The 110,641-nt window shown below is 70.9% G+C and carries 107 protein-coding genes and 8 pseudogenes (1 of these 115 cut by a window edge); 64 read left to right on the forward strand and 51 right to left on the reverse strand.

All coding sequences use genetic code 11. The features are described 5' to 3' along the window. Positions 1 to 354, reverse strand: a pseudogene (locus tag ACFZDJ_RS22685) (hypothetical protein); the annotation flags it as partial. A 361-nt stretch (positions 355 to 715) separates the two neighbouring features. Here ACFZDJ_RS22685 and ACFZDJ_RS22690 point away from each other — a divergent pair. The 3 genes from ACFZDJ_RS22690 to ACFZDJ_RS22700 all read left to right on the forward strand — a co-directional run bounded on the left by ACFZDJ_RS22690 (position 716) and on the right by ACFZDJ_RS22700 (position 2,669). After that, positions 716 to 1,159: a GtrA family protein gene (locus ACFZDJ_RS22690; protein ID WP_390929935.1), complete on the forward strand. Its 444-nt coding sequence runs from the start codon at positions 716 to 718 to the stop codon at positions 1,157 to 1,159. 293 nt (positions 1,160 to 1,452) lie between these two features. Beyond that, positions 1,453 to 1,983, forward strand: coding sequence for a TerD family protein (locus ACFZDJ_RS22695; protein WP_391060999.1), 531 nt, complete (start codon positions 1,453 to 1,455; stop codon positions 1,981 to 1,983). A 212-nt stretch (positions 1,984 to 2,195) separates the two neighbouring features. Then, positions 2,196 to 2,669: a hypothetical protein gene (locus ACFZDJ_RS22700; RefSeq protein WP_390929932.1), complete on the forward strand. Its 474-nt coding sequence runs from the start codon at positions 2,196 to 2,198 to the stop codon at positions 2,667 to 2,669. 32 nt (positions 2,670 to 2,701) lie between these two features. Here the strand turns inward: ACFZDJ_RS22700 and ACFZDJ_RS22705 are convergent, their stop codons facing one another. Continuing rightward, positions 2,702 to 3,442 (reverse strand): hypothetical protein, encoded by a 741-nt coding sequence (locus tag ACFZDJ_RS22705; RefSeq protein ID WP_390929930.1) that lies wholly within the window; start codon positions 3,440 to 3,442, stop codon positions 2,702 to 2,704. A gap of 128 nt (positions 3,443 to 3,570) precedes the next feature. Between ACFZDJ_RS22705 and ACFZDJ_RS22710 the strand changes: the two genes are divergently transcribed. Further along, positions 3,571 to 3,783 (forward strand): hypothetical protein, encoded by a 213-nt coding sequence (locus ACFZDJ_RS22710; protein ID WP_391061001.1) that lies wholly within the window; start codon positions 3,571 to 3,573, stop codon positions 3,781 to 3,783. Between the two features lie 75 nt (positions 3,784 to 3,858). Here the strand turns inward: ACFZDJ_RS22710 and ACFZDJ_RS22715 are convergent, their stop codons facing one another. Next, positions 3,859 to 5,136 carry a peptidase S8 gene (locus ACFZDJ_RS22715; RefSeq protein WP_391061003.1) on the reverse strand — a complete coding sequence of 426 codons (1,278 nt, stop codon included), beginning with the start codon at positions 5,134 to 5,136 and terminating at the stop codon, positions 3,859 to 3,861. Between the two features lie 615 nt (positions 5,137 to 5,751). Between ACFZDJ_RS22715 and ACFZDJ_RS22720 the strand changes: the two genes are divergently transcribed. Then, a complete protein-coding gene (locus ACFZDJ_RS22720) occupies positions 5,752 to 6,594 on the forward strand; it encodes a trypsin-like serine protease (RefSeq protein ID WP_391061005.1) in 843 nt (280 codons plus the stop codon). A gap of 423 nt (positions 6,595 to 7,017) precedes the next feature. Beyond that, positions 7,018 to 7,506, forward strand: coding sequence for a GNAT family N-acetyltransferase (locus ACFZDJ_RS22725; protein WP_391061007.1), 489 nt, complete (start codon positions 7,018 to 7,020; stop codon positions 7,504 to 7,506). Between the two features lie 140 nt (positions 7,507 to 7,646). Here ACFZDJ_RS22725 and ACFZDJ_RS22730 read toward each other — a convergent pair whose 3' ends face one another. Beyond that, positions 7,647 to 7,967, reverse strand: coding sequence for a hypothetical protein (locus ACFZDJ_RS22730; protein WP_391061009.1), 321 nt, complete (start codon positions 7,965 to 7,967; stop codon positions 7,647 to 7,649). Positions 7,968 to 8,101: 134 nt separating this feature from the next. Here ACFZDJ_RS22730 and ACFZDJ_RS22735 point away from each other — a divergent pair, with 134 nt between their 5' ends. From ACFZDJ_RS22735 to ACFZDJ_RS22750, 4 genes and pseudogenes are all read left to right on the forward strand, one after another. Beyond that, positions 8,102 to 8,227 carry a hypothetical protein gene (locus tag ACFZDJ_RS22735; RefSeq protein WP_390929919.1) on the forward strand — a complete coding sequence of 42 codons (126 nt, stop codon included), beginning with the start codon at positions 8,102 to 8,104 and terminating at the stop codon, positions 8,225 to 8,227. Positions 8,228 to 8,237: 10 nt separating this feature from the next. Continuing rightward, positions 8,238 to 8,357: pseudogene (locus tag ACFZDJ_RS22740) on the forward strand (transposase); the annotation flags it as partial. A 379-nt stretch (positions 8,358 to 8,736) separates the two neighbouring features. Next, positions 8,737 to 9,606 carry a transposase gene (locus ACFZDJ_RS22745; protein WP_391061011.1) on the forward strand — a complete coding sequence of 290 codons (870 nt, stop codon included), beginning with the start codon at positions 8,737 to 8,739 and terminating at the stop codon, positions 9,604 to 9,606. Between the two features lie 417 nt (positions 9,607 to 10,023). Further along, a pseudogene (locus ACFZDJ_RS22750) lies at positions 10,024 to 10,302 on the forward strand (ArsR/SmtB family transcription factor); the annotation flags it as partial. 271 nt (positions 10,303 to 10,573) lie between these two features. Here the strand turns inward: ACFZDJ_RS22750 and ACFZDJ_RS22755 are convergent. Then, complete coding sequence (locus ACFZDJ_RS22755; protein ID WP_248297117.1) at positions 10,574 to 11,632, reverse strand: S8 family serine peptidase; 1,059 nt, start codon at positions 11,630 to 11,632, stop codon at positions 10,574 to 10,576. 435 nt (positions 11,633 to 12,067) lie between these two features. Between ACFZDJ_RS22755 and ACFZDJ_RS22760 the strand changes: the two genes are divergently transcribed. Both ACFZDJ_RS22760 and ACFZDJ_RS22765 read left to right on the forward strand, forming a co-directional pair. Next, complete coding sequence (locus ACFZDJ_RS22760) at positions 12,068 to 12,889, forward strand: helix-turn-helix domain-containing protein (protein ID WP_391061014.1); 822 nt, start codon at positions 12,068 to 12,070, stop codon at positions 12,887 to 12,889. A gap of 107 nt (positions 12,890 to 12,996) precedes the next feature. Next, positions 12,997 to 13,176 (forward strand): annotated as a pseudogene (locus ACFZDJ_RS22765) (cobalamin biosynthesis protein CobW); the annotation flags it as partial. 250 nt (positions 13,177 to 13,426) lie between these two features. Here the strand turns inward: ACFZDJ_RS22765 and ACFZDJ_RS22770 are convergent. Further along, positions 13,427 to 13,576: pseudogene (locus ACFZDJ_RS22770) on the reverse strand (EthD family reductase); the annotation flags it as partial. A 67-nt stretch (positions 13,577 to 13,643) separates the two neighbouring features. After that, positions 13,644 to 14,636: a zinc-binding dehydrogenase gene (locus ACFZDJ_RS22775; protein ID WP_391061016.1), complete on the reverse strand. Its 993-nt coding sequence runs from the start codon at positions 14,634 to 14,636 to the stop codon at positions 13,644 to 13,646. A gap of 294 nt (positions 14,637 to 14,930) precedes the next feature. Between ACFZDJ_RS22775 and ACFZDJ_RS22780 the strand changes: the two genes are divergently transcribed. From ACFZDJ_RS22780 to ACFZDJ_RS22830, 11 genes are all read left to right on the forward strand, one after another. Beyond that, a complete protein-coding gene (locus ACFZDJ_RS22780; protein ID WP_391061018.1) occupies positions 14,931 to 15,710 on the forward strand; it encodes a methyltransferase domain-containing protein in 780 nt (259 codons plus the stop codon). Between the two features lie 168 nt (positions 15,711 to 15,878). Beyond that, positions 15,879 to 16,511, forward strand: coding sequence for a tyrosine-type recombinase/integrase (locus ACFZDJ_RS22785; RefSeq protein ID WP_391061020.1), 633 nt, complete (start codon positions 15,879 to 15,881; stop codon positions 16,509 to 16,511). Next, positions 16,508 to 16,816, forward strand: coding sequence for a hypothetical protein (locus ACFZDJ_RS22790; protein ID WP_355853500.1), 309 nt, complete (start codon positions 16,508 to 16,510; stop codon positions 16,814 to 16,816). Before ACFZDJ_RS22785 ends, ACFZDJ_RS22790 begins: the two co-directional genes overlap by 4 nt. A gap of 168 nt (positions 16,817 to 16,984) precedes the next feature. Then, positions 16,985 to 18,280, forward strand: a complete 1,296-nt coding sequence (gene pcaC / locus ACFZDJ_RS22795) for a 4-carboxymuconolactone decarboxylase (protein WP_390929917.1) — start codon at positions 16,985 to 16,987, stop codon at positions 18,278 to 18,280. Between the two features lie 70 nt (positions 18,281 to 18,350). Then, positions 18,351 to 18,986: an MBL fold metallo-hydrolase gene (locus ACFZDJ_RS22800; protein WP_351696781.1), complete on the forward strand. Its 636-nt coding sequence runs from the start codon at positions 18,351 to 18,353 to the stop codon at positions 18,984 to 18,986. Between the two features lie 70 nt (positions 18,987 to 19,056). After that, on the forward strand, positions 19,057 to 19,836 hold the full coding sequence (locus ACFZDJ_RS22805) for an exodeoxyribonuclease III (protein WP_390929915.1): 780 nt from the start codon (positions 19,057 to 19,059) through the stop codon (positions 19,834 to 19,836). A 56-nt stretch (positions 19,837 to 19,892) separates the two neighbouring features. After that, positions 19,893 to 20,333, forward strand: a complete 441-nt coding sequence (locus ACFZDJ_RS22810) for a DUF6278 family protein (RefSeq protein WP_067362458.1) — start codon at positions 19,893 to 19,895, stop codon at positions 20,331 to 20,333. Between the two features lie 140 nt (positions 20,334 to 20,473). After that, entirely contained in the window at positions 20,474 to 21,217 is a 744-nt protein-coding gene (locus ACFZDJ_RS22815; RefSeq protein WP_390929912.1) for an ATP-binding cassette domain-containing protein, read from the forward strand. Positions 21,218 to 21,233: 16 nt separating this feature from the next. Next, positions 21,234 to 22,151, forward strand: a complete 918-nt coding sequence (locus ACFZDJ_RS22820; protein ID WP_391061023.1) for a transporter substrate-binding domain-containing protein — start codon at positions 21,234 to 21,236, stop codon at positions 22,149 to 22,151. Between the two features lie 11 nt (positions 22,152 to 22,162). Continuing rightward, on the forward strand, positions 22,163 to 22,807 hold the full coding sequence (locus tag ACFZDJ_RS22825; RefSeq protein ID WP_168512913.1) for an amino acid ABC transporter permease: 645 nt from the start codon (positions 22,163 to 22,165) through the stop codon (positions 22,805 to 22,807). Next, on the forward strand, positions 22,804 to 23,694 hold the full coding sequence (locus ACFZDJ_RS22830) for an amino acid ABC transporter permease (protein WP_384910642.1): 891 nt from the start codon (positions 22,804 to 22,806) through the stop codon (positions 23,692 to 23,694). The genes ACFZDJ_RS22825 and ACFZDJ_RS22830 overlap by 4 nt, the downstream gene beginning before the upstream one ends. Before the next feature lie 51 nt (positions 23,695 to 23,745). On the opposite strand, the gene ACFZDJ_RS22835 is transcribed toward ACFZDJ_RS22830, so the two are convergent. Both ACFZDJ_RS22835 and ACFZDJ_RS22840 read right to left on the reverse strand, forming a co-directional pair. Continuing rightward, on the reverse strand, positions 23,746 to 25,314 hold the full coding sequence (locus tag ACFZDJ_RS22835; protein ID WP_391061025.1) for a CocE/NonD family hydrolase: 1,569 nt from the start codon (positions 25,312 to 25,314) through the stop codon (positions 23,746 to 23,748). A 116-nt stretch (positions 25,315 to 25,430) separates the two neighbouring features. Beyond that, positions 25,431 to 26,189 (reverse strand): hypothetical protein, encoded by a 759-nt coding sequence (locus ACFZDJ_RS22840; protein WP_180362160.1) that lies wholly within the window; start codon positions 26,187 to 26,189, stop codon positions 25,431 to 25,433. A gap of 104 nt (positions 26,190 to 26,293) precedes the next feature. Between ACFZDJ_RS22840 and ggt the strand changes: the two genes are divergently transcribed. After that, complete coding sequence (gene ggt / locus ACFZDJ_RS22845) at positions 26,294 to 28,105, forward strand: gamma-glutamyltransferase (protein ID WP_391061027.1); 1,812 nt, start codon at positions 26,294 to 26,296, stop codon at positions 28,103 to 28,105. Between the two features lie 63 nt (positions 28,106 to 28,168). Here the strand turns inward: ggt and map are convergent, their stop codons facing one another. Beyond that, positions 28,169 to 28,936 carry a type I methionyl aminopeptidase gene (map, locus tag ACFZDJ_RS22850; protein ID WP_168512922.1) on the reverse strand — a complete coding sequence of 256 codons (768 nt, stop codon included), beginning with the start codon at positions 28,934 to 28,936 and terminating at the stop codon, positions 28,169 to 28,171. Positions 28,937 to 28,968: 32 nt separating this feature from the next. On the opposite strand from map, the gene ACFZDJ_RS22855 reads away from it, so the two are divergent. From ACFZDJ_RS22855 to ACFZDJ_RS22895, 9 genes are all read left to right on the forward strand, one after another. Continuing rightward, complete coding sequence (locus ACFZDJ_RS22855; protein ID WP_067362435.1) at positions 28,969 to 29,241, forward strand: helix-turn-helix domain-containing protein; 273 nt, start codon at positions 28,969 to 28,971, stop codon at positions 29,239 to 29,241. A 56-nt stretch (positions 29,242 to 29,297) separates the two neighbouring features. Beyond that, positions 29,298 to 30,956 (forward strand): hypothetical protein, encoded by a 1,659-nt coding sequence (locus tag ACFZDJ_RS22860; RefSeq protein ID WP_391061029.1) that lies wholly within the window; start codon positions 29,298 to 29,300, stop codon positions 30,954 to 30,956. 253 nt (positions 30,957 to 31,209) lie between these two features. Continuing rightward, complete coding sequence (locus ACFZDJ_RS22865) at positions 31,210 to 32,052, forward strand: nitrilase-related carbon-nitrogen hydrolase (RefSeq protein WP_168512924.1); 843 nt, start codon at positions 31,210 to 31,212, stop codon at positions 32,050 to 32,052. After that, on the forward strand, positions 32,049 to 33,332 hold the full coding sequence (locus ACFZDJ_RS22870) for an aminotransferase class III-fold pyridoxal phosphate-dependent enzyme (RefSeq protein WP_390929900.1): 1,284 nt from the start codon (positions 32,049 to 32,051) through the stop codon (positions 33,330 to 33,332). Before ACFZDJ_RS22865 ends, ACFZDJ_RS22870 begins: the two co-directional genes overlap by 4 nt. 25 nt (positions 33,333 to 33,357) lie before the next feature. Continuing rightward, entirely contained in the window at positions 33,358 to 34,920 is a 1,563-nt protein-coding gene (locus ACFZDJ_RS22875; protein WP_390929898.1) for a PucR family transcriptional regulator ligand-binding domain-containing protein, read from the forward strand. Between the two features lie 145 nt (positions 34,921 to 35,065). Then, positions 35,066 to 35,908, forward strand: a complete 843-nt coding sequence (locus tag ACFZDJ_RS22880) for a nitrilase-related carbon-nitrogen hydrolase (RefSeq protein WP_391061031.1) — start codon at positions 35,066 to 35,068, stop codon at positions 35,906 to 35,908. 142 nt (positions 35,909 to 36,050) lie between these two features. Continuing rightward, positions 36,051 to 37,454 (forward strand): dihydropyrimidinase, encoded by a 1,404-nt coding sequence (hydA, locus tag ACFZDJ_RS22885; RefSeq protein ID WP_391061033.1) that lies wholly within the window; start codon positions 36,051 to 36,053, stop codon positions 37,452 to 37,454. A gap of 18 nt (positions 37,455 to 37,472) precedes the next feature. Then, on the forward strand, positions 37,473 to 38,492 hold the full coding sequence (locus ACFZDJ_RS22890; protein WP_390929896.1) for a TIGR03842 family LLM class F420-dependent oxidoreductase: 1,020 nt from the start codon (positions 37,473 to 37,475) through the stop codon (positions 38,490 to 38,492). Between the two features lie 194 nt (positions 38,493 to 38,686). Beyond that, positions 38,687 to 40,213 carry an NCS1 family nucleobase:cation symporter-1 gene (locus ACFZDJ_RS22895; protein ID WP_385386982.1) on the forward strand — a complete coding sequence of 509 codons (1,527 nt, stop codon included), beginning with the start codon at positions 38,687 to 38,689 and terminating at the stop codon, positions 40,211 to 40,213. A gap of 76 nt (positions 40,214 to 40,289) precedes the next feature. On the opposite strand, the gene ACFZDJ_RS22900 is transcribed toward ACFZDJ_RS22895, so the two are convergent. The 3 genes from ACFZDJ_RS22900 to ACFZDJ_RS22910 form a co-directional block, all read right to left on the reverse strand. After that, positions 40,290 to 40,955 carry a hypothetical protein gene (locus ACFZDJ_RS22900; protein WP_384910608.1) on the reverse strand — a complete coding sequence of 222 codons (666 nt, stop codon included), beginning with the start codon at positions 40,953 to 40,955 and terminating at the stop codon, positions 40,290 to 40,292. A gap of 122 nt (positions 40,956 to 41,077) precedes the next feature. After that, positions 41,078 to 41,911: a methyltransferase domain-containing protein gene (locus tag ACFZDJ_RS22905; RefSeq protein WP_391061036.1), complete on the reverse strand. Its 834-nt coding sequence runs from the start codon at positions 41,909 to 41,911 to the stop codon at positions 41,078 to 41,080. Next, on the reverse strand, positions 41,908 to 42,909 hold the full coding sequence (locus tag ACFZDJ_RS22910) for a carboxymuconolactone decarboxylase family protein (protein ID WP_391061038.1): 1,002 nt from the start codon (positions 42,907 to 42,909) through the stop codon (positions 41,908 to 41,910). The genes ACFZDJ_RS22905 and ACFZDJ_RS22910 overlap by 4 nt, the downstream gene beginning before the upstream one ends. Before the next feature lie 216 nt (positions 42,910 to 43,125). On the opposite strand from ACFZDJ_RS22910, the gene ACFZDJ_RS22915 reads away from it, so the two are divergent. The 4 genes from ACFZDJ_RS22915 to ACFZDJ_RS22930 are packed head-to-tail and all read left to right on the forward strand — an operon-like array spanning position 43,126 to position 45,638. After that, complete coding sequence (locus tag ACFZDJ_RS22915; protein WP_391061040.1) at positions 43,126 to 44,238, forward strand: histidine kinase; 1,113 nt, start codon at positions 43,126 to 43,128, stop codon at positions 44,236 to 44,238. Next, positions 44,235 to 44,957 carry a response regulator gene (locus tag ACFZDJ_RS22920; RefSeq protein WP_391061042.1) on the forward strand — a complete coding sequence of 241 codons (723 nt, stop codon included), beginning with the start codon at positions 44,235 to 44,237 and terminating at the stop codon, positions 44,955 to 44,957. The genes ACFZDJ_RS22915 and ACFZDJ_RS22920 overlap by 4 nt, the downstream gene beginning before the upstream one ends. 7 nt (positions 44,958 to 44,964) lie before the next feature. Continuing rightward, a complete protein-coding gene (locus tag ACFZDJ_RS22925) occupies positions 44,965 to 45,525 on the forward strand; it encodes a DUF4232 domain-containing protein (RefSeq protein ID WP_391061044.1) in 561 nt (186 codons plus the stop codon). Next, positions 45,507 to 45,638: a hypothetical protein gene (locus ACFZDJ_RS22930; RefSeq protein WP_390929888.1), complete on the forward strand. Its 132-nt coding sequence runs from the start codon at positions 45,507 to 45,509 to the stop codon at positions 45,636 to 45,638. The genes ACFZDJ_RS22925 and ACFZDJ_RS22930 overlap by 19 nt, the downstream gene beginning before the upstream one ends. On the opposite strand, the gene ACFZDJ_RS22935 is transcribed toward ACFZDJ_RS22930, so the two are convergent. Further along, positions 45,611 to 46,675, reverse strand: a complete 1,065-nt coding sequence (locus ACFZDJ_RS22935; RefSeq protein ID WP_390929887.1) for a lipoate--protein ligase family protein — start codon at positions 46,673 to 46,675, stop codon at positions 45,611 to 45,613. The two genes, ACFZDJ_RS22930 and ACFZDJ_RS22935, sit on opposite strands and share 28 nt — an antisense overlap. A gap of 143 nt (positions 46,676 to 46,818) precedes the next feature. On the opposite strand from ACFZDJ_RS22935, the gene ACFZDJ_RS22940 reads away from it, so the two are divergent. Continuing rightward, positions 46,819 to 47,370 carry a GNAT family N-acetyltransferase gene (locus ACFZDJ_RS22940; protein ID WP_391061046.1) on the forward strand — a complete coding sequence of 184 codons (552 nt, stop codon included), beginning with the start codon at positions 46,819 to 46,821 and terminating at the stop codon, positions 47,368 to 47,370. 152 nt (positions 47,371 to 47,522) lie between these two features. After that, positions 47,523 to 47,825 (forward strand): hypothetical protein, encoded by a 303-nt coding sequence (locus ACFZDJ_RS22945; protein WP_390929885.1) that lies wholly within the window; start codon positions 47,523 to 47,525, stop codon positions 47,823 to 47,825. Positions 47,826 to 48,049: 224 nt separating this feature from the next. Here the strand turns inward: ACFZDJ_RS22945 and lysA are convergent, their stop codons facing one another. From lysA to ACFZDJ_RS22970, 5 genes are all read right to left on the reverse strand, one after another. Beyond that, positions 48,050 to 49,453, reverse strand: a complete 1,404-nt coding sequence (lysA, locus tag ACFZDJ_RS22950; protein WP_391061048.1) for a diaminopimelate decarboxylase — start codon at positions 49,451 to 49,453, stop codon at positions 48,050 to 48,052. A gap of 9 nt (positions 49,454 to 49,462) precedes the next feature. Further along, entirely contained in the window at positions 49,463 to 49,879 is a 417-nt protein-coding gene (locus tag ACFZDJ_RS22955) for an SAV_915 family protein (protein ID WP_391061050.1), read from the reverse strand. 495 nt (positions 49,880 to 50,374) lie between these two features. Continuing rightward, on the reverse strand, positions 50,375 to 51,154 hold the full coding sequence (locus ACFZDJ_RS22960) for a methyltransferase domain-containing protein (RefSeq protein WP_391061052.1): 780 nt from the start codon (positions 51,152 to 51,154) through the stop codon (positions 50,375 to 50,377). A 160-nt stretch (positions 51,155 to 51,314) separates the two neighbouring features. Further along, positions 51,315 to 52,157, reverse strand: coding sequence for a DUF4097 family beta strand repeat-containing protein (locus ACFZDJ_RS22965; protein WP_391061054.1), 843 nt, complete (start codon positions 52,155 to 52,157; stop codon positions 51,315 to 51,317). An 82-nt stretch (positions 52,158 to 52,239) separates the two neighbouring features. Next, positions 52,240 to 52,758, reverse strand: coding sequence for a toxin-antitoxin system HicB family antitoxin (locus tag ACFZDJ_RS22970; RefSeq protein ID WP_384910571.1), 519 nt, complete (start codon positions 52,756 to 52,758; stop codon positions 52,240 to 52,242). Between the two features lie 421 nt (positions 52,759 to 53,179). Between ACFZDJ_RS22970 and ACFZDJ_RS22975 the strand changes: the two genes are divergently transcribed. The 6 genes from ACFZDJ_RS22975 (at position 53,180) to ACFZDJ_RS23000 (ending at position 61,191) form a co-directional block, all read left to right on the forward strand. After that, positions 53,180 to 55,000 carry a gamma-glutamyltransferase gene (locus tag ACFZDJ_RS22975; protein WP_391061056.1) on the forward strand — a complete coding sequence of 607 codons (1,821 nt, stop codon included), beginning with the start codon at positions 53,180 to 53,182 and terminating at the stop codon, positions 54,998 to 55,000. 87 nt (positions 55,001 to 55,087) lie between these two features. Beyond that, positions 55,088 to 55,933 (forward strand): inositol monophosphatase family protein, encoded by an 846-nt coding sequence (locus ACFZDJ_RS22980; RefSeq protein ID WP_390929873.1) that lies wholly within the window; start codon positions 55,088 to 55,090, stop codon positions 55,931 to 55,933. 1,058 nt (positions 55,934 to 56,991) lie between these two features. Next, entirely contained in the window at positions 56,992 to 58,401 is a 1,410-nt protein-coding gene (locus ACFZDJ_RS22985) for a phytoene desaturase family protein (protein WP_384910562.1), read from the forward strand. Between the two features lie 157 nt (positions 58,402 to 58,558). Further along, positions 58,559 to 60,031: a beta-1,6-galactanase gene (locus tag ACFZDJ_RS22990; protein ID WP_391061674.1), complete on the forward strand. Its 1,473-nt coding sequence runs from the start codon at positions 58,559 to 58,561 to the stop codon at positions 60,029 to 60,031. A 76-nt stretch (positions 60,032 to 60,107) separates the two neighbouring features. Next, a complete protein-coding gene (locus ACFZDJ_RS22995) occupies positions 60,108 to 60,617 on the forward strand; it encodes an O-acetyl-ADP-ribose deacetylase (RefSeq protein WP_168512990.1) in 510 nt (169 codons plus the stop codon). A 55-nt stretch (positions 60,618 to 60,672) separates the two neighbouring features. Continuing rightward, positions 60,673 to 61,191 (forward strand): AAA family ATPase, encoded by a 519-nt coding sequence (locus ACFZDJ_RS23000; protein WP_391061059.1) that lies wholly within the window; start codon positions 60,673 to 60,675, stop codon positions 61,189 to 61,191. A gap of 10 nt (positions 61,192 to 61,201) precedes the next feature. Here ACFZDJ_RS23000 and ACFZDJ_RS23005 read toward each other — a convergent pair whose 3' ends face one another. From ACFZDJ_RS23005 to ACFZDJ_RS23015, 3 genes are all read right to left on the reverse strand, one after another. After that, positions 61,202 to 61,579: a hypothetical protein gene (locus ACFZDJ_RS23005; protein ID WP_390929865.1), complete on the reverse strand. Its 378-nt coding sequence runs from the start codon at positions 61,577 to 61,579 to the stop codon at positions 61,202 to 61,204. A gap of 26 nt (positions 61,580 to 61,605) precedes the next feature. Beyond that, positions 61,606 to 62,319 (reverse strand): SDR family oxidoreductase, encoded by a 714-nt coding sequence (locus tag ACFZDJ_RS23010; protein ID WP_391061061.1) that lies wholly within the window; start codon positions 62,317 to 62,319, stop codon positions 61,606 to 61,608. A 204-nt stretch (positions 62,320 to 62,523) separates the two neighbouring features. Next, the gene (locus ACFZDJ_RS23015; RefSeq protein ID WP_391061063.1) at positions 62,524 to 63,444 is read right to left on the reverse strand and encodes a LysR family transcriptional regulator; all 921 of its coding nucleotides are present in this window, start codon (positions 63,442 to 63,444) and stop codon (positions 62,524 to 62,526) included. Between the two features lie 188 nt (positions 63,445 to 63,632). Here ACFZDJ_RS23015 and ACFZDJ_RS23020 point away from each other — a divergent pair, with 188 nt between their 5' ends. From ACFZDJ_RS23020 to ACFZDJ_RS23035, 4 genes are all read left to right on the forward strand, one after another. Beyond that, the gene (locus ACFZDJ_RS23020) at positions 63,633 to 63,935 is read left to right on the forward strand and encodes a muconolactone Delta-isomerase family protein (RefSeq protein WP_054230335.1); all 303 of its coding nucleotides are present in this window, start codon (positions 63,633 to 63,635) and stop codon (positions 63,933 to 63,935) included. 84 nt (positions 63,936 to 64,019) lie between these two features. Then, complete coding sequence (locus ACFZDJ_RS23025; protein WP_391061065.1) at positions 64,020 to 65,327, forward strand: YbfB/YjiJ family MFS transporter; 1,308 nt, start codon at positions 64,020 to 64,022, stop codon at positions 65,325 to 65,327. A gap of 19 nt (positions 65,328 to 65,346) precedes the next feature. Next, positions 65,347 to 65,961, forward strand: a complete 615-nt coding sequence (locus tag ACFZDJ_RS23030) for a GPP34 family phosphoprotein (RefSeq protein ID WP_168497356.1) — start codon at positions 65,347 to 65,349, stop codon at positions 65,959 to 65,961. 131 nt (positions 65,962 to 66,092) lie between these two features. Beyond that, complete coding sequence (locus ACFZDJ_RS23035) at positions 66,093 to 67,013, forward strand: alpha/beta fold hydrolase (protein WP_391061067.1); 921 nt, start codon at positions 66,093 to 66,095, stop codon at positions 67,011 to 67,013. 28 nt (positions 67,014 to 67,041) lie between these two features. Here ACFZDJ_RS23035 and ACFZDJ_RS23040 read toward each other — a convergent pair whose 3' ends face one another. Further along, positions 67,042 to 67,662 carry a TetR family transcriptional regulator gene (locus ACFZDJ_RS23040; protein ID WP_391061069.1) on the reverse strand — a complete coding sequence of 207 codons (621 nt, stop codon included), beginning with the start codon at positions 67,660 to 67,662 and terminating at the stop codon, positions 67,042 to 67,044. Positions 67,663 to 67,872: 210 nt separating this feature from the next. On the opposite strand from ACFZDJ_RS23040, the gene ACFZDJ_RS23045 reads away from it, so the two are divergent. Beyond that, positions 67,873 to 69,342 (forward strand): polyprenyl synthetase family protein, encoded by a 1,470-nt coding sequence (locus ACFZDJ_RS23045; protein ID WP_391061071.1) that lies wholly within the window; start codon positions 67,873 to 67,875, stop codon positions 69,340 to 69,342. A gap of 205 nt (positions 69,343 to 69,547) precedes the next feature. After that, on the forward strand, positions 69,548 to 70,399 hold the full coding sequence (locus tag ACFZDJ_RS23050) for a hypothetical protein (RefSeq protein WP_390929854.1): 852 nt from the start codon (positions 69,548 to 69,550) through the stop codon (positions 70,397 to 70,399). Positions 70,400 to 70,409: 10 nt separating this feature from the next. Here ACFZDJ_RS23050 and ACFZDJ_RS23055 read toward each other — a convergent pair whose 3' ends face one another. Both ACFZDJ_RS23055 and ACFZDJ_RS23060 read right to left on the reverse strand, forming a co-directional pair. Continuing rightward, on the reverse strand, positions 70,410 to 71,306 hold the full coding sequence (locus tag ACFZDJ_RS23055) for a M48 family metalloprotease (protein WP_391061073.1): 897 nt from the start codon (positions 71,304 to 71,306) through the stop codon (positions 70,410 to 70,412). Beyond that, positions 71,303 to 71,686 (reverse strand): BlaI/MecI/CopY family transcriptional regulator, encoded by a 384-nt coding sequence (locus tag ACFZDJ_RS23060; RefSeq protein WP_390929851.1) that lies wholly within the window; start codon positions 71,684 to 71,686, stop codon positions 71,303 to 71,305. The genes ACFZDJ_RS23055 and ACFZDJ_RS23060 overlap by 4 nt, the downstream gene beginning before the upstream one ends. A 216-nt stretch (positions 71,687 to 71,902) precedes the next feature. Between ACFZDJ_RS23060 and ACFZDJ_RS23065 the strand changes: the two genes are divergently transcribed. Both ACFZDJ_RS23065 and ACFZDJ_RS23070 read left to right on the forward strand, forming a co-directional pair. After that, positions 71,903 to 73,402, forward strand: a complete 1,500-nt coding sequence (locus ACFZDJ_RS23065; RefSeq protein WP_391061677.1) for a hypothetical protein — start codon at positions 71,903 to 71,905, stop codon at positions 73,400 to 73,402. 1 nt (position 73,403) lies between these two features. Continuing rightward, positions 73,404 to 74,342: a lysylphosphatidylglycerol synthase domain-containing protein gene (locus tag ACFZDJ_RS23070; protein WP_391061075.1), complete on the forward strand. Its 939-nt coding sequence runs from the start codon at positions 73,404 to 73,406 to the stop codon at positions 74,340 to 74,342. A gap of 48 nt (positions 74,343 to 74,390) precedes the next feature. On the opposite strand, the gene ACFZDJ_RS23075 is transcribed toward ACFZDJ_RS23070, so the two are convergent. The 5 genes from ACFZDJ_RS23075 to ACFZDJ_RS23095 are packed head-to-tail and all read right to left on the reverse strand — an operon-like array spanning position 74,391 to position 79,944. After that, positions 74,391 to 75,113, reverse strand: coding sequence for a response regulator (locus ACFZDJ_RS23075; protein WP_390929848.1), 723 nt, complete (start codon positions 75,111 to 75,113; stop codon positions 74,391 to 74,393). Positions 75,114 to 75,160: 47 nt separating this feature from the next. After that, entirely contained in the window at positions 75,161 to 77,803 is a 2,643-nt protein-coding gene (locus tag ACFZDJ_RS23080) for an FtsX-like permease family protein (RefSeq protein WP_390929846.1), read from the reverse strand. Beyond that, a complete protein-coding gene (locus tag ACFZDJ_RS23085) occupies positions 77,800 to 78,576 on the reverse strand; it encodes an ATP-binding cassette domain-containing protein (RefSeq protein WP_390929844.1) in 777 nt (258 codons plus the stop codon). Before ACFZDJ_RS23085 ends, ACFZDJ_RS23080 begins: the two co-directional genes overlap by 4 nt. Further along, the gene (locus tag ACFZDJ_RS23090; protein ID WP_384910728.1) at positions 78,563 to 79,282 is read right to left on the reverse strand and encodes an ABC transporter ATP-binding protein; all 720 of its coding nucleotides are present in this window, start codon (positions 79,280 to 79,282) and stop codon (positions 78,563 to 78,565) included. The genes ACFZDJ_RS23085 and ACFZDJ_RS23090 overlap by 14 nt, the downstream gene beginning before the upstream one ends. 11 nt (positions 79,283 to 79,293) lie before the next feature. After that, positions 79,294 to 79,944, reverse strand: coding sequence for a hypothetical protein (locus ACFZDJ_RS23095; protein WP_384910515.1), 651 nt, complete (start codon positions 79,942 to 79,944; stop codon positions 79,294 to 79,296). A gap of 171 nt (positions 79,945 to 80,115) precedes the next feature. Here ACFZDJ_RS23095 and ACFZDJ_RS23100 point away from each other — a divergent pair, with 171 nt between their 5' ends. Together ACFZDJ_RS23100 and ACFZDJ_RS23105 are read left to right on the forward strand one after the other, a co-directional pair. After that, positions 80,116 to 81,426, forward strand: a complete 1,311-nt coding sequence (locus tag ACFZDJ_RS23100) for a histidine kinase dimerization/phospho-acceptor domain-containing protein (protein WP_391061078.1) — start codon at positions 80,116 to 80,118, stop codon at positions 81,424 to 81,426. Positions 81,427 to 81,466: 40 nt separating this feature from the next. Continuing rightward, positions 81,467 to 82,067 (forward strand): annotated as a pseudogene (locus ACFZDJ_RS23105) (hypothetical protein); the annotation flags it as partial. A 48-nt stretch (positions 82,068 to 82,115) separates the two neighbouring features. Here the strand turns inward: ACFZDJ_RS23105 and ACFZDJ_RS23110 are convergent. From ACFZDJ_RS23110 to ACFZDJ_RS23125, 4 genes are all read right to left on the reverse strand, one after another. Continuing rightward, positions 82,116 to 83,480 carry an ATP-binding protein gene (locus ACFZDJ_RS23110; RefSeq protein ID WP_391061080.1) on the reverse strand — a complete coding sequence of 455 codons (1,365 nt, stop codon included), beginning with the start codon at positions 83,478 to 83,480 and terminating at the stop codon, positions 82,116 to 82,118. 55 nt (positions 83,481 to 83,535) lie between these two features. Further along, entirely contained in the window at positions 83,536 to 84,198 is a 663-nt protein-coding gene (locus ACFZDJ_RS23115; protein WP_390929838.1) for a response regulator, read from the reverse strand. A 109-nt stretch (positions 84,199 to 84,307) separates the two neighbouring features. Further along, complete coding sequence (locus tag ACFZDJ_RS23120; RefSeq protein WP_384910503.1) at positions 84,308 to 84,913, reverse strand: phosphatase PAP2 family protein; 606 nt, start codon at positions 84,911 to 84,913, stop codon at positions 84,308 to 84,310. Next, the gene (locus ACFZDJ_RS23125; protein WP_384910500.1) at positions 84,910 to 85,611 is read right to left on the reverse strand and encodes a DedA family protein; all 702 of its coding nucleotides are present in this window, start codon (positions 85,609 to 85,611) and stop codon (positions 84,910 to 84,912) included. The genes ACFZDJ_RS23120 and ACFZDJ_RS23125 overlap by 4 nt, the downstream gene beginning before the upstream one ends. Before the next feature lie 116 nt (positions 85,612 to 85,727). Here ACFZDJ_RS23125 and ACFZDJ_RS23130 point away from each other — a divergent pair, with 116 nt between their 5' ends. The 5 genes and pseudogenes from ACFZDJ_RS23130 to ACFZDJ_RS23150 all read left to right on the forward strand — a co-directional run bounded on the left by ACFZDJ_RS23130 (position 85,728) and on the right by ACFZDJ_RS23150 (position 87,976). After that, positions 85,728 to 86,114 (forward strand): BlaI/MecI/CopY family transcriptional regulator, encoded by a 387-nt coding sequence (locus ACFZDJ_RS23130; RefSeq protein WP_168513017.1) that lies wholly within the window; start codon positions 85,728 to 85,730, stop codon positions 86,112 to 86,114. Next, entirely contained in the window at positions 86,114 to 87,055 is a 942-nt protein-coding gene (locus tag ACFZDJ_RS23135; RefSeq protein WP_390929835.1) for a M48 family metalloprotease, read from the forward strand. The genes ACFZDJ_RS23130 and ACFZDJ_RS23135 overlap by 1 nt, the downstream gene beginning before the upstream one ends. A 231-nt stretch (positions 87,056 to 87,286) precedes the next feature. After that, on the forward strand, positions 87,287 to 87,490 hold the full coding sequence (locus ACFZDJ_RS23140) for a carboxymuconolactone decarboxylase family protein (protein ID WP_391061082.1): 204 nt from the start codon (positions 87,287 to 87,289) through the stop codon (positions 87,488 to 87,490). Positions 87,491 to 87,522: 32 nt separating this feature from the next. Beyond that, positions 87,523 to 87,588, forward strand: a pseudogene (locus ACFZDJ_RS23145) (hypothetical protein); the annotation flags it as partial. Positions 87,589 to 87,625: 37 nt separating this feature from the next. After that, positions 87,626 to 87,976: an NAD-binding protein gene (locus tag ACFZDJ_RS23150; protein ID WP_391061084.1), complete on the forward strand. Its 351-nt coding sequence runs from the start codon at positions 87,626 to 87,628 to the stop codon at positions 87,974 to 87,976. A 72-nt stretch (positions 87,977 to 88,048) separates the two neighbouring features. Here ACFZDJ_RS23150 and ACFZDJ_RS23155 read toward each other — a convergent pair whose 3' ends face one another. Next, positions 88,049 to 88,426 (reverse strand): metalloregulator ArsR/SmtB family transcription factor, encoded by a 378-nt coding sequence (locus ACFZDJ_RS23155; RefSeq protein WP_390929831.1) that lies wholly within the window; start codon positions 88,424 to 88,426, stop codon positions 88,049 to 88,051. Positions 88,427 to 88,529: 103 nt separating this feature from the next. Here ACFZDJ_RS23155 and ACFZDJ_RS23160 point away from each other — a divergent pair. The 3 genes and pseudogenes from ACFZDJ_RS23160 to ACFZDJ_RS23170 form a co-directional block, all read left to right on the forward strand. Next, a pseudogene (locus ACFZDJ_RS23160) lies at positions 88,530 to 89,457 on the forward strand (HAD-IC family P-type ATPase); the annotation flags it as partial. Between the two features lie 55 nt (positions 89,458 to 89,512). Further along, complete coding sequence (locus tag ACFZDJ_RS23165; protein ID WP_391061086.1) at positions 89,513 to 90,994, forward strand: AlkA N-terminal domain-containing protein; 1,482 nt, start codon at positions 89,513 to 89,515, stop codon at positions 90,992 to 90,994. 49 nt (positions 90,995 to 91,043) lie between these two features. Beyond that, positions 91,044 to 91,526 carry a methylated-DNA--[protein]-cysteine S-methyltransferase gene (locus ACFZDJ_RS23170; RefSeq protein WP_391061088.1) on the forward strand — a complete coding sequence of 161 codons (483 nt, stop codon included), beginning with the start codon at positions 91,044 to 91,046 and terminating at the stop codon, positions 91,524 to 91,526. A gap of 219 nt (positions 91,527 to 91,745) precedes the next feature. On the opposite strand, the gene ACFZDJ_RS23175 is transcribed toward ACFZDJ_RS23170, so the two are convergent. The 10 genes from ACFZDJ_RS23175 to ACFZDJ_RS23220 all read right to left on the reverse strand — a co-directional run bounded on the left by ACFZDJ_RS23175 (position 91,746) and on the right by ACFZDJ_RS23220 (position 104,014). Beyond that, positions 91,746 to 92,057: a hypothetical protein gene (locus tag ACFZDJ_RS23175; RefSeq protein WP_390929827.1), complete on the reverse strand. Its 312-nt coding sequence runs from the start codon at positions 92,055 to 92,057 to the stop codon at positions 91,746 to 91,748. Further along, complete coding sequence (locus ACFZDJ_RS23180; protein ID WP_391061090.1) at positions 92,057 to 93,445, reverse strand: hypothetical protein; 1,389 nt, start codon at positions 93,443 to 93,445, stop codon at positions 92,057 to 92,059. Before ACFZDJ_RS23180 ends, ACFZDJ_RS23175 begins: the two co-directional genes overlap by 1 nt. Next, positions 93,442 to 93,891: a hypothetical protein gene (locus tag ACFZDJ_RS23185; RefSeq protein WP_391061092.1), complete on the reverse strand. Its 450-nt coding sequence runs from the start codon at positions 93,889 to 93,891 to the stop codon at positions 93,442 to 93,444. The genes ACFZDJ_RS23180 and ACFZDJ_RS23185 overlap by 4 nt, the downstream gene beginning before the upstream one ends. Before the next feature lie 306 nt (positions 93,892 to 94,197). Further along, complete coding sequence (locus ACFZDJ_RS23190; RefSeq protein ID WP_391061094.1) at positions 94,198 to 94,935, reverse strand: Sir2 family NAD-dependent protein deacetylase; 738 nt, start codon at positions 94,933 to 94,935, stop codon at positions 94,198 to 94,200. A 292-nt stretch (positions 94,936 to 95,227) separates the two neighbouring features. After that, complete coding sequence (locus ACFZDJ_RS23195) at positions 95,228 to 98,599, reverse strand: SAV_2336 N-terminal domain-related protein (protein ID WP_391061096.1); 3,372 nt, start codon at positions 98,597 to 98,599, stop codon at positions 95,228 to 95,230. Positions 98,600 to 98,690: 91 nt separating this feature from the next. Then, complete coding sequence (locus tag ACFZDJ_RS23200; RefSeq protein WP_391061098.1) at positions 98,691 to 99,647, reverse strand: AAA family ATPase; 957 nt, start codon at positions 99,645 to 99,647, stop codon at positions 98,691 to 98,693. After that, positions 99,644 to 101,863: a trypsin-like peptidase domain-containing protein gene (locus tag ACFZDJ_RS23205; RefSeq protein ID WP_391061100.1), complete on the reverse strand. Its 2,220-nt coding sequence runs from the start codon at positions 101,861 to 101,863 to the stop codon at positions 99,644 to 99,646. Before ACFZDJ_RS23205 ends, ACFZDJ_RS23200 begins: the two co-directional genes overlap by 4 nt. After that, the gene (locus tag ACFZDJ_RS23210; RefSeq protein WP_060901035.1) at positions 101,860 to 102,246 is read right to left on the reverse strand and encodes a CU044_2847 family protein; all 387 of its coding nucleotides are present in this window, start codon (positions 102,244 to 102,246) and stop codon (positions 101,860 to 101,862) included. Before ACFZDJ_RS23210 ends, ACFZDJ_RS23205 begins: the two co-directional genes overlap by 4 nt. A 70-nt stretch (positions 102,247 to 102,316) precedes the next feature. After that, entirely contained in the window at positions 102,317 to 102,808 is a 492-nt protein-coding gene (locus ACFZDJ_RS23215) for an NUDIX domain-containing protein (RefSeq protein WP_391061102.1), read from the reverse strand. An 84-nt stretch (positions 102,809 to 102,892) separates the two neighbouring features. Next, positions 102,893 to 104,014: an ADP-ribosylglycohydrolase family protein gene (locus tag ACFZDJ_RS23220; protein ID WP_391061104.1), complete on the reverse strand. Its 1,122-nt coding sequence runs from the start codon at positions 104,012 to 104,014 to the stop codon at positions 102,893 to 102,895. 199 nt (positions 104,015 to 104,213) lie between these two features. On the opposite strand from ACFZDJ_RS23220, the gene ACFZDJ_RS23225 reads away from it, so the two are divergent. Beyond that, complete coding sequence (locus ACFZDJ_RS23225) at positions 104,214 to 105,332, forward strand: glycerate kinase (RefSeq protein WP_168501408.1); 1,119 nt, start codon at positions 104,214 to 104,216, stop codon at positions 105,330 to 105,332. Positions 105,333 to 105,500: 168 nt separating this feature from the next. Here ACFZDJ_RS23225 and pssA read toward each other — a convergent pair whose 3' ends face one another. From pssA to ACFZDJ_RS23255, 6 genes are all read right to left on the reverse strand, one after another. Continuing rightward, on the reverse strand, positions 105,501 to 106,319 hold the full coding sequence (gene pssA, locus ACFZDJ_RS23230; RefSeq protein WP_101401789.1) for a CDP-diacylglycerol--serine O-phosphatidyltransferase: 819 nt from the start codon (positions 106,317 to 106,319) through the stop codon (positions 105,501 to 105,503). A 22-nt stretch (positions 106,320 to 106,341) separates the two neighbouring features. Beyond that, positions 106,342 to 106,989, reverse strand: coding sequence for a phosphatidylserine decarboxylase (locus tag ACFZDJ_RS23235; RefSeq protein WP_079064788.1), 648 nt, complete (start codon positions 106,987 to 106,989; stop codon positions 106,342 to 106,344). A gap of 180 nt (positions 106,990 to 107,169) precedes the next feature. After that, positions 107,170 to 108,375, reverse strand: coding sequence for an acyl-CoA dehydrogenase family protein (locus ACFZDJ_RS23240; RefSeq protein ID WP_101401790.1), 1,206 nt, complete (start codon positions 108,373 to 108,375; stop codon positions 107,170 to 107,172). Between the two features lie 2 nt (positions 108,376 to 108,377). Then, entirely contained in the window at positions 108,378 to 108,890 is a 513-nt protein-coding gene (locus ACFZDJ_RS23245; RefSeq protein WP_168497390.1) for a MaoC family dehydratase, read from the reverse strand. A 5-nt stretch (positions 108,891 to 108,895) separates the two neighbouring features. Then, the gene (locus ACFZDJ_RS23250) at positions 108,896 to 109,861 is read right to left on the reverse strand and encodes a CoA ester lyase (RefSeq protein ID WP_075029694.1); all 966 of its coding nucleotides are present in this window, start codon (positions 109,859 to 109,861) and stop codon (positions 108,896 to 108,898) included. Beyond that, positions 109,858 to 110,641 carry the 3' end of a methylmalonyl-CoA mutase family protein gene (locus tag ACFZDJ_RS23255; protein ID WP_391061106.1) on the reverse strand. Its footprint extends 1,244 nt past the window's final position, so only the last 784 of its 2,028 coding nucleotides appear in the window; its start codon lies off the right edge, out of view; its stop codon occupies positions 109,858 to 109,860. Before ACFZDJ_RS23255 ends, ACFZDJ_RS23250 begins: the two co-directional genes overlap by 4 nt.

Below are 110,641 nucleotides of genomic sequence, written 5' to 3' on the forward strand. Positions count from 1 at the left end.
CCATTCGAACAGCTTGGGGATCACCGACCACAGCTTTGCCAGCAGCACCGGCACCAGCACCACGCCCAGCGTCACATGCACGCCCTGGAGAAGCCTGTACAGCCAGTAGGGATGCGTGGGCCAGGCGAAGAGGTAGAAGCCCAGGGCGCCCTTGTCGGGTGTCTCGTCGTTGAGGGGGCTCAGGTCGGGGTTGTAGGAGGCGTAGGAGAGCAGTCCGGTGACGAACAACACCGGAATGCCGATCAGGAGGACCAGGCCGAACACCGACGTCAGCCAAGGCCCGCGGATCGGACTGCGCCAGAATCCAGGACGGAACGGCCCCGGGGGCGGAGGCGTCTGCTCGACCCGGCGCACGAGGGCCCTGGTACGCGCGGCCCCCGTGGTGGCCCGCGCCGCCGCGGCAGCGCGCACGCGCTCGAGGAGCCCCTGCGCGTGACCCTCGTCCGATCCCCGCCGCTGAGGCCCGCCGGAGCCCGCAGTCGGTGGCTGTCCGCCACTGTCCAACGACTGCCTCCCCTATCCCCAGACCGTCCCTCAACGTGGGGATCGAACCCCACCGCTCCGTCAGTGCCTGTCACATCGTCAGCTACAAACTGGCACAGATCGGGTCGGCTCTCCGTGCCTGTCGTGCATGCGGGTGTCCGTCGTCAGCCGAACGGCCGACCCGGCGCTCCCCACGGCTCGACGGGTCGCACGGTGGCCTCATGATGGTGGGGTGCGACGCCTCAGCGCACGACGCAGCGCCACCACCTGGCTCGGCCGCACCGCGCTGACCAGGGAGGTGTTCTGGTTCGTCGTGATTGGCGTCGCCTCCACTGTGGCCCAGGCCACGCTGTACTGGGTTCTGCGCCAGTGGTCGCAGCCCATCCTGGCCAATTTCACCTCCCTCCTTGTCGTCACCGTCCTCAATACGGAGGCCAACCGCCGGTTGACCTTTCGCGAGTCCCGGGTCCGGGTCCTCCAGGCGCATCTGACCGCAGGCGGCCTGTTCGTCCTGGCGTACCTGGTCACCTCAGGCGCTGTCCTGCTCTTCCGTCACTACCGTCCCACCGCCTCACCAGCAGCGGAGATCCTGGTACTTGCGCCGAGCTTCGCCCTGGTGACGGTGGTGCGCTTCACGGTCCTACGGATGGTCGTCTTCAGACGCCGCCGCCAATGACCCCCTCGCGCCCTATGCGACCGACACGCCTGCTGTTTTCGACAGGGTGAAGCGGATCATGCGCTCCTGACGGCCGGGACGACAGCCTTGCGGGGAAGACTGGCCGGTCGGCGGCAGCCGTGACTGGCGCGTCCCTGTGCTCGGCGCGAGCTCGAGAGAGGTCCTGGGGGATGTCGGCCCGATTCGGGGCGGGAGGTGGAGCAGAGCGCCAAGGGAGCGTCAATGAGCCATCAGGAACGCATACTTGTTCGTGCGGGAAAGCCTCGCTGTGGTCCTGAGGGAGCGTGTCAAAGGTGAGTGGTGGGGGCGAGGGGCTGGGTAAGGTCGAGGTACGGCTCAAGTGGGACCCGAGCCCGCTGGGTGAGGCACCGCGGCATCTCGACATCGTCGCCGCGACCTACTCGGCGGACGACCCCTACGGGCGGCCGGCGTACGTCGTGCACTACGACAGCCGGTCACCGGACGGCACCATCAGCATGACCCGGAACAGCCAGACCGGCATGGGCTTCGGGTTCGTCGAGGTGATGGTCCTGGAGTTCGACCGGCTGTCGCCCGCGTACGGGCGTGTGGTGGTCGGTGTGGCCATCCACCAGGACGGTGGACCCCGGACGTTCGGGGACATCTCCAACGCTGGCGTGGTCGTCGTACAGGGATACCGGCAGCTTGCGACGGACGGCTTCGCCCAGGTCGCCGACTTCACGGCCGCGACGGTCGCCGAGTTCACCCGGGACTGCTCCGGAGTGTGGGAGATGCGCGAGATGATCCGAGGCTTCGACGCTGACCCGGTGCTCTTCACCATGGAGATGGGCAGCCCGCAGCACTGACCGCGCTCCGCGGCTTCTCGACCACCGGCTCTTTCCCCACCATTCCGCAGGACACTGGAAACAGGTGCTGGTGCTCGTGACGGAGTGTTGGCTCGTGGCGAAGAAGACGGCGGCAGCGACCGGTCCGTACGCGGCTGTGGCGGTTCAGGCGCAGTCCGCTTCGGCGGACGAGCGATTTCGTCGAGGCGTGGCTGCTGCTCATTGCGTGGATCGTGGAAGAAGTGCTGGGGGGCGCGACCGCGGGCGTGCTGGCCGCGATGGTCGCGGACCGGGGCTTGGAGGAGGACCGTTCCGGCCGCCGGGAGGTCGTGGCGGTCCTCCTGGAGAAGGCCCGGGATGTGGTGCCCACACATGCGGACGTGAGCACCACCGGTGCGACGGTCCGGTGGACGATGCCCGACGGCCGGACACACGCCGGCCGGGCCGCCGTGCCCGTCGACGCTTCCGCCGGGCCGCGCCTGCCGGTGTGGACGAATTCCCGGGGGGCCTGGTATCCCGGCCCCCTACTGAGTCCGAGGCGGTCCCTGAGGTCCTCCTTCGCCGGCATGGACGCGGCCACCGTCATCGGAGGCGCGGTCTGGGGTTCCGTACGGGCCGCACGTGCCTTGCTGGACCGGCGCCTTATGAGGCAGTGGGCGCTGGTGTGGGAGAGCGTCGGCACCCGACGGGGTGGCAGGATCGCCTGATCCGCCACCCCGCGGGTTTCCGGCTCCTCGGTTCAGGCAGTCTCCGCCTGGGCCTCGACGTCCTCGATGCCAGTGGGCTGCCCTGCCCGGTTCCAGCGGACGTACAGGCCCGCGGCGATGAGCACAGTGGCCACCCGGGACAGCACGGGCCAGCCGCGCAGCAGGTTCACCACCAGGGTGAACGCCACGGCCGCTGCGGCGATCCCGTTGAGCCAGGCCAGGGCGGGCTTGCGCTCGGTGCGAGCGAAGCGGGTCATGGCGAGCAGGCCGACCAGGAAGCTCACGAAGACGGCGACGGCGTAGAAGAGGACGAGTTCCTGCTCCTGGCCGGCCGCCGCGACGATGCCGATGTGCAACTGCACGCCGAGTGCGGTCAGGGCCAGGGTGAGGCCACCGACGATCACCACCAGCGGGGCGAGGGTGCCGCGGCCGAAGCGGCGGCGGTGGGTGTCGTCGAGCTGGCCGAGCTGGGCGATGGCGGTCGACGGGGCCTCGATGCCGGTGGCCAGGGCCATTGCGACCGGGAAGGCGAGGACCACCGCGAGCATCGCCGGGTGGCCAGGGTTGGCGGTCGAGGCCGCGTGGCCGGTGGTGTGGGGTGCGGCGAAGCCGAGGATCAGCACGGCCACGGAGATCACGACGAACGCCACGGTCATGAATGCGAACAGCAGGCGCCCGCCGTGCCCGAACCAGGTCAGCCCGGCCACCACGAGCAGCAGCACCAGGGCGAGCGGGATGCGGACGGGGGCGAGTCCCGGGAACAGGGCTATCACCGCGCTGGCCGCGGCCGCGATAGAGATGCCGATGGTGAGTACGAAGTCGACGACCAGCGCGCCGATGGGCAGGAACGTCCAGCGCGGCCCGAACGCCCGGCCTGCGGCCGCGGCTGATGCTTTTGACGGTGGCGTGCTGCGGTCACACTTCTCTGCAGTTCGCCGAGGAGCGGACCGACTGGCAGGCCGCGGGGATGCCGACGCAGGCGATCGACTGGAAGTACGCCATCGGGGCGGAGCCGACGGACACCGGGTTCGACGCCAGTGTGCTGAGCTTGTTCCGCATCAGGCCGGCCGGGCACGGCATGGAACGTGTGGTTTTCGATCGGCTGGGGGACTGAGACGAGACAAGGGCTGGGCGCGCGCCGCAGTAGTGCGACGCCAGCCCAGCCCTTGTCGGCGAGAGGGCGCCGCCGTCAGAAGGCGCCGGTGCCGTTGGGTGTGCCGAGTCCGGTCGGCCCGTCGTATCCCGGACGCGCGGTGCACAGGTAACTGCCTCCGCAAGAGCCGTTGCTGCCCGAAGAGACGTCGTTGAGTGCCGGCTTGTGGCTGTACGGATACGAGCCGTTGACGACCTGAGAAGTGTTTCCGGCCAGTGCGTAGACGCTCGCGATGATCGGCGAGGAGACGCTGGTGCCTCCGACTTCGACCCATCCGTCGGCACCCTGGGCGAGACCGAGTTGAAGCTCGGTGTCGCACAACATTCCGCCGCCGCAGTTGTTGTACGTGTCGTAGACCGCCACCCCGGTGTTGGGGTCGGCGACCGCGGCCACGTCGGCGACGGTGCGCTTGGCGCATTGGGAGTCGTGCTGCCAGGACGGCTTGGCCTCGTATGCCGAGCAGCCCGAGCCCGCGCCGCTCCAGGCGGTCTCGGTCCAGCCGCGCGAGTTGGACGCCTTGCTCAGCGAGGTGCCGCCCACGGCGGTGACGTACGGGGAGGAAGCCGGCCAGGAGACGCCGTAACCGGAGTCACCCGAGCTCGCCGTGATCGCGACGCCGGGGTGGTGGAAGTGCGAGTCGACGGAGGTGATGGTGTTGTCCTCGGTCCCGCCCCAGCTGTTGGAGACGGAGACGACGCCCGATGTGGTGGCGGCGGTGTCCTCGGCCGTCATGAGATCCGGGACGTTCGCCGATTTTGCCTCGACCAGGAGGATGTGGCAGCCAGGGCAGGCGGCCGAGACCATGTCGAGGTCGAGGCTGATTTCCTCGGCCCATCCGTGGTCACCGGCCGGCAGCGGCGACGCGTGGCCGCTCTGATTCACCTTGCGGAAGCAGCCGTTGGCGGTGGTGCACGCCGGCAGACCGTAGGCGCTGCGGTAAGCGGCCAGGTCGGCCTCGGCGTTCGGGTCGTCCATGGCGTCGACGATGGCCACCCTCCGACCGGATCCCGAGGTGCCGCCCAGTTTGTAGGCGGAGCGCAGCTCGGACGGTACGTAGCCCGCTGTGGTCGGAGATCCGGTGGTGAACGGTGACATGCGGCCCGAGGGGGTGCGGTGGGCCTTCAGGGCGCCGAAACAGCGGGCTTGTCCCGCGTGCGAGGGATGGGCGCAGCCGAAGTCCGTCGTACCCGCGGAGGCGGACGAGTGCGGGGCGGACGAGAGAGCGGCGGCCTGGACACCGGTGGCCAGGCCGACGGTGAGGGCAGTGACGGTCAGTGTGAGCATCGCCGTGAGGCCGGCTGCCATCCTCCGCATCCGGCCTCTCGGTTGGTGGCGGTGGATCACCAGGGATCCGGAGGGTATCTCGCGTCGGTGCATCAAGCCTCCGTGCGGTTTCAGGCGGTTCGGAAGGGCCACATGACGAAAAACAGCGTTGACAGACGGCATGTCAGGTCAGCTGTGGGCCGGTTGGTTCACCATGCGGCCGCCCTCTTGCGCTGGTCAAGGCCATGCCAATGCAGGTCTTGTGAGGTTGCCGGGGTCAGCGAGTGAACCGCCGTTGATGTTGGTGTGTCCGCATGTTCCTCGCCCTGGCCGCGAGACGCGGACGGTCCTGAACGAATCGTCGGGGCGCTGAGGCTGTTGAACAAGACGGCTTGGTCGGGCAGAAAGCGTGGCCTCCTCGGCGTCGCGCATCATCCGCGCCAGCTCCTGTACGAAGTGATCCATGGTTCTCCTTCACTTCAGCGCCTTGCGTGGGCGGCCATTGAGCTCGGCGGTGACGGTGTCCAGGTCCCTCGGGGTGTGGGCTTGACAGGCCGGTGCCTTTGGGACGGTGGATTGTGACGGGAGCCTCCCGGTGAAGCACCTCCCGGATTCCCGGCCCGCGTCGATAATGACCTTGTGCGCTCGCTCGCCAGGAAATCCGTCTTGCCCCTGACGCTGGTCATCGTCGGGGCAGCCGCAGTGGTGGGCGACGCCGTGAGGGAAACCCATACGGCCAGAAGCAGCGGGCGCAGCGGATTCGGCAAGTCCGGCGAGCCGGGCCAGTCCCCGCAGGACCAGGGCCGTGACTTCTCCGCGACGGCCCCTGCCGAGGACGGCAACGCGTACACCCCCCGCAGGACCACGGAGAACGCCCGGATCGGCGCGGTCTTCGAGAAGGACGACCAGGGCGCCCACTTCTGCACGGCGAGCGTGGTGCAGAGTCCGGGCCGGAACATGCTGATCACTGCGGCCCACTGCGCCTTCGACGCCGACTCCGGACAGCCGGTTAACGACCTGGTCTTCGCCCCCGACTACCGCAACGGCGACGGACCCACCGGCCTGTGGAAGGTCAGCAAGGTGGTCGTCGACGACCGCTGGGCCAAGTCGCAGGACGAGGACCTCGACGTCGCCTTCCTCGTCCTCGACCAGAAGGACGGCAAGGACATCCAGGACCTCCTGGGCGGCAACACCCTCGGCATAAACCGCGGCTTCGACAACAAGGTCGAGATCACCGGCTATCCCACCAGCCGTGACACCCCGATCTCGTGCCAGAACCGCACCACGAAGTTCAGCGACAGTCAGCTGCGCATCCAGTGCACCGACCTCCAGGACGGGACCAGCGGCAGCCCCTGGCTCGCCGACTACGACCCCAAGAGCCACACCGGCACGGTCATCGGCGTTCTGGGCGGCCATGAGGGCGGCGGCGACCAGGACGATGTGTCCTACGCCGCGTACTTCGACGACGACATCGCCAAGCTCTACCGACGAGCCCAGGACGAGGACTGAGCCCAGTTCATCCGCACCCCGCTCACGGCGAAGGGCCGTACTCCGGTAGTGCTTCCGGCGGGGCTTCCTCGCGCGGCGGGCTACGACGGCATGCAGCGTCCGGCGCGGACACCGTTGTACCCCGGCTCTACGCTTTCGAGCATACGGAGCAAGGACGCTGTAACGACACGTGTCGTACGACCGATGCGTATCACGCGCCACGGGAACTCCCCGCGCCGAACCAAATGGTGGGGGGCCTCGCGTGGTGTCGGCTCCTCCGCGGCGGTTCGGGCGTCTGGTTGCTGCTGGCGGGCGCCCCGTCCGGCGGCAGTGACGTGGTCGATCGGGGCCTGGGCGAGCGGTTCCCGGGAGCGGTGCAGGAACGCCTGCCCGGGCAGCCGACCCGCCGCACGACGGCACTCTCCGGTGCGAAATACTCTTTTGATGAGTTCACGCACTTCCCCGATCAGCCAGCCGATCACGATACGGAGGGCCGTCGCGCGGGATGCCAGACGGCTCACGCGGCTTGTGCGTGGATCAGGCGCCTATGAGGGTAAGTACGCAGCCGCAGTCGCGGGCTACCGGGTCGGTCCTGATTACATCGAGGCCCACCGCGCCTTTGTGGCCGTCGGCGCCGACGAGCAGGGAGGCCGGGTCCTCGGGTTCTACTCGCTCGTCCTCGCTCCGCCGGAGCTCGACCTGCTGTTCGTCGCCGACGAAGTGCAAGGACGGGGTGTTGGACGGCTGCTCGTTGCGCACATGCAGTCCGAGGCCCGTGCCGCCGGGCTCGACCGTGTCAAGGTCGTGTCGCATCTTCCCGCCGAGGACTTCTACCACCGCGTTGGTGCGGTGCGGACCGGGACCGCGTTCGCGAAACCGCCCGCAGTGCCGTGGGACCGTCCCGAATTCGAGTTTCGCATTGTTCCGGAATGACGCGGTGGGCCGGTTGGCGGGGCACCGGCTCCGCCTGCATGGTGGCCGGCGTGCAGGAGCCGCTGTAGGTCGCGCGCTCCGTGTGTGCCGTCGTTTCTGCCCTGGCGGGGGATCGCCTGCGCCATGTCGAACCAGATGATCTACCTCGGGCACCCCAGGACGCCCCTCGGTCTCCTCGGCGTCATCGCCAAGAAGGCCGCGATGCCCGCGACGAAGGCGTTGGTCGCCTCCCAGACGGCCGGGTGCACGCGGCCCTCGGCGACGAGCGCCAGGCCGAGACGCACCTCGGCGCCGCCGACGAGCTCCTGGCGGACGGGCTCGGCGCCGACGTCCCGGAGTGGGTGAGCTACTTCGACGCTGCCGAGCTGGCCGGCGCCCGCGCGGTCTCCGCCCGAGACCTCGCTGGTCTCGGCCGCGACCGGGCAGCGAGCGTTCACTTCGAGGACGCGCGCGCTGCGCAAGCCAGGCTTCGACCGCGTGAAGGTGATGTACCGCGTCGGCCTGGCCGCCACGCTGTTCGACGAGGGCCAGGTCGAGCGAGGCGCCGCCGCAGCCCAGCAGGCACTCGACGCCGCCGCCCGCGTCGACTCCACTCTTGTGGCCTCTCAGCTTCAACACCCCACTGGACGCGGCTCGCCCGTACCAGACCGCCGCGGTCGACGACGTACGGACACAGCCGCAGGATCTCGCCGCCGCCCGTCCGACCACGATCGCCGCCTGAGGCCACCAACACGGTGGGGGACAACCCGGAACGCCTGGGCAGCGAGGCGTCCTTCGCCGCGCTGTGCGGGGTCAGCCCTGTCGAGCGTTCGTCGGGCCGTTCGTGCAATGGTCGACGAAGGACAGCTGGTAAAGCGGGCCACAAGGCTGTCCGTCAATGCCGGTCACGAGTGGGCGAAGAGTCAACTCATTGTCAGCCCGCCCAGGCCAGGTTGAGCGCCGGTTCGGACGAAGCCATCCGGCTGTGGTCGGGTCATGCCGTTGTGTCGGGATCAGTGGGACGGTTGCGCAGTGCCATCCCGGACGGGGGTCTGACTCATGAGATCTATGACCGAAGTGTCCAGTCACGGGCTTGTCGACTGTCGTTGCGGGATGGCGTCTGCTGGTACCGAGCCACAGGGCGTGTCCCAATAGGGGCCTTGCCGAGTTTCAGGCGCCATCACGGTTCAGACCGCCCGAGCAGGCCGGTGCCATCCACCCAGCACGTCACCACGCGGGGGGCGAACCACCATGACGACCAGACAGCGCAGCACCTCCTCCAGCACGGATCCTCTTGTTCCGGGCGAGGTCGTCCTGGGCGTGGACACGCACGGCGAGGTTCATGTTGCTGCCGTGGTCTCCCTGCTGGGGAAGGTTCGGGGTACCGAGTCCTTTCCGGCCACGGCGGCCGGCTACCGTCGGTTGCTCGTCCGGGCCCGCAAGCTGGGGACGGTGCGCCGGGCCGGTGTGGAGGGCACCGGCACCTTCGGTGCGGGCCTGTCCCGTTACCTGCTGGCTCAGCACGTCCAGGTGTACGAAGTGAACCGGCCCGACCGCACGGCCCGCCGTCTGCTCGGGAAGTCGGATCCGCTCGACGCACAGGCTGCCGCGCGGGCCGTGCTCAGCGGTCGCGCCCGGGCCCGGGCAAAAACCGGCGACGGTCCGGTGCACAACGCCCGGATGTTCAAACTCGCCAAGGACTCCGCGGTCAAGGCTCGCACCCAGGCGATCAACCAGCTCAAGGCTGTCCTGGTCGTAGCCGACCCGGCCCTGCGGGAACGGCTGTCCCGCCTGGGCAACCGCGAGCTGTTCCGCGCCTGTGCGCGCCTCAGCCTGCCCGACGGCGAAGACGGCGGGGGCGATGAGGACGCCGTGGCCCAGGTCACCCGCATCACCCTGAGCCTGCTGGCCCAGCGCATCGAGCAGCTCACAGGGCAGATCGATGAGCTCAATCAGCGCCTGACCCGGCTCGTCGAACGCCACGCCCCGCAGCTGCTCATACCGGTGGGCATCGGCCCGGACAGCGCCGTGACCTTGCTGATCACTATGGGAGACAACCCCGAGCGGCTGGCCACTGAGGCGTCCTTCGCCGCTTTGTGCGGAGTCAGCCCCGTCGAGTAATCCTCGGGCCGGCGGAGCTCGCGTCGGCTCAACCATGGCGGCGACTGGCAGGCCAACGCGGCCCTGCACCGCATCGTGTTCACTCGGCTGCGCTTCGATCCCCGTACTCAGGCGTACTACGAACGCCGCACGCAGGAGGGCAAGACCCGGCGTGAGATCATCCGATGCCTCAAGCGATATGCCGCCCGCGAGGTCTTCAACCTGGTCAGGACGGTGTCTACCGACCCCCCCCCGTTATAGGGGCGTCCGTGAGACGAGGAACCCGCGCTGGTGCGCTCTGGCGGGGGTTCTGCGTGCGGTGGGGGATCAGGATGGCGTGCAGGGTTCGCAGCGTTCTTTGTTGTACTCCGGCTCTCCGCTTTCGCGTACGCGTAGCAGGGAAGCGGTGACGACCCGCGCCGATGGATGGCTCCCCGCACTTTGCCCCAGGCCCTGGCCACCCCGTCCCGCCTGCTGATCCTCTCCCGCCTGCGGGAAGGCCCGTGCCCCGCCACCGAACTCGCCACCCAAGTCGGCATGGAACAATCCGCCTGCTCCCACCAACTGCGCCTGCTGCGCAACCTCGGCCTGGTCGTCGGCCGCCGCCAGGGCCGCTCGGTGATCTACGCCCTCCACGACAACCACGTCGCCGAACTCCTCGACCAGGTCGTCTACCACATCGAGCACCTGAGGCTCGGCCTCAGCGACACCGCTGACGGGGACCGGGTGGGGAAGCTGCTCTCGGCCTCACACCCTGAGCGGGCGCCCAGTCGGCGCCTCAAGAGGCAACAGCTTGTCGGACCTCGACTCGTTCGACTCGGCTTGGACCCCGGAGGAGGCCGGGTTGCGGGCGGCGGTGTAGGGGACGAGCCGGGTCTCAGGTACCGCCCGGCCGGTCGGGTGAGCGCCGAAGGCGGTTGCCCCGCAGCACTTCGCCCCGTCGAATGACCGACGGGGCGAAGCAGGGTAATGCGTTGTCCTGTTCCCTCTACTTGGTGAAGGCTGCGACACCGTTCGGGGTACCCAGGCCCGTCGGGCCGTCGTATCCCTTGCCCGCCTTGCACAGGTAGTCGCTGCAGGACCCGTTGGCGCCGTTGGTGACGTCGTTCAGCTTGTCCGGGTGGGCGTAGGGGTACGAAGCCGGAACGTCATTCGCGCCGGGAGCGCCCGCGAGGGCGTAGACGCCGGCGATGAACGGCGAGGAGGCGCTGGTGCCGCCGTACACGTTCCAGCCGCTGGCCTGGTAGGTGTCGTAGACGGCGAGACCGGTGGCCGGGTCGGCGACGGCTGCGACGTCGGCGACGGCGCGCTTGGCGCAGCCGCTGTCCTTCTGCCAGGACGGCTTGGCGTCATACGCCGAGCAGCCCGAGCCGGCTCCGTCGCCGCCGGCGGACGTGCCCCAGACGGACTCGGAGTAGCCGCGGGTGCTGTTGTCCTTCTTGAGCGAGGTGCCCCCCACGGCGGTGACGTACTGCGAGGAGGCCGGGTACTCGACGCCGTAGCCGCTGTCGCCGGAGCTGACGGTGATGGCGACGCCGGGGTGCTTGAAGTACTTCTCGTCCGCGGACGTGTTGCCGGTGTCCTCGCCGCCGCCGTAGCTGTTGGAGACGTACTTGGCGCCCTGCTTGACGGCCTGGTTCACGGCCGCACCGAGGTCGTCCATGTTGGCGGACTTGGCCTCGACGAGCAGGATGTGGCACTGCGGGCAGGCTGCGCTGACCATGTCCACGTCGAGGGAGATCTCGCCGGCCCAACCGGAGTCGGGCGTCGGGTAGTTCGAGCCGCCGTCCTGGTCGATCTTCTTGAAGCAGCCGTTGCTGGTGCTGCACTCCGGCAGGCCGTACTGGGACCGGTAAGTCGCCAGGTCCTTCTCGGCGTTCGGGTCGTCGTTCGCGTCGACGATCGCGACGGTGGCGTCCTTGCCGCCGTCCTTGGGGAGGTTGTAGGCGGCCTGCAGGTCGGCCGGTCCGAAGCCCTTGGGGGTGTCGTGGCGGCCGAGGGACTTCTGGGCCTTGAGGTCGGTGCGGACGACCGCTTCACACGCCATGTAGCCGGGCTTGCTCGGCTCCGAGCAGAGCCGGTGGGTTTGCACCGTGGAGGCCGTGGGCGATGCCGTGGCCGTCGTCGCGAAGGCCGCCGACTGTGAAGCGACGGCCAGGCCGCCGGTTATCAGAGCCGCTGCTGACAGAAGCGCGGGCGCGCCGCGACGTATCAAGTTCCTTCGGCGATGAGAACGCAATGAACTGCCCTCCGTGGGGGGATGGGTGGCTCCATGACGGCGGCCGGAAGCGATGTCAAGTGCATGACAATCGCATTCCGTTGGGGGTGGCCGAGTGGAGCCGTTTTCCGGGCTGTTGGTTTCTGCCACCCCGGTCAGTGGTGGCTGCAGACGAGGCTATTGACTGTTTGCCGAAGAGAACAGGGCCAGTTGGTAAAAACCTTGCCCTCAACTCCTCAGTGACAGCAGGTACCTTGTGCAGCCATGGAGCTTGAAGATGGAACCATCAACGACCTGGTCTCGCTGGGCTTGGCTCGGTATGAGGCACGGGTCTACCTGACACTCATCAGGCGTGGTTCTTACACGGCCGCCGAGGTGGCCCGGGAAGCCGACGTGCCGCGCCAACGCGTTTACGACGTGCTGGACGCTCTCGTACGGCGGCAGCTGGCCACCACCCACCCCGGGCGCGTGGCCACGTACTCCGCCGTCACGCCCGAATTGGCCCTCGCCCGGCTGATGGCTGTGCAACGGGACTCCGTCGAGCGGCTCGAGCGGGTCTCGCAGGGGTTGGCCGGCGTCCTGCAGCCGCTCTGGTCCCAGGGGCGGGAGCACACCGATCCGCTGGACTACATCGAGATTCTGCGTGACCCGAAGGCGATCTCCGAGCGCTTCGCCGACATCCAGCGGCAGGCGCGCCACGAACTTCTCACCTTCTGCAAACCGCCGTTCGTCGCACCCGCCGATAACGCGGAAGGCATTACGGTGGTCCACCGACTCCACCGGGCGGGCGGGATCGTCCGGGCGATCTACCTCAACGACGCCCTGGGCGACCCCGAGACGATGGAGCACGTGCGGCGCTTCGCCGGCGCAGGAGAGGAAGCCCGCTTCGCCCCCGAACTGCCGCTGAAACTCGTCATCGCCGACGCCTCCCTCGTCCTGTGCGACATGCCCGACCCAGTGGCCGGCGCCGACTCCACCACCACGCTCTTCATCGAGCACCCGGCCCTCGCAGGCTGCCTGCGGCTGGCCTTCCACACCGTCTGGAAGGACGCGGCGCCCAGGCCGGAGTCCAGCCTGGGGCCGTGAGGAACAGGTCCTCAGCACCGGCGCTCCCTTCGGCGTCTCGGCGCGGTCCGAGGATGTCCCGCTTCGCCGCCGGGGGCCGGGCGCCGTGTCCCTGGGGCGTCGCCGCAATGCCAGTATTCAGGGCCCGAACCGTGCGGCTGCCGGTCGCGATCGTCGCCGGGTTGCACGCCGATGCCCGCCGCGCCGCCGTCGAGGAGCTCCTGCGTACGGTTCCCGGCTCGGTCGCGCTGCACCACGACCTGACGTCCGCCGTCGACAACGCGATGCACCGGACGGTACGCGATGCCGACCGAGATAGCCGAGACAGCCGTACGGACAGCCGCGGCATCTCCACCGTCGGTCCTTTGGATGTGACCAGGGCGCGTCGGTCGGGTCAACGCTTTTCGTATGGGTCCGACGGCTCTTCGACCTGCCTGACCGTCTTCGCGTCCAGCACCGGGGGCCAGGCCGCCGAAGAGCCCAGCTTGCCCTTGGGGTACCAGGTGCCCGTAACTGGTAGTACAGCTGGCCGATCACGGCTGTCGGCTCATGACTGCGCGTGTAACGGCTCAGGCCCGGATACTGTTTCGCCAACGGAATGTGGACATCGTTGTAGTGACGTTCGAACGCGTCGACGTCGGAGGGGGCGTCGTACATCACGACCAATCGCGCCGTCTGCTTGGCGGCCGGGTCCACGGTCGCGGTCATGTGTTTCAACTCCTGTCATGGCAACCTTCGGTGTGCGACGCCACCGGCTCGGTACTGGGGAGTTTTCTCAGGGCAGCAGGGCCAGTTTGCCGACGGTGGACCTGGCTTCCAGTTCCGTCAGCGCCTTCGGGCCGTCGGCCAGTTCGTAGACGGTGGGCAGGTTGGGGGCGAGCACGTCAGCCGCGATCAGCGCGGACAGCTCACCCATCAGCTCGCCGAAGATCTGCGGTGCGGCCTGGATCAGCACGCCGATATTGAGGCCGATGATGTGGACCTGGTGCTTGTACACCAGCTCCCAGTTGGTGATCGGGGCTTCGCCGCCTGCCACGCCGTAGACGACGACACGGCCGGTGACCCGCTTGGCCGCGGCCAGGCTGGCGGCGAAGGTGGCGCCGCCGGCCGACTCCAGAACCACATCGACGCCGCAGCCGCTGGTCAGCTCCCTCACCTCGGCGGCGAGGTCGCCGCCGAGAGAGTCCAGGACGTGGTCGGCTCCCAGTGCCAGCACTGTCTCGTGCTTGCCCGGCGAGGCGGTGGCGATGACCGTGGCACCGTAGTGCTTGGCTATTCTCACCGCAGCCTGGCCGGTCCCGCCCGCCGCGGCGTGGATCAGCACGACCTGCCCGGCGGCGATGCCGCCCAGAGGCTTGAGTGCGGCCAGCGCGGTGGGCCAGTTCACGACCAGACCCAGCGCCTGCTGCTCCGTCCAGCCCGAAGGCACCGGCACGGCCGCAGCCGCGGGCAGGACCACGTACTCGGCGAAAGCGCCGGTTCCGACGCCGACGACGCGGTCCCCCGGTCGCGGGCCGGTCACCCCCTCACCCACCGCGACGACCTCGCCGGCGGCCTCGAAACCCGCCAGATACGGTGGCTGCGGGCCGTCCAGGAACGTGCCGTGGGCCTTCGAGATGTCGGCGAAGTTGACCCCGGCGGCGGTGACGCGGATCAGGACCTCGCCCTGGCCGGGGCTCGGCACCGGCGCGTCGGTGATCTGGCGCATGTCCTGCGGGCCGTTGAGGGAAGTCTGCTGCAGCGCGCGCATGGTCGCGGGAATGCTCATTGGCGATCAGCCTTTCTTTCGTTCTCGGCGTACGTGAGAGAGACCGACCGGCCCGTCGTGCGGGCCGCGCCTCCCACCATGTAGATCCCGGCCACCACAAAAAGGAATCGACCGCTTCCGAACTGCACGATGTCGACGCCACTTAGCGGTAGCGCCTGGCGATCGACGTCCGCCGTCGCACTGATCACTCAGCGCGAGCCCCATCTGGACTCGGCCGCGAACAGGCGACGATCACCCGGGTGGTAGTAAGTGGTCTCTTGTTACCCAGGGTGCGTGCGGGCCGATGATGGGGAGATGACCGCCAGCTCCCGCGCCCAGTCGTTCAATGTGGCCGCCGCCCAGTACGCGGCCAGTCGGCCTTCTTATCCGCCCCTTCTCTTCGACGCCCTTGAGGAGCTGACGAGTCGTCGCCTGGCCGGTGCCCGTGTCGCCGATGTCGGTGCGGGCACCGGGATCGCCACCACGCTGTTGCGTGGGAGGGGTGCCCACGTCATCGCCGTGGAGCCCGGTGAGGCCATGGCCGCCGAGTGCCGCAGGGCGCTCCCGGATGTGCCGGTCGTACGCGGGGACGGCAACGCCCTCCCGCTGGCCGGCGCCTCACAAGACCTCATCACCTACGCGCAGTCCTGGCAGTGGACCGACCCGGCCCGCTCCGTCCCCGAGGCGCTGCGCGTCCTGCGCGGACACGGCGCGGTGGCGATCTGGTGGAACACCACGGCCTTCGACGTGCCGTGGATCCGTGCGCAGCACGAGCGCATCGCGCGCCACTGCGGGACGAAACCGGCGTCCCCTGTGCGCCCCGACGACAGCGAGGCCATCCGGCTGGCGGGCCTGACGGGTCTGCGGGTCGCACGCCGGCAGGTGCGCTGGACCCGCGTGGTCTCTCTCGACACACACCTTGCCAACATCACCAGCCGCTCAGCATTCCTCGTCCTCAGTGAGGCCCGTCGGCGTGCCTTCCTCGCTGATGAACGCAGTCGGCTGCGCGAGGAACTCCCGGATGACGCGGTGGAGGAGACCTACCTGGTCGATCTGCTGGTGGCGGCTCGTCCAAACCTTGCGCGGCACCCCTGAAGGCCGACCGGAACGACGCGACCCGGCCCTGCGGGAACGGCTGTCCGGCCCGGGCAACCGCGAACTGTTCCGCACCTGCGCACGCCTCAGCCCGCGCGAGGGCGGGGCCGGCGGGGGCGACGAGGACACCGGAGAGCACGCAAGGAAGAGCGGAAGACTAAAGAGGAGGTGCCGCCCTGGAACGTCCAGGAGGTTCATAAATTCATAAATGGAATTAGGGGTGACCGCCTCTATGCTGCGCTTCTTCTTTCGCTGATGGGGCTTCGTCCAGCTGAAGTCTGCGGCCTCCGGTGGGAAGACGTTGACTTGGAGAACGCCACGATCGTCATTGCCAACACGCGCACAATGATGGGCAACCGGTACGTGGTGGAGAAGGACACCAAGTCTCTTGCGGGTGAGCGGGATCTGCCGCTGCCGGCGCTGGTGCTGGGAGCCCTCAAGGCATTCCGGGCTCTCCAAGCCGAGGAGAGGCTCGCTCTGGGGGAGGCGTACACGGTGTCGGGCTACGTCCTGGCGCACGAGGCGGGCCACGCCTTCACGATCAAGCAACTTCGCCGACGCGCGTACCGGCTTATGGAGCTTCTCGGGCTCCGTCGCGTCAGGCTCTACGACGCACGCTCGTCGTGCTTCACCTTCCTGGCCAACAACGGTGTCCCGGACCACATCCTCGCGCGATGGGCCGGACATACGAATGTGAAGACCACCAAGAAGTGGTACGTGAAGCCGGACGTGGAGGATCTTCGCGGAGCCGCCACCACTTGGGATGGCCTGCACGGGGGTGCGGCGGAGGGGCATGAGTGAGCCATGCGGTCTACTGGCCGAGCGACTTGCCGAGCCGTATGGCCAGGAAGATTGAGGTGGATGCGGAGTCCGGCTGCTGGTTGTGGACCGGCAGCTGTAACCGGGCGTCCGGCTACGGCCAAGTCTCCTACCAGGGGAAGACAGATCTTGTTCACCGTGTGGCGTTCAAGCTGCTGGTGGGCGAGATTCGGGAAGGTTTCCAGGTGCGTCATACCGATCCTCGTCGGTGCCGCCACACTCGATGCTGCAATCCGAACCGCTTGGAGGCCGTGATCAAAGAGGAAAGCGTTGCTCGTAGCGACTGAAGGAGGGCGCGCGCCCGGAGGGCCCACTGCCGACACGGCCACGAGTACATGCCGGAGAACGTATGCCTGGGCTCTCGTCGGCAGGTCCGGCACTGCCGGAGCGGGGCAAGGCCCGCTAGGTCCACCCCGGCGATGTGACATCTCGTGACAGATGAAAGGGTCAGGCAGGTGAGTGAGACACCGACGAACACCCTGCAATACCGCTTTGACGGGCCAGAAGACGCCCCTGTCCTGATCCTCGGTCCCTCACTGGGTACCACATGGCACATGTGGGACCGGCAGATACCGGAGCTGTCCAAGAACTGGCGGATCTTCCGGTTCGACCTGCCGGGCCACGGCGGCGCCCCCGCCTACCCGGCGGGTTCCGTCACCGAACTCGCGGGGCGGCTGCTCGCCACCCTCGACGGGCTCGGCGTGCAGCGCTTCGGTTACGCGGGCTGCGCGTTCAGCGGGGCCATCGGCATCGAGCTGGCCCTGCGTCACCCGGGGCGGATCGCCTCGCTCGCTGTGATCGCCGCCTCGCCCCGCTTCGGCTCGGCCGACGAGTTCCGGCAGCGCGGGGTGATCGTGCGCAGCAACGGGCTCGACCCGATCGCGCGATCCTCGCCCGAGCGCTGGTTCACGACCGGCTTCGCCGCCGCGCAGCCCGCGATCACCGAGTGGGCCGTGCAGATGGTGCGCACCACCGACCCCGGCAGCTACATCGCCGCCTGCGAGGCGCTCGCCGCGTTCGACGTACGCGCCGAACTGGGCCGCATCGGCGTCCCCACCCTCGTCCTCGTCGGCTCGGACGACCAGGTCACCGGACCCGCCGAGGCCCGCACGCTGGTCGCGGGGATACCGGACGCCCGCCTCGCCGTCGTACCCGGTGCCTCGCACCTGGTCCCCGTGGAGCAGCCGGCCGCGGTCACCGATCTGCTGGTGCGGCACTTCTCCACCGCCTGGCAGCCAGCCTACGACTCGGCCACAGGCCAGATGGCCATCCCGGCGGCCCCGGTCAAGCCGGCGCTCGCGGCACCCCCGCCGGTCGGCCCCGTCGCCGAGATCGCCCCGGCCGTCGTACAGCCCGCGGTCCTGGGCAGGCCCGACCCCTACGACGCCGGGATCAAGGTGCGCCGCGAGGTGCTGGGCGACGCGCATGTGGACCGGGCGCTGGCCTCGGCGGACGAGTTCTCCGGGGACTTCCAGGAGTTCATCACGCGCTACGCGTGGGGCGAGATCTGGGACCGGCCGGGCCTCGACCGGCGTTCGCGCAGCTGTGTCACGCTCACCGCGCTGGTGGCGGGCGGTCACCTCGACGAACTGGCCTTCCACACCCGCGCCGCCCTCCGTAACGGCCTCACCCCGGACGAGATCAAGGAGGTGCTCCTCCAGGCGGCCGTCTACTGCGGTGTCCCGGCCGCCAACAGCGCCTTCAAGGTGGCGCAGCAGGTCATCCGGGAGGAGACCACCCCCCAGGAGTGATCTTGAGCCTGGTAGTGGGAGCACCTGTCTCGGCAGCCCTCCCTGGCACCGGGAGGGGGAGGATGGACCCATGAAGCTCACGAAGAAGTCGCATGCCTGCATCCGTCTCGAGAAGGACGGGCGTGTGCTCGTCATCGACCCGGGGACCTTCACCGAGGAGGACGCGGCCGTCGGCGCGGAAGCGATCCTGGTCACGCACGAGCACCTCGACCACTTCAACGAGGACCGGCTGCGGGCCGGCCTGGAGTCCAACCCGGCTGCCGAGATCTGGACCCTGAAGTCGGTCGCGGAGAAGATCTCCGCGGCCTTCCCGGGCCGTGTGCACACCGTCGGTCACGGCGACACGTTCACCGCCGCAGGCTTCGACGTCCAGGTGCACGGGGAACTGCACGCCGTGATCCACCCGGACATCCCGCGCATCACGAACGTCGGCTATCTCATCGACGGCGGCCGCGTCTTCCACCCGGGCGACGCCCTCACCGTCCCCGAGCAGCCGGTCGAGACGCTGATGCTCCCGGTCATGGCCCCGTGGAACAAGATCGCCGAGGTCATCGACTACGTCCGCGAGGTGAAGCCGCAGCGCGCGTACGACATCCACGACGCGCTCCTGACGGACCTCGCGCGCCCGATCTACGACCACCAGATCGGCTCCCTGGGCGGCTCCGAGCACCTGCGGCTCACGCCGGGGGCGTCGGCGGAGGTCTGAGCACCCGCAGGCGGGGGCGCCGGGTGGGCGCGGCGATCCGTTGTCGTACCCGCCCGGTAGGTTGTGAGGCATGCGCATCGCGACCTGGAACGTGAACTCGATCACCGCTCGCCTCCCGAGGCTGCTGGCCTGGCTGGAGAGCAGCGGCACGGACGTGCTGTGCCTCCAGGAGGCCAAGGTCGCCGCCGAGCAGTTCCCCGTCGACGAGCTGCGCGAGCTGGGCTACGAGGCGGCGGTCCACGCGACCGGGCGGTGGAACGGCGTGGCGGTGCTCTCCCGCGTCGGCCTGGAGGACGTGGTCAAGGGGCTGCCCGGCGACCCCGGTTACGAGGGCGTCGAGGAGCCCCGGGCCGTCTCCGCGACCTGCGGCCCGCTCCGCGTCTGGTCGGTGTACGTGCCGAACGGACGCGAGGTGGACCACCCCCACTACGCCTACAAGATCCAGTGGTTCGAGGCCCTCAAGGCCGCGGTCGCGGGCGACGCGGCGGGCAGCCGGCCCTTCGCCGTTCTGGGTGACTACAACGTGGCGCCGACGGACGACGACGTCTGGGACATCTCCCTCTTCGAGGGCGCCACCCACGTCACCCCGGCCGAGCGCGCAGCCCTCGCCGCGCTGCGCGAGTCGGGCCTGTCGGACGTGGTCCCGCGGCCCCTGAAGTACGACCACCCGTTCACGTACTGGGACTACCGCCAGCTCGGCTTCCCCAAGAACCGCGGCATGCGCATCGACCTGGTCTACGGCAACGAGCCGTTCGCCAAGGCGGTCACCGACTCCTATGTGGACCGCGAGGAGCGCAAGGGCAAGGGCGCGTCGGACCACGCGCCGGTCGTGGTGGACCTCGACCTGTGAGTGCCCCCGGGGCGCGCCTGTGGTGCGACCCGGAGTACGAATGTCACGCTGGGCGTATGAACATCCCTTTCCTCGGCACCTGGCGCAAGAAGCACGGTCCCGCCTTCGGCGTCGCGGTGTTCTCCGACGGTGATCATGACTCCGAGGGCGTCGCCGAACTCCTCTCCGAGTGCGAGCTGCTGCGCTCGCAGGCACATCAGGCGGGCGTCGAACTCGACGACTCCGTCGCCTCCTTGGAAGCGCTGGACCAGCTGCTGCCGCGCTGGCGCGACGACGAGGAGAGCCTGCCGTGGCTCGGCAACGACGCGGGGCTCTATCTCGGCTCGGTCATCGTGCGCACGGTACCCGGCGCCCGCTGGGAGGTCTGGCCCAACGGCCACCCGGCGGTGCGGCTGGCCTCCGGCCGGGAGATCGATGTGGTCGCCTCCGGCCACACCTGGGCGTCCAGCGGCGCCCCCGAACTCTCCCAGTTGTACGCCGAGGTGTCGGAGGGGTAGCCCGTCCCGCCGTGACGCCGTAAACCAGAAACTTCATAAATACGGCTAATGCCCGAAAAGTGCGTGTCGCGTATGGGGGGCCACCCTGCCCGGATAGTTTGCGGCTTCTGCGACACAGCTGAGAGTGGGTAGGGCCGGGCATGGCTGTCGATCCTCTGATCGAACTGCAGGGCGTGAACAAGCACTTCGGCGAGTTGCATGTCCTCCAGGACATCAACCTCACCGTCGGCAAGGGGGAGGTGGTCGTGGTCATCGGCCCCTCGGGGTCGGGCAAGTCAACCCTGTGCAGGGCGATCAACCGGCTGGAGACCATCGAGTCCGGTGCCATCAGGCTCGAAGGGCAGCCGCTGCCCGACGAGGGCAAGGGGCTCGCCAGGCTCCGCGCCGAGGTCGGAATGGTCTTCCAGTCCTTCAACCTCTTCGCCCACAAGACGATCCTGCAGAACGTCTCGCTGGCCCAGATCAAGGTCCGTGGCCGCAAGAAGGAGGAGGCCGACCGGCGCTCCCTCGAACTCCTGGACCGCGTGGGCCTCGCCTCCCAGGCCCCGAAATACCCGGCGCAGCTCTCCGGCGGCCAGCAGCAGCGCGTGGCCATCGCCCGCGCCCTCGCCATGGACCCCAAGGCCCTGCTGTTCGACGAGCCGACCTCGGCACTCGACCCCGAGATGATCAACGAGGTCCTCGAAGTCATGCAGCAGCTCGCGCGCGACGGCATGACCATGGTCGTCGTCACCCACGAGATGGGCTTCGCACGCTCCGCGGCCAACCGTGTGGTGTTCATGGCCGACGGCCGCGTCGTCGAGGACCGCAGCCCCGAGGAGTTCTTCACCAATCCGCGCAGTGACCGTGCCAAGGACTTCCTCTCCAAGATCCTCAAGCACTAGGCGGGGGAGTACGACCATGATCCGTACGACACGTACGCGCCTCGCCGTGGCCGCCCTCGTGTGCGTCGCGCTGCTGACGGCCGCCTGCGGCAAGGAGGGCAGTCCGCCCACCAAGGGACCGGCCGCCGGCAAACTGCCCCACTACCAGGTGGCAGAGGGCTTCGAGCTCCCCTCCTCGCCCACCTGGGAGAGGGCCAGAAAGCGCGGCTACCTCAACATCGGCGTCAAGGAGGACCAGCCGTACCTGGGCGAGAAGGACCCGGCCGGCGGCACCTACTCCGGCTTCGACATCGAGATCGCCAGGATGATGTCGGCCTCGCTCGGCTTCGACCCGAGCACCATCCGCTTCAAGACGATCGCCTCGGCCAACCGCGAAACCGCCCTGCAGAACGGCCAGATCGACTTCTACGTCGGCACCTACACCATCAACGACAAGCGCAAGAAGCTCGTCGGCTTCGCGGGCCCCTACTACATGGCCGGTCAGTCGCTGCTCGTGCGCAAGAACGAGAAGGACATCCACGGCCCCCAGGACCTCGCCGGCAAACGCGTCTGCTCGGCGGCCGGTTCGACGCCGTACCAGCGCATCCAGACCGAGTACCCGAGGGCGACGCTCGTCGCCTACGACACCTACTCGGTCTGCGTCGACAACCTGCTCACCTACCAGGTCGACGCGGTCACCACCGACGACGCGATCCTGATCGGCTACGCGGCGAAGGTGCCCGACGAACTCAAGGTCGTCGGCAAGCCGTTCTCGAAGGAGCCGTACGGCATCGGCGTGCCGCGCGACGACAACGCGCTGCGGTTCGCGCTCGACGACGCGTTGGAGGCCCGCGAGAAGAACGGCGACTGGAAGCGGGCGTACGAGGCGACGCTCGGGCTCTCCGGAGTACCGGCGCCCACCCCGCCCGCCATCGACCGCTACCCGGCGAGCTGAGCGAGGCCGAGGTGAACGTACTGATCGACAACTTCCACACCTTCGCCCAGGGATTCCTCGGCACGGTCGAACTCACCGTCTACGCGAGCGTGCTGGCCCTCGTGCTCGGTTTCCTGATGGCGTCGTTCCGGGTCGCGCCGGTCGGCTCCCTGCGGGCCTTCGGCACGGTGTGGGTGACCGTGCTGCGCAACACCCCGCTCACCCTGCTGTTCTTCGCCGTGCTGCTCGGGCTGCCACGGTTCGGACTCGTGCTGCCCTTCAAGGTGTTCGCGGTCCTGGCGCTCGGCTGCTACACCTCCGCGTTCATCTGCGAGGCGCTGCGCTCGGGCATCAACACCGTGCCCAAGGGACAGGGCGAGGCGGCCCGCAGCCTCGGCATGACCTTCAGCCAGACGCTGTCCGTGGTCGTCCTGCCGCAGGCGTTCCGGTCCGTGATCCCGCCCGTCGGCTCCACACTCATCGCCCTCGCCAAGAACTCGGCGATCGCCGGGGCGTTCAGCGTCAACGAACTGCTCGGGACCTACAAGACACTGAGCGAGCTCGGCTACAACATCGTCTGGACCTTCATCTGGATCGCCGTCGGCTATCTGATCATCACCCTCACCATCAGCGCGATCTTCAACTACCTCGAACAGCGCTGGGGAGTCGCCCGATGACCGCCACCGCCCCCGAATCCACCGCCCTGTACGACGTTCCCGGACCCAGGACCCGCCGACGGCACCGGCTCTACGCGGCCGTGTCCACCGCGCTGATCCTCGCCCTGGTCGGCTGGATCCTCTATCTCCTCTTCGACACCGACCAGTTCACGTACACGAAGTGGATGCCGTTCGAGTACAAGGGCATCCAGGAACTGCTGCTGCGGGGACTGGGCAACACGCTGAAGGCCTTCGCGATGGCCGCGGTGCTCTCGCTGGCGCTGGGCACCGTGCTCGCGACAGGACGCCTCTCCGACCACCGTCCGGTGCGCTGGGTCTCCGCGCTGGTCGTCGAGTTCTTCCGCGCCATGCCCGTGCTGGTGATGATCTTCTTCATCTTCGTGGCGCTGAAGGTGCAGCCGCTGCCCGCGCTGGTCGCGGGGCTGACCCTCTACAACGGCTCGGTGCTCGCCGAGGTCTTCCGCTCCGGCGTCAACTCCGTCGAACGCGGCCAGCGGGAGGCCGCGTTCGCGCTCGGCATGCGCAAGACCCAGGTCATGACGTACGTCCTCGTCCCGCAGGCCGTGCGGGCCATGCTGCCCGCCATCATCAGCCAACTCGTGGTGGCCCTGAAGGACACCTCGCTCGGTTATCTCATCACCTACGAGGAGTTCCTCCACGCCGGGAAACTGATCGCCTCGAACCTCGACTACGATTTGCCGTTCATCCCCGTGGTGATGGTGATCTCGCCGATCTACATCGGGATGTGCATGCTGCTCTCCTGGTTCGCCCAGTGGGTGTCCCGGCGGGAGCAGCGCAGTCCCAAGACCGAGGCCGTGAATGTGGCACCGGCCGAACCAGGGACGCTGCTGCCGGGTGGGGTTCCCCCCACAGCCCCGCGACTGTAGGGGGAGCAGCAGCTCACAGGGCCAGACCCGGTCGGCGGCAGCAGCCGGAGATCACTGCTCGCGCAGGGGAACGGACGCGTAGGACGGGTCGTTCGCCGGTGAGGAGAAGGTCAGCTGCGCGCCGGACGGGTTGTGCTCGATGTAGAGCGGGTCGACCGTGTCGACGACCAGGGCGAGCCGATGCCCTGCCGGGACGTCGTAGGCCGTGGAGTACAGCTCCAGGTCGACGCCGAACGGCTTTCCGGGCGTCTGCCCGTGGAAGGTGTACGGCGCGTTGCTGACCAGCTTGCCGAGGCCGAGCGGGCCCACGTCGTAGAGGTAGGCGACAAGGGTGCCGCTCTCCTTGGTCGGAGTGAGCGTGGTGTGCAGCGTGGTGGTTCCGCGCACTTGCTGGACGCTCGCGTACTTCTCCGACTGCCAGACGGCCGCCCAGCGGCGCGGCAGCAGCGGGATCGACGCCATCGGGGGCACCTGGGCGATCTGGTCGAGGATGCTGGAGAGGAAGATGATCCCGCCGTCCGCGCCCGAGTCGACGTTGGTGTGGATCGTGGTGGTGCCCGCGAGGGCGATCTTCTTCCTGGTCGCGCCGACCGACTTCCAGTCGGGGTAGCCCTCGTAGGCGCCGGTGGTGCGGGGCTTGAGCTGGACGGGCTGCTCACGGTCGATGCCGTTGTCAACGCCCCTGAGGTAGTGGTCGAACCAGCGGCCGGTGTCCGTCCACACGTCGTTGGGGAGCCCGAACAGACCGGTGATCTCGGCGGTGGCGTGGTCGCCGGGGCGGAACTCCAGACGCTTGGGGCCGGTCAACTCCTCGTAGAACTTGGCGTACTGGTTGGGCGCGAAGATCGTGTCGCCCCAGCCGTTGGCCATGAAGACGGCCGCGCCGTTCTTGTTGAGCTGGTCGACATAGGTTTCGGGGGAACGTTTCTTCCCCCAGGCGATCATCTCCTGCTCCTTGGACAGGTTCGAGGCGAAGAAGTCCTTGAGCGTCTGCTGGAGTTCGGCGCTCGGCCGCCCGGTGATACTCCCCGCGACACCGAGCAGGGCGGTGGCCTGGGAGTGCTGGGTGCGGCCCGAGTAGATCGAGTCGATGAGGTCGGCCCAGCCGCTCATGGCGGAGACCGCCTTGATCCTCTTGTCGTGCGCGGCGGCGAGCAGACTGATCCCGGCGCCGTACGAGACGCCCGCCATGCCGACCTTCTGGGCGTCGGCCGGGGTGTTCGCCAGCGCCCAGTCGATCACCTTGGAGGCGTCGGCCACGTCGGGCGGTCCCGCCACTTCTATCTCGCCGCCGGACTGCCAGAAGCCGCGCACGTTGTACGTGAGCACCACATAGCCGGAGTCGGCGAGCTTCTGGGCCTGTGCGAGGTACTCGACCTGGGGCAGGCCCCAGCTCGTCGGCATGACGAGGAGCGGGTACCTGCGGCTGCCGTCGGCGCCCGCGGGGGTGACGACATTGGCCTTGAGGACCGTGCCGCCGTCTCCGGTGATGTCGACGAAGCGGACGCCGGCGGAGGCGGCCTGTGCGGTGGGGGCGAGCCCGAGGGCGGTACCGGCGATCAGGGCCGCGGATACGGCACCGACGGCGGACGTGCGCAGGGCATGACGATGGTGTCCCACGGGCCACTCCTCACTCGTGTCAGTAGAATGTGACCCGACGGTAACCTCGCTGCCTTACCGGAAGTAACCCGTCGGTAAGTTACGCACGGGTAAAGATTGTTGGATGGCCGTGAAATCTACGACGCGCGGTGGGAGTTGCGGGCCGGCGCGGGTGTGGGCAGCGGGGTCTGGGCGGCCCGGGTCACGTCCGCGACGAGCTCGACGACATCGGGCCCGTACGCGTGCGAGTTCACCACCTTCAGCAGCAGTACGAAGGAGTTGCCGCCGTGCTTGCGTGCCAGACGTTCGTGGTTGCGGGCGAGATAGCGGGTCGCCGCCTGGTTGGTGATCGCGCGCTGTCCGCAGAAGAGGAAGACGGGCCGCGTCCCGCGCTCCTGTCCCGCGATCAGCCGGGCGAGGATCACGTACTCGCCCTTCCCCGACTCCAGGAGGTAGCGCTCGCTGCCGATCTGGAAGGCGCCGCGGTCCGGGCCCGGTTCGGCGTCGGTGTTGACCTGGATGCCCGGGAGCAGGCTGTGAAGATGCGCGGCCATGCGGCGATTCGACGCCGGCCCGCCCACGCAGAACTCGGTCCGCTCCCCGAACCCCTGCTGCGCGGCGTCGTGCGCGACGACCTGGGCGTGCGCGCCGCAGTCCTTGATCAGCGCGGCGAGTTCGAGCAGTGCGAACACGTCGAAGCGCATCACCGTGAGCTCTGGGCCGCCCGCCTCGCGGTTCACCACCAGGAGCGACTCGGAGTTGTCGGGCAGTCCGAAGAACGCCTGCTTGCGCCGGAGTCTGCGCTTCCAGAGGTAGGTGCGGGCGAGCCAGCCGAGCGCGGCGCTGATGGCGGCGGCGACCACGCCGAGGACGATGTTGCGCACGTCGTCATTCATGGGCGCGCATCGTATCGGGAGTGCGGACCGGTGTTCGAGGGGGTCCTGACGGGAGGGGCGCGGTGAAGTTACGCTGCGCGGACGGCTGTTGACTGGAGGTACGGATGCGTCGCCCTGTTGCGCGGAATCTGGCGGTCTTGGCGGTTTCGGCCGCGGTGGTGTCGGTCGGCGCGGCGGCGCCACCCACCGCCGGGGCGGCTTCCTCCCGTACCACCCCGGCCAAGGTGCCGGTCGCCGTCGGCTACGGCGGTGCCGTGGCCAGTGTCGACGCCGACGCCTCCGCCGCCGGGATCGAGGTCCTGAAGAAGGGCGGCAACGCGGTGGACGCGGCGGTCGCCACCGCGGCGGCCCTCGGCGTCACCGAGCCGTACTCCTCCGGCGTCGGCGGGGGCGGCTACTTCGTCTACTACGACGCCAAGTCCCGTACGGTGCATACGATCGACGGCCGTGAGACCGCGCCGCTGACCGCCGACTCGGGGCTCTTCCTGGAGAACGGCCGGCCGCTCGCCTTCGCGGACGCCGTCACCAGCGGGCTGAGCGTGGGTACACCGGGTACACCCGCCACCTGGCAGACCGCGCTGGACAGCTGGGGCAGCGAGAGGCTCGGGAGCGTACTGAAGCCCGCGGAGCGGATCGCGCGCGACGGTTTCACGGTCGACGCGACCTTCCGCTCGCAGACCGAGTCCAACCAGGCCCGCTTCAAGAACTTCCCCGACACCGCGAAGCTGTTCCTGCCCGGCGGCTCGCTGCCCGTGGTCGGATCGACCTTCACCAACCCCGATCTCGCCGCCACGTACGAGGAGTTGGGCAAGAAGGGCGTCGGCGCGATCTACCACGGCGACCTCGGCAAGGACATCGTCGCCACCGTGAACAAGCCCCCGGTGGACCCGGGTTCGGGCTACAACGCCCGCCCGGGCAAGCTGTCGTCGAAGGACCTGGCGGCCTACCGGGCGAAGCGACAGGCGCCGACGCAGACGTCGTACCGCGGACTGAAGGTCTACTCGATCGCCCCCTCCTCCTCCGGCGGCACCACGGTCGGCGAGGCCCTCAACATCCTTGAGAAGACGGATCTTTCGAAGGCGAGCGAGGTCCAGTACCTGCACCACTACATCGAGGCAAGCCGGATCGCGTTCGCGGACCGGGGGCGCTGGGTGGGCGATCCCGCCTTCGAGGACGTCCCCACGAAGGAACTCCTCTCGCAGAAGTACGCCGACTCGCGCGCCTGCCTGATCAAGGACGACGCGGTCCTGACGAGCCCGCTCGCACCGGGTGACCCGCGCGACCCGGCGGCCTGCTCCACCGGCGGTACGGCCGCCCCGACGACGTACGAGGGCGAGAACACCACCCACCTCACGGTGGCCGACAAGTGGGGCAACGTCGTCTCCTACACCCTCACCATCGAGCAGACCGGCGGCAGCGGGATCACCGTCCCGGGGCGCGGATTCCTCCTCAACAACGAGCTGACCGACTTCTCCTTCACCCCGGCGAACCCGGCCGTCCACGACCCGAACCTGCCCGGCCCCGGCAAGCGCCCGCGCTCGTCGATCTCCCCGACGATCGTCCTGGACCGGCACAGTCAGCCCGTGGTGGCGCTCGGCTCGCCCGGCGGCGCGACCATCATCACCACCGTCCTGCAGACCCTGACGGAGTTCCTGGACCGGGGTCTGCCGCTGGTGGACGCCATCGCCGCGCCGCGCGCCAGCCAGCGCAACGCGGCCCAGACCGAACTCGAACCCGGCCTGTACGACAGCGCCCTGCGGGCCCGGCTCGAATCCCTCGGGCACTCCTTCAAGCTCAACCCCGAGATCGGTGCGGCGACGGGCGTCCAGCGCCTCCCGGGCGGCCAGTGGCTGGCAGCGGCCGAGAAGGTACGGCGCGGTGGCGGCTCGGCGATGGTGGTGCGACCGGCGTCGTAGCGAGCGGCGCCCTCGCGCCCGTCGACGTCAGCGCGCCGGTGGGGATCAGCGTGCCGGTGGGGTTCAGCGTGCCGTGAGGATGCGTGGGCCCGTGTGGGTGATGGCTACCGTGTGTTCCGTGTGGGCCGCGCGGGAGCCGTCGTCGGTGCACAGCGTCCAGCCGTCGGGAGCCGCGTGGAAGCCGTCGGTGCCGCCGCCGATGAGCATGGGCTCGATCGCGAGGACCATGCCGTGGCGAAGGGGGAGGCCGCGGCCCGGGCGGCCCTCGTTCGGGACGGGCGGGTCCTCGTGCATGCGGCGGCCCACGCCGTGGCCTCCGAAGCCGTCCGGGATGCCGTACCCCGCCGAGCGGCACACCGTGCCGATGGCGTGCGCGATGTCCCCGATCCGGTTGCCGACGACGGCTGCCTCGATGCCCGCAGCGAGGGCCCGCTCGGCGGTCCGCACGAGCCGCGCGTCGGCCACGCGCGGCTCGCCCACGATGAAGCTGATCGCCGAGTCGCCGACCCAGCCGTCCAGTTCGGCTCCGAAGTCGATGGAGACCAGGTCACCGTCCCGCAACCGGTAACCGGTCGGGATGCCGTGCACGATCGCGTCGTTCACCGAGGCGCAGATGACCGCCGGGAAGGGGGTGGGCGCGAACGAGGGCCGGTAGCCGAGGAAGGGGGAGCCGGCGCCCGCCTCACGCAGCACCTGGTGGGCGACCTCGTCCAGCTCCAGCAACGAGACCCCCACGTCCGCCGCCTCGCGCACCGCCGTGAGCGCCCGGCCCACGACCTGCCCCGCCTCGTACATCTCGTCGATCGACGTGTCCGTCTTGAGTTCCACCATGCCAATTACTATACCGGTATTAGAATGGGGGCATGGTGCGTAACCCCCTGACCCCCGAAGAGCGCGAACGCGGCGAGCGGCTCGGGCAGTTGCTGCGCGAGGCCCGCGGTGGCCGCAGCATGGTGGAGGTCGCGGCGACCGCCGGGATCTCGGCCGAGACCCTGCGCAAGATCGAGACCGGACGGGCCCCCACCCCCGCCTTCTTCACCGTGGCGGCGCTGGCGCGGGCGCTCGGACTGTCCATGGACGACATTGATCACAGGACTCTGCGTCCAGTCCGAAAACTCCCCGTAGCCGTTCCGTAACACGAAGGGTGTTTTCTACCGGACCGGAGTACTCCAGTCGGGCGGGGAGTCGTGTGATGGCTGTAGAACAACTCCCGGGTCAAGTGCGGGAGTTCGCGAGTTACCTGAGCGGGCTGATGAAACGGCTCGATCAGGACGACGGCTGGTGCGCGGTGTTCTGGCAGCGCGACCCCGACGGCATGCGGGCCTGCCTGGACGGCTGGGAAGTGCCCCCGTGGGATGTCGTGGAGGCGCTCCTCCAGGACCTCGCCGCGCAGCAGGGTCCCCAGGTCGCGGCCCAGGAGGCCCAGCGCGCCCGTTCCCTGCACGGCGCCTCGCTCGCCGCCTACGACGGCCGGCCCGGCGGCCGGGACGCCCTCGGCGACCGTCTCGACGTCATGCTCCGCGAACAGCGCTACGCCGCGGAGCGCCAGGCCGAACTGAGCCGGGAGTTCCACGCGGCCACCACCCAGGAGGAGGCCGACACCGTCCGGCTCGACCTCGCCTGGGCCCACGACGACCACGAACGGGCCACCGCCCGATGCGTCGAACTCCGCCACCGGATGGAGAACCTGGACCGCCGCGCCCTGCGTACCCACGTATCGGGCGCGTTCGACTTTTCGGGAGGTGCGGGCGGGGATGTCGTCCGGGTGGGGGAGCCGGCGGCCCAGGGCCGCCCGGCGATCCCGGAGCAGTCCGGCCCGCGCCCGCGCTTCGTGGACCCGGCGGCGACCGACCACTCCGCCCCCGCCCCGGCTCCCGTGGCCCCCCGTGACCCGGCGGCCCCCGGTTCCGGGCCGTACGATCCGGTGGCCGCCCGTTCGGCCCGAAGCGATTCGGCGGCCGCCCGCCCCGGTCCGTACGACCAGGCCGGTACCAGTGCCGGTTCCGGTACCACTCCCGGTACCAGTGCCCGTACCACTCCCAGCCCGGGTACCACCCCGAGCCCGGGTACCACCCCGAGCCCGGGTACCGCCCCCACCCCGAGTGCCGCCCCCGTCCCCAAACAGCGCTCCAAGCGGCGCCCCCGCGGCAGCGCCCGCTTCGCCGGGATGATGGAGGCCGAGGCTGCCCCTGTGGCCGCCCCGGAGGCCGCGGTGCCGCCCGTGTCCGCCCCGGCCGCGCCGAGCGGCCGTACCCCCCGTGGAGCCCGTTTCGCGGGTGCCGCCGAGGCGCCGGCGCCGGCGCGGACCGAGGCACCGGACGAGGACGCGCGGCGGGCCACCGCCGAGACCGTCCAGACCCTGACCCGGCTGCGCCGCGAGGGCCGCAGCGGCGAGGCGCACGCCCTGCTCGTGGAGGTCGCCCACTGGCCCGCCGCCCGCTTCCCGCTGCTCGCCGCCGAACTGCACCGGGCGGGCCTCGACGCGGACTGGGCCACCCTGCTGTGGGAGGCCGCCTCGCTCCCCGCGGACCTGCTGGTCGGCGCCGCGGACGCGCTCGCCGCGGCGGGCCGCAGCGCCGACGGCAGCCAGATGCTGCGCCAGGGCGTCGCCCGCCCCGCTCCCGAGATCGGGACCGCCGTGCTGAGCCTGGCCGACCAGGGGCGGCAGCGCGAGATCCGGGCGCTGCTCGACGCCTACGTCCGCGTCCGCACCCCGGAGGAGGCGGCCCGCAGCGCTGAGGCGGACCCGGGACGTCTCGTGCCGCTGCTGCTGGCGGCCGCCAAGGGTGTCTCGGAGGAGCGCCACTGGGACCTGGTGCACGCGCTGAGGGTGGCCGGCTTCACGGCCTGAGAGCGTGGCCGGCCGCACCGCCCGAGAGCGTGGCCGGTTTCGCCGCCCGAGCGATCCGGGAAGGCATTCCTGAGCCAGTCGAGCCGCCGCGGACCGGATCGACCGCTCACCCACAGGGGTGCGAAACGTGATCGACTCAGCGGGTTAACGACGATGGTCTTGGCAAGGCTGTCCGCTGGGCTTACTTTCGAGCCTCTACCGCCTTTGTCTACGGGCGTAGAGGCTCTCTGACGTCCCGTCGAAGGAGCAGCTCATGGCCAACGTCGTACGCGCCGCTCTGGTCCAGGCCACCTGGACCGGCGACACCGCATCCATGGTCGCCAAGCACGAGGAGCACGCCCGCGAGGCGGCCCGCCAGGGCGCCAAGGTGATCGGATTCCAGGAAGTCTTCAACGCCCCCTACTTCTGCCAGGTCCAGGAGCCCGAGCACTACGGCTGGGCGGAGCCGGTGCCCGACGGGCCCACCGTCACTCGTATGCAGGAACTCGCACGCGAGACCGGCATGGTCATCGTCGTGCCCGTGTTCGAGGTCGAGCAGTCCGGCTTCTACTTCAACACCGCGGCCGTGATCGACGCGGACGGCTCGTACCTCGGCAAGTACCGCAAGCACCACATCCCGCAGGTGAAGGGCTTCTGGGAGAAGTACTACTTCAAACCGGGCAACCTGGGCTGGCCGGTCTTCGACACCGCGGTCGGCAGGATCGGCGTGTACATCTGCTACGACCGCCACTTCCCCGAGGGCTGGCGGCAGCTCGGCCTGAACGGCGCCCAGCTCGTCTACAACCCCTCCGCGACCTCCCGCGGCCTCTCCGCCTACCTCTGGCAGCTGGAGCAGCCCGCCGCGGCCGTCGCCAACGAGTACTTCATCGCCGCGATCAACCGGGTCGGGCAGGAGGAGTACGGCGACAACGACTTCTACGGGACCTCGTACTTCGTCGACCCGCGCGGACAGTTCGTGGGGGAGACGGCCAGTGACAAGGCCGAGGAGCTGATCGTCCGCGACCTCGACTTCGACCTGATCGAGGAGGTCCGCCAGCAGTGGGCGTTCTACCGCGACCGGCGGCCCGACGCCTACGAGGGGCTGGTGCAGCCGTGAGCGACCTGTACGCACGCCACAAGGCCGTCCTGCCCGACTGGCTGGCCCTCTACTACGAGGACCCGATCGAGATCACCCACGGCGAGGGCCGCCACGTCTGGGACGCCCAGGGCAACAAGTACCTCGACTTCTTCGGCGGCATCCTGACGACGATGACCGCGCACGCCCTGCCCGAGGTGACGAAGGCCGTCAGCGAGCAGGCCGGGCGGATCATCCACACCTCCACGCTCTACCTCAACCGGCCGATGGTCGAACTCGCCGAGCGGATCGCCCAGCTGTCCGGCATCCCCGACGCCCGCGTCTTCTTCACCACCTCCGGCACCGAGGCCAACGACACGGCCCTGCTGCTCGCCACCGCCCACCGGCAGAGCAACCAGATCCTGGCGATGCGCAACAGCTACCACGGCCGCTCCTTCAGCGCGGTCGGCATCACCGGCAACAAGGGCTGGTCGCCGACCTCCCTCTCGCCGCTCCAGACGCTGTACGTCCACGGCGGCGTCCGCACCCGCGGCCCGTACGCCGGTCTCGGCGACGCCGAGTTCATCGCGGCCTGCGTCGACGACCTGAAGGACCTGCTCGGACACGTCCGCCCGCCCGCCGCCCTCATCGCCGAACCCATCCAGGGCGTCGGCGGCTTCACCGCGCCGCCCGACGGCCTGTACGCGGCCTTCCGCGAGGTCCTGGACCAGCACGGCATCCTCTGGATCGCCGACGAGGTGCAGACCGGCTGGGGCCGCACCGGCGAGCACTTCTGGGGCTGGCAGGCGCACGCCGCAGCGGGCCCGCCGGACATGCTCACCTTCGCCAAGGGCATCGGCAACGGCATGTCCATCGGCGGCGTCGTCGCGCGCGCCGAGATCATGAACTGCCTCGACTCCAACTCCATCTCGACCTTCGGCGGCTCGCCGATCACGATGGCGGCGGGCCTGGCGAACCTCACGTATCTCCTCGAACACGACCTCCAGGGCAACGCCCGGCGCGTCGGCGGTCTGCTCGGTGAGCGGCTGCGGGCGATCTCCGTGCCGCTCGACCACGTACGGGAGGTGCGCGGGCGCGGGCTGATGATCGGCGTCGAGCTGGTCAAGCCCGGTACCGACGAGGCGTACCCCGAAGGTGCCGCGGCCGTGCTCGAAGCGGCCCGCCAGGACGGCCTGTTGATCGGCAAGGGCGGCGGTCACAACACCAGCGTGCTGCGCATCGCACCGCCGCTCTCCCTCACCGTCGCGGAGGCGGAGGAGGGCGCCGGGATTCTCGAGCACGCGCTGAGGTGTATCCAGTAAGAAGTTCTGAGCAAGGGAACGTGCCATGACCACCGCCACCGCCTTGGAACCCGCCCTGTCGGTACGCCAGGTCCTCGCCCTGGACCGGGTGCTCGCCGGAGAGCCCGAGGTGGTGGCCGGCGCGGGCCACCTCGACCGGTCCGTGCGCTGGGTGCACGTCGCCGAGGCCGCCGACGTGGGCGTGATGCTCAGCGGCGGGGAAATGGTGCTCACCACCGGGGTGCTGCTCGCCGGCAATCCTGACGCGCAGGCCGAGTACATCCGTTCGCTGCACCGCGCGGAGGCCGCGGCCGTCGTCCTCGGACTCGGCCGGGCCTTCCCGACCCCGCCGGACGTGATGCGCCGGGCCGCCGAGCGCTGCGGACTGCCCATGGTGGTGCTCCACCGGCCCTTCCCGTTCGCCGAGCTGACGGAGGAGGTCCAGTCCCGGCTCGTCCGCAGCAAGTTCGCGGCCGTGAGCCTCTCCGAGGCCGTACGGACCGCGCTCACCGGGCTCATCACCACGGGCGCGCCCCTGCAACGGATGCTCGACGAGATCGCCGGGCACGCCGCGTGCCCGGTCGTCGTCACCAACCTCGCCCACCGCGTCCTCGCCACGGCGGGGGAGCGGTCCGCGGTGGACGACGTGCTGCGCGACTGGGAGCGCATCGCCCGGCAGGCGGGCGGCAGCGAGGGCGACGGCTGGATCCGCGCCGAGCTGGGCGGGCGCGGCGAGAGATGGGGCCGCATCGTGCTGTGCGGCTACCGGGGCGATGCCGCCACCGGGCGGCTGCTCGCCGACCGCGCCGCCGAGGCCCTGGTCCTGCACCGGATGCTGGGTGGCTCCGTGCACACCTGGGAGGAGGAGTCCGCGCAGAGCCTGCTGACGGACCTGGTGAGCGGGGTCGTACCGGCGCGGCAGCTGCTTCCGAGAGCCAGGGCGGCGGGGCTGCCCGTCAACCGCCGGGCCTTCGTGCCGCTGGTGGTACGTGACCAAGACCCGGGCCAGATCGACCGCGTACTGCGTCTGCTGGGGCTGTCCGGACTGGTCGCCGAGCTCGCCGACGGGGCCACCGCCGTGCTGCTCAGCCTCGCCCGCGATCTGGACGCGGAGGCGCTGGCCGCCCACTTCGCGCTGCGACTGCGCCATGAGACCGGCATCCGTACGACCGTGGCGGCGGCCGCGCCCCGTACCGCATGGGACGACGTCCCCGGCGGCCTGCGTGAGGCCCTGCACGTCGCCGAGGCCGCCGCCGACGCACCCGCCGACCAGGAGCAGCCGGTGCTCGTACGACTGCGTGACGTCCATCTGCGGGGCCTGATACGGCTGTTGCGCGACGACCCGAACGTCCAGTCCTTCGCCGAGCGGGAGTTGGACGGCCTGCTGTGCGGGGCCGATGCCGAGTCGGAACTGCTGCCCGTGCTGCGGACCTACCTCGCGACCGGTCGCAACAAGTCCCGCACCGCGCAGCTCCATCATGTCAGCAGGCCCGCGCTCTACCGCCGGCTGGAGGCCATCGAGGCCCGGCTCGGCGTCGACCTCGACGACTTCGAGCAGGCCGCCTCCGTACACATCGCACTGCTCGCACACGACGCGCAACAACGGTGAAACACGGGACGGCTCAGGTGAAACATGGGACAACGCGGGGGTGACACCGTGGAACGGCACAGCGTCTCAGACGTGACACGGTGCAACTCAAAGCAGGCTTCAGGGCTTCCTAGGCTCCTCGCACACCGAGCGACCGGAGGTCCCGATGAGCAGAGTGATCCGCGCCGCCGTCTTCCAGACTGCCTGGACCGGCGACAAGGAGTCGATGATCCAGGTTCACGAGCAGGCGGCCCGCGACGCGGCCGCACAGGGCGCACAGGTGATGTGCTTCCAGGAGCTCTTCTACGGGCCCTACTTCTGCCAGGTCCAGGACAAGGCGTTCTACGAGTACGCCGAGCAGATCCCCGAAGGCCCGATCGTCCGGCGCTTCCAGGCGCTGGCCAAGGAACTGGGCATCGTCCTCGTCCTGCCGATGTACGAGGAGGAGCAGCCCGGCGTCCTCTACAACACGGCCGCAGTGATCGACGCGGACGGCTCGTACCTCGGCAAGTACCGCAAGCACCACATCCCGCAGGTCGAGGGCTTCTGGGAGAAGTTCTACTTCCGTCCCGGCAACGCCGGCTGGCCGGTCTTCGACACCGCCGTCGGCAGGATCGGCGTCTACATCTGCTACGACCGGCACTTCCCCGAGGGCTGGCGTGCGCTGGGCCTCGCGGGCGCCGAGATCGTGTTCAACCCGTCGGCCACCTCGCGCGGACTGTCCTCCTACATCTGGCAGCTGGAGCAGCCGGCGGCGGCCGTCGCCAACGAGTACTTCGTGGGCGCCATCAACCGCGTGGGCGTGGAGGAGCTGGGCGACAACGACTTCTACGGGACGTCGTACTTCGTCGATCCGGAGGCCCAGTTCGTCGGGGAGGTGGCCAGCGACAAGGAGACCGAACTCGTCGTCCGCGACCTCGACATGACCAAGCTGCGCGAGGTGCGCGACCGCTGGCAGTTCTACCGGGACCGCCGTCCCGACGCGTACGAGCCGCTGACCGCGCCGTAGCCCGGCGGGGCTCTGGAGTCCGCCGGGCTTCCCGCGCCCCCCGAAAGGGGCGCGGGGCTGTGGCATCGCGCGGCTCCGCCGCGCGGGCGCGACCAGCCACGAGTGACCCGCAGTTTTCAGCGCACGGCAGGAGAGAGGGAGCATGAGCAGCCGTACCGTCATCCGTAATGGCCTCGTCATCACCGCGTCCGACGAGATCCACGCCGACGTCCTGATCGAGGACGGCCGGGTCGTCGCCCTCGCCGCGACCGGCACCCCGGCGGCCGAGTCGTGGACGGCCGAGCAGACCATCGACGCCACCGGCAAGTACGTCATCCCGGGCGGCGTCGACGCCCACACCCACATGGAGCTGCCCTTCGGCGGCACCTTCGCCTCGGACACCTTCGAGACGGGCACCCGGGCCGCGGCCTGGGGCGGCACCACCACCATCATCGACTTCGCGGTGCAGAGCGTCGGCCACTCGCTGCGCGAGGGCCTCGACGCCTGGAACGCCAAGGCCGACGGCAAGTGCGCCATCGACTACGCCTTCCACATGATCGTCTCCGACGTCAACCAGGAGACGCTCAAGGAGATGGACCTGCTGGTCGAGGAGGGCGTCACCTCCTTCAAGCAGTTCATGGCCTACCCGGGCGTCTTCTACAGCGACGACGGCCAGATCCTGCGCGCCATGCAGCGCTCCGCCGAGAACGGCGGTCTGATCATGATGCACGCCGAGAACGGCATCGCGATCGACGTCCTCGTGGAACAGGCACTGGCGCGCGGCGAGACCGACCCGCGCTACCACGGGGAAGTCCGCAAGGCGCTCCTGGAGGCCGAGGCCACCCACCGCGCCATCAAGCTCGCCCAGGTCGCGGGCGCTCCGCTGTACGTCGTGCACGTCTCGGCGCAGGAGGCGGTCGCCGAGATCGCACGGGCGCGTGACGAGGGCCTGAACGTCTTCGGCGAGACCTGCCCGCAGTACCTGTTCCTGTCGACCGACAACCTCGCGGAACCGGACTTCGAGGGCTCGAAGTACGTGTGCAGCACGCCCCTTCGGCCCAAGGAGCATCAGGCCGCCCTGTGGCGGGGCCTGCGCACCAACGATCTCCAGGTCGTGTCGACGGACCACTGCCCCTTCTGCTTCGTGGGCCAGAAGGAGCTCGGCCGGGGCGACTTCTCGAAGATCCCCAACGGCCTTCCGGGCGTCGAGAACCGCATGGACCTGCTCCACCAGGCCGTCGTCGACGGGCACATCTCGCGCCGCCGCTGGATCGAGATCGCCTGCGCCACCCCGGCCCGGATGTTCGGCCTGTACCCGAAGAAGGGCACCATCGCGCCGGGCGCCGACGCCGACATCGTCATCTACGACCCGCACGCCGAGCAGATCATGTCGGTCGAGACCCACCACATGAACGTCGACTACTCGGCGTACGAGGGCAAGCGCGTCACCGGGCAGGTCGAGACCGTGCTCTCGCGCGGCGAACCGGTCATCACCGAGCGGGAGTTCACCGGACGCGCCGGTCACGGCGTCTACACCCCCCGCTCCACCTGTCAGTACCTTCTCTGAGCGACTAGGAGTGGCGCCATGGACTTCGGACTCGTCCTGCAGACCGACCCCCCGGCCTCCCGCGTCATCGACCTGATGAAGCGCGCCGAGGGCAGCGGCTTCACGTACGGCTGGACCTTCGACTCGGCCGTGCTGTGGCAGGAACCCTTTGTGATCTACAGTCAGATCCTCGCGAACACCGAGAAGTTGACGGTCGGGCCGATGGTCACCAACCCGGGCACCCGCACCTGGGAGGTCACCGCCTCCACCTTCGCGACGCTCAACGACATGTACGGCAACCGCACGGTGTGCGGCATCGGGCGCGGCGACTCGGCGATGCGTGTCGCCGGCCGCAAGCCCAACACGCTCGCCCGGATCAGCGGCGCGATGAAGGTCATCCGTGCCCTCGGCCGGGGCGAGGAGGCCGACCTCGGCGGCACCGTCGTCAAGTTCCCCTGGGTCAAGCCCGGTGCCGAACTCCCGGTCTGGATGGCCGCGTACGGTCCCAAGGCCCTGAAGATGACCGGCGAGGAGGCCGACGGGTTCATCCTCCAGCTCGCCGACCTCTATCTCACCGAGTACATGGTCAAGGCCGTGAAGGACGCGGCCGTCGAGGCGGGGCGCGACCCCTCCGAGGTGAAGATCTGCGTGGCCGCGCCCGCGTACATCACCGAGGACGACTCGCCGGAGGCCCTCGCCCACGCGCGTGAGCAGTGCCGCTGGTTCGGCGGCATGGTCGGCAACCACGTGGCCGACCTGGTCTCCAAGTACGGCGAGCACTCCGCCGCCGTGCCCGAGGAACTCACCGACTACATCAAGGCGCGCGAGGGCTACGACTACTCCCACCACGGGCGCAGCGACAACCCCGACACCAAGTTCGTGCCGGACGAGATCGTCGACCGGTTCTGCCTGATCGGCACGGCCGAGCAGCACATCGAGAAGCTGAAGGCGTTGCGCGCGCTGGGCGTGGACCAGTTCGCGGTGTACGACATGCACGACGCGCAGGAGGCCGTGATCGACGCGTACGGGTCGAAGGTCATCCCGGCCGTCAACGGCTGACAGCGCCTCTGTGGGCGGCCGGCCTCCGGTCGCCCACCGCACCACCGGCCGTACCCCGGCCACCGCTCCCCCTCCCCATACGTCCCCTTCCCTCCGTCCGGGGAAGGGGATCGCCCCACTACCGCACCCGCACAACCCCCCACGGCGTCACCCGCACGGCCTCTCCCGTCACTCCTCATTTGATTGGCCTGCCCATGACCGAGACCGTCCCCAGCGAGGGCCCGCCCGTCGCTCAAGTCACGCTCACCGACGGCCGGGTGGAGATCGCGCCCGACACGCCCGCACCCAGCGGCCCCTACGCCAACGAGGACCTGCTGCCGGTCCCGGTCGAGAAGCGCACGTGGACCACGTACAACTTCTCGGCGCTCTGGGTCGGCATGGCCCACAACACCGCTTCCTGGACCCTGGCTTCCGGCCTGATAGCCGTCGGCATGGACTGGAAGCAGGCCGTGTTCACCATCGCGCTGGCCAACCTGATCGTGCTGGTCCCGATGCTGCTCACCGGGCATGCCGGGCCGAAGTACGGCATACCCTTCCCCGTCTTCGCCCGCGCCTCCTTCGGTGTCCGCGGGGCCAACCTGCCCGCTGTCGTTCGGGCGTTGGTGGCCTGCGGCTGGTTCGGCATCCAGACCTGGATCGGCGGCGAGGCGATCTACTTCCTCGCCGGGAAGCTCATCGGCGACAGCTGGGCCAACGCCTCGAAGGTCGGCGGCTACGCCTGGACCATGTGGCTGTCGTTCGCGATCTTCTGGGTGCTCCAGGTCGCCATCATCTACCGGGGCATGGAGACGATCCGCCGCTTCGAGAACTGGGCGGCGCCCTTCGTGCTCGTCGGCGCCGGTGCGATGCTGTGGTGGATGAGCAGCAAGGCGGGCGGCTTCGGCCCGCTGCTCGACCAGCCCTCGAAGCTCGGCTGGGGCGGCGACTTCTGGAAGCTGTTCTGGCCCTCGCTCATGGGCATGATCGGCTTCTGGTCCACGCTGTCGCTGAACATCCCCGACTTCACCCGGTACGGCAAGAGCCAGAAGGCGCAGACCTGGGGTCAGGCGCTCGGTCTGCCGACCACGATGACGCTCTTCGCCTTCCTGTCGGTCATGGTCACCTCGGGCTCGCAGGCCGTGTACGGCGAGGCCATCTGGGACCCGGTCCAGCTGGCCGCCAAGACCGACAACGTCTTCGGCCTCCTCTACGCGCTGGTCACCGTGCTGGTCGCGACCCTGTCCGTGAACATCGCGGCCAACCTGGTCTCGCCGGCCTTCGACTTCTCCAACCTCGCACCGCGGAAGATCAACTTCCGTACCGGCGCACTCGCCACCTGTGTCCTCGGCGTGCTGATCTTTCCCTGGAAGCTGTACTCCGACCCGCAGGGCTACATCTTCACCTGGCTCGGCCTCGTCGGTGGTCTGCTCGGCACCGTCGCCGGCATCCTCATCGCCGACTACTGGATCCTGCGCCGCACCAAGCTCGACCTCGCCGACCTGTACCGCACGGGCGGCCGCTACTGGTACGACGGCGGCTGGAACTGGCGGGCCGTCGTCGCCTTCGTCACCGGAGGCGTCCTGGCGGTCGGCGGCGCCGACTTCCATCCGCTGATCGACGGGCGGCCCATTCCGGCGCTGAAGTCCCTGGCCGACTACGGCTGGGCGGTCGGACTCGGTACGTCGATGGTGCTGTACCTGGCCCTGATGCTGCTGCGGGGCAGGGAGAAGACCGCAGTCTGACGCGTGAGGGAGGGCAGCCGTCGGAGAGCGGCTGATGAAGACCAGCTGTCGGATCAGCGCGGCGGTTGGAGAACGGTCAGCCCTTCTGGCCGTTCTCCAGCGTCGCCACCACGTCCTTGGCGGCCTTGATGGCCCCCTTGTTGATCTCGTCCGTACTGGGAGCCTTCTTCGTCTCGAAGTTGCTGCCGTTGTACGTGACGACCACCAGCGCGTTGGACGCGCGGACGATCACCACCCCCTCACGGGTCTGCTGCTTGTCCGTGGTGGTGAGGTTCACGACGGAGTAGGCCGAGTCACCGAGGCCGGGAACCGCACCTCCGCCGCTCTTGTCCGCGACGCGCCCCGTATAGGACTTCTGCGCCGCTTCGTCCGAATCCTTGATCTCGTACGAGACGTCCAGCCAGTGGTAGTCGAAGCCCTTGAGCGCGTTCCAGGAACAGGTGCGGCGCACCGTCCTGTCGGTCGACGGAATCTCCTGGCCGGCCGTCTTGGCGCCCGGGACAAGGGCCTTGACCGTCTTCTCCGTCACGCCGGTGCAGGGCGCGGGGGCCGCGGTGTACGTCTTCGCGACCGCCGTCGCCGCGGGGCCCGACGGGGACTGCGGCGTCTGGGGCGACTTGTGATCGGTGGCGGCCGGGGTCGTCGTCGACGTGCCGGACGACATGGCCCAGCCCGTGCAGGCGAGGACCGCGACCGGCAGCAGGCGCGCGGTGAGGGCGAGTGGCAGAGGAAGAGAATGCACGGCGCACTTCTCGTGGGGGACGGTGCGGAAGGAGTCCACACTGCGGACGGAACGCCAGTGTCACATGACTCCCTGTGGGGCGGAAGTGCCAACTCACTCCGTGGCTGTGTGATGACTGTGCCTCACTGGGGACCGTCCGTGCGCCACTTCGCCGTCACCAGCCACACCGCCGCCCGGAGTCGAACACCGCGATCCGTCTCATAAGGGCGCAAGCTGTCCTGCAGGGCCGCGCGCGTGTCGACGTCGACCGTCCGGCCGGGCGCGCGGGAGAGGATGAAGCCGACGGCGTCCGCGGCGTCGCGTCCCCATGTCGTCTCCGTCGCGACCGGCGTCACCGTCACGTCGTCCCACCCGTGCAGGACCTCGCGGATGCGCGCCGGGTCGGACAGGGAGGCCATGGCGGCCTGGACGGCGACCGTTGCGGCGTCCGGTTCGTCCAGGAGTTCTCCGAAAAGGCTCAGGGCGCGTGACTCCTCCGCCTCGGGACCGGCGGGCTGCGGACAGACGAACGCGAGCCGCCCTCCCGGCCGCAGCGAGCGCGACAGGTTCCGGAACGCCGCCGCGTGGTCCGAGAAGAACATCACCCCGCCCCGGCTGATCAGGACGTCGTATCCGGCGGCCGGGAAGGGGTGGATCTGGGCGTCGGCGAACTCGTACGCGACGTTGGTGACCCCCTGCGCGGCGGTCGTCGCCCGGGCCTGGTCGAGCAGGGGCGCCGAGATGTCGACCCCGACGGCGTGCCCGTGCGCCGCCGGCCGGCCCGCGATCCGGGTCGTCGCACCGGCCCCGCAGCCGACGTCCAGGACGCGGTCGCCCGAAGCGATCACCGCCGCGTCGAAGAGCGCGGTGTTCAGGCCCGACACGAGCGTGTCATAGCGCTCGTGGTGGCTCGCCCAGTGGTTGCCGAGAGTGCCGTTCCAGGCCCGCGCCTGAGCAAAGTTGGCGATCTGTGTCATGAGGTCTCCTCGGCCGTGCGGGCGGGAAGCGTGCTCTCGATCCGGTCGACGGCGGCGAACGCGCCGTACGCCACCAGATGCACCAGACAGTGATCGGTATGGATGGGTTTACGCCAGGCCGTCACGTCCTCGTCCGTGATCCGGTACGGGGCCAGCGCGGCCAGCAGCGCGAGCCGCGCCCCGGGCCGCGAACGGTCGGGGAGTCCGTCCCACGCGAGCGGCGGGTGTGAGCCGTCCCAGTCCCGGAGCGTCTCCCGTACGAGGACCCGGTCGGCCTCGTCGAGAAGACCCTCCCCCTCGGTGGCGGCGGCCCGCAGCGCGGCGTAGGCAGGGCCGACGGTGGTCCCGCGCGCCCAGTCCGGACCGGGCCCGGGGTCGTCGAGGAGTTCCAGGCCCGCACCCGGCGCGGGTCGCCGGCGCACCGTCCGGGCGACGGACCGTCCGGCCAGACTCCGCACCGCCCGGAACCGTTGCGCGTTGCCGGGCAGCAGACTCTCGGTGAGCAGCGCCGACACCACGCGGTTGATGAAGTGGAAGGACAGCGCCGTGCCGATGTACGCGGGGGCGTGTGCGACGGGGAAGGGGTACGGCGCCAACTCCGCCGCCCCCGGGGTCCGGGTCGCCCCGCCCCACGCCAGCACACGCGCGTGCTCCTCGTCGGCAGGCGTCCCCCCGCGCGCCACCGTCTCCGCGAGCCGGTGGTCCCCGGTCGCGTGCAGCAGCATCGTGTGCGCGTCGACGCAGAACGGGCACCGGTTGGCCACGGACACCCCGAGAGCCGCGAGTTCCTTCCCCGTCCGGCTGCCCGCGCCCGCGATCAGCGACTCGCGCATCAACGCCCAGGCGGAGGCCATGAGATCGGGAGCGGGCGAGAGCACGACGAAGGTCACCGCGCGCTCGATGCCGAAGTCGTCGGCGAGCTGGGCGTAGACGCCCGCCACGCGGCCGGTGGCCGACTTGGGCGGAGACGGGGTGGTGTATCGGAAGGGACTGGGCATGGGGCGCCTCCTTGTGGGGAATGAGCGCGGGGCCGCCGGCTTGGCCGCCGTTGCCACCCTCCTCCGGGGACCCGTCCACGGTCGTCGTCCACCGGAAGGCAGTCCGGGCTACGCCCACCCGGCCCGCGCGCGCCGTGATCTACTCCAGGCGGAGTACGCCGGGCCCCCTCCACAGGTCTGACGCCACTGTCCGAACGGCCGTCTATCGTGCGGAACATGGCGCTGGACCAGGTCACCCGCAGGCACCTGGCCGACGCGGCCCTCGGGGTCGTGGTCGGTGCCCTCGTCATGACCGCGGCCGCGGTCGGCGACGGCGCGACCCCCGCCGACTACGCGCTGATCACCGTGGGCTCCCTCGCCCTCGCGGCCTACCGCCGCGCCCCGCGCAGGGTACTCGCGGTCAGTACGGTCACCACGACGGCGTACGTCCTGCACGCCCACCCCGGCACCCTCGCCGCCCTCCCCGTCCTCGGCGCCGTGCACACGGCGGCCCGAGCGGGTCACCGGGGGGTGGCGGCGCTCGCGAGCGCCCTGTTCCTGGCGGCGTTCGTGACGACGGACCTCACGGCGCGCGCAAGCGCCGAGCGTTCTCTCCTGCTCGCCGGCTGGTTCCTGTGCGCCCTGGTGACGGGCCTCGCGGACCGCAACTGGCAGGCGTATCTGCGCCAGACGGAACAGCGCGCGATGGAGGCGGAACGGACCCGTGAGGAGGCGGCCCTGCGCCGCGCGGGCGAGGAACGGCTGCGGATCGCCCGCGAGTTGCACGACTCGCTCACGCACAGCATCTCGATCGTCAAGCTCCAGGCGGGCGTCGCGGTCCACCTCGCCCGCAAACGCGGTGAGGAGGTCTCGCCCGCGCTGCTCGCCATCCAGGAGGCGGGCGGCGAGGCGATGCGCGAACTGCGGGCCACCCTGGAGGTGTTGCGCACCGACGAGCCGACCGGCACCCCCGCGCTGCTCGTGGAGCGGGCCCGCGCGGCCGGCCTCGCCGTGGAGCTGACGGTGAGCGGCGAGGAGCGTCCGCTCACGGCGACCGTGGACCGTGCCGCGTACCGCATCGTCCAGGAGGCCCTGACGAACGCCGCGCGCCACGCGGGCCCCGCCAAGGTGGCCGTCCAACTCGACTACAGCACGGACGACCTGACGATATGCGTCGACGACGACGGCGGCGCCGACCCGTCCCGTCCGCCCACCCCGGGCATCGGCCTCACCGGCATGCGCGAACGCGTCACGGCCCTCGGCGGCACGCTGCACGCCGCACCGCGCTCGGAGGGCGGCTTCTCGGTGCGCGCCGAACTTCCGCTGGGCATACCGGAGGAGGTGCCGTGATCAGGGTCGCGCTCGTCGACGACCAGGCGCTGATGCGCGCCGGTTTCCGCGCCCTGCTCGACGCCGAGGACGGCATCGAGGTCGTGGGCGAGGCCGCCGACGGCGAGCAGGGCCTCGCGCTGGTGCGCGCGTCCTTGCCGGACATCGCCCTTGTCGACGTACAGATGCCGGTGATGTCGGGCATCGAGGCCACCCGCCGTATCGCCGCCGACCCGGAGCTGTCCGCCGTACGCGTCGTCATGCTCACCAACTACGGCCTGGACGAGTACGTCTTCGAGGCGCTGCGGGCCGGGGCCAGCGGCTTTCTGCTCAAGGACACCGAGCCCGCCGACCTGCTCCAGGCCATCGAGGTCGTCGCACGGGGAGAGGCGCTGCTGTCCCCGTCCGTGACCCGCACCCTGATCGGCGAGTTCGTCGCCCGGCCCCCGGACCGGGCCACCGCGCCCGGCCTGGAGAGCCTCACCCGCCGCGAACGCGAGGTCACGGCACTCGCCGCGCGCGGTCTGACCAACGAGGAGATCGCCGTGCACATGGTCATCAGCCCGTTCACCGCCAAGACCCACATCAGCCGGGCGATGACGAAGCTGGGCGCCCGCGACCGGGCCCAACTGGTCGTGTTCGCCTACGAGTCGGGCTTGGTGACGGCGCGGGGGAGTGCGAACTGGGGGGTGCGTCGGAGGTGGTCGGGGCGGCAGGGAGCGCAGGGGGGCGTGGGATGATCGCTCGGTGATCGCGACAGACCTGGGACCGTTACGCGCCACCGCCCTCGCCGGTGCGCTGACGCTCGCCGTGAGCGGCTGCGGTCTGTTCACCGAACCCGCCCACAAGCCCAAGGCGGCCCGCTCGCCCGCCGTCGCGGTCCAACAGGCGCACGGCTGCCCGCCGTCCGGGGTGCGTCTTGGCACCGGCCCCGTCGACGGGGCCATGGGGTTGCGGGCCATGACCCTCACCCTCACCAACTGCTCGGAGCGGCCGTACGAGGTGAAGGGCTACCCGGCCGTCCGCGTCCTCGACGAGAAGGGCGCCCCGCTCACGGGCGTGCGGACCGTCGAGGGGACGGACGAGGTGTTCATGGCGCCGGAGGACCCCGGCGCCGCGCCGCTCACGCTCGCCCCGGGCGAGAGCGCGCGGGCGGGCCTGTACTGGCGGATGGCCGCCGAGGACGGCAGGTACCTCCGGGTCGTCCCGCAGCAGGGGCGCGAGGCCCTGAACGTACGGCCCGCGGAGCCTCTCGACATCGGTCCGCAGAACACGCTCGGGACGACGGCGTGGGTGTCCGTGTCCTGAGAGAACGGGACCGGCTGTTGCTGAAAGACCCCGACCGGCTGTTCCTGAAGACCTCGACCGGCCACTCCTGGGAGCGCCCGTCCGGCTACGGCACCCTCGCCGTCCACTCCTGAGACCCGAACTTCGTCCGGGCCAGCTCCTCGGCACGGTTCAGTTCCTCCGTGGTCACCTTGCCGTCCGTCAGCCCGTACCGGCCGCGGAACGAGTCGATCATCCGCCCGATGACCGCCTCGCGCGCGAGCCCGGTCTGCCGGCGCAGCGGATCCACGCGCTTCTTCGCGCTCCTGGTGCCCTTGTCGGAGAGCTTCTCGCGGCCGATGCGCAGCACCTCGACCATCTTGTCGGCGTCGATGTCGTACGACATGGTCACGTGGTGCAGCACGGCGCCGGGTCCGCCGCCCGGCCCGACCATCCGCTTCTGGGCGGCGCCCGCGATCTTCCCCTGCTCCGTGGCGATGTCGTTCAACGGCTGGTACCAGGCCTTGATCCCCATGTCGCCGAGCGCGCCGAGCACCCAGTCGTCCAGATACGCGTAGCTGTCCTGGAACGACAGTCCCTGGACGAGCGCCTCCGGCACGCAGAGCGAGTAGGTGATGGTGTTGCCGGGCTCCACGAACATCGCGCCGCCCCCGGAGATCCGGCGCACCACCTCGATGCCGTGCCGCGCGGCGCCCTCCGGGTCGACCTCGTTGCGCAGGGACTGGAAACTGCCGATGATCACCGACGGGGCGCCCCACTCCCACACACGCAGGGTGGGCGGGCGGCGGCCCGCGGCGACCTCGGCGGTCAGGACCTCGTCCAGGGCCATGTGCAGCGCCGGGGACTGCGGGCCCTCGTGGATCAGCTGCCAGTCGTAGTCCGTCCAGTCGGTGGCGTGCGCGAGCGCCCGGCGCACCGCGATTCCGATGCCCTCCGAGGTCAGCCCGTACATGACGGTGCCCTCGGGGAGCGCGGCGTCGACGCGAGCCGCGAGGCCCGTCGTGTCGGTGTCCGCCGGGGCGCCGTTCAGCGCGTGGTTCACGGCGTCCAGCGCCTCGTCCGGTTCGAGGAAGAAATCACCCGCCACGCGCGCGTGGCGCAGCACTCCGTCCTCGACGTCCAGATCCACCACGACGAGCTTGCCGCCGGGAATCTTGTACTCACCGTGCACCGATGCGCCTCCGTTCCGTCCCAGGAGCGGCAACGTCCACCTGCGATGATTGATTCCGGTCGGCGCGGGCCCGGCTCCGCGGGGTTCGCCATGTTCGGCATAACCGATCGACACCCTGATCGTGATGGCGTTGGCTGGACGGCATGCCAGAACTGCGTACCGATCGTCTCCTGCTTCGCCGGTGGCGGGAGTCCGACCTCGAACCGTGGGCGGCGATGAACGCCGATCCCGAAGTGCGAGAACACCTGGGGGAACTGCTGACGCGGGAGCAGAGCGATGCCGCGGTGGCACTCATGCGGGCCCAGTTCGACGAGCGAGGCTTTGGGTGGTGGGCGCTCGAAGCACGGGAGACCGGTGAGTTCGTCGGCCGCGTCGGCTTGGACCAGGTGGGCGAGGACATGCCGTTCGCGGGGGTTGATGTCGGATGGCGGTTGACGCGTTCGGCGTGGGGTCACGGTTACGCCACCGAGGCCGCCCTGGCCTGCCTGGCCTTCGGCTTCGAGACCCTGGGGCTGTCGGAGGTCGTTGCGTCGACGACCGTCAACAACCTTCGTTCCCAGGCGGTGATGCGCCGGATCGGCATGACCCGGGACCCGGCGGACGACTTCGAGGATCCGAGCGTGCCCGAAGGGCCACTTCGTCAGTGTGTGCTGTACCGGATCCCCGCCCTCAGGATCCTCGGAGGCGGGTCATGAATCGGGATGCCGATCGCCAATGGTTCGGGCTCTGGTGGCGTTGGACCTTGAACGAGTCAACGTTGACTCTGAAAGACTGTTCACCCCTAGGTTTCTCGGACGGTGCCGCCTGAGCGACAGCGAACGGGACGCTCCATGACAAGGATTGAGTGATGGCACGACTGAGCGTCGATATTCGCCCCTCGTGGATAGCCCGCCCTTTCCATCTGGTTTTCACCCGCCCGTTCATGGACATCGACGGGACTGAGTTGGCGGCGCAGTGGGGGACGACGGAAGTCCCGGTCACGACGGGTCCGCACGAAATGGCCGTGTACTTCCGCTACCGCGGGCAGAAGGCCGCCCGCCTGGGTATCGGGAGGGCCGAGTTCGCGGTGCATGGTTCGGCGGACCCGGTGGTGGTGAGGGCGGCCCTGGGCATCCGCAACGGAAGCCCCTTCAAGGTCACGGTCGGCTGACCGGGTCAACTCGTGGTTCTCGTAGGCGAATTCGACGATGGAGCGGCCCTCCGGCGTCTCGTCGGCCAGGCTGGAGAGGAGCGCGGCCTGCGCCAGTCGCTCCATGGGGACCGCCCCGACCGGGAGGAACGCGCTCGCCCGCCGGTTGCCGAAGGTGATCGTGCCGGACGGGCAGTCCTCCGCCGAGGGGAAGTTCGGCGGAGGTCCAGGGAAGGGACTCGGTGTTACAGCCCGACGTCCCGGCGGCTCATGTCGTCCAGCGACTCACGCCGTACGAGGACCCGCGCGATGCCGCCCGACACCGCGACCACCGGCGGGCGGCCGACGAGGTTGTAACCGGAGGCCATGGACAGGTGGTAGGCGCCGGCCGCCGGGACGGCCAGGAGGTCACCGGGGCGTACGTCGCCGGGGAGGGCGACCTCGTCCGCGAGGACGTCGCCCGCCTCGCAGTGTCGGCCCACGACGGTGACGAGGCGGGGTGGTGCGCAGGAGGGGCGGCCGACGAGGCGGGGTGCGTAGCGCACTCCGTACAGCGCGGGCCTGGGGTTGTCGCTCATACCGCCGTCGACCGCGACGAAGGTGTGCGCGCCGGTGCGTTTGACGGCCAGCACCCGGTAGACGGCGACCCCGGCGGGGCCGACGATGGCCCGGCCGGGTTCGAGGGTGAGCCGGGGCACGGGCAGTCCGGCGCGGGCGCAGCCGTCCTCCAGCTCCGCGCGGACCCGCCCGGCAAGGACGGAGATGTTCAGGTGTTCCTCGCCGGGGCGGTAGGCGATGGCGTGGCCGCCGCCGATGTTCAGCTGGGGGAGGGCGATGCCGTGCTGGTCGCGGATGCGGGCCAGCAGTCCGACCATGCGCCGCACCGCCGCGACGTACGGTTTCACGGCGGCGACCTGTGAGCCGATGTGACAGTGCAGGCCGACGAGTTCGAGATGCGGCTGGTCGAGTATCCGGGTGACGGCGTGCTGCGCGGAGCCGTCCGTGAGCGACAGGCCGAACTTCTGGTCGTCGGTGCCGGTGCGTACCTTGGCGTGTCCGCCGGCCGCGATGCCGGGTACCACGCGCACCATCACCGGCTGGCGGGTCCCGGCGGGTGTGATCGCGGCGAGCCGGGCGATTTCGGAGGCGCTGTCCACGACGATGCGTCCGACACCGAGCCGGAGGGCTGTGCGGAGGTCCTCGGGACTCTTGGCGTTGCCGTGCATCACGATCTTTTCCGGCGGGAAGCCGGTGGTGACGGCGAGCGCGAGTTCGCCGGCGGAGCAGACGTCCAGGCCCAGGCCCTCTTCCTGGACCCAGTGGGCCATGGCCCGGCACAGGAACGCCTTGGCGGCGTAGACGATGTCGGCGTCGGGGAACGCGGTGCGATACGTGCGGCAGCGCTCGCGGACCTCCTGCTCGTCGAGGACGTAGACCGGGGTGCCGAAGCGGTCGGCGGCCTCGGCGAGGGAGACTCCGCCGACGGAGACGTCCCCGTGCGGTTCGGGGCGGGCGGAGCGGGGCCAGACGGAGAGGCCTTCGGCGTCTCGCGCGTCGGCGTGGGCTGCTTCGCCGGGGCTGTCGGCCCCGGGTGCCGGGTGCAGTTCCTGAGCGGGCAGTTCCTGAGCGGGCAGTTCCTGAATGGACATGACGCCTCCTCAGCCGATCAGCAGGTTCAGGCACGCGACGACGGCGGCGGCGCCGGTCACCCGCAGGGCGCCGACGTGCTGGGGATGCCAGCGGCGCCAGGAGTTCTCGCGCTCACGGACCGTGGCCGCGGTGCGGTCGGCCGAGGGGGCGGAGAACTGCGGGTCGACGGTGAGGGCGGTGACGCCCAGAGGCGCGGCGAGGGCGCGCAGTGCGGGTTCGGAGAGCCTGATGGAGGCCTGGTCCGGGCCCAGTGTGGCGGTGAGTTTCGCCGCCGAGGTGAAGCCGGCGGCCGTACGGCCGCCGAGGGGGGTGCGGAAGAGGCGGGCCGTACAGCCCGCGGGCCCCGACCGGACAGGGACGAAGAGAAGTCCGGCCGGGACGCGTTCACAAGGCTCGGGGTCCTCGGAATGCTCGACTGGAGACATGTGCGGCTCCTTGAAGAAGGCGACGTGCGCCGCTCGGGCGGATCTGCCGGGCGCTTCGATGAAGCTATGCCCGCCCGAGCGGGTACGGGGGCCCTCACTGACGGATGCTTGACGGGAAGCCCCCGACCCATAACGCGACGCTGATGGGCAGGAGGGTGCCTGGTCAGCGGCGTGTCCGAGGCTGCGGGCAGAACCGCACCGGCGCAGCACCGAGGCAGCTCCGGGGCAGCCCTCGGCCGCTGGCGGGCAGGACGGGAGCGGCCGAAGGCGTGTCGGCGCGGGATCGTCAGGCAGACCACCGAGGTTCCACGGCACGACAAGGCACCCGGACACAGTGGTCCACAGCGCGTACGGGCGTGTACGGGCGCGTACGGGATCGAGTCGGTTACGTCGTGGGACGCAGTTGCCGCCGACCGGGCAGTCGCGGCCCCGGCCTCCGCAAAGTATCCACACGGGCGGTCCAAGGGGCGTCACCGAACGTTTCCGTGTGACGCTTCACAGCCGCCGGACGCGCAGCACGCCGGTCAGCATCGGGAGGATGAACTCGCCGCGGGCGGTCTCCGGCCCACTCGCGAGGAATGCGCGGATCCGGCCCAGCGTGGCCTCTTGTTCCTGTTCCGGCATTACCAGCACCCCCGCGCGCGTCGCGAGGGTCGCGACGAGGGAGTCGGCGGTGCGGCGCTGCCCGTGCGGGAACTCGGCCTGCTCCGGCGAGCCGAACCGGGCGGCCACGTCGGTCTTTGGAAGGTGCATGTCTGCCGTCTCGGCGCGCCAGCTGGTGGGCGTGTCACGCGGGCCGATGGCCGCGCTCCCGCTGACCCGCGCGAGCCCGGCCACCCACTCGACCCGGTCGTCCATGACGTTCCACAGACCGGCCAGGACGCCGCTTGGTGCGAGGACCCTGGCGATCTCGGGTCCCGCGACGGCCATGTCGAACCAATGCATGGCGTTGCCGGCCAGCACGGCATCGACAGACGCGTCCGGCAGCGGTATCGCCTCGGCACTACCCGACAGGGCACGGACAGCCGGCAGCGAGCGGCGCAGTTCGGCAAGCATTGACGGGTCGGGCTCGACTGCGATGACTTCGGCACCCAGCGCGACCAGCGTGGCGGTCAGCTTGCCGGTTCCGGCGCCGAGGTCGAGCACGCGCGGGCCGGGAGCGGGCTCGAGCGCCCAGCGCACCGCGGCCTGCGCGTAGTCCGGACGGTGCTCGGCGTATGCGACCGCCGCTGCGCCGAACGACGAGGCGTGCAGTAACCGTTCATCCTGGTCCACGCGGTCACGCTATCGGCGCTGTCGGCCACCCCGCCAGACGGCGGCCGGCGACGGCTGACCGTCACTCCGCCTGGATGTGGGCATGACAGATGAAGGCATGGAGTCCTCCCGTTCGGAGGCTGTAGTGACGGGGGAGCGGGCGAGTTCGCGGGGCGGGCGCTCAGGCTTTGGCGCGGAGGATGTCGATGTTGCCCCAATTGGTCCGGGCGCGGATCTTGACGGTGTCCTCGGTCTGCGCCGGGGCCTCGGAGGCGGGGAGCGCGTTGTGTACCTGCCCGCGGTTGGAGCTGACGTCCAGCCAGGCGGCCGTGCCCTCGCGAATACCGACCTCGATGGGACCGTTGGCGGTCTCCAACTGGACGGTGCCGCAGGCGACTTCGGCGACGCGAAGGCCGCCGTTGGTGGTGGTGCCGGTGACCGAGGCCTCGGCGTGCGCGATGTCGATGGCGCCGTTGGCGCCGCTCACCCGCAGCTCGCCGGTGACGGTGCCGACGGTCGTGGCGCCGTGCGAGTTCTTCAGGACGGCGGGGCCGTCGACGAGGCCGACGCGCACGTTACCGGTGCTGCTGGTGATCTCGGCCATGCCTTCGACCCGTTCCACGGTGACCGAGCCGTGCGACGCCTTCAGTTGCAGCGGGCCGGTGGTGTCGAGGCGGACGTCGCCGGCCGAGGTCTTCACCCGGACCTCGCCGAGCCGGCCCTCGCCGAGTACACGGGCCCCGGCGCCGGTCACGTCGATGTTCGAGCCCGCGGGCAGTTCGACCGTCACGTCTACGGTGCCGCCGCGCCCGAGCAGGTTGGCCTTGGGGGTGGTGACGGTCAGGACGCCGCTCGCGCAGGTGACCTCGGTCTGGTCGGCCGTCCGTACGTCCAGGTCCTTCTTCGGGTCGCGGGGCCGCACCTCGACGACGGTGTCGAGGCGCTCGCCCGCGGTGAACCCGATGGAACCGGCGTACACGTAGGCGGTGACCGAAATCGGTTCGGGAGTGTCGAAAGAAGGCATGGCTGTCCCGTCCTCATGAGTCCTTGGGACGTCCCCGTTGGTGGGACGTGGTGTGAGTGAAGTGGTGCGGGCGCGGGCGCGGCTAGCGCACCCAGCCGGTGAAGCTCTGTCCGTTGGTGCGGGTCGTCTCCGTCGTACGCGGCCGCGTGCCGCCGTCGACCGCGGCCGACACGGCGCGCACCAGCCACGCGTTGACCGACAGGCCCTCGCGGCTCGCTGCCTCCTCGGCGCGGGCCTTGAGGTGCGACGGTAGGCGCAGGTTGACGCGGGCGGTGCCGCCTTCGTCGCCGTCGGCCGGGGCCGGGGTCTTGAGTGGTTCGAGGGGCGCGGTCGGCTCCGCGGGGGCACCGCCGTCGGCGGGCGGCAGCGTCACCACGAAGTCGGGGTCCAGTCCGCGCAGCCGTACGTCGACCGAGCCCGGGGCGAGTTCGCGGGTGATCTCGTCCATCGCGGCGGAGAGCACGTTGAGCATGGTCAGTCGGGTCGCCGACTCCAGGGGAGCGGTGAGCCTCTCGGCCAGCTCGCGGGCTGCGTCGCCCCCGGCCTCGGCAGCCACCGCGAGTTCGCGGCGGAGGTTGTCGACATACGGAGTGAGGTCCATGACGCCATCGTGGCACCACTGTGGCGCCACATGCAAGTCCGGGTGGCACTCTGTATAGGAAGGCTTTGAGGGAAGCCGCATAGGAAGGCTTTGAGGGAAGCTGCCCTACCTGCGGAAACGTGAAGAGGGTATCCCGAGCCATTGTGGTGCCATGCGTGCTCATGCGCTGTTGAGAGCGCGGAATGGCGCCGAGTGGCGCCGGATGGTGCCAAGCGGTGCCATCTGCGCTCGCCAGGGCCGGCCTCATTCGTGCCGGAGGCGGGGAAGGAGGGGCGCAGGGCGATCGATAGCCTGCTGGGGGAGCGGAGCGAGGAGAGGTCTGACCCGAACTCCCCAGATACTCCCCGGATAACTCCCCAGGATCGATCCTGAGCGCCGGTCGATCTGGCCGATGAGCGGAAACAGCGAGGTGAGAGGCCGTATGTTCACGACCCGCCCCACCCTCCAGGGCACCTTCGGCATGGTGTCCTCCACGCACTGGCTCGCCTCGCAGTCGGCGATGGCCGTCCTGGAGGACGGCGGCAACGCGTACGACGCCGCCGTCGCCGCGGGCTTCGTGCTGCACGTGGTCGAGCCGCACCTCAACGGACCCGCCGGCGAGGTCCCGATCATCCTCGCCCCGGCGGGCGGCGAGGTGCGTGTGCTGTGCGGGCAGGGCGTAGCGCCCGCCGGGGCGACGATCGCCCACTACAGGGGACTCGGTTTGGATCTCGTACCCGGCACCGGGCCGCTCGCGGCCGCCGTGCCCGGCGCCTTCGACGCGTGGATGCTGCTCCTGCGTGACCACGGCACGAGGTCCCTCACCGACGTCATGAAGTACGCCATCGGATACGCGGAGGACGGACACCCGCCCGTGGGGCGGGTCGGCGAGACCGTGGAGTCGGTGCGTGCGCTCTTCGAGACGCAGTGGACCTCGTCGGCCGAGGTGTATCTGCCCGGCGGGAAGGCGCCGCGTCCCGGCGAACTGTTCCGCAATCCCGCCCTCGCCGCGACCTGGCGCCGGCTGCTCGCCGAGGTCTCCGGGGAGACCGGCCGCGTGGCGCAGATCGAGGCGGCGCGCCACGTCTGGCGCTCGGGCTTCATCGCCGAGGCCCTGGTACGGCAGGCCGGGCGGCCCACCATGGACACCAGCGGAAGGCGCCACACCGGCACCCTGACAGCCTCCGACCTGGCCTCCTGGTCCGCGAGCTACGAGGCGCCCGCGACGTACGACTGGCGCGGTTGGACCCTGTGCAAGGCGGGCCCCTGGAGCCAGGGCCCTGTCCTCCTCCAGCAGCTCGCCCTGCTCCCGCCCCGGCTGCCGCGGTACGGCTCAGCGGAGTACGTCCACCTGCTCGTCGAGGGCTGCAAGCTCGCCATGGCCGACCGGGAGGCCTGGTACGGAGACGCGGCCGAGGTACCCCTCGACGACCTGTTGTCGCAGGAGTACAACGCCGAGCGGCGCGCCCTCATCGGCCACAAGGCCTCCAGCGAGCTGCGTCCCGGCAGCCCCGGAGGGCGCACCCCGACGATCAGCGGCCACGCGCGCGAGGTCGCCACCGGGGAGCCGGGCTTCGACGCGCTGGCGGTGCCGGGCGCGGGCGAACCCACCGTCGCCAGGGCCGCGGGGGAGCCCGAGGTGGCCCGGGACGGCGGCACCCGGGGCGACACCTGCCACCTCGACGTCGTGGACCGCTGGGGCAACATGGTCGCCGCCACCCCCAGCGGCGGCTGGCTCCAGTCCAACCCGGTCGTCCCCGAGCTGGGCTTCCCGCTCGGCACCCGGCTCCAGATGGCCTGGCTGGACGAGGGGCTGCCCAACTCCCTCACACCCGGCCGCCGTCCCCGTACGACGCTGACACCCTCGCTGGCGCTGCGCGACGGAGTCCCGGTCATGGCGTTCGGAACCCCGGGCGGCGACCAGCAGGACCAGTGGCAGACCCACTTCTTCCTGGCCGTGGCGCTGCGCGCCGAGGTACGCGGCGGGCTCGACCTCCAGGGTGCGATCGACGCCCCGAACTGGCACAACGACAGCTTCCCGGGCTCGTTCTACCCGCGCGGCATGCGCCCCGGCAGCCTCACCGTCGAGTCCCGCACGGACGAGGCGGTCGTCGAGGAGCTGCGCCGTCGCGGCCATGACATCCAGGTCGCCGAGGCCTGGTCCGAGGGCCGGCTGTGCGCGGTCGCCCGGGATCCGGAGACGGGTGTGCTGTCCGCGGCGGCGAATCCGCGGGGGATGCAGGGGTACGCGGTGGGGCGCTGATCAGCACGCTCCGGGAATTCACGGCGATTCCACCCGGAGTACACCGGAGGGGTGGGGATTGTCAGTGGCGCGTGTTGTCATGGAGCCATGATCGAAGACATCGAAACCATCGACGAGTTTCTCGCGCACCGCACGTCCGACGTCGAAGAAGCGGTCCGGCAGGCGGCCGCCGCCGAGATCATGCCGCGTTTCAGGCAGCTGACCGCGGACGAGATCGACGAGAAGAGCGGCCCGCACGACCTGGTCACGGACGCCGACCGCAAGGCCGAGGAGTACCTCACCGAGGCGCTCGCCAAGCTGCTGCCCGGCTCGGTCGTGGTCGGCGAGGAGGCGGTCCACGCCAATCCGGCGACGTACGAGGCGATCCAGGGACAGGCCCCGGTCTGGATCGTGGACCCGGTCGACGGCACCCGCCAGTTCGTCCACGGCGACACCGGTTTCTGCACGCTCGTCGCGCTCGCCGTGGGCGGGGTCGTCCAAGCGTCCTGGACCTATGCCCCGGCCCGCGACCAGCTCGCCGTCGCCGTGCGCGGCCGGGGTGCCCACCTCGACGGCGAACTGCTGCGCCCGGGGGCGCCCACGCCCGGCCGTGACCTCGAGATAGCCACCTCCCATCCCGACTACACCACCGACGAGCAGAAGCGCGCTCTCCTCGGACTGCGCACCGAGGGCGTGCGGCCGCGTCCCTGCGGTTCGGCGGGGCTGGAATATCTGGCCGTCGCCCGTGGCGAGTTGGACGCGACGGCCTTTTCTTGGGAGGCGGCCTGGGACCACGCGGCGGGCCTGCTCCTCGTCGAGGAGGCGGGCGGCGCCCACCTGACCCTCACCGGCGAACCCTTCCGCATCACGGGAGGCAACACCCTCCCCTTCACGGCGGCCCGCGACGAGGCCACGGCCCGACGGGTACGGGGGTTGCTGACCGCCGGCCTCTGACCCCACCGACGGTTCCGGAGGCGGCGTGAGGCGGTCGGTTCTGAGGGTGGCGGGCGGGTGCCTGGGCCGACGGCGGCGCGCGACGGCCGGTCATGCGGATGGCAGGGGGTTGACCGGATCGACGGCCACGCGAGTGGCCGCGTGTCACGGGGGCGCCCACGGCTCTGAGGACCGTGCCGGGCAGCGGCCCATCCCGAGGACAGTGAGAGGCCCGGGGGCGACGGCCGCGTGAGCCGGCCGCCGCTCAAAGCGCCGGGAGCCCGGCGATACCGATGGCTTTGCAGGGGCAGCCGCCTGGCCGCCGACGCCCCGAGTGAACTTGCCGCTGCTGACAGCGGCCGAAGCCCGGCGATTTCGGCGAAGGTGGAGGCGGAGGCCTGACGGCGCCGACGGCCGCACGAGCGGCCCGAGGCCGACGACGGCCGGGGCCGGTGGGCGACCTACGGCCCCAAACGTGACCGCCCCCGGCGCGACCGCTTCGGCGTGACCGCCCCGACGCGACCGCTTCGGCGCGACGGCCTCGACGGTGCCGGACCGGACGACCCCGGGCCCAAGAACCCCAGACCCAAGCCCTCTGGACCCTGGCGGGTCCCGGACCCTGGCGGCTCTCTGGACCCCGGCGGGTCCCGGACCCCGGCGGCCCAAGGCCCGGCGGGTTTCTGGAGGCGGGCGGCCTTCCGACCCCAGCGGGTCCCGGGTCCCGGCAGCCCTCCGACCCCAGCGGTCCTGGACCCCGGCGGCCCAAGGCCCGACGGGTTCCCGGACCCCGACGGGTTCCCGGACCCGGCGGCGCCAGACCCGTCGGCGCCAGACCCCGCCGATGGCCCCGACCCCGCCGCCTGCTGAAGGCCCCGCCCCCCGAGGCGGCTCCGGGAACCCGGTGTCGGTCGGTATCGGGGATGGCCGGTGCTGTCGGGCAACGGTGCCTTGGTGAAAGCCGCCGTTCGCCGGACGACTCCCCGTCTCCCAACCCCCCGCGCCATCAAGGCTGTCAGTCCCCCGGCATATCCTGATGTCCAGTGGCCGTCGGCTGACAAAGGAGTCCGAAGGTGCCGTCGATGCTCGATGCGGTCGTGGTGGGTGCGGGGCCGAACGGACTGACGGCTGCCGTGGAGCTGGCCCGCCGTGGCTTCTCCGTGGCCGTGTTCGAGGCACGGGACACCGTGGGCGGCGGCGCCCGCACCGAAGAGCTGACACTCCCGGGCTTCCGGCACGACCCCTGTTCCGCGGCCCACCCCCTCGGCATCAACTCACCCGCCTTCCGAGCGATGCCCCTGGAGCGGTACGGCTTGGAGTGGCTGCACGCGAAGCTCCCGATGGCGCACCCGTTCCCCGATGGCACCGCGGCGGTGCTCGCCCGCTCCGTGGCCGAGACGGCGGCCTCGTTCGGCCCGCGCGACGCCGGTGCGTACCGCAGACTGGTCGCCCCCTTCCTCCCCAAGTGGGACACGCTGGCCCACGACTTCATGTCCCTGCCACTGACCGCCCTGCCCCGTGACCCGGTGACGCTCGCCCGCTTCGGTCTGGCCGGGCTGCCGCCCTCGACCTGGCTCATGCGGCGCTTCCGCGACGCGCGGGCCCAGGCGCTGTTCGCCGGTCTCGTCGCACACGTCATGGCCCCGCTCGACGGCATCGCCACCGGCGCCGTCGGCCTGGTCTTCGCGCTGGCCGCGCACGCCCGCGGCTGGCCCGTCGCGCGCGGCGGCTCCCAGTCCCTGTCCGACGCGCTCACCGCGTACCTCAAGGACCTCGGCGGCACCGTCCACACCGACTACGAGGTGAAGCGTCTCGACGACCTGCCGCCCGCCCGCGCCTATGTCTTCGACACCTCACCCGCCGCGCTGTCCCGCATCGCGGGCTTCGGGCGGTACTACGAGGACTATCGCTACGGGGCGGCCGTCTTCAAGATCGACTACGCCCTGGACGGCCCCGTCCCCTGGACGGCCGAGGAGGCACGCACCGCCGGGACGGTGCAGGTGGGCGCGAGCCGCGCCGAGATCGCCACCGCTCTGCGCGCGGCCTCGCGCGAGGGCCGGGCGCCGGACGCCCCCTTCCTGATCACGGTGCAGCCCAGCGTCGTCGACCCCTCCCGGGCCCCCGAGGGCAAGCAGGTCTTCTGGGCGTACGGACACGTTCCGAACGGCTGGACGGGTGACCTCACGGACGCGATCGAGCGGCAGCTGGAGCGGTTCGCGCCCGGCTTCCGCGACCGCGTACTGGCCCGCGCCACCGCCGGCCCGCGCGAAATCGCCGCGCGCAACGCCAACTACGTGGGCGGCGACATCGGTTGCGGCGCCGCCTCCGGACTCCAGCTCCTGCTGCGGCCCAAGCTCTCCCTGTTCCCGTACAGCACGCCGCACCCGGCCGTCTTCATCTGCTCCTCGGCCACCCCGCCGGGCCCCGGTGTGCACGGCATGTCGGGGCACAACGCGGCGAAGGCCGTGTGGCGGCGCCTGCGCCAGTCCTGACCAGGGGCGGCCGCCAGTCCTGACCAGGGGCGGCGCAAGCCGTCACATCCGTACCTCGTTTCACAGGAAGAAAGCGCTGTCACGTGTCTCGACAACGTCCCGCCCCGGCCTGATCATGCGATGGGGCCGTGGCATGACCGTGACAGGAGACTTCCACATGATCAAGCGCAGATCGGTGCTGGCCGCGGCGGGTGGTGCGCTGCTCGGCAGTGCGCTGGCCACGGGCACCGCTCGGGCCGACGCGACCATCGGGGTCAACCCCGGTACGACGTACGGCAGTTGGGAGGGCTGGGGCACCTCCCTCGCCTGGTGGGCCAATGTGTTCGGCGCCCGGGACGACTTCGCCGACATCTTCTTCACCACCAAGTCCGTCGCGTACGGCGGCAAGACGCTGCCGGGCCTCGGCCTCAACATCGCCCGCTACAACCTGGGCGCGTCCAGCTGGAACACCGTGAGCGGCGCGAGTATGGTCGCCTCCGCCAACATCCCCGCGTTCAAGCAGATCGAGGGGTACTGGCAGGACTGGAACAACGAGGACCCCACCTCCTCCGCCTGGGACTGGACGGCCGACGCCAACCAGCGGGCGGCCCTGGTCAAGGCGACCCAACGCGGCGCCGTCAGCGAGCTGTTCGCCAACTCGCCGATGTGGTGGATGTGCCTCAACCACAACCCGTCCGGCGCGTCCGGCGGCGGCAACAACCTCCAGTCCTGGAACTACCGTCAACACGCCTCCCACCTGGCCGCGGTGGCGCTCTACGCGAAGAACAACTGGGGCGTGAACTTCAGCTCCGTCGACGCGTTCAACGAGCCCTCCTCCAGCTGGTGGACGGCGACGGGCACCCAGGAGGGCTGCCACATGGACGCCACCGTGCAGGCGGCCGTCCTCCCGTATCTGCGCAGCGAGCTCGACAAGCGCGGTCTGACCGGCACCCTGGTCTCCGCGTCCGACGAGACGAACTACGACCTGGCCCGCACGACGTGGAACTCCTTCAGCTCGACCACGAAAGCCCAGGTCAACCGAGTCAATGTGCACGGGTACCAGGGCTCGGGCGGTCGCCGTGACCTCCTCTACACCGACGTCGTCACCACGGCGGGCAAGCGGCTGTGGAACTCCGAGACGGGCGACTCCGACGCCACCGGCCTCACCCTGGCGAGCAACCTCTGCCTGGACTTCCGCTGGCTGCATCCGACCGCGTGGGTCTACTGGCAGGTGATGGACCCCAGCACCGGCTGGGCGATGATCGCCTACGACCAGAGCACCCTCCAGCCGACGACCGTCCAGACCAAGTACTACGTGATGGCCCAGTTCAGCCGGCACATCCGCCCCGGCATGACCATCATCGACACCGGTGTCGGATACGCGGCAGCGGCCTACGACGCGAGTGCGAAGCGCCTGGTCATCGTGGCCGTCAACTCCGGCGCCGCGCAGAACCTCACCTTCGACCTGTCCAAGTTCAGCCAGGTCACCGGAGGCAGCGGCGGACTCGTACGACGCTGGAACACCGTCACCTCCGGCGGCGGCGACCTCTACACCGCCCACTCGGACACCTATCTGAGCGGCAAGACGCTGACGGCGGCCTTCTCCGCCGCGTCCGTGCAGACCTTCGAGATCGACGGAGTGGTCGTCTGACAGTCGGTTATCGCGTGGCGGCCGGAGCGCGATGCGGCGAGGATCGAAGCCCGCATACGAGGAAGCCGAGGCCGTCATGACCGCCATCACCCTGGTCCAGGGAGACATCACCCGTCGGAGCGCCGACGCGATCGTCAACGCGGCGAACTCGTCGCTGCTCGGCGGGGGAGGCGTGGACGGGGCCATCCACCGCCGTGGCGGCCCCGCCATCCTCGCCGACTGTCGCAAGCTCCGCGCCTCGCAGTACGGCAAGGGGCTGCCCACGGGCCGGGCGGTCGCCACCACCGCGGGCGAGCTGGACGCACGGTGGGTGATCCACACGGTCGGCCCGGTCTTCAGTCGTGAGGAGGACCGCTCGGAACTCCTCGCCTCCTGCTACCGGGAGTCGCTGAAGGTGGCCGACGAACTCGGCGCCCGCACGGTCGCCTTCCCGGCCGTCTCCGCCGGTATCTACGGGTGGCCGATGGACGACGCCGCCCGGATAGCGGTGGAGACGGTACGGGCCACGCAGACGGCCGTCGAGGAGGTCACGTTCGTCCTCTTCGACGAGCCGGCGTACGAGGCGTTCGCCGCGCAGGTCCGCTGACCACCCCTTTCTCGCCCTTTCTCGCGGCGGGGTCCGGCTCGGTTAGGGTGCGGGGATGCGGCGGATCTTGGTGGTGGGCAGTACTGGTGCGGGTAAGTCCACGCTCGCCCGGAGCCTGAGCGGCCGCCTCGGCCTGCCGTACCACGAGATGGACGCGCTGTACTTCACCGGCGCCGGGTGGGCCGTGAACGAGAAGCTGAGCGAGGACGTGCTGCGGATCACCGCCGAACCCGGCTGGGTCATCGACTCCATCGGCTGTCCGGAGGTCCGTGACCTGATGTGGGACCGGGCCGACACGGTGATATGGCTGGACTATCCCAAACGGGTCGTCCTGCCCCGCGTCCTGCGCCGTTCCGTCCGCCGCACCGTCACACGCGAGCCGCTGTTCGGTGGCAACAGGGAGACCTGGGCCGGCTGGCTGAGCCGGGAACACCCTGTCCGGTGGGCCTGGTCCCAGCACGCGAACCGGCGCCGCGAAATCACCCGCCGCACCGGCGACCCCCGCTTCGCGCCCCTCGACACGCTTCGCTTCGGCCGCCCCGGTGACACCGCGGCTTGGGTGAAGTCCCTGTAAGGGAGCCGGGCTACTCGAGCCGTGACACCTGGTAGTGGTTGATGTACCAGGACTCCCCCACGCGTCGCACCAGTACGCCGAGTTTGACGTTGAGGGTGGGGCGGTCGGTGAAGGAGAAGTCGACGCTCAGATAACCGAGTACGAGGTCGTCGGTGAGGCGTCTAATCTCGAGAATCCGGTACGCGGCGGCCATGCCGATGGGCTGGGAGGCGTAGTACGCCGCGACGCCCGGCCTTCCGACGCTGTAAGGGTGCAGCCCTTGGAAGATCGCGTCCTCGGTGAACCGGGCGGCGACCTGCTCCGGCTCGTGCCCGTCGACGGCGGCCTTCCACTGGTCGAGGACGCCGCGCAGGATCGCTTCCGAGTCACTGTCCGTCGTGCTGTTCATCAGGATTCTTCCCTTGTCGTGTTCCGTCAGTGACCGGCGCTCATGCCGCCGTCGACGTGGAGGATCTCGCCGGTGACGAACGGGGCGTTCTCCAGGTAGATCACGGCATCGACGATGTCGCTCGTCTCGCCCATCCGGCCGACCGGGTGCAGCCCGGCGAGGGCCTCGTGGGTTTCCTCGGCGTGCATCGGGGTCTTTATGGTGCCCGGCGAAACGGCGTTGGCGCGGATGCCGCGCGTGGCGTACTCGATGGCGAGGGACTTGGTGGCGGACTGGAGGCCGCCCTTGGTCAACGAGGCGAGTACGGAGGGCACGTTGGAGTCGGCGTTGTCGACCAGGCTGGTGGTGATGTTGACGATGTGGCCGCCGCCCTGGGCGAGCATGTGCTCGACGGCCAGCTGGGTGATGCGGAAGAAGCCGGTGAGGTTCACGCCGGTCGCCGCGGCGTAGTCGTCCTGGGTGTACTCGTGGAAGGGCTTGGCGAGGAAGATGCCCGCGTTGTTGACCAGGGTGTCGACACGGCCGAACCGCTCGACCGCGGTGGCGATGACGCGTTCGGCGGTGGCGGGGTCGGCGATGTCACCCTGAACGGTCACGATGCCCGCCTCGTCGGCGGGAGCGATCGTGCGCGAGGTGGCGACGACGGCGTACCCGAGCTTGCGGTAGGCCTCGGCAATGCCCGCGCCGAGGCCCTGCGAGGCTCCGGTGACGACGGCGACCTTCTGGTTCTGAGAGCTCATGGTGATCTTCTCCGGGTTCCGTGATTCCGCGATGAAGCGGGGCTTCCTGACCGATCGCTGTGAGCACTAGCCGACCGGTCGACTATGTGGAAGTTAGGCGGAGTGGAGAGGAGAAGTCAAAGGTCAACAGGGGTCGGGCCAGGACCGAATTCCTCCCTGCTGGTAGGCGCGGCCTCCCAGTCCAGGTCAGTGGGCCGATGCCCCCTACCGGTGCGGATCCCCGTCCGGCAGCCAGGCGCCCGGGGTGCGGATGCCGAGGTCGCCCACGCCGTCGCAGAGGGCGTCGACGACGGCGAGGACGGCCGGGCGGTCCTCGCTCTCGCGCCAGACCAGCGACCAGGTCCAGTAGATCTCCGGTGCGGTGACCGGGCGCTGGACCAGATCGGGCGGCAGCGGGGTGGTCTGGCCCTTGGGAGAGTTGATCACCGGGCGGCTGCAGCGACGGACGTGATCGAAGAACGCCGGCCCGGTGATGCCGCCGTTGGAGATGCGTACCGCGCGGGCTCCGGTGTCCTGGGCCAGCTCTTCGGCGTAGACGTTCCAGGACGACCAGGAGGTGGTGTCGTCGTCGAGGAGGACGGCGGTGTCCCGGGCGGCCACGTCGCTCATGTCGTCGCCGCCCGCGACGGCGTAGAGCCGGTCGGCGCCGATGAGCCGGGCACGCAGGCCGCGTTCTTCCAGGTCCTCGGTCCGCACCCAGCACACCGCGAGGTCCAGGCCGCCCGCGGCGACCCGGGCGGCCTGGGTGTGCGAGGGCGCGACCCATGCGTCGAGGTGGAGTTGGGCCACGGTGGCGGTACGGGCGGTGAGGTCCGACGGGAGCCAGTTGACGTAGCCGAGCCGTACCGGTTCCGATCCGGACAGTCGACCGGCCCGCCGCTGGAGGTCGTCGGCCCGCTCGAGCAGGGCGCGGGTGTGGGGGAGCAGGGCCGAGCCGGCCGCGGTGAGGGACACGGAGCGACGATCGCGATCGAACAACCGCACGCCCAGGTCGCGTTCGAGTGTCTTGATCTGCTGGGACAGAGAGGGGCCCGCGATCAGCAGGCGCTCGGCGGCCCGGCCGAAGTTCAGCTCCTCGGCGACGGCGACGAAATACCGCAGTTGGCGCAACTCCACGCTCGTCATGCTACGTCGGTGCGAGGCCGCGCCTCCCAGCAGGGAGGAAGCCTGTCGTGGCATCGCCCCGGTGGCGGGCGGACGATGGAGCTCACGGAAGCCCGACGTCGGACGGCCTCAGCGGTCCTCCGGGCGGCCACCATCACCCCACGCGGCGTTCCGGGCCCGCCGGACGCCCCATCGAGCGGAGCAGGACGATGCGAGAGTTCCTGGTCGAGATCACCACCACGATCCCCGAGGGCACCACTCAGGACGAGGTCGACCGGCGGCGCGCCGCCGAGGCGGTCCGTGCCCGGGAACTGGCCGCCACCGGCAACCTGGCGCGGCTGTGGCGCCCGGTCGGCGAGCTGCGCAGCATCGGCATCTGGTGTGCCGGTGACGAGGACGAGCTCCACGAGAAGGTGCTCGGCACACTGCCGCTGCGCCCCTGGATGAGCCTCACCGTCACCGCGCTCGAGTCCCACCCCAACGACCCGGGCCGGACCGACGCCGCGCGGTGACGGCGGGGACCAGTGCCTGCCACGCACCAGGACCTGACATGGACCAGGACCTGAGAAGGATCACGACCCGACATGGACCTCGTCATGAGCGTACGACCCCTGCGCGCCTCCCCGGCCCGAGGTGCCGGCACGCCGCACTCACCCTGGGGGCACGTGGCCCGGGCCGCCGCGGCACTCGCCGCGGGCATGGGAGTCGGCCGGTTCGTCTACACCCCGATCCTCCCGCTGATGCACGCCGGGGCGGGGCTGTCCGCCGGCGCCGGCGCGAACCTGGCCACCGCCAACTACATCGGCTATCTCGTCGGCGCGCTCGTCGGCATCCTGGCCCCCGTGGTGGTCCGCTCGCGGGCCCTGCTGCGCACCTCCCTCGTCGCGCTGACCGGCACCCTGGCCGCGATGCCCGCCACCCACGACACCGCCGTGTGGTTCGCGCTGCGGCTGCTGGCCGGGGTTGCCAGCGCTCTGATCTTCGTCATCGCGGTCAGCTCGCTCCTCGGCCACCTGCGGGAGTACCCGGCTCACCTGGCCGGATGGGCGTTCGGCGGGGTCGGCGCCGGCATCGCCCTGTCGGGTCTGCTCGTCCTCGTACTGCGCCCCGTCGCCGACTGGGGGGCCGCCTGGTGGGCCTCGGCCGCACTCGCCGCGGTGCTCGCCGTCGCCTCGTGGAACCTCCGCCCCGAAGCGCCTCCCACGACAACACAGGCCGCCAAGGCCACCAAGGCCGTCACACTCACTGCGGCAACCGCAGCCACCGCGGATTCCAGCCGCGGGCCGCGCACGCGCCGCTGGTTCACCGCCCTGTTCGCCTCCTACACACTGGAAGGCATCGGCTACATCATCGCGGGCACCTTCCTGGTCGCCGCGATCGAACAGAGCTCCCCTGGACCGCTCGGCGGCGGCGCCTGGGTGCTGGTCGGTCTGGCGGCCGTGCCCTCGTCCGCGCTGTGGGCCCGGCTCGGGCGCCGTTGGTCCCGCCCCGACCTGCTGCTCGCCGCGCTCGTCGTCCAGGCGGTGGGCATCGCCCTGCCCGCCCTGATCGGCGGAGCGCCGGCCGCCCTGGTCTCCGCGGTGCTGTTCGGCGCGACGTTCATCGGGGTCAGCACCCTCGCCCTCGCCACCGGGGCCCACCTGGAGTTCCCCCGCTCCGTCGCGCTCCTGACCGCCGGATACTCCGTCGGCCAGATCCTCGGCCCGCTGGTGGCCGCGCCCCTGCTCCACCACGGCTACCGGCAGGCCCTGATCCTGGCCGCTTCCGTGGTTCTCGTGGCCGCCGCGGCCGCCGCCGTGCTGCGCATCGGCTTCCCGCACCACATGGTGGTAGTGCGAGCCACCGCCCCGGTACGACAGCCCGCACCGACGGAATCCGCCGCGGACGCGGGCAGCCTCCGATGACTCAGACGTGGAGTCCGTCATGACCACACCGCGGGACCTGTTGATGATCGCCATGGACGTCCCGTCCAGCCGACCCGTGGAGCAGGGCGACCTGTCGTTGGCCCTCGCGGGAGCCGAACTGGTCGACCTCATCGAGGCCCAGGCCATCACGCTGGAGGACGACCGCATCGTGCCCGGCGCGCAGTGGACCATGGGCGACCGTCTGTTGGACGGGGCCGTGGCGTCGCTGGTGCGGCAGACGCCGTACGAGTCCGTGGACGACTGGCTGTGGCGCCGCGGCCGTGGGCTGTCCGCGGCCTATCACGCGGACCTGGAGGCGGAGGGACGGCTCGCCCGACCGCGCCACCGCTGGATTCCCTTCGGCGGCGGCCGTACGGAAGCGGCCGACTCGCCGGACCGCAGCCACGCGGACGAACGCTGGACCTCGGGCGAGCCCATCCTGACCGTCCTCGCGGCCGCCGTGGGCATCCACGACGAGTCGACCGAGGAGGCCGCGGGGCTCGTCGACGACTCGGTCCTGACCGTACTGGCCGCCGTCAACGGCGCGGTGACGGAACTGGAAGCGGTACGGCAACGGCGAAGCATCGAAGACGCGGCCTTCGACAACATCTGGCGAGGCGGCGACGGCACTTGAGAAAGGTGAATGTCATAGACAGGCGCACGTTTTCCCGGATTCTCACCGTTGGAACAGCCGGAGCCTCGCTGCCGGTCCTCCCGGCGCCCCCGGTGATATCGGCCTCCGCCTCGGCTTCTCCTTCGGCCCTGGTGGCCGAGCCCGGAACGCACACCTCTTTCGGCCCGCTGAAGCAGATCCGTGCCGGAGAGCTGAACATGGGATATGCGGAGGCCGGCCCCGCTCACGGCCCCGCGGTCGTCCTGCTGCACGGCTGGCCCTACGACATTCACAGCTATGTCGATGTGGCTCCCAGGCTCGCCGCGGCGGGCTACCGGGTGATCGTGCCGTACCTGCGCGGCCACGGCACCACACGGTTCCGTTCGGACAAGACGTTCCGCAACGCCCAGCAGTCGGTGATCGCGCTCGACATCATCGCGCTCATGGACGCGCTGAAGATCGAGAAGGCGATCCTGGCCGGCTTCGACTGGGGAGCGCGGACGGCCGACATCATCGCGGTGCTCTGGCCGGAGCGCTGCAAGGCCCTGGTCTCCGTGAGCGGTTATCTCATCACCGACCGCGAAAGAAACAAGGCGCCGCTGCCGCCGCAGGCCGAATGGGCGTGGTGGTATCAGTACTACTTCGCCACCGAAAGGGGTCGGCTCGGCCTCGCACAGTACAAGCACGATTTCGCGAAACTCATCTGGAAGAACGTCTCCCCGACCTGGCACTTCGATGACGCCACATTCGATCGGACCGCGACCGCCTTCGACAATCCGGACTGGGTTCCCATTGTGATCCACAACTACCGGTGGCGACTGAGTCTGGCCAAGGGTGACCCGCGATTCGACCGTCTGGAAAAGCGGCTTGCCGAGAGTCCCGCCATCTCGCTGCCTACGATCACCCTTGACGGCGAACTGGATCCCTTCACGCCGCCGGGAAACGGCGCCTCTTATCGCGGTCGTTTCACGGGCGCGTACGACCACCGGACGCTGAAGGGCATCGGTCACAACCTGCCGCAGGAAGCCCCTGAGGCATTCGCCGAGGCGGTCGTCGACGTCAACGCCCTCTGAAACCCTCTTAACGGTGTCGTGGCGGGCGTCAGGCGCCTGCCGCGGCCTCCTGCGGGGCGCGGGTGCCGAGCAGGGCCAGGCAGTTCGCCCACAGGGGGCTGAGCCGCCGGGTGTTGTTGTAGAGCTTGGCGAACAGCACCTGCCCCTCCAGTTGTGCTACCACCGCCCGTGCCGCTTCATGGCTGTCGAGGGTGGTGACCTCCTCGCGCTCACGAGCCTCGGTGATGACCGACTCGACCATCTCGACCTGCGCGTCGAAGATCTCCTGCAGGCGGGTGCGGATGGGCTCGGTGTGGTTGCTCATCTCCAGGGTGAGGTTCCCGAACAGGCAGCCGGACACGGTGCCGCAGCTCTGCTGGCCGGCGCGCTGGTCGGCCTCCGTCTCCTCGAACAGCCGGTACAGCCGCCGCAGGGGTTCCTCGTCGCTGTTCAGGACGCGTGTCCAGGCGCTCTTCTGGGCGTCCCAGTGTTCGTCGAGCACGGCCAGGGCGAGGGCTTCCTTGGACGCGAAGAAGTAGTAGAAGCTGCCCTTGGGCACGCCGGCCGCCTTGCAGATCTCGGCCACCCCCAGCGCCGAGTAGCCGCGCAGCTCGATGAGCGACTGCGCGGCGCTGAGGATCTTTTCCCTGGCGTCGCTGGTTCGTCCCATGACGCAATTGTACGACCGGTCGACTATCTCTGACTGCGGTCGCGTCCGTGCGGTGAAACCGTCTGATCGGGTGGTGTGGAAGCACGAGCTCCGGCGGCGGGGCGAGGGCGTGCCGCCACGGGATGCGCGTGAGCCGTTCCGGCGGGGTGGCGGGTCTGTTGGGGTGGGTACATCGCCACGCTCACGCAAGCGGGTGACGGGGGAGCCTCCATGACCGAACTGCCCAGCGAGGACGCACCGACCGACGCCGGGTCCCAGCCGGAGGCCCGGCCCGGAGCCCGGCCCCAGGCCCAGCCCGGAGCCCGGCCCCGGGTCCAGCCCGAGGTCCGACCCGAGGACCAGCCCAATGCCCGACGCGGGCCCCAGCGCCATCCCAAGCCTCAACCCGGCTCCGGGGCTCAGCCCAGTCTCCACCCCGGTCCCGGGGCACAGCCGAAGCCTCAACTCGGCCCCAGGCTCCAGCCCGGGGCCGAGCCCGGGGCCGAGCCCGAGCCCGAGCCCGGGGCCGAGCCTGAGGCCGGGGCCGGGGCCGAGCCCGAACCCCACCTCGGTCCTGCGCCCGGCCCGTATCCCGGCCTCGGTCCTGCGCCCAACCCCCACCCCGGCCTCGGTTCTGCCCTCAACCCCAACCCCAACCCCCACCCCGTGCCCGAGCCCGTGCCCGAGCCCCAACCCCAGCCCGGATCCCCGCCCTACCCCCCATCGCCCCGCGTAGAGTTCGCGGAGCTTCTGGAGGCGGAGTTCGTTCGTCGGTGGCCAGGGCGCTCGGCGGGGCTGGACGCCGTGCACCGGTACGCGATGGTCCCGCCGGGCAAGCTCCTGCGGCCCTCGCTCGTGCTGCACGCGGCGCTCACGGTGGGTGGGGAGCTGGACGCGGTGCTGCCCGCCGCGGTCGGTATCGAGGGGGCGCACGTCGGCAGCCTCCTGCACGACGACATCATCGACCGCGACACCGAGCGGCGCGGTCGCGCGGCCGTCCATACGGAGTTCGGACCCGCCCAGGCCGTCGTCGCGGGCAACGCCCTGTTCTTCTCCTGGTTCGCGGCGCTTTCCGAGTGCCGCCGCCTGGGAGTGCCCGCCGACCGTGTCGCGCGCGCCGTGGCCGTGCAGGCCGAGGCCGGGGTGGCGATCTGCCGGGGCGCCTTCGACGAACTGGCGATGCGCGGTGACCTGGAGCTGGGCATCGACGCGTATGTGGCGATGGCCCGGGCGAAGACCGCCGTGCTGCTGGCGGCCGCCTGCCGCGTGGGCGCGATCCTCGGCGGTGGCGACGCCCCGACCACGGAACTGCTCGGCGACTTCGGTGACCACCTCGGGATCTGCTTCCAGATCCGCGACGACGTGCAGCCGTACGACCCGATCGCCGCGCGCGCCATGGGCAAGCCCTCCGACAGCGACGTACGCAACCGCTGTCCCACGCTGCCCGTGCTGATCGCCCACCGCCGCGCGGACCCCGAGAGCCGCGCGGCGCTGCGCCACGCCCTGCTCGACGAGACCGAACCGGCGCTCGCCCTGTGCCGGATCCGCTCCGTGCTGGAGCGGACCGGAGCCCTGGACACCGCGCACGCGATGGCCGACGACTACGCGCGCAGGGCCCGTGAACTCCTCACCCGGTTGCCCGCCACCGCCCACGTGGCCCACGTCCGCGCCCTGGCGCTCCTCACCCGACCGGCGCACTGAGGCGTACCGGATCACCCAGGAGCCTGAGAGGGACGCCTGCGCGGAACGACCTGGAGGCATGATCGCGCGTTCAGGATCCGTTCAGGCTGCGCCTGCCACGTTGATCGGTGTGGCGCGCAGGAATGCGCGACACTGAGCCGATGGACACGCGCCCTCCTTCGGCCGTGGCCTTGGGGGGACGTCGTGCACCCCCCAGGAGCAAACGTTGGACAAGACGGAATTCGTCGCCGCGCCCCAAGTCGCCGACCCCGGCACCTCCGTGATGAAGAAGCTGCCAGAGGTGACCCTGGCCTTCTGGATCATGAAGATCGCCGCGACGACACTCGGCGAGACCGCGGGCGACCTGTTCGCGCAGACCCTCAAACTGGGCTACTTCCTGACCACGATCCTGCTGTTCCTGGTCTTCGTGGTCACGCTGGTCGTACAGCTCAGGTCGCGCCGGTACAACCCCTTCTTCTACTGGACGGTGATCCTTTCCACCAGCATGGCGGGCACCACGATGTCCGACTTCATGAACCGTGACGCCAGCGCCGAGTACCTCTCCGACGGGGCCACCTCGCTGGGCTGGGGTCCGCAGGGCCTGGGACTCGGGTACCCCGCGGGCGCCGCGATCCTGATCTCGCTGCTGGTCGTGATCTTCACCGTCTGGAAGTTCACCGGGATGACGTTCGTCATCCGCGACATCGTGACCTTCCGGGCCGAGGCCCTGTTCTGGTCGGCGATCCTGGTGTCGAACACCCTCGGCACCTCGATGGGCGACTTCCTGTCGGACAGCTCCGGGCTCGGTTACGCGGGCGGCGCGCTGCTCGTCGCCGGGCTGCTCGCGGTCCTGGTCGCGCTGATGCGCGTCCCCGCGGTGCCGAACGTGGTGCTGTTCTGGATCGCCTTCGTCCTCACCCGCCCGCTCGGCGCGACCGCGGGCGATTTCCTCACCAAGCCGACCGCCAAGGGTGGGCTCGACCTCGGTACGGCGGGTTCGTCGGCCGTGCTGTTCGCGCTGCTCGTCGGCCTCATGGGCTACGCCCACCTGCGCGAGCGCAGGACGCTCGCCACCTGAGATCCCTCCGCTACCCCGGCAGGCTCTCGCCGAGCAGGCGGAGCAGATCGCCGGTGGCGTCCAGCGCGCCGAGCGCGGGCAGGGCGCCGAGGGTGAGGACGGCCACGCCGATGGGCCACAGGTTCGGCGGCGGGGCCGTCTGCAGGGCGGCGATCCGGCGGGTGACCGCGTGCTCGGAGAAGCTCAGGGCACAGCCCGGCCGGGCGCGTTGGGAGACGAGGGCGGCCCGGGCGAGGGCGCGGGCGGTGGTACGGCGGTCCCCGACGCGCCGGGCGGCCTCCTCGTCGGCCCAGCGCTCCACCAGGAAGGCGACGGTGGTGCGCACGGGCGCGAGCACCGGGTTGGCGGCGGCGGCCAGGGTCACCGCGGTCGACAGTACCGAGTGGCGGTGGGCGAGATGGGCGCGCTCGTGGGCCAGCAGTACACGCCGCTCCGCCGGTTCCAGCGCGCCGAGCATGGCGGCCGTGACCAGGATCCGGCCCGGCGTGCCGGGGATCGCGAAGGCCCGGGGCGTCGGGGAGGCGGCGACGATGAGTTCGCTGTCGGGCGGATGTCCCTCACACAGCCGCTCGAGGACGCGGCGGGTCGCGTAGTGGGCGCGCAGAGCGCGAACGAGCCGGAAGCCGATCAGCCACAGGAGCAGGATCGCGGCGACCGCGATCGCCATGGGGACCGGTTCGGGCAGCCGCCGTCCGTCCTCGCCGGCCTCCATGGCCACGTGCGGCGCCTCGTTGACCAGGGTGGCGGCGAGCAGGAGCAGCGCCCAGGTGGAGGCGGTGGCGGCCAGTACGGCGGCGATGGTGAGGACCCGGGCGGCCAGCGCGGGGGAGACCTTGAGGCCCACCTGCGGCGCGACGGCCGTCAGCAGCAGCGGCAGGATGAGGGGGATGTAGACGTCGATCCTCACATCCCGCTCCCCCCGAGGAGATCCCGCAGGGCCTCTTCCTCGTGGGGGCTCAGGCCGGTGACGAACTGCTGGAGGGCCGCGATCGGGTCGGGTCCCCGGTCGAGCGCCTCGTGCATGGCCTCGGCGGTCAGTTCGGCGGCGTTCTTGGCGGGCCGGTACGCGCCGCGTCGGCCGTCGACGTCACGCAGGACCAGACCCTTGTCGTACAGGCGTTTGAGGATGGTGTGAACGGTGTTGTAGGCGAGGTTGCCGCCGATCTCACCCTGGATGTCGGCAGGGGTGAGGGCCTCGTCGGTGGCCCAGAGGGCGGCGAGGACCTCGCTCTCCAGCTCGCCGGCGCTGCGTCGTTCCGCTCTGCCATGGGGGCCTGTGCGAGCCATGTCCGTCACCTTACAGCGTGTAGGGGTGCGGGGGTGGTGGGGCGTACGAGTGCGCCCAGGGGCGGTATGAGGGCGTGCCCCCCGGGCCGCATCCCTGACATCCTCTGCGTCCCCGCTCGATCCACGGTAACTTGGCCGTGTTTTGCGCAACTTCCTGCTCCACCCTACGTCTTGTAGGGTGGAGGGCCCTACAGATTGTAGGGTGAAGGGTGGATGATGGCCAAGACTGTGAACCGTCCGTTCGTCGGCGCCGATCGCTCCAGTCCGACCTCGACGGGACGCATCTCCGGACGGCCGCACGGCCAGCAGTGGCTGGCCCTGCTCGCGGGCGCCTTCACCCTGGCCCAACTGATCCTCGTACGGCCGGGCATGGGGCTCGGCTGGGACGAGACCGTCTACGTCAGCCAGGTCGGCTCACACGCCCCCGCCGCCTTCTTCAGTGCCCCGCGCGCCCGCGGAGTGTCGCTGCTGGTGGCACCGATCGCGTCCTGGTCCTCGTCCACCGCCCTGCTGCGCGTCTATCTCGCGGTGCTCTCCGGACTCGGCCTGTTCGTGGCGCTGCGCGTCTGGCGCGGACTGTTTCCGATGCGGGTGCTGGCGGCGGCGGGCGCCCTGTTCGCCACGCTCTGGGTGACCCTCTTCTACGGCCCGCAGGCCATGCCCAACTACTGGGTCGCGATCGGCGCTCTGGCCTGCGTCGGCTGCTTCCTGCGCGCCCAGGCCGACCGCTTCGACCGGGCGGCGCTGTGGGGTGTGGGCCTGAGCGCCGCGCTGATGGCGTGGATGCGTCCCACCGACGCGGTCTATGTGACCCTGCCGCTGTTCTTCCTCGTCGTGTGCGTACGCCGCTGGTGGCGCCCGAGGCTGCTGGTGGCGCTCGTCGCGGGCCTGGTCGCCGGCGCGGGCGAGTGGGTCGTCGAGGCGTACGTCAGCTACGGCGGCCTGGCCCAGCGGCTCTCCGACGGGTCCAGCATCCAGGGCGGCCTGGGCTGGAACATAGCCTTCGGCGACCAGATGCGCAGCCTCGGCGGGCGCGTCCTGTGCCGTCCCTGCACCGGGGCGATGCCCGCCCCGCCGGTGATGCTGTGGTGGTTCGCGCTGCCCGTCGTGGCCGTCCTCGGAGCGGTGATCGCCGTCAAGGCCCGGCGCGGGGTGAACAGCCTGCTGCTCCTGGCCTGCGCCGCGATGGTGGGCTTCCCGTACCTCTTCATGATCGGATACGCGGCGCCGCGCTTCCTGCTGCCCGTGTACATCCTGCTGGCCATCCCGGCCGCCGACGCCCTGATCCACCTGGCGACCGCGCCCGGCGGCGGTCGGCGACCGGTGGCCGCCACCCTGGTGGCGCTCGGCCTGGCCGGGCATCTCGTGGTGCAGTTCGCGGTGCTGGAGCACACCGTGCACGGCACCACCGTCTCCCACCAGGACTGGGCCGACACCGCGACGCAGCTGCACCGGCTGGGGGTGAAGCCGCCCTGCATGCTGACCGGCTACGAGGACGTCCCGATCGCCTTCTACACCGGGTGCTCCTCCGTCGACACCGTCGGCCACAACGCCAACACCACCGCCGACGCCATAGTGCGGGCCGGACAGCGGCTCCCGGTCGGCGTGCTGACCACACCGGGCCAAAAGCCACCCGCGTACGCCAGCACGTGGGAAGCGCACCGCGTGGGCCAGCTGATGGTGTACGTCGCCCCCGCCGTCCAGGCAGGCGGGTGACATGACCATCCTTCCGCCCGGCGCCCCGACGACAGCCGCGAGCAGGCGGGTCTCCCTGCATGCCGCGGTGACCCTCGCCATGGTGGTGGGCGCGGTCTGTCTCGGCTGGCGCCACTGGCCGGTGATCGAGACCGGCGCCGGCCGGCTGGCCGTCGCCGACCGCGGCTGGCTGCTCGTGGCGGCCGTCGCCACCATGGCGACCTGGGTGTGTTCGGCGCTCGCCCAACAAGGGGCGGTGACCCGGCCGTTGCCCGTCCGGCGGCTGGTGGCCGTGCAGTTCGCCGCCTCTGCCGCCAACCATGTGCTGCCCGCGGGCCTCGGCGCGGGCGCGGTCAACCTCCGCTTCCTGACCCGGTGCGGTCTGCCGGTCGTCCGGTCGGCGACCGCGCTCGGCGTGAAGGCCACCGCCGGGGCCCTCTCGCGGGGCTTCCTGATCGCCGTGCTCGCGCTGGCCTGCCCCGGCCTGCTCCGCCTGCCGCACATCTCGGCGACGGCGGTCGTGATCGCGCTCGCCGTGCTGGTCACGGCCGCGGTACTGCTGCGCGGACCGTTGCGGCGCGCACTGCGGGCCGTGCTGGCCGACGTCCGCGCCGTGCACGAGGTCCCGGCGCGCGCGGCCGCGCTGTGGGGCGGCTCGCTGGCCTTCGCCGCGCTGCACGCCACCGTGGTCGTCGCGGTGGCCCAGGCCCTCGAACTGCCGCTGCCCCCGGCCCAGGTGGCGCTGGCCTACCTCGCCGCGAGCAGCGCCGCCGTGCTCCTGCCCACGCCCGGTGGGTTCGGTTCCCTGGACGCGGCGCTCGCCGTGGCCCTCACGCTGGCCGGAGCGCCGGGCAGAGCGGCGGCGTCGGCAGTTCTCGGCTACCGACTGCTGACGGTGTGGCTGCCCCTGATCCCGGGGCTGCTGGCACTGGCCGTACTGGCCCGCCGCAAGGTCCTCTGACCCTTCGGCGCGGCCCCGCTGTCGGCGCTCGCCGAATGCCTTGGCGTCTCAGGGCGGTTCAAGCCGGTAACCGTGCCCCCGCAGGGTCGTGATGCGCGGTGTCCGGGACGGACGGGACGCCGTGTCCGTCAGCCTGCGGCGCAGTCCCGCCATAGTGACGTCGAGGGTCTTCGTCGAGCCGAACCAGTTCTCGTCCCACACTTCGGCCATCAGTGTCTCGCGCGAGACGGCCGCGCCCACGTTCCGGGCGAGCACGGCGAGCAGTTCGAACTCCTTGGGCCGAAGCGGGATCTCGTCCTCGTGCAGGGTGCAGCGGCGTGCCGTGATGTCGACGACCATGTCGCCGAGCCGGATCGGCTCCTGCGGCGGCTCGGCGATGGCCCGGCGGCGCAGATGGGCCCGGAGCCGGGCGAGCAGCACGGTCAGACTGAACGGCTTCACCAGGTAGTCGTCGGCCCCGGCATCGAGCCCCGCGATGACGTCGATGTCGTCGGTGCGGGCGGTGAGGATCACGATGAGCAGCTCGGGAAAGCGGGTGCGCAGCGTGCGGGCCACGTCGAGACCGTCCATGTCCGGCAGCCCCAGATCCAGCAACAGCACGTCGTACGACGACCGCGCGGACTCCGCGAGAGCGCCCGCGCCGGTCCGGCTCCACGTCGGCGCGTAGTCGTTGCTGCGCAGGCCCGACTCCAGATGACGGCCGATCGTGTCGTCGTCCTCGACGACGAGGACACGGAGGCGGCTGCGGTCCGGTGCGGCGGGCGTTCGCATGAGGGGCAGCGTAGAGCCGGCGGAGCGCGTGAAGCCGGAGGGAACGTTCACAGGTCTCGGAGTTCCTCCACCGCGGGTCGCCCGGCGGCCCGGCGTACCCCGTTCAGGGCCGCCACCAGCACGGCTGCCGCCGCCGCGAGGGCCGTCAGCGTCAGATAGCCGCCCGGGACGGCGAGACTGGCCGGCGGTGGGTCGAAGACACCGGTCAGGACCTTGACCAGCATCTCCGACAGCGCCCAGCCGATCAGCGCGCCGCCCGCGAGGCCCCCCACGGTCAGCAGGATCGCCTCGGTGAGGACCATGCCCCGCAGCTGCCGGGGCCCGGCGCCCAGCACGGTCGCGATGGCGAAGGTCCGGCGGCGTTCGGCGAGCCCGAGCGCCAGGACCAGCCCGCCCGCCCCGGCCGCGAGCAGCACCGCGAAGGCCAGCTCGATCCGGGTGAGCCCGGCCAGATCCACGGAGGTCAGGCTGGTGCCGACGGTGCCACGGGTCTGGGTGAGGTCGGTGACGGTGGCACCGGTGCCCAGCCGGTGACGCAGCCGCGCCGCGACCTGCTTCTGGTGCGTACCACCGGTGTCCAGCAGGAACGCGCCCACCGCGTCGCTGCCGGTCGCCTTCGCCACGTACGAGGCGTTGGCGACGAAGAAGCTGTCCTTCGGCGCGGTCGGGAACTCCTTGGCGACGCCCACGTAGTGGAAGGGCACCGTGCGCAGCGCCTTGGTCCGGGCGTCCTGGATCCGCAGGTTGACCGTGTCGCCGGGCGAGAGCTGGAAGTCGTTGACGGTCTCCGCGCTGACCAGCAGCCCGTCCGGCCGCTGAGCGAGCCGGTTCATGAGGGTGCGGGCGCCGCCGCCGGAGAAATACGCGTCCTGGAGGGAGGTGGCCGAGGCGATCGAGCCGGGGCGCACCCCGTAGAGGTCCTGGAGGTCGGAGCCGACGTACGCGAACCGGTGCTGGAGCGGCTCGACCCGGCGTACGCCGGAGATCTTCAGCGCGCCGGCCGCGCTCGGCGGGGTCTGCGCGCCGGGCGGTTCGGTGACCGTGACGTCGGCGCCGTTGGTGAGCCGTGCGTCGACCTCGGCCTGCTGCCGGTACGTCGAGTTGAAGGTCGCCGTGGAGATCGCGAACGACACCGCGAGCGCCAGCAGCACCACCGAGCGGGCCAGGGGACGGCGGCGCCGGGAGAGGACGGCGGCCGTTGTCCCCGCCAGGTTCGAGGCGAGCGGCCGCGACAGCCGGGTCAGTACGGGACGGCCGTACGTCAGCGCGAGGAGTGTGAGCCGCCACAGCAGCAGGGCGGCGCCGATCCACAGCAGCGCCGGGCCGAGGAACGCCCAGTACGACACGGAGATGCTCGGCACGCCCTCCGGGGCGAGCACCAGGGCGTACTGGTTGCCGGACGAGGCGCGGAAGACCAGCCAGGAGCAGATCAGCAGGACGAGGTCGAGGCCGTACCGCATCCACCACACCGAACCCGGGCGCCGCTCCTGCCTGCGGGTGTCGGCGACCGTCACCGTGCGCAGATCGCGCAGCGCGGGGACGAGGACCGAGCCCGAGGCCACGGCGGCGCCGAGCACGAAGGCGAGGGCGTACCAGAGGATCCACGCGCCCCCCGTCGTCCCGAACGAGGCCGATCCGAAGGCGACACGGCCCGTCAGCGCGGCGATGCCGAGCCCGGCGACGCCACCGGTGACGGCCACCAGGGCGGCTTCGAGGCCGGAGAGGGAGGCGATCCGGCGGGGGCGCATGCCGCGCAGGCGCAGCAGGCCCTGCTCCTGGCGGCGGCGTTCGCCCCCTGCCGCGGCGACCGCGGCGGTCAGCGCGGCGGCAAGGATCGCGCCCGGCACACCGAGGAAGAGGAAGAGGATCTGCGCGTACAGCGCGTCCTGGCGGGCGGAGTCGAGGGCGGCGCCGAGGTTGTTGCCGACGATCACACCGCCCGAGGAGCGGGCCTCCAGGTTGTGGGCGGCGCGGGTCACGGAGGTGAAGGCGGAGGCGGGGTCGGAGGGAAGCCTCGCGTTGCGGGCCGCGTGGATCTGGGTGGTGGCGGGGGCGTGCGCGGTGACGGAGGCGAAGACGGCGGAGGGGAGCAGGACGACGTTGTCCGGGGGCGCGGTGGGCTGGGTCTGGCCGGGGGCGCCGACCCGCTGGAAGAGGGAGTCGGCCTGCGGGAGGTCGACCACGCCGTCCACCCGGACCTGGCGCACGGCGGTGCCGGGGAGCCGGATGGCGACGGTGTCGCCGGGGGCGACGTGCAGGTTGGAGGCGGTCTGCTGGGCCAGCAGGACGCCGGCGGTGCGGCCGGTGAGCGGGCGGATCTCGCCAGGGAAGGCCTGCTGATAGCCGTCGGGGAGGCCGAGGAGCATACCGGGGCCGGTCGTCTGTGTGCTGCCCTGCACGGTTGCCGCGAACGCGCCGCTGTGCGCGAAGCCGACCGGGAGGGCCGTCCTGATGCCGGGTGTCTTCCGCACCAGGGACAGGGAAGCGCCCGGGTCGGCGCCGGGCTGGACCTCGACCTGCCAGTCCACGGCGACCGAGCGCAGGGCACGCTGTGTCATCGTCGCCTTCGACGCGGTGAGGAAGGAACCGAGCGAGGCGATCAGGGCCACGGCCAGGGCGATTCCGGCCAGAGCGGCCAGCAGCCGGCCGGTACGGTGACGGGCGAGACCGCCCGCCCAGGCGGTGATCATGACGCTTCTTCCGTCGTGTCCTGCGGGTCCCCGGTGGTCTCCGCCGTGAGCAACCGGCCGTCGCGCATGGTCAGCCGGGTGCTGAGTCGTGCGGCGACCGCCGGGTCGTGCGTGGTGACGACGAGGGCCGCACCCGTACGGTCCGCCGCCGTGAGCAGGGCGTCCAGGACATGGCCGCCGGTGGCGTGGTCGAGCCGTCCGGTCGGTTCGTCGGCGAGGATCAGCCGTGGAGCCTGGGCCAGGACGCGGGCGACGGCGACGCGCTGGGCCTGGCCGCCAGAGATCTCCTCCGGCAGCCGTTCGGCGAGGTCTTCGGCGCCGACCTGGGCAAGGGCCGCGAGGGCTGTTCGCCGTGCGTCGGGGTCCGGCACCCCGGCCAGCACCAGCGGCAGCGCGGTGTTCTCGACGACGTCGAGGGCGGGGATCAGGCTGTCCCCCTGGAAGACCAGTCCGATGCCACGCCTGATGTCGGGCTCGGGAGCCGACCTGCGATCGTCGGGCTTCGTGCCGGGGCCGATGTCCCGCGGACCGGTCAGGGCGGGCCAACCGACGGTCCCGCTGGTGGGCTGTTCGAGTCCGGCCAGCAGATGCAGCAGCGAGGACTTGCCCGACCCGGAGGGGCCGATGATCGCCAGCCGGTCCCCGGCCCGCACTCGCAGGTGCGCGCCGTGCACCGCCACGACCGCGTTCGCGCCCCGCCCGAAGGTGAGAGCGGCGTCCCGGCAGGCGACGAGTACGTCGCCTGGGACGGCCGTCGGTTCATCCGGAGACATCGTGGGCCCTCCCGTCGTCCAGCGCGATCACCCGGTCGGCGACGCGTACGGCCTCCGCGCTGTGCGTGACGATCAGTACCGCGCAGCCCAGCGCGGCGCGGTCGCGCAGCATCTGGAGGATCAGTCGCTCCGTGCCCCCGTCGAGCTCACCGGTCGGTTCGTCCGCCAGCAGGACGGCGGGGGAGTTGGCGAGGGCGACGGCCAGCCCGGCCCGGGCCAGCTCACCGCCGGACAGCTGACGGGGCAGCGCGTGCGCCCGCCCCGCGAGCCCCACCTCGTCCAGCAACTCCCGTGCGGACACGGCGGGACGACCGCCTACGGCGCTGTGTGCCAGCCGGACGTTGTCGCGCACGCTCAGGTGGGCGACGAGGTTGCGGGTCTGCAGGAGTACGCCGATGTGCTGGGCCCGCAGCCGGGCGCGCTCGGTCTCCGGTCGGTGGCTGATACGTACGCCGTCCACCCGCACCTCGCCGCCGGAGGGCTCGTCCAGACCGGCCAGGCAGGACAGCAGCGTGGACTTGCCCGCGCCGGAAGGTCCGACGACGGCGACCGTCTCGCCGCGCCGCACCCGCAGGGACACCCCGCGCAGCGCGAGTGTCTCCTCCTCGCCGGCCCGGAAGAAGCGGTACAGCTCCCGGGCGGTCAGGGCGTCGTCGTGGGATGCCTCGTGGGTGCGGACGGGTGCGGTGCCCGGCCGGATCGGCATGGCGCTCACGGTCACTTCCACGAGAAGGAGTCGGTGACGATGCGCCACGGGTCCACGTTGTCGGCGTTCACGGGCCCGGACAGGGTGAGGTCCACCTCGTGGCCCTGCCGGTAGAACGCGTACCGCTCGAAGGCGTCGCGCACGACCTTGCCGGTGACCGGGTCCGCCGCGGAGTCGCCCTGGTACTTCAGCAGCACCGCGCTCCCGGCGTGCCGGTTCACCTGCGACACCTTGGGTCCGTCGAACTTCGGTACCTGGCCGCGCAGTCGGGGCACGACCGTGGAGCCGACCGAGGTGACCGTGGGCGCCGAGGAGGCGGACGCGGTGGCGATCTCGACGCGGTTCAGCTTGTCCGTGAAGACGGTCGTACCGCCCTGGCCGGTACGGGCCCAGCCCTCGGGCACCTTCACCGTGAAGGCGCCCCCCGACGGCCGGAAGGCGACGTACGCCTGGTTGTCGGGGATGTCACCGGGCGGATTGGACTCGGTGGGCGCCGGGGCGGCACCGGCACCGGCCGTGGTGGTGGAGGCGGAGCCCGGGCCGGAGGTCGCGTGCGAGGCGGCGGGGGGCCCGGAACTCGAACCGGAACACCCGGCGGTCACCGCCGCGGCGAGTACGAGCCCCACGACCCCGAGACTACGGACGGTACGTACGCGTGCCATGGCCACTGCCCTCCTGGCAACCCCTGCCGCACCGGTGCGGATCCGACCGGACGGTCATGGCACCGACGGTAGGAGCCGCCCGGTTAACGCCCCGCACGGCGAGGGTTAGACGACGGCAAAAGCGCGTGGCCGCCGCGCCTGATCCGGTGGCCGCCCCGCATCATGAGGGGCATGAGACAGCGTGTCGTGCGGGTGGCCGTCACCGCGGTGCTGGTCGCGCTCGTCCTCCTCGCGATCCCGCTCGCCCTCGCCGTCCGGGCCACCCTCTACGCCGACCAGCGGGACTCCCTCGAACGGGCCGCCCTGGCCGCCGCCGTACGCGTGAACCCCGACTACGCGACCGGCGACCCCGCCGAACTGCCCCCGCCGGGACCGGGCGAACGCCTCGGCCTGTACGACCCGAAACCCCGGCTGCACACGGGCACCGGGCCCCGCAGCGGGGACACGGCGGTCCGCCGTGCGTTCCGTGGTGTCATCGCGCGGACCCAGAGCGGGGGTGAGCTCGTGGTCGCCGTGCCCGTCTCGCACGCCGAGCAGGTCATCGGTGTCGTACGAGCCTCCTCCGCCGTGTCGGCCGTCAGGAACCGTGTCCTGGTGGACTGGGCGGTCCTGCTCGGCGCGGCCGTGTTCGCGCTCGCCGTCGCCGTCCTCGTCGCCCGGCGTCAGGCACGGGCGCTCGCCGCACCGCTGGAGGACCTCTCCCGGCACTGCCGCGCCGTCACCGAGGGCGACCTGACCGCACGGGCCGCGCCCAGCACCATCGCCGAGATCGACCAGGTCGCCCGCACGCACAACGACATGCTGCACAGCCTCTCCGAACTCCTGCGTCACGAGAAGGACTTCACCGCCAACGCCTCCCACCAGCTGCGCACCCCGCTGACCGGGCTGCAGCTCACCCTGGAGGCGGGGCTCGCGCAGGACGACGCCCGGCTGCGTCCCGCACTGGAGGAGGCGCTGGACGCCACCCGGCGGCTGCACGACACGGTGGAGGAGGTGCTGCGGCTCGCGGGCTCGCCCGGCCCGCCGGGCGCCGTCGTGCCCGACCGGTCGGTGGTCCACCTCCTGGCGGAGACCGACGCCCGGTGGCACGGTCTCTTCGCCCAGGAAGGCAGGCGCCTGGACTGCGGCGTCCAGGACATCCCGGGCGACGTCCTGGTGCCTGGCGGGCCCGTCGCCGAGATCCTCGGCGTCCTCCTGGACAACGCCCGTACGCACGGCCGGGGCAGCGTCCGCGTTACGGTCCGCGACCTCGACGACGCCCTCGCCTTTGACGTCGCCGACGAGGGAACGGTCGCCGTCGAGCCGGAAGGACTGTTCGCGCGTGGACGGACCAGCGGTCGCAACGGCGGTACGGGCATCGGTCTCGCCCTCGCCCGCGACCTGGCCGTGTCGCTCGGCGGCAGACTCTTCCTGGCGGGCGGCGACCCCACGACGTTCACACTGCTCGTCCCCGTCGTCCCTGCCGCCCCCGCCACCCGGTAGTCAGAATGTGATCAGGGCCCCGTCGGCAGGGTCGGGCCTCATGACTGACACTTCTGAGACGCCCGGGGCCTATGTCCGCAGTGGAGCGGCCCCCGGCCACCACCTCCGCTGGAACAAGGTTCCCGAGGTCACCGAGTACTTCTGGATCATCAAGGTGCTGTGGTTGCTGATGAGCGCGCTGCTCATAGGGGTCCTCGTCGTCCAGTTCCGCACGAAGGCCGACCGGCCCGGCGTCTACTGGTCCGCCGTGGCCCTCATCAGCGTCGTCGGCACGCTGATCAGCGACAACCTCACCGACAACCTGGGCGTGTCGCTGACGACCTGTACCACCGTGTTCGCCGTCGCCCTCGCCGTCGTCTTCGCCCTCTGGTACCGCCGCGAGGGGACGCTGTCCATCCACAGCATCGACACGGTGTCCCGCGAGGCCTACTACTGGCTACTGGCCGGCCGTGCTGTTCACCTTCGCACTGGGCACCTCGGCCGGCGACCTGGTCGCCGAGAAGATGGCCCTCGGGTACTGGGTCTCCGCGATCCTGTTCGGCCTTGCCATCGTCGCGGTGGCGGTCGCGCACTTCGCGCTCGGCCTGAACGCCGTGCTGAGCTTCTGGATCGCGTACATCCTGCCCCGCCCGCTGGGTGCCGAGCGGCAGCTCAGCCTCCAGTAGCCGCCTCCAGCGGGGATGACGTGCTCAACCCGCGGGAAGCGTGACCACGAACGTCGCGCCGGAGGTGTGCCGCCCGTCGTGGTCCACCTCCGCGCCGGCGGAGCGGGCCAGGCGTCGCGCCAGCGGCAGCCCGAGGCCCGCTCCGCCGTGTCCGTCCTCGGGATCGGCGCGCCGACCGGGCTGGAAAAGCTGTGCCGCGAACGACGCCGGTACGCCGGGACCGTCGTCCCCGACCTCGACGCGTACGCCGCCGGGCTGAGCGCGGGCCAGGATCTCGACCCGGGCGCGCGCGTGCCGCAGGGCGTTGTCGAGCAGCGGGCTGACGATGCGCTCCAGAAGGGCGTCCGGCACCCCGGCCGACAACTGCGCGTCCGGGACGGTGACGACGACTTCCACGCCCTCCATCGTGGGGCCGAGGCGGTCCACCAGGCGGTGCAGCACCGGCAGCACGTCGGCTGTGCCGGGCGCGGTGGCCGTGCTGTCGCGGGCCTCGTCGAGCAGGGTGTCGCAGATCGTGCGCATGGACTGGGCCGCGTCGGCGATCGCCGCGTGCGTGGCCTTGGTGTCGGCGTCGGAGCGGGGGCGGGCTCCCCACCAGTCGAGCTCGGCGATGATCCGGGCGAGCGGGTTGCGCAGCTCGTGCGACAGCTCCCGGGTGAGCTGCTGTTCGTGCCGCAGCAGCGCGCGGATGCGGTCGAGGAGGGCGTCCAGCGAACCGCCCAGCTGGGCGAGTTCGGTGGGGCGGGTCACGGAGCCGAAGCGCTCCTGGGAGGCTATCGCGCTCCACTGGGTGGCGTGCTCGGTCATCGAGCGCACGGGACGCAGGGCACGGCCCACCGCCAGCCGCGTCAGCGCGTACGTGCAGGCGAGCATCGCGGCGTCGAGGGCGAGGGACGCGAAGAGCATCGTGTCGGCCGAACTGCGGTACGGGGAGAGGTCCAGCGCCGTGACGACGGCAGCGGCGCCCTTGCCACCGGGCACCGGGCGCGAGCACAGCCGTACCTCGTCGTGACTGTGCACGGTGACGCAAGTCCGGGCGTCGCGCGCCACGAGCCGGCCGGCGGCGCGGGTCAGCGGGCTGGTGGTCGTGGCGGACGAGGGCTTCTCGAGCAGTCGGCCGCCCGAGTAGATCCACACGTTCGTGTCGAGGAGCTCCTCGCCCGGGGTCTCCAGGACCCGCACCCGGGAGCCGTCGGTGACGATGGTCGCGGTGACGGCGGCGGCCCGGGTGCGCAGCTCGTCGTCCGCCTGGTGCTGAAGGTGACGGCGTACGACCGTGTTGAACGCGACCGTGAGGATCACCATCAGGATCGTCGCCGTGGTGAGCGCGACCAGGGAGAGCCGGCCCCGCAGGGTGCGCGGCCACCATCGTGAGGCGAACGCCCTCATGACCGTGCCTTCGCGCCGGCTGACCGGGCCCTCGTGGCACCGGCTGACAGGGTCTTCATGACAGCCGGTGGCCGATGCCGCGCGCCGTGGTGATGGTCAGCGCGCTGCCGCCGTCCCGGAGCTTGCGGCGCAGCCGGGTCAGATACTGGTCCAGCGTGTTGTCGCTGACCTGAGCGCCTTCCGGCCAGCCGGCCCTGATCAGTTCCCGCCTGCGGACGGTGTCCCCGGACCCCGCCATCAGCGCCGCCAGCAGCCGGAACTCCGTCGGGGTGAGGCCGACCCGAGTGCCCTGGACGGTGAGGCTGTGCCCGACCGGGTCCAGGACCAGGTCCCCGGCCGTGGTGGCCGGGAGCGGTCCGCTGCGCTTGAGCGCCGCGCGCAGCCGGGCGGCCAGCTCCGTCAGGTGGAACGGCTTGGGCAGATAGTCGTCGCCGCCGGCCGAGAAGCCCGCCAGCCGGTCCGTGAGGTGGTGATGGGCCGTCAGGAAGATGACGGGCGAGAGGAAGCCATTGGCTCTGATCGCCTGGCACACGTCCCGCCCGTCCGCGTCGGGCAGCCCGACGTCCAGCACGGCCGCGTCGACGTCGTCCCCGGCCAGCCGCAGCGCGGTCGCCCCGTCCGGGGCGGGCACGGTGTCGAAGCCCTCGTCGCGCAGCCCGCGCAGCAGGACGTCACGCAGGGCGTGGTCGTCCTCGACGACCAGGATCGTGTGCCGCATGGTCCTCCTTCAGCAGATCCGGAAGGCTGCTTGCCTGTTTCCCGTAGCCGTAGCCGTAGCCGTAGCCGTAGCCGTAGCCCTGGGCGTGGCCGCGGCCGTGGCCGTGGGCCTACGCCGAGACCAGCAGCGGCCGCAGCCGCGAGTCCGTGAGCCGGCCCGCCAGCGGGTCGGAGAGTCTGCGCAGAAGGGTCGTCAGCAGCATCGCGATCAGCGTGCCGACCAGGACACCGGCGACCACGTCGTGCGGATAGTGCGCGCCGACCCAGACCCGGGACACGGCCATCAGACAGGCGGCCAGCAGGGCGATGGTGCCGAGGCGACGGGAGACGTAGAGCAGGGCCACGGCGGCCGCGGCGGCGATGACCGTGTGATTGCTGGGGAAGGACCAGTCGCCCGGCGCCGGACACGCCTCCAGCGTCTTCACGTGCAGGCTCTGACAGGGGCGGTCCTCGCGGACGACCATCTTGAACAGCGAGTTCACCCCGAACGCCACGACGACGATCACCGGCACCGCGAGCGCGAAAATCGCCGTCTGGGCGCTGCTGCGACGGGCCTGCCACCAGCCCACGAGCATGAGAACGGCGAACAGCGCCAGCCCGTACGTCGACCAGGCGGACACCAGGCTGTCCAGCCAGGACGGGGCGTCATGGGCGAGATTCACCACGTAGGTGTAGGCGGAGCCGTCGATCGACGACCCGTTGAACGCGAGCATCATCCCTGGGCGCCCTTCTCCGCGATCGTGGCCGCGGCCTTGCGGGAGCGGCGGAACTCGGCGGCCAGCGGGATCAGCGACACGATGACGATCACGGCGATGATCGGGAGCAGATAGCGGTCGACATTCGGAATCGACGAGCCCAGTGCGTAGCCCGCGAGGGTGAGGCCGATGCTCCAGACGAGACCGCCGACGACCTGCCACACGGTGAACGTGCGGGCGGGGACCTGGAGGGCGCCCGCCATCGGGTTCAGCACGGTGCGTACGACCGGGACGAAGCGGGCCAGCACGATCGCCTTCGCGTGGCCGTACCGCTCCAGCAGCTCCTCGGCGCGCTTGGCCCCCTCGTGCAGCCGGGGCGAGCCGCTGCGGGCGAGCAGAGCGCCGCCCGCCTTGCGTCCGATGAGATAGCCGCACTGGGAGCCGGCCAGCGCGCCCACGGCGGCGCAGACCAGGAGCGGCCCCAGGGACAGCTTCAGGCCGCCGTGGCCCGACCCCGTGCACAGCAGGCCCGCCGTGAACAGCAGCGAGTCACCGGGCAGGAAGAAGCCGATCAGCAGCCCGGTCTCAGCGAACATCACCACGCCGACGCCCAGCACACCGAAGGCGGCGAGCAGGGACTGGGCGCTGAGGATGTTCACCGCTAGCTCCGACCCGAGCTGTGATCCGAGCTGTGACGCTGCGAACAAAGGTGCGGCCATCGCCGGGAGCCCTCTCATACTGGACGGGCGGGCGCAGTCGTGACGGCACCCGAGTGACTACAATCCTGTAGACGGTCTACTGAACTGTAGACGATACCGGGGTGAGGATCGTTCCCATGACCAGCGCGAAGGACGAACGCCGACCGGCGGGTGAGCTCGAGGCCTCCGTCATGGCCGCCCTCTGGGCCGCCGGCGCACCGCTGACTCCGGGCCGCGTCCAGACGGAGCTCGGCTCGGGGCTGGCCCGTACGACGGTGACGACGATCCTGTCGAGGCTGCACGAGAAGGGGATCGTCGGCCGGGAGCGGCAGGGCCGCGGCTTCGCCTACTTCCCCGTCCAGGACCCGCACGGCCTCACGGCCCGCCGCATGCACACCGAGCTCGACCGGGACGAGGACCGGGAGACGGCGCTGGCCCGGTTCGTCGCCCAGCTCAGCCCCGACGACGAGCGCCTCCTGCGTGATCTTCTGGAATCGGGTGAGCAACTAGAATCGGGTGAGTAATGACCACTTCGCTGATCATTCCGCTGCTCATCCCGCTTCTGCTGCCCTTCGCGCTGCCGGGGCTGGCCCGCCGCTGCCTCGACCGCCTCGCGCCGGTCGCCGCGCTGTGGGCACTGACCCTCACGGTCCTCGTGCTGGCCGGCGCCTCCGTGGCCGCGCTCGGTGCGCTGCTCCTCACCGGCCTGCTCAAGCTGCCGGTCCTGGCGGGCCTGGGTGACCTCGTCCACCCCCTGCGCACCCCGTCGAACCTGATCGTCCTGCCCCTGGCGGCGGCGGCCACCGGCCTCCTCACCGTCGGCGCCGCGACTCTCGTGCGCTCCGCCCTGCGCCAGTTGCGCGCCTTCCGCACCGCCCGCAGTCAGGCCGATCGCCGGCCCGCCGCGGGCGACCTGTGCGTGATCGAATCTCCCCACCCGGACGCGTACGCGCTGCCGGGCCGTCCGCACCGCATCGTCGTCACCACCGCGATGCTCCGCAGCCTCCGCCCCGAGGAGCGCGAGGTGCTCTTCGCCCACGAGCGGGCCCACAACGCGGGCAACCACCACCGCTTCCTCGTCGCGGCCGAGATCGCCGCGCACTGCCATCCCGGGCTGCGCGCGGTCCGCGACAGCATCGCGCTCGCCGCCGAGCGCGCCGCGGACGAGGCCGCCGCCACGGCGGTGGGGGATCGGCGGCTGACCGCGCGCGCCATCGCCCGCGCCGCCCTCGCCACCACGGCCGTCCGCTCCACCCGCCCCGACTTCGCCGCCGCCGCGACCACCGGACCCGTACCGCAGCGGGTCGCGGCCCTTCTCGCGACTCCCGGGCGCCGCTCCCGCGCCGCCTCCTGGATCGCCCTCCTCCTCGTCGCCTGCGCGACCGTCTCGGCCTCCGCGGCGGCGACCGGCGTCCTCGCCTTCCATCACGAGGTGGAGATCGCCCAGGGCGAGGAGACCCGCTGACCCTTCCGGGCCGGGTTGCCGGGTCAAGGCCGTGACGCCCATCTGTCTCCCTGCGGAATCTTCATTTACGCTCAGTGAGAGGAATGTTCTCCTGAGTGGAGAGTCCGTCCTGCCCGCGTGTCACGACCACCGGATCGGCGGCAAGGGAGCCCCCATGGAAGAGACCGGCGAATTGCGGGCCGCCCGCGCCGTGCGCCGGGCCGTGCTCGGCAACCCCGGAACCGGAGCCTGATGGTGATGGTGATGGCGATGACGGCGGCGCTGGGCCGGATGGACGAGTTCCGTGTGCACGCGAGCAGTTCACCGCGCACCGGCGTCACCGACGAGGAGATCGACGAGCTGCTGTTCCAGATCTCCGCCTACTGCGGCGTTCTCGCCGCAGTCGCGGCCCGGCGCGGCGTCAAGGCCGTACGGGCGGAGCGTGAGGGAGCGTGACGGCCGGGGAAGCACCGGTGACGGTCGGCTTCGTGGGCCTCGGCACCATGGGCGGGGCCCTGGCGGCGAACGTGCTCGGGGCCGGCCTCGACCTGGTGGCCCACGACGCCGCGGGCCCGCGGCGCACCCCACCGGGTGCCGTCCACGCCACCGACGTGGCCCAGGTCGCCCGCCGGCGAGGCGATCGCCTTCGGCCGGTCGGTGGGTCTCGACATGGCGACCATGGTGGAGGTGCTGGACGGGGCCGGCGGGCGCAGCGCCGCGACGAACGACAAGTTCCCGAACCATGTCCTCACCGGCCGCTACGCCGCCGGATTCACCAACACGCTCATGACCAAGGACGTACAGCTCTACCTGCGTGCCGTCGAGGAAGAGGACCGGCCGTCACCGATCGGGGCGGCCACCGGCGCCCTGTGGGAGAGCTTCGCCGCGAAGGAACCCGGCGCCGACTTCACCCGCGTCTTCCCCCACGTCGAAGGAGCCTGACCCCGGTCCTCGTGAACCCGGCGGCGTACAGCGGCCGCATCTGCCGCGTGGCCGTCGGCCGGGACGCCGGCGCTACTCGGACGCGTCGCTGAGGCCGAGCCGCAGATGCTCCACGTGGTAGACCGCCTGGTCGAGGAGTTCGGCGACATGGTGGTCGTGCAGCGCGTAGACCACCGACCGGCCGCGGCGCTCGCCGACGACCAGGCCCAGGTTGCGCAGCAGCCGCAACTGGTGCGAGCAGGCGGACTGTTCCATGCCCACCTCGCCGGCCAGCTCCGTCGCCGGCAGCGGCCCTTCGCGCAGCCGCGCGAGGATCAGCAGCCGTGAAGGAGTGGACAGGGCCTGGAGCGTGGTGGCCACCTTCGCGACATTCGCCGCGTCCAGACGCACGCGCGTGGTGACGTTCCGAGCGGCGGCGTCCTGCGCGGTGGTGACGGCTCCATGACCCATGGGCGTACCTTACTCATCGCAGATGAAGATATGAATGAGTCTTCATGTGTTCCTGTATGGTGCCAGGGTGTCCTCCACTCTTGACTCGCCGCCCGTCCCCGCCCCGCTGCTCTCCGCCATCGCCACCGCCGGCCGGCACGGCGTCCTGGTCAAGTCCGCGCTCGCCATGGAACGCCTCGGCGAGATCGACACGGCCGCCCTCGACAAGACCGGCACGTTGACGGAGGGCGCGCCCGAGGTGACGGCCGTACGTCCGGCGACCGGATCGGGGCTGGACGAGGACGCCCTGCTGGCGCTGGCGGCCGCCGCCGAGCACCCCAGCGAACACCCGCTCAGGCACGGGCACGGGCATGGGCGCGGACACGGACGTCGAAGGCGGCACGGTCGTCCTCGTCGAACGTGACGGCGCTCCCGTCGGCACGCTCGTCCTGGCCGACCGCCCGCGCGCCGACTCCGCCGAGACGGCCGCGGGGCTCACCGCCCTGACGGGCACCTCACCCGTGCTCCTCACCGGAGACAACCCGCGCGCCGCCGCCCAGGTGGCCACCGCCACCGGCATCACGGACGTACGCGCCTCCCTGCTGCCCGAGGGCAAGGTCACGGCCGTACGGGAACTGCAACGCGAGGGCCGCAAGGTCCTGTTCGTCGGCGACGGCGTCAACGACGCGCCCGCCCTGGCCGCCGCCCACTCGGGGGTCGCCATGGGCCGGGCGGGTTCCGACCTGGCGCTGGAGGCGGCGGACGCCGTCGTCGTCCGTGACGAGCCGGCGGCGATCCCCGCGGTCGTACGGTTGTCCCGCGCGGCCCGCCGCCTGGTGGTCCAGAATCTCCTCGTCGCGGGCACGTTCATCACGGTCCTCGTCCTGTGGGACCTGCTCGGACACCTCCCGCTGCCGCTCGGCGTCGCGGGCCACGAGGGCTCCACCGTGCTGGTCGGGCTGAACGGACTGCGGCTGCTGCGAGAGTCCGCATGGCGTCTGCGGGAGTCCGCATGGCAGCGGCCGGATGGAGGCCGACCTCGGTCGCTGTGAGGTTGATGTCGGATTCTCGCCAGCCCCGGCCCCGCGGGTGCCCGATGCTTGAGGCATGCGGAACGGGATGCACACCGACATGGAGCGCTGTGTGCGCGCTGTCCAGTCGAAGGACGCGCGCTTCGACGGATGGTTCTTCACAGCGGTCCTGACCACGCGGATCTACTGCCGGCCGAGCTGCCCGGTGGTGCCGCCGAAACCCGAGAACATGACGTTCTACCCGAGTGCGGCGGCCTGCCAGCAGGCCGGGTTCCGGGCCTGCAAGCGCTGCCGTCCGGACACCAGCCCCGGCTCGCCCGAGTGGAACCAGCGAGCCGACCTCGTCGCCCGTGCGATGCGCCTGATCGGCGACGGGGTCGTGGACCGCGAGGGAATCCCGGGCCTGGCGGGCCGGCTCGGCTACAGCATCCGCCAGGTCGAGAGGCAGCTGCTGACCGAACTGGGCGCGGGACCGCTCGCGCTCGCCCGGGCGCAGCGCGCCCAGACCGCCCGGCTGCTCATCGAGACCACCGCGCTCCCGATGGCGGAGATCGCCTTCGGGGCCGGGTTCTCCTCCATCCGCACCTTCAACGACACCGTGCGCGAGGTCTTCGCCCTCGCCCCGAGCGAGCTGCGCGACCGGGTGCCTAAGAAACGCCCCCCGGCCACACCGGGCGTCCTGAGCCTGCGGCTCCCCTTCCGCGCCCCGCTCAACCCCGACAACCTCTTCGGTCACCTCGCGGCGACCGCCGTACCCGGTGTCGAGGAGTGGCGCGACGGCGCCTACCGGCGCACCCTGCGCCTGCCCTACGGCCACGGGATCGTCGGGCTCACCCCGCACGTCGACCACATCGCCTGCCGCCTCACCCTCAGTGACCTGCGCGACCTGCCCGTCGCGATCAGCCGCTGCCGCCGCATGCTCGACCTGGACGCCGACCCGGTCGCCGTCGACGACCAGCTGCGGACGGATCCCGTGCTGGCGCCCCTGGTGGCGAAGGCCCCGGGCCGCCGGGTGCCGCGCACGGTCGACGAGGCCGAGTTCGCCGTACGGGCCGTCCTGGGCCAGCAGGTCTCCACCGCCGCCGCCCGTACCCACGCGGCCCGCCTGGTCACCGCGCACGGCGAACCCGTCGAGGACCCCGAGGGCGGCCTCACCCACCTCTTCCCCTCCCCTCAGGCGCTCGCGGCCCTGGACCCGTCGTCGCTCGCCATGCCGAGCACCCGCCGCACCACCTTCACCACGCTCGTACGCCAACTCGCCGACGGCTCACTCCACTTGGGAGTGGAGAGCGACTGGGCCGAGGCCCGCGCCCGCCTCCTCGCCCTCCCCGGCTTCGGCCCCTGGACGGTCGACGTCATTGGCATGCGCGCCCTCGGCGACCCCGACGCCTTCCTCCCCACCGACCTCGGAATCCGGCGCGCGGCCCAGGAACTGGGCCTGCCGTCGACCCCCGCCGCCCTCACGGCGCGCGCGGCGGCGTGGCGCCCGTGGCGGGCGTACGCGGTCCAGTACCTGTGGGCGACGGACAGCCACCCCATCAACTTCCTCCCCGTATAAGCGACTTCAAGCAAACGCACATGCTTCAAGCGACTCGAAGGTACGAACTGTGAAACAGCACACGGTCATCGACAGCCCGTACGGCCCCCTCACCCTCGTCGCCGACGACGGCGTCCTGTGCGGCCTCTACATGGTCGGCCAACGCCACCGCCCGCCGGAGGAGACCTTCGGCGAACGCGACGACATGCCCTTCGGCGAGGTCGCCGACCAGCTGAAGGCCTATTTCGAGGGTGAGTTGAAGGAGTTCACCCTCGAACTGCGGATGTCCGGCACCCCGTTCCAGCGCAGCGTCTGGGAGCAGCTGCGCCGGATCCCCTACGGCGAGACCCGCTCGTACGGCGAACTGGCCGAAGCCCTGGGCAACGCGGGCGCCTCCCGCGCGGTCGGCCTCGCCAACGGCAAGAACCCCATCGGCGTCATCGTGCCCTGCCACCGCGTGGTCGGCGCGAACGGAAGCCTCACCGGATACGGCGGCGGCCTGGACCGCAAGCAGCGCCTGCTGGACTTCGAGAGCGGTACGGCTCTCTTCTAGCTCTCTTCTGGTGCAATCCGTCCACGTTCTGCGTGATCACCTGCCACGACCGCCGCCGGATCTCCGGATCCCCCTGTAGAGGCGTGGCGGTCGGATAGTCCGCCACGCCTTTTCACGTTCGTGATGGCGCTGGACGGCTTAGGGCCTGTCCGGCGGATCAGGTCGGAGGAAAGTAGCGGCGCCTCACCCGCGTCTCCGGCATGATCCGCCGGACAGGCCCTAACCGCCCATCACCCATCGGATCACTGCGATCACACCCAACAGCACGGCGGGGCCCACCCACCACCACCCCATGATCCGGCGCACCGACGGCAGCAGCCACAGCACTGCCGCCGCACCGGCAGCCCCGATGGTGAGGACGCACGAGAGTGTGATGCCGGCGTACGCGTCGTCGTCCCAGGGCCCGGACGGACGGATGGTCAGTGCCGTCCAGCAGAAGTACGCGGCGACAAGGGTGAGCAGGATCAGTGGAACGGCGAGGACCAGGCGCAGGCAGCCGCGGTCGTTGTCCACGTGGGAAGGGCTGGTCATCAGCGCAGTGCGTTCCTTGCCTCGTCCAGATTGTTCGTAAAGCCACGTCCGTAGGCCTGGGCGTCGTCGGTCCGCCAGTACGGGCCACCGTTGTAACGCGCGGCGAGTTCCTGATACTGGGCCGGCGTCATCTCCTCCGCAGGCACGTTGGCGAACTCGCTCTCCGCCTTGAGTTGGGCCAGGTACTCCGAGGCGATGAAGATGTTCTGCGCAGGGTCCTGGAGAGAATCCTCCACCATGCCGCGTTGCTGGTCGGTGAGGTGGTCGGGGTCGTAGCCGAGGACCTCGGCGCCGCGGCGCACCTGGATGGCAATGGGCCCCATGGACGTGTTGTCGGGATCGCCGCCCAGACGCCAGGGGAGGGTCTCGGGGGCGATCGGACTGAGTGGGGAGTCGGCCTGCTCGCGGATGGTGTCGGTGATGTCGTCCAGGATGCCGGGCTGTCCGCCGATCTCCTGCCAGGCGATACCGGCGACCATGTCCGGTGGGAGCCCCGAGTTCCGTGCCGCCGCCTTGATGATGTCCTTGTTCGCCGCGATCCAGTCGGCGCGCTCCTGGGCGTTGGAGGGCGGACTCCAGTAACTGTCCTTCGCTCCTGGGAGGTTGGCGACCTGGAGGCGGATGTCGCGCAGGGTCGGGGAGAGGATGTCGTTCCCAGCGATGGGGTAGTAGTCCTGCTTGGGGCCGCTGCCGGGCAGATGGGTCAGCGGGTTCGTGCCCGCCTCGGCAGCCTCTCGCCGCAAGTCCGCGATCGCCGAGACGATGTCGACGCGTTGAATGAAGCCCATGCGGAAGTCGGGCAGCAGGTCGTACGCCTGCTTGAGCTGGTGGACGCAGAGCTCCCGTGCCTCGTGTTCCGTGGTCTTCGCCAGATGGAAATCGCCGCCGGCGGCGTCGTGCAGCCGGTTCGCGTCGTCGCGGATGTCGTCGACATCCATGGTGAGTTCGGCGAAGAAGTCCATGACGCCGGTGGTGGACCGCATGTCCTCCCACTGGCGCATCGGCTCCGCTTCCTGGGCCTCACGGGTGATCGCCGTGCCCTTGGTGTGGATCAGGCTTGCGAGGGCCTGCTCGTTCGCCTTGCCGTTGGAGTAGTGCGCCTTGGCGACCTCCAGCGCGAACGCGTAGTCCCTCAGGGAGCTGGCGGCCTTGTCATAGCCTTCGGCGAGCTGCGTGAGCAGTTTGCGCGCCTCGGTGAGCCGGGCTTCGTAGTGCTGGCTGCCTTCGCTCTTCCAGTGGGTGTGCTTCTCGGCTCGCTCGGCGGACGGGTCGACCGCCACGAGCATGTCGTGCAGGCGCTTGAACTCGTCCGCGTTCCGCTCGACGAGGGGCGGATTGCAGCCCTCCAGATATTCGACGTCCTTGCGGTGGCAGATCCCGCCGCTCATCGTGCCCCCGGAGCGACGTACTGGCCGTAGCGCAAAACGTCGTCGAGGAAGCGCAGTGCCGTGTCGTCGTCGATCTTCACGAAGTCGCTGCCGACTGTTCGCAGGCGGGTGGAGAGTGCCGCGAAGAGAGCGACCGCGTCCAGGTACTGGTCATCCGCGAATCCGGCGAACCGGGCCACCTGCTTGGCCACGTCCTCGTGTGTTCGAGGCTCCCGGGCCATGGTGGTGAGTTCGGCGTCAGGCCGGCCCTCCTGGAGGAAGCCCGCTATTTCGATCAGCAGATTCGCGTTGCCGTTGATCGAGTCGGTCTTGGCCACCAGACTCCCGGCGACCGGTGCGCCGGTGCCTCCGCTCGCGTCGGCCGGAAGCTGGTCGATCTGCGTGCCCGTCGACCTGCGCGCCAGGGCGTCGGCCTTCAACTGGGCCCACTCCTCATCGAAAGACAACTCGTTTCCCCTCCAGCTCGTTGCCTCGAACACCTAGTCGATCATGCCATTGGGAGGGGCTTTACCCAAACCTCGTCACTTCTTTGCGAAGTGACGGCACGTCGCTCCGCTCTGACGTGCCGTATGCGGGCGAGGTCGATCATTGCTGCCGCTTCTGCCGCTTCTGCCGGTGCGCGGGATACGTTGACGGAGGGGGAGCGCTGGTGTTGTGGAAAAAAAATAGGCAGTGGCTGGCGAGCGGGCTCTTGATCAGTTACTGATCTGGACTTCATGAGGTGCCGTGCGTAATAGCCGATCCCAACAGCGCTAGTAGGCGCTCTCTGCGCTCAGTTGCTGCAGCAGTTCGGGCAGGGAGGTGCCGATGGGTTGGCGGATCACTTCGTCGGCACGTTCGTCGTACGGTGTCGGCTCGGCGTTGACGATGACCAGTCGGGCGCCGTTGTCGGCGGCGACGCCGGCGAGCCCGGCGGCGGGCTGGACCTGCAGGCTGGTGCCGACCGCGATGAACACGGTGCAGGCCTTGGTGATCGCGAGGGCCTCGCCGAGGACCACCGGGTCGAGGCGCTCGCCGAACATCACGGTTGCCGACTTCAAGATGCCGCCACACTCCAGGCAGGGCGGATCGTCTTCGCCGGCTTCGACGCGGGCGATGGCGTCCTCCATGGGCCCGCGGGCTTGGCACTTGGTGCACACGAACTTCCGTGCGGTGCCGTGCAGTTCGAGGACCTTGCGGGTGGGCAGTCCGGCGAGCTGGTGCAGCCCGTCCACGTTCTGCGTGATCACCCGCACCGGCACCCCGGCCCGCTCCAGCTCAGCCACGGCGCGGTGCGCGGCATTGGGCTCCGCCTTAAGCGTGCGGTTCCTCCGCCGCATCTGCCAGGCCTGGCACCTGATCTCGGGATCGCCCATGTAGTACTCGTAGGTCACGAGCTTCTCGGCCTCGGGATCCCGCCGCCACAGCCCGTTCGGACCGCGATAATCGGGGATTCCGGAATCGGTGGAGATCCCTGCTCCACTGAGGATGGCGACGAGTGGCCTGTTCATGGGCCGAGAGTAGGACGCTTGCCTGCTAGGAGCGAGCGGATATCAGGGGGGTGGCCCGCGCCGGTTGGCTGTGCTCGTCGGCTGAGATCCACGTTCCGCCCACAGTGGCTGCCCAACTGGCCGTCGAAGGGCGAGCGACTCACAGGCGCACTCCCGGGACGTCAGCTTGCCCGCCGCTCGGGAGGACCGTTTCCCGACTGCGCGAAAGCGGCCAGGATGACGTGGATCAAGCGCTCGTCTTATCGGAGGCGGCCACCGATCGTACGCATGGACGTGGGGGTGCCGGTCGGGGTCAGGGGAAGATCGGGCGGGGGCCCAACAGGAGGGCGGCGAGGCGCAGGTACGCCTTGTAGGCCTCGGGGGTCAGCCAGGAGAGTTCGACCGTGCTGCCCATGGTGAGGTGGCCGTCGCGGGGGACCATGACGACGCCTCGGCAGCGGGAGCTCAGGCCGCGGATACTGGCGGCGTCGAGCGTCCAGCCGGCCGCGGGGCGGCTGTGGTTGAGGACGACGACGGCCTCGCGGACCAGGTCCGGCAGATCGAGGGTGACCAGACGGTCCATGGCCTGCTGAGCCTGGGTCAGACCGGCGGGGTCGGCCCGCGAGACGATGACCACGCGGTCGGCCGCCCTGAGCACCGTGGGCATGAACTTGTCGGAGTCGACCAGGGTGAGGTCGAAGTACTCCTGGGTGGTGCGGGCCACCCGGTGGAAGTCGTAGTCCGTGAACTGGCCGACCGACGCGATGCGGGAGACGGAGTCGTTGGCGAGCACCTGGAGCCCCGACCGGTGCGGGGACAGGAACAGCTGGAGATCCTCGAAGTGCCGCACCTCGCGCAGCGACTCGGCCAGGTCGGACAGGCTGGCCAGGGTGTTGCGGAAGACCCGCCCGCCGATCCGGACCTGGCTGCCCGTGTGGCGGTCGGCGTCGATGGCGAGCACCCGCTCCTGCCGCTGGTCGGCCAGTACGGCCCCCAGCACCATCGTGGTCGTGGTGCAGCCGACCCCGTCCTTGACGCCCACGAGCGCGATCCGCAAGGGCTCCGGCAAGGGGGTCCGGATGGTGCGCATCCACTCCTCGTGGTCGTCCTCCTCGTCGACCGCCGTCTCCGGGTCGACGGCGGGGCTGTCGTCGTCCCCACCGGAGCCGCTCTCCACGTCCTCCCACTCCACCCCGCCCGGCAGCAGCGCCCCGAAGGCGTCCGCCACCTCGCGGGCGGTCGGCCGCCCGGCGGGCTCGGGCTCGACACAGCGCAGCAGCAACTCCGCGATCGTCTCGTCGAGTTGCGCGAGCTCCGGACTCCTGCGCAACGCGTCGTTCTCGTACCAGCGCCACGGCCGGCCCGTCGCGGCCTGCAACAGGATCGAACCGAGGGCGTACACGTCGCCCGCCGTGATCCGGGACTCGCCCCAGTACGTCACCTCGGGCGCCCGGTAGGGGGAGTTGGCCGGCGTGGACGGTGTCGACGCGCTCCACGCGCCGTCGATGCGCGCCGACGTCCAGCCGATGAGGTGCAGCGTCGACTCCGTGACCAGCACGGTGCCCGGGGTCAGCGCGCTGTGCACGATGCCCTTGTGGTGGCAGCGGGTCAGCGCCCGCGCCAGGTTCCAGCCCAGCCAGGTGAACAGCGGGGTCCCGGGCAGCGCCCCGGCCGCGTCGAGCACGGCACGCAGCGTGGGCGCGGGCAGTCCATTGCTCAGCGTGTCCAGACGCAGCGCCAGCCACGGCGTGGGGCCCTCCAGATCGCTGCGGACCACGGCGGGCGCGTACATCCCGTCCATGCGGCGCAGCGCCCGGCGTTCCACGTCGAGCAACTCCTGCGCCACGGGCGAGTCGAAGGAGTACGACACCCGTAGCAGTACCCGCTGCCCGTCCTCGTCCTCCCCGATGTACGCGGTGGGCTTGCCGCCCGTGCCGTCGCGTTGCAGCAGCGTGTACGGGCCCAGGGTGTGCAGGTCCTGCAGCCGCAGCGGCAGCCACGACGGAGCCGCGTCCAGGCCCGACGGCAGCCGCACCTCCTCGTACTCGGTGGTGCGCGGCGGCGTCGGCGCCATCGGTTTGGCACCCAGGTGGGTGAGGAGACGGTCCTCCAGCCAGGCGAACGGCCGGGTCCCGGGCAGGAGTTCACCTGTCCCGGAGGGATGGGCGAGCCATGCGGGGAAGTCGGGGGAGCGGCCCACCAGGGTGCGCAGCCGCGCGGTGACCGCCCGGGTGGTGCGCAGCAGATCGATCGGGGACGCGGTGTCGAGCAGGATCTCCTGGGCCTCGCCGGCGAAACCGAACCGGCGGTGCTGGGCCGGCAGCCGCTCGTCGACCGGCTCCACCTGGCGCATCAGACCGCCGAGGAACACCTCGGCCAGATGCGCGGTGTCGGCCCGCCACGGCACGGCCGCCTGCACCAGCCGCATCACGGGCACCGTGAGCGGGGACACCGCCGCGAGATGAGCGGCCAGCCGGTAGGCCCCCGGCGACGCGGCGTCCCGGAACCTGAGCACGGCGTCCGCCGCGCCACCGCCCCGGGTGTCGGCCCCGGCCCGTGGCGCCTTCGCCTGCAGCGGCGCCAGTAGCGGCAGCTCCGCGCTGCCGCCCGGCGAGGCCACCAGCCGCGCCCACGCGGCGACCGCCGGGGGATACGGCTCCAGTACGGGGACGGGAACCCCGGGGAACTCGTCACCGAGCCCCGGCGGCAGCAGCGGGTCGGCCACCTCCCAGGTGTCGTTCGCCGCGCCGCGCCGCCGGGTCGTCACCCGCCACGGCTCCGAGCGGATGCCCGACCCGTCCCACATGTGGGAGGGCAGTGCGTGCATGATCGCCGTCGGCCCCTGGTGCGCCCAGCGTTCCAGGGCCGCGTGCAGTCGCCCGTCCCGCCAGCAGGCGCCGACGCCGTCGCTGATCACCAGCACCAGCGTGCCGCCCGAGGGGTCGGCGACCGACGCGGGGGAGAGCAGCGGGGCGTGCGGGTCGAAGGGGCGGGAACGCAGCAGCGGCGCCCCCGCCGACCGGGTGTCCAGGCCGTGCACACGGATGTCGCGGAAGGCGCCCAGCCGTTCCAGCAGGGCGCGCAGTTCCATCGCCAGCCGCCGCCACAGCAGCATCGAGATGCCGTCGTCGATGAGGAGGGTGAGGTCGAGCCAGCGTTGCCGGGCGGGGCGGGTCACCACGTCGGGCAGGCCGGTCTCGGCCATGGCAGCCGCGGTGGCCTCCTCGTCGAACTCCCGCTTCAAGGGCCCGGGTTGGGGCTGTTTCAGCAGGCGGAGCGCACGGCTGAGGCGCAGCTCGTCCGACCCGAGCGCCTTCTCCTCGGGGACCCGTACGGGCAGCGCCCCCTCACCGGGCGCGCCGCGCAGCCCCGGCGCGGCGAGGTCCGCGAACTCGGGCGCGCTGCGCGCCGCCGCAGCCGCGTGCAGCGCGCCCAACAGCTGGGCGGGAGGCGGTGGTTGGGACGGCGTGGCGGACGCGGGGGAGTCGGGCCCCGCCGGGGCGGGCCCGGCCGTGGAGCGCTCGGCGTCTCCCGCGCCGGCGCCCGGCGGCGGTCCGGCCTCCGCGGCCAGCGCGCTCGCGAGCGGCGCCGCGGCTCCCGGGGGAAGCCGCGTCGCCAGCCACAGGGTGTCGAGCAGTTCATGGATCGACAGCTCGTGCCCGGCCAGCCGGCCGAGTTTGCTCAACGGGGGCAGGATCGGCGAGGCACCCGGAACGTCCGGGCCGCCTGGCCCGCCGTCGGTGTCACGCGGATCGCTCCCGTCGCCCCCGCGCACGCTAGACCATCCCGCCCAGGCGGTGGAGTACGGCGTCCAGCAGCCCTTCGGCGTCCAGATCGACTCCGCCCTTGCGCAGGAACACGGCGTTGAGCAGCTGGTCGGTGGCGAGTTCGCCCGGGGCCCGGCGGTTGAGGAAGGCGTGCAGCAGGTCGTCCACGTCGGACAGCGCGTCCTCACCGAGGTGCGCGGCGACGATGTCCCGCAGCCGGGCCTCGTCCGGGTCCGGCAGATCCAGCCGTACGCAGCGGCGCATGAAGGCCGGCGGGAAGTCCCGTTCGCCGTTGCTGGTGATCACCACGACGGGGAACTCCCGGCAGCGCACCACCCCGCGCGTCACGGTGACCCGCTCGCCGCCCGAGCCATGGGTCAGCACCGGCACCTCGGACTGGGTCTCCGGCAGCCGGGACAGCTCGGGAATCTCGAACTCGCCCTCCTCGAACACGGTCAGCAGATCGTTCGGGAGGTCGACGTCGCCCTTGTCGAGCTCGTCCACGAGCAGCAGCCGCGGCCGGTCGCGCGGCACCAGCGCGGTACCGAGCGGCCCGAGCCGCACATAGGTGCCGATGTCGGGCTCGGGGTCCCCGCGCTCCTGGCGCAGATGCGTCTCGCGCAGCCTGCCGATCGCGTCGTAGCCGTACAGGGCGTCCTTGAGGACGGAGCGGCTGTTGACGGGCCATTGGAGCACCGGTCCGAGGGACAGCTCGTGCGCGATGGCGTGCGCCAGCGAGGACTTGCCGGTGCCCGGGTGCCCGGTGACGAGCAGCGGCCGGCGCAGATGGAGGGCGGCGCTGACCACGTCCGCCTCCGTGCGCCCGATCAGATACGGACGGTGCCGTGTGCGGCCGCCCGATCCGTCGCCGAACTGCCGCCAGGGCGGCGCCTCGGGGAACTCCACCTGACGGGCCACGCGGTCCCCGCGGAACAGCCGCCACCCGTCCTGCGTCTGCTGGGTCATCCTGTCCGCTCCGTTCCTTGCGAGGGGTCGGCGAGCTGGAGTTCGTCGGGCAGCGGCAGCTCGATGTCCTCCCACACCAGGGCGGGACGCGCGGGCACCGCCCGGTCCGCGTAGGCGCGGACCCTGAAGTGCCGTACGCGCTCCGGGAGTCCGTCCATGGGACCGTGGGGTGCCAGGGCGTCGAGCGGGGCGCAGTCGTCCGGACCGGGGGCGGCCCGGTCCCAGAGCACGACCGGCACCCCCATCACCAGGCACACGGGCAGCAACTCGCCGCGGTGCTCGGTGCTTCCGTGCACAAGGACGCGCGCGGTGTCCCGATGGGTTGTCTTCAGCAGCCCGATGAGTCCCGCCCGGCCGCCGATCCTGTGGTCCGCGAGGAGGGTGTCGCTCTGGTGACGGGCGTTCCAGCGCCGCTTGAGATCGGCGGGTCCGGTGCGCGAGCGCCGCCGGATCTTCGGGCAGCGCAGCACGAGGTGGAAGTCCTCACCGAGCCGCGCGGAGATGTACTCCTCGGCGCCCGCCCCGTCCCACTCGTCGAGCGCGAGCTCCAGTGCGTCCGGCGGCACCGACACGGCGACCAGCGCGACCCCGTCCCCGGCACCCTCCGCGCCCCCGGCCACCTCCCGGATCAGCCGGGCGATCTCCCGTCCGGTGCGCGGCCGGTCGGACTCCGAGGCGGCGCGCGCCGGGGTGCCGTCGGGGCGCAGCCGCCACACCGAGCAGCGGTAGTGGCCGGCCGGATCCTTGGCGTACCGGTCCAGCTCCACCAGGACCCGCACACCGGCCGGCGCGGACCGCCGGGACCAGCGGTCCGCATCCCCGCGCCGCTCCTGCAGCGCCGAGGAGTGAATGCCCAGGCGGGCGGCGACCCGGGCGCTCCACTCCCGCAGCGCCTGCCGGGCCAGATCGCCGGACGTCTCCGCCGCCACGTACTCGACGACCCGCAGCAGCGCGGGCAGCCGGGGCGACTCGTCGGGCACGGGCGACCCGTCCCCGTACCAGCCCTCCAGTTCATGGACGACCGCGGGCACGGCGGACGGCGCCAGGCGGGCCGCCTGCAGCGAACGCGGCAGGTCCACGTAGGGCAGCGCGGCGGTCGCGGCGCGCGGCAGCAGGCCCGGATCGTGCTCGGTGAGGTGCTCCAACTTGACCACCAGTGCCCGGTGTTCGGCCACCGACAGCAGCCGCGCGGCCTCCGTCAGCCGGCCCAGGGCGAGCAGCCGGTCGAGCTCGGCCCGGCCGCGCGGATCGTCCGCCACCTTGGGCGCGAGCGACTCGGCGAGCGTGGGCAGCGCCCGCTCCGTGCCGCTGAGCAGATGGGCGAGCTCCTCCACGGTCGGCGCGCTCCCGTCGCCCGGGGCCCGCAGCGCGAGCTGGGCGGCGAGCACGGTGGCGTGGTCGGCGCGCGCCCGCGGGTCGCCCAGCAGGCTGTGCAGCGGACCGACCATCATGTCGCGCACCGACTCGGCCTCGGCGAGGGTCGCGGCCGACCGCTCCCGGCTGCCGTTCACCTGCTCGGGTGCCACCCCGACCCGGGCCAGCTCCCGCAGGACCGACTGCCAGCCGAGTCCCCAGCTGCGCCGCAGCGTGTGCTGGGCCGAGAACGCCCCGTCGGGTGCGGTGATCCGCCCTACGACCAGGCCGACGGCCGCCCGGTCGGTCACCGACCAGAGGGGGCCGCCGCTGTAGCCCTCGTCCACCGCAGCGCCCGACAACTGCCCGTCGAGGTAACAGATCCGGCCGTCGTACGCCCCCACCCGCGCGTCGGCGTACGAGAACGGCTGCCCGCCGCCGTACCAGGCCCGCACCTGCTGGCCGCGCTCCATCTCCAGCCAGCGCACCGGGCTCACTGGCGGGGGCGGCGCCTCCTCGAGTTCGAGGACGGCCAGATCGCCGTCCCACTCCAGGGAGCCGTCGGCGACCGGGCCGTACTGCGGGGACCGCGGCGGTATCCAGGCGACCAGCCGGGCCTGGTGCAGATCCGCGGCGGACAGCACCGGGAAGGACACGTCGAGGGTGACCTTCCCCGGGTTGTGCGGGCTGAGGCCGCGCAGCCCGAGCGCCAGGTTGATGACATGCGCGCAGGTCAGCAGCCTGCGGCCGGAGAGGTAGACACCCGCCCCCGCGGTTCTGCCGCGATCGCTGGACAGGACGCGCACCAGCGCGCCGCGGGCGTCGCCGGACGACGGATCGTCCGGCGATCCGAACCAGGTCACGGTTCCGTCCGGCGAGGCAGCTGCCAGGTCGCCGAAATGGTCATGCTGGCCTGGCCGTTGGCCCCGACGATGCCGATCTTCAGGTCCTGTCCGATCTGGATGCCGAAGTCGACGGAGATCTCGTGCGGCGGATCGGGTATCCCGCGGATCGCGTCGTGCACCTGCTGCAGTACGGGCCCCAGCGGGCTCAGCACACTGCGCAGACCGTCCGTCGCCAGCGACGCGACCCGCGCGCCACGTCCGACCGGGACCACCCCGGAAATGCCGCCCGGCAGATCGGCGTCGACGGCCGGGGCCGCCGACGCCTCCCCCGCGGCCGCGAGTTCGAGCCGGACGTGGGCCCCGTCGTCGAGGGCGAACTCCATGTAGTCGTAGTGCGGCACACGGGCATTGTGCCGATCAATGCCCCGAGAAGGTAGTGAAGTTGACGAATTCGCCGTAGCCGATGGGCGGCTAGCCCACTCGGTGGCCGTTCTCCAGCTCCGCGGTTCCGCCGCCCTCCGTCAGCACGTCCAGCGCGGCGAGGACCCGGCGGCCGAGTGCGCCCGGCAGATACTCGGCCAGCTCCTCCCGTGGCACCAGCCGCCACGACAGCAGTTCCTCCTCCTGCAGCCGGATCGCCTTGAGTTCCCGCTCGCCGAGGACTCCGCCGTCGTACAGGTAGGCGACCAGCGGGGGCCGCGCCGACCCGTGCACCCAGTCGACCGCGAGCAGCGGGCCGAGTTCGATGTCGAGCCCGATCTCCTCGGCGGTCTCGCGGCGTGCACCCTGGCGCGGGGTCTCCCCGTCGTCCGACTCGACGGTGCCACCCGGAAGGGCCCAGCCCTCACGGTAGTTCGGCTCGACGAGCAGCACCCGGCCGCCACCGTCGCGGAAGAGTGCGGCGGCACCGGCGAGGACACGGGGGAGGCCCGCGATGTACGTGGCGAAGTCTGGAGTGGTCATCCCTGAAGCCTACGGACGAGACTTCGAGGTCGCCGACGACGCCCTGGACGTCGGCGGCCCCGACATCCGTCGGACAGGGCCTGCCTAGGACAGGTCCTGGGCCTCGGGAGCGGCACCGGAACCGTCCTGGGCCTCGCCCTCCGTCTCCGTCAGCGCGAGCGTCCGCGTGGCCAGCTCACTGATCCGTACGCCGTCGAAGCCGAACACCGCACTGCGTACGGTGTCCTCCAGCGGGTCCTTCCACTGCGCGGGAATGGCCTCGGCCCCGCACAGGACCCCGGCCACCGAGCCCGCCGTCGCGCCGTTCGAGTCGGTGTCCAGGCCGCCGCGGACGGTCAGTGTGATGGTCCGGGTGAAGTCGCCGTCGCCGTACAGCAGCCCGGCCGTGAGGACGGCGGCGTTCGGGATCGTGTGGATCCAGCCGAGCCCGGCGGTCTCCTCGGACACCGTGGTGAGCGTGTCCTCCCAGGTCATCCGGGTCTCGTGGAGCGTGAGCACCCGGCGTACGGTGCGGGCGAGGCGGCTGCTCGCGGGGATGACGGTCAGTGCGGTGTCCAACGCGTGGCGGACCGTGGGGGCGGTGAACGCGGCCGAGACGAGCGCCGCCGCCCACATCGCCCCGTACACGCCGTTGCCGGTGTGGGACAGCACGGCGTCCCGACGGGCGAGGGAGGCCGCCCGGCGCGGCGCACCCGGGCTGGTCCAGCCGTAGACGTCGGCGCGGATCAGGGCGCCGATCCACTCCTGGTAGGGATTGTCGTACGTCGCCGTCAGCGGCGGTTTGATGCCGTTGGCGAGGTTGCGGTACGCGGCCCGCTCCGCCGTGAACGTCTGCAGATACGGCAGCCGCAGCAGCCACAGGTCGCCGACCTGCTCGGTGCTGAAACCGAAGCCGTGCGTCTCCAGCAGGTGCAGGCCCAGGATCGCGTAGTCGACGTCGTCGTCACGGCAGCTGCCGTGGATGCGGCCGCGCACGCATTGCCGCCACTCGGGCCGCAGCTCGAACTCGCCGGCGTCACCGTCGGTGGCGGGCTCGGGAAGATAGTCGGTGAGCGGCAGGGCGGCGGCCTGTCGCAGATAGCGGTCGATACGGTCCCGCGTCCAGTGGTCGCCCTGCTCGACCGGTTTGCCGAGCATGTTGCCCGCGATCCGGCCCAGCCAGCCCCCGAGAACGCGGTCCGCGAGTTCGGTGCCCACAGGGGTCATAGCTCCGGTTTACCCAATTCCGGGCATGAGCGTGCGGTGTTCCACGGTCCGGTCGGAGCATGACGGCGGGGGCGTCCGCCGGTTAAGGTCGCAGCGGCGCGACTGCCTTGACGTGTGCGAGGCCGGAAAGCAAGGGGAATGCAAGGTGGCGGACTCTGCTGTGAAGACGACACGTGCGGGCACCGGGCGTGTTCCGCGGGTGCTGATCGCCGCGGACAAGTTCAAGGGGTCGCTGACCGCCGTGCAGGTCGCGGAGCGCGTCATGGCCGGGCTGCGCCGTGTCGTGCCGGGCGTCGAGGTCGAGGCGCTGCCTGTGGCCGACGGCGGCGACGGGACCGTGGACGCGGCGGTCGCGGCCGGGTTCGAACGGCGGGAGGTGCGGGTCGCCGGCCCGCTGGGCGACGAGCTCACCGCCGCCTTCGCGCTGCGTGGCGACACCGCGGTGGTCGAGATGGCGGAGGCGAGCGGACTGCAGCGGCTGCCCGCCGGAGTGTTCGCACCGCTGACGTCGTCCACGTACGGGTCCGGGGAGCTCCTGCGGGCCGCGCTGGACGCCGGGGCCCGGACGATCGTGTTCGGCGTGGGCGGGAGCGCGACGACGGACGGCGGGGCGGGGATGCTGTCCGCGCTCGGGGCGCGGTTCGTGGACGCGGAGGGGGAGCCGGTGGCTCCCGGCGGCGCGGCGCTGAGTGACGTGGCGACCGCGGACCTGTCCGGCCTGGACCCCCGTCTGGCCTCCGTGGACTTCGTCCTCGCCAGCGACGTGGACAACCCGCTCACCGGGCCGAAGGGCGCGCCCGCCGTGTACGGCCCCCAGAAGGGGGCGAGCCCCGACGACGTGGAGATCCTGGACGCGGCCCTCGGGCACTTCGCCGCGGTTCTGGAGAAGTCGATCGGGTCCAGGGCCACGGAGTACGCCGCGGCGCCGGGGGCGGGGGCCGCGGGCGGCATCGGCTACGGTGCGCTGGTCCTGGGGGCCCGGTTCCGTCCCGGTATCGAGGTGATGCTCGACGTCCTCGGCTTCGCGCCCGCGCTGGAGAGGGCCACCCTGGTGATCACCGGTGAGGGGTCCCTCGACGAACAGACACTCCACGGCAAGGCTCCGGCGGGGGTGGCCGCGGCCGCCCGTGCCGCGGGCAAGGAGGTCGTCGCGGTGTGCGGGCGCCTGGCACTGCGCCCGGAGGCGCTCGGCAGGGCCGGCATCCGGCGCGCGTACCCCCTCACGGAGGTCGAGCCCGACATCGCGCGGTGCATCTCCGACGCGGGGCCGATCCTGGAGACGGTGGCCCAGAACATCGCCCGTGACTTCCTGACCTGACCCGACCCGACCCGACCCGACCCGACCTGTCCTGCCCTGTCCTGGGTACGACCCGTCCTGGGTACGACCCGTCCTGGGTACGACCGGACCCGACCCGTCCTGGAGTACGACGAAGGGGCCCGAACCGGTAGTCCGGTTCGGGCCCCTTCGGGCGTGTACGAGGAAAAGCTACGGCAGCTGCGCCGCGCGCGCCTCACGCCGGTTGTCGCGGAAGTTGTTCACCCGCCGAGCCGTCGCGAACAGCGGAATCACCGCACCCATGACGAGCTGCAGCGCACAGCCGGTCTGGAGCAGGAGCTGACCGCTGGGGGCGTCGAAGGCCCACGCCGCCAGCAGACCCATGGACAGGACGATCCAGGAGAGCATCGCCACCGCGAGGCGCCCCCGCGGCTTCGGGTACTCCACCCGGCTCACCATCAGCCACGCCGTGCCCAGGATCGCCATCAGCGTCGCAGCGAAGGGAAGCTCCAGGAGCACGATGGAGACCACCGTCAGCGCTCCGAACGGCGACGGCATGCCCTGGAACGTGCCGTCCTTCACCGTGACACAGGAGAAGCGGGCGAGGCGGAGGACGACCGCGAGCAACACCACGATCGCGCCGAGCGCCGCCACTCTCTGGTGCGCGTCGTCCGCGACCATGCCGTAGACCAGGACGAAGTACGCGGGCGCCAGACCGAAGCTGATCAGGTCCGACAGGTTGTCCAGTTCCGCGCCCATGGGGGAGGAGCGCAGCTTGCGGGCGACGAGGCCGTCGAAGAGGTCGAAGACCGCGGCGCAGAGCATCAGGATGACGGCCGTGGCGGCGCTGTGGCGCCCCATGCCCGACTCCTGGCTGCCGGTGAGGTGCGGGATCAGAATGCCCGTGGTGGTGAAGTACACCGCCATGAAGCCGCACGTGGCGTTGCCGAGGGTGAGGGTGTCCGCTATTGAGAGGCGGAGAGAGAGGGGCATTTCCTCCTCGTCGTCCACCTCGTCGGCCTCCGGCACCCAGCCGGCCTGAGTCTCAGGATCAATCACGGTCAATTCGAGTCACCCCAGCCACGGTCTTCTGACCGACTTCCACATCGACCTCGACACCCTCGGGGAGGTAGATGTCGACGCGCGAGCCGAAGCGGATGAGACCGATCCGGTCGCCCTGCTCGACCTTCGTACCCTGCGGGATATAAGGAACGATACGGCGGGCGACCGCGCCGGCGATCTGGATCATCTCGATGTCACCGAGTTCGGTGTCGAAATGCCAGACGACGCGTTCGTTGTTCTCGCTCTCCTTGTTGAACGCCGGAACGAACCCACCGGGGATGTGCTCGACCGAGGTCACCGTGCCGGAGAGCGGCGCGCGATTGACGTGGACGTTCAGAGGGCTCATGAAGATCGCGACGCGGGTGCGTCCGTCCTTCCACGGCATGATGCTCTGCACCACACCGTCGGCGGGCGAGATGACCCGGCCCGGGGCGATCTCGCGCTCGGGGTCGCGGAAGAACCACAGCATGCCCGCCGCGAGCGCGGTGGCGGGTACGGCCACGGCTTTGGCGGCGCCGGAGCGGCGCGCCTTGACCAGGCTGAGTGCTGCGGTGGCAACGGTCGGGAGAAGCCACGGCGATGCTCCGCGCGCGAGGCGGACCCGGCCGCGAGGTGCAGAGGTTTGGCTGTGGGGCATGGATGACCTTCGTAGCGGATGATGCCGCGCTGGAACGGGGGACGGCGGCTTTCCCGGGATCGTACCGGTCGCGGGCCACAACTGGGCAAGCCAGGAAGCCGAGTCGGCGGCCGAAGAGTGTTGACGGGGTGTGATCTTCTTCTCGAAGAAAACACCCCGAACTGGGGCATCCAACCCTGCTTAACCCTGGAGTCGATACTCTTCGAGCAGTCGGCGCCCGATGATCATTTTCTGGATTTCGGCGGTACCTTCACCGATCAGCAGCATCGGCGCCTCACGGTAGAGACGCTCGATCTCGTACTCCTTGGAGAAACCGTAGCCGCCGTGGATCCGGAAAGCGTCCTCGACCACTTCCTTGCAGTATTCGGAGGCGAGGTACTTCGCCATCCCTGCCTCGAGGTCGTTTCGTTCACCGGAGTCCTTTTTGCGAGCCGCGTTCACCATCATTGCATGGGCCGCTTCGACCTTGGTGGCCATCTCGGCCAGCTTGAACTGGATGGCCTGGTGCTGCGCGATCGGCTTGCCGAAAGTGTGACGCTGCTGGGCATAGGAGACGCCCAGCTCAAAGGCACGCTGTGCGACGCCGCAGCCACGTGCCGCCACGTTGACGCGGCCGACCTCGACTCCGTCCATCATTTGGTAAAACCCTCGGCCCGTGGTGCCGCCAAGTACCCGATTGGCCGGAACGCGCAGTCCGTCCATGATGAGCTCGGTCGTGTCGACGCCCTTGTAGCCCATCTTGTCGATCTTCCCGGGAATGGTGAGGCCGGGGCGGACCTCTCCGAAGCCGGGCTCCTTCTCGACCAGGAAGGTCGTCATCGACTTGTGGGGTGCGGTGCCCTCGGGGTGTCCTTCGTCACTTCGCACGAGCACGGCCACCAGGTTCGACGAGCCGCCGTTCGTCAGCCACATCTTCTGACCGTTCAGGACGTACTCGTCGCCGTCCCTGACCGCCTTCGAGGTGATCGCGGAGACGTCCGAGCCGAGACCCGGCTCCGACATCGAGAACGCGCCGCGCACCTCGCCCAGCGCCATCCGGGGCAGGAAGTGGTCCTTCTGCTCCTGCGTGCCGTGCTGCTTGAGCATGTACGCCACGATGAAGTGCGTGTTGATGATGCCGGAGACCGACATCCAGCCGCGGGCGATCTCCTCGACGCAGAGCGCGTAGGTGAGGAGGGACTCGCCCAGGCCCCCGTACTCCTCGGGGATCATCAGGCCGAACAGGCCCAGCTCCTTGAGGCCGTCGACGATCTGCTGGGGGTACTCGTCGCGGTGCTCCAGCTCGGTGGCGACCGGGATGATCTCCTTGTCCACGAAGTCGCGGACGGTGGAGAGGATCTCCTGCTGGACGTCGGTGAGACCGGCGGTCTGGGCGAGTCGCGCCATGGCTACTTCTCCTGCTGCTTGAGTTCCGGACGGCCGGGCTGCTCGCCCCCGCGCTCCTTGATGTACGTCTCGGTCGGCACCATGACCTTGCGGCGGAACACGCACACCAGCGTGCCGTCCTGCTTGTAGCCCTTGGTCTCGACGTAGACGATCCCGCGGTCGCTCTTCGACTTCGAGGGTGTCTTGTCGAGGACCGTGGTCTCGCCGTAGATCGTGTCGCCGTGGAAGGTCGGCGCCACGTGCTTCAGTGACTCGATCTCCAGGTTGGCGATCGCCTTCCCGGAGACGTCCGGGACGGACATGCCGAGCAGCAGCGAGTAGATGTAGTTGCCCACGACGACGTTCCTGCCGAAATCCGTCGTCTTCTCCGCATAGTTCGTGTCCATGTGGAGGGGGTGGTGGTTCATGGTCAGGAGACAGAAGAGGTGGTCGTCGTACTCCGTGACGGTCTTTCCGGGCCAGTGCTTGTAGACCGCACCGACTTCGAACTCCTCGTACGTGCGTCCGAACTGCATGCTGCTCAGGCCTCCGGGGCTTCGAACTTGCTGGTGCGCTGCATGCCGGCCGCCCGGCCCTTGCCCGAGATGACCAGGGCCATCTTGCGGCTGGCCTCGTCGATCATCTCGTCGCCGAGCATCGCGGAGCCCTTCTTGCCGCCCGCCTCGGACGTGTAGTACTCGTACGCGTCGAGGATGAGCTCGGCGTGGTCGAAGTCCTCCTGGGAGGGCGAGAAGATCTCGTTGGCCGCGGCGACCTGGTCCGGGTGCAGCACCCACTTGCCGTCGAAGCCCAGGGCGGCGGCGCGCCGGGCGACCTCGCGGTAGCCCTCCTGGTTGCGGATCTGGAGGTAGGGGCCGTCGATCGCCTGGAGGTCGTGCGTACGGGCGGCCATCAGGATGCGCATCAGGATGTAGTGGTACGCGTCCGCCGGGTAGCCCGGCGGCTGCTCGCCCACGACCAGCGACTTCATGTTGATGGAGGCCATGAAGTCGGCCGGACCGAAGATGATGGTCTCTACACGCGGTGAGGCAGCCGCGATCTCGTCGACGTTGACGAGCCCCTTCGCGTTCTCGATCTGCGCCTCGATGCCGATCTTGCCGACCTCGAAGCCCATCGTCTTCTCGATCTGCGTCAGCAGCAGGTCGAGCGCGACGACCTGCTGGGCGTCCTGGACCTTCGGCAGCATGATGCAGTCGAGGTTCTGGCCCGCGCCCTCGACGACCGTGACGACATCGCGGTACGTCCAGTGCGTCGTCCAGTCGTTCACCCGCACGACCCGCGTCTTGCCGGTCCAGTCGCCCTCGTTCAGGAACTTCACGATGGTGTGCCGCGCCTCGGGCTTGGCGAGCGGGGCGCAGGCGTCCTCCAGGTCCAGGAAGACCTGGTCCGCGGGGAGGCCCTGGGCCTTCTCCAGGAAGCGGGGGTTCGAGCCGGGCACGGCCAGGCAGGAACGCCGCGGGCGAAGGCGGTTGACGGGCGTGGTCATGCGGGGACCTCCAGGGGGTCGAGCTTGTTCGCTTTCCGGATCTCGTCGACGATACGGCCGATGATTCCGGTGATGTCGAAGTCCTTCGGTGTGAATACCGCGGCGACTCCCGCGGCGCGCAGCAGTTCGGCGTCGGCGTTCGGGATGATCCCGCCGGCGATCACCGGGATGTCGGCCGCGCCGGCCTCGCGCAGCCGCTCCAGCACGTCCGGCACCAACTGGGCGTGCGAGCCGGACAGGATGGACAGGCCGACGCCGTGCACGTCTTCGGCGACGGCCGCGTCCACGATCTGTTCGGGCGTGAGCCGTATGCCCTGGTAGACCACCTCGAACCCGGCGTCGCGGGCCCGCACGGCGATCTGCTCGGCGCCGTTGGAGTGCCCGTCCAGGCCCGGCTTGCCCACCAGGAAGCGGAGCTTGCCGACGCCGAGGTCCCGGGCGGTCTCCTCGACCTTGCGTCGCACCAGCGCCATCGCGGTGCCCTCCTCGGCGGTGACCGCGACGGGCGCGGACGAGACGCCGGTCGGGGCGCGGAACTCGCCGAACACCTCGCGCAGGGCCTCGGACCACTCGCCGGTCGTGACCCCGGCGCGGGCGCACTCCAGGGTGGCTTCCATGAGGTTGTCGGTGCCCTTGGCCGCTTCCTTCAGCCGCTCCAGCGCCTTGCAGGGGCGCGGGTGGTTGAACGGCGGCTGGTAGCGCGTGTCGCGCCACTGCTGGAGCGCGGCGACGACACGGGCCTCGACCGCCGGGTCGACCGTCTGGATCGCCGCGTCCAGG

The sequence above is a fragment of the Streptomyces sp. NPDC007896 genome, from assembly GCF_042959425.1.
GTDB lineage: Bacteria > Actinomycetota > Actinomycetes > Streptomycetales > Streptomycetaceae > Streptomyces.

Excerpts from the sequence above, each read along its gene's own strand:
- ACFZDJ_RS22715 (WP_391061003.1), bottom strand. The coding sequence starts at position 5,136 with ATGCGGAGGATGGCAGCCGGCCTCACGGCGATGCTCACACTGACCGTC.
- ACFZDJ_RS22725 (WP_391061007.1), top strand. The coding sequence starts at position 7,018 with ATGAGTTCACGCACTTCCCCGATCAGCCAGCCGATCACGATACGGAGG.
- ACFZDJ_RS22745 (WP_391061011.1), top strand. The coding sequence starts at position 8,737 with ATGACGACCAGACAGCGCAGCACCTCCTCCAGCACGGATCCTCTTGTT.
- ACFZDJ_RS22755 (WP_248297117.1), bottom strand. The coding sequence starts at position 11,632 with ATGGCGTGTGAAGCGGTCGTCCGCACCGACCTCAAGGCCCAGAAGTCC.
- ACFZDJ_RS22760 (WP_391061014.1), top strand. The coding sequence starts at position 12,068 with ATGGAGCTTGAAGATGGAACCATCAACGACCTGGTCTCGCTGGGCTTG.
- ACFZDJ_RS22775 (WP_391061016.1), bottom strand. The coding sequence starts at position 14,636 with ATGAGCATTCCCGCGACCATGCGCGCGCTGCAGCAGACTTCCCTCAAC.
- ACFZDJ_RS22780 (WP_391061018.1), top strand. The coding sequence starts at position 14,931 with ATGACCGCCAGCTCCCGCGCCCAGTCGTTCAATGTGGCCGCCGCCCAG.
- ACFZDJ_RS22800 (WP_351696781.1), top strand. The coding sequence starts at position 18,351 with ATGAAGCTCACGAAGAAGTCGCATGCCTGCATCCGTCTCGAGAAGGAC.
- ACFZDJ_RS22805 (WP_390929915.1), top strand. The coding sequence starts at position 19,057 with ATGCGCATCGCGACCTGGAACGTGAACTCGATCACCGCTCGCCTCCCG.
- ACFZDJ_RS22810 (WP_067362458.1), top strand. The coding sequence starts at position 19,893 with ATGAACATCCCTTTCCTCGGCACCTGGCGCAAGAAGCACGGTCCCGCC.
- ACFZDJ_RS22815 (WP_390929912.1), top strand. The coding sequence starts at position 20,474 with ATGGCTGTCGATCCTCTGATCGAACTGCAGGGCGTGAACAAGCACTTC.
- ACFZDJ_RS22820 (WP_391061023.1), top strand. The coding sequence starts at position 21,234 with ATGATCCGTACGACACGTACGCGCCTCGCCGTGGCCGCCCTCGTGTGC.
- ACFZDJ_RS22830 (WP_384910642.1), top strand. The coding sequence starts at position 22,804 with ATGACCGCCACCGCCCCCGAATCCACCGCCCTGTACGACGTTCCCGGA.
- ACFZDJ_RS22840 (WP_180362160.1), bottom strand. The coding sequence starts at position 26,189 with ATGAATGACGACGTGCGCAACATCGTCCTCGGCGTGGTCGCCGCCGCC.
- ggt (WP_391061027.1), top strand. The coding sequence starts at position 26,294 with ATGCGTCGCCCTGTTGCGCGGAATCTGGCGGTCTTGGCGGTTTCGGCC.
- map (WP_168512922.1), bottom strand. The coding sequence starts at position 28,936 with ATGGTGGAACTCAAGACGGACACGTCGATCGACGAGATGTACGAGGCG.
- ACFZDJ_RS22855 (WP_067362435.1), top strand. The coding sequence starts at position 28,969 with ATGGTGCGTAACCCCCTGACCCCCGAAGAGCGCGAACGCGGCGAGCGG.
- ACFZDJ_RS22860 (WP_391061029.1), top strand. The coding sequence starts at position 29,298 with ATGGCTGTAGAACAACTCCCGGGTCAAGTGCGGGAGTTCGCGAGTTAC.
- ACFZDJ_RS22865 (WP_168512924.1), top strand. The coding sequence starts at position 31,210 with ATGGCCAACGTCGTACGCGCCGCTCTGGTCCAGGCCACCTGGACCGGC.
- ACFZDJ_RS22875 (WP_390929898.1), top strand. The coding sequence starts at position 33,358 with ATGACCACCGCCACCGCCTTGGAACCCGCCCTGTCGGTACGCCAGGTC.
- ACFZDJ_RS22880 (WP_391061031.1), top strand. The coding sequence starts at position 35,066 with ATGAGCAGAGTGATCCGCGCCGCCGTCTTCCAGACTGCCTGGACCGGC.
- hydA (WP_391061033.1), top strand. The coding sequence starts at position 36,051 with ATGAGCAGCCGTACCGTCATCCGTAATGGCCTCGTCATCACCGCGTCC.
- ACFZDJ_RS22890 (WP_390929896.1), top strand. The coding sequence starts at position 37,473 with ATGGACTTCGGACTCGTCCTGCAGACCGACCCCCCGGCCTCCCGCGTC.
- ACFZDJ_RS22895 (WP_385386982.1), top strand. The coding sequence starts at position 38,687 with ATGACCGAGACCGTCCCCAGCGAGGGCCCGCCCGTCGCTCAAGTCACG.
- ACFZDJ_RS22905 (WP_391061036.1), bottom strand. The coding sequence starts at position 41,911 with ATGACACAGATCGCCAACTTTGCTCAGGCGCGGGCCTGGAACGGCACT.
- ACFZDJ_RS22910 (WP_391061038.1), bottom strand. The coding sequence starts at position 42,909 with ATGCCCAGTCCCTTCCGATACACCACCCCGTCTCCGCCCAAGTCGGCC.
- ACFZDJ_RS22915 (WP_391061040.1), top strand. The coding sequence starts at position 43,126 with ATGGCGCTGGACCAGGTCACCCGCAGGCACCTGGCCGACGCGGCCCTC.
- ACFZDJ_RS22940 (WP_391061046.1), top strand. The coding sequence starts at position 46,819 with ATGCCAGAACTGCGTACCGATCGTCTCCTGCTTCGCCGGTGGCGGGAG.
- ACFZDJ_RS22945 (WP_390929885.1), top strand. The coding sequence starts at position 47,523 with ATGGCACGACTGAGCGTCGATATTCGCCCCTCGTGGATAGCCCGCCCT.
- lysA (WP_391061048.1), bottom strand. The coding sequence starts at position 49,453 with ATGTCCATTCAGGAACTGCCCGCTCAGGAACTGCCCGCTCAGGAACTG.
- ACFZDJ_RS22955 (WP_391061050.1), bottom strand. The coding sequence starts at position 49,879 with ATGTCTCCAGTCGAGCATTCCGAGGACCCCGAGCCTTGTGAACGCGTC.
- ACFZDJ_RS22965 (WP_391061054.1), bottom strand. The coding sequence starts at position 52,157 with ATGCCTTCTTTCGACACTCCCGAACCGATTTCGGTCACCGCCTACGTG.
- ACFZDJ_RS22970 (WP_384910571.1), bottom strand. The coding sequence starts at position 52,758 with ATGGACCTCACTCCGTATGTCGACAACCTCCGCCGCGAACTCGCGGTG.
- ACFZDJ_RS22975 (WP_391061056.1), top strand. The coding sequence starts at position 53,180 with ATGTTCACGACCCGCCCCACCCTCCAGGGCACCTTCGGCATGGTGTCC.
- ACFZDJ_RS22980 (WP_390929873.1), top strand. The coding sequence starts at position 55,088 with ATGATCGAAGACATCGAAACCATCGACGAGTTTCTCGCGCACCGCACG.
- ACFZDJ_RS22985 (WP_384910562.1), top strand. The coding sequence starts at position 56,992 with ATGCTCGATGCGGTCGTGGTGGGTGCGGGGCCGAACGGACTGACGGCT.
- ACFZDJ_RS22990 (WP_391061674.1), top strand. The coding sequence starts at position 58,559 with ATGATCAAGCGCAGATCGGTGCTGGCCGCGGCGGGTGGTGCGCTGCTC.
- ACFZDJ_RS22995 (WP_168512990.1), top strand. The coding sequence starts at position 60,108 with ATGACCGCCATCACCCTGGTCCAGGGAGACATCACCCGTCGGAGCGCC.
- ACFZDJ_RS23000 (WP_391061059.1), top strand. The coding sequence starts at position 60,673 with ATGCGGCGGATCTTGGTGGTGGGCAGTACTGGTGCGGGTAAGTCCACG.
- ACFZDJ_RS23005 (WP_390929865.1), bottom strand. The coding sequence starts at position 61,579 with ATGAACAGCACGACGGACAGTGACTCGGAAGCGATCCTGCGCGGCGTC.
- ACFZDJ_RS23010 (WP_391061061.1), bottom strand. The coding sequence starts at position 62,319 with ATGAGCTCTCAGAACCAGAAGGTCGCCGTCGTCACCGGAGCCTCGCAG.
- ACFZDJ_RS23015 (WP_391061063.1), bottom strand. The coding sequence starts at position 63,444 with ATGACGAGCGTGGAGTTGCGCCAACTGCGGTATTTCGTCGCCGTCGCC.
- ACFZDJ_RS23020 (WP_054230335.1), top strand. The coding sequence starts at position 63,633 with ATGCGAGAGTTCCTGGTCGAGATCACCACCACGATCCCCGAGGGCACC.
- ACFZDJ_RS23025 (WP_391061065.1), top strand. The coding sequence starts at position 64,020 with ATGAGCGTACGACCCCTGCGCGCCTCCCCGGCCCGAGGTGCCGGCACG.
- ACFZDJ_RS23030 (WP_168497356.1), top strand. The coding sequence starts at position 65,347 with ATGACCACACCGCGGGACCTGTTGATGATCGCCATGGACGTCCCGTCC.
- ACFZDJ_RS23040 (WP_391061069.1), bottom strand. The coding sequence starts at position 67,662 with ATGGGACGAACCAGCGACGCCAGGGAAAAGATCCTCAGCGCCGCGCAG.
- ACFZDJ_RS23045 (WP_391061071.1), top strand. The coding sequence starts at position 67,873 with ATGACCGAACTGCCCAGCGAGGACGCACCGACCGACGCCGGGTCCCAG.
- ACFZDJ_RS23060 (WP_390929851.1), bottom strand. The coding sequence starts at position 71,686 with ATGGCTCGCACAGGCCCCCATGGCAGAGCGGAACGACGCAGCGCCGGC.
- ACFZDJ_RS23065 (WP_391061677.1), top strand. The coding sequence starts at position 71,903 with ATGGCCAAGACTGTGAACCGTCCGTTCGTCGGCGCCGATCGCTCCAGT.
- ACFZDJ_RS23070 (WP_391061075.1), top strand. The coding sequence starts at position 73,404 with ATGACCATCCTTCCGCCCGGCGCCCCGACGACAGCCGCGAGCAGGCGG.
- ACFZDJ_RS23075 (WP_390929848.1), bottom strand. The coding sequence starts at position 75,113 with ATGCGAACGCCCGCCGCACCGGACCGCAGCCGCCTCCGTGTCCTCGTC.
- ACFZDJ_RS23080 (WP_390929846.1), bottom strand. The coding sequence starts at position 77,803 with ATGATCACCGCCTGGGCGGGCGGTCTCGCCCGTCACCGTACCGGCCGG.
- ACFZDJ_RS23085 (WP_390929844.1), bottom strand. The coding sequence starts at position 78,576 with ATGTCTCCGGATGAACCGACGGCCGTCCCAGGCGACGTACTCGTCGCC.
- ACFZDJ_RS23090 (WP_384910728.1), bottom strand. The coding sequence starts at position 79,282 with ATGCCGATCCGGCCGGGCACCGCACCCGTCCGCACCCACGAGGCATCC.
- ACFZDJ_RS23095 (WP_384910515.1), bottom strand. The coding sequence starts at position 79,944 with ATGGCACGCGTACGTACCGTCCGTAGTCTCGGGGTCGTGGGGCTCGTA.
- ACFZDJ_RS23100 (WP_391061078.1), top strand. The coding sequence starts at position 80,116 with ATGAGACAGCGTGTCGTGCGGGTGGCCGTCACCGCGGTGCTGGTCGCG.
- ACFZDJ_RS23110 (WP_391061080.1), bottom strand. The coding sequence starts at position 83,480 with ATGAGGGCGTTCGCCTCACGATGGTGGCCGCGCACCCTGCGGGGCCGG.
- ACFZDJ_RS23115 (WP_390929838.1), bottom strand. The coding sequence starts at position 84,198 with ATGCGGCACACGATCCTGGTCGTCGAGGACGACCACGCCCTGCGTGAC.
- ACFZDJ_RS23120 (WP_384910503.1), bottom strand. The coding sequence starts at position 84,913 with ATGATGCTCGCGTTCAACGGGTCGTCGATCGACGGCTCCGCCTACACC.
- ACFZDJ_RS23125 (WP_384910500.1), bottom strand. The coding sequence starts at position 85,611 with ATGGCCGCACCTTTGTTCGCAGCGTCACAGCTCGGATCACAGCTCGGG.
- ACFZDJ_RS23130 (WP_168513017.1), top strand. The coding sequence starts at position 85,728 with ATGACCAGCGCGAAGGACGAACGCCGACCGGCGGGTGAGCTCGAGGCC.
- ACFZDJ_RS23135 (WP_390929835.1), top strand. The coding sequence starts at position 86,114 with ATGACCACTTCGCTGATCATTCCGCTGCTCATCCCGCTTCTGCTGCCC.
- ACFZDJ_RS23140 (WP_391061082.1), top strand. The coding sequence starts at position 87,287 with ATGGTGATGGTGATGGCGATGACGGCGGCGCTGGGCCGGATGGACGAG.
- ACFZDJ_RS23155 (WP_390929831.1), bottom strand. The coding sequence starts at position 88,426 with ATGGGTCATGGAGCCGTCACCACCGCGCAGGACGCCGCCGCTCGGAAC.
- ACFZDJ_RS23165 (WP_391061086.1), top strand. The coding sequence starts at position 89,513 with ATGCGGAACGGGATGCACACCGACATGGAGCGCTGTGTGCGCGCTGTC.
- ACFZDJ_RS23175 (WP_390929827.1), bottom strand. The coding sequence starts at position 92,057 with ATGACCAGCCCTTCCCACGTGGACAACGACCGCGGCTGCCTGCGCCTG.
- ACFZDJ_RS23180 (WP_391061090.1), bottom strand. The coding sequence starts at position 93,445 with ATGAGCGGCGGGATCTGCCACCGCAAGGACGTCGAATATCTGGAGGGC.
- ACFZDJ_RS23190 (WP_391061094.1), bottom strand. The coding sequence starts at position 94,935 with ATGAACAGGCCACTCGTCGCCATCCTCAGTGGAGCAGGGATCTCCACC.
- ACFZDJ_RS23200 (WP_391061098.1), bottom strand. The coding sequence starts at position 99,647 with ATGACCCAGCAGACGCAGGACGGGTGGCGGCTGTTCCGCGGGGACCGC.
- ACFZDJ_RS23215 (WP_391061102.1), bottom strand. The coding sequence starts at position 102,808 with ATGACCACTCCAGACTTCGCCACGTACATCGCGGGCCTCCCCCGTGTC.
- ACFZDJ_RS23220 (WP_391061104.1), bottom strand. The coding sequence starts at position 104,014 with ATGACCCCTGTGGGCACCGAACTCGCGGACCGCGTTCTCGGGGGCTGG.
- ACFZDJ_RS23235 (WP_079064788.1), bottom strand. The coding sequence starts at position 106,989 with ATGCCCCACAGCCAAACCTCTGCACCTCGCGGCCGGGTCCGCCTCGCG.
- ACFZDJ_RS23240 (WP_101401790.1), bottom strand. The coding sequence starts at position 108,375 with ATGGCGCGACTCGCCCAGACCGCCGGTCTCACCGACGTCCAGCAGGAG.
- ACFZDJ_RS23245 (WP_168497390.1), bottom strand. The coding sequence starts at position 108,890 with ATGCAGTTCGGACGCACGTACGAGGAGTTCGAAGTCGGTGCGGTCTAC.
- ACFZDJ_RS23250 (WP_075029694.1), bottom strand. The coding sequence starts at position 109,861 with ATGACCACGCCCGTCAACCGCCTTCGCCCGCGGCGTTCCTGCCTGGCC.